The sequence below is a fragment of the Agromyces mediolanus genome, assembly GCF_023715325.1.
Classification (GTDB): domain Bacteria; phylum Actinomycetota; class Actinomycetes; order Actinomycetales; family Microbacteriaceae; genus Agromyces; species Agromyces mediolanus_A.
The window spans coordinates 1-115,343 of the sequence record NZ_JAMBNX010000004.1 but is presented as its reverse complement, the minus strand read 5'-3'; the positions used below and the strand labels follow the sequence as shown (position 1 = coordinate 115,343).

The window sequence follows — 115,343 nt, the reverse complement described above, 5'->3', positions numbered from 1 at the left end:
GACGATGACGGCGTGGGGCATCGTCGACACGCTCGGCGCGCTCGTGCTCGTCTACACGGCCATGCAGCTGCCGCTCGCGATCGCGCTCATGACGACGTACTTCCGTGCGGTGCCCGCCGAGCTGAAGGAGGCCGCGCGCATCGACGGGGCCGGCGAGTGGCGCACGCTCTGGATCACCCTGCCGATCGTGCGGGTCGGCATCGCGGCGGTCGCGTCGATCACGATGCTGCCCGTGTGGAACGACCTCTGGTTCCCGCTCATCCTCGCGCCCGGCAAGGGGAACCAGACCGTCACCCTCGGGGTGCAGCAGTTCGTGGGGCAGTTCCAGAGCGACTACCCGGCGCTGCTCGCGGCGCTGACGCTCGGCGCGGTGCCGCTCGTGGTGCTCTTCGCGGTGTTCTCGAAGCAGTACATCGCGGGGCTCAGCAAGGGCTACGGGAAGTGAGCTCGGGCGCGCCCGGGGTCACCGGGGGTGCAGGCGCCCCAGGGGCCCCCGCTGCCGCCGACGCCGTGCGCGCGGCGTCCGGAGCGTCCGGAGCGTCCGGTGCGGCGCCGTGGTTCGCCTTCGGGGCCTGGCAGCTCGCGATGCTCGCGGCGATGGTCGTCGCGATGACGACCGGCCCGCAGCCGCTCGCCCAGTTCGGCGCGGCGCTGCTGCTCGTCGGGCTCGCCGGGGTCGACGCGGTCCGCGCGAGGCGCGGACGGCACGACCCCATGATGGTGCTCGACGGCCTCGCGATGGCCGGGCTCGTGGCGGTGCCCTTCCTGCTGCCGGCGGGAGGGCACCACCCGAGCGGGGCAGCGGCCACCGGGCCGCTGCCCGGCGTCCTCGCGGCGGCGATCGCGATCGGCTGGTGGCTGGGCCGCGCAGCGCCGATGATCCGCGCCGGCCGCGGAGGGTGCCGGCCGGATCCGATCGCCGTCGCCGGAGTCGTGGTCTCCGGGGCGATGGTGCTCGTGATGGCGGCGATGCACCTCGTCGGCGCGCATCCCTGAGCTGGTCGCTGTGCGAGGATGACTGGCGGACGGCCGCACGGCGACCGACCGCCACCGGAGGGGGAGCGATGGACCGCGAGCCGAACGCCCGCACCGCGACCCTGCACGACGTCGCCCGGGAGGCCGGCGTCTCGCTCGCGACCGCCTCCCGCGTGCTGAACGGCAGCACCCGCAAGGTGAACGAGGAGTACCGCCAGCGGGTCGTCGACGCCGCCGCCCGTCTCGACTACACGACCAACCTCTCCGCCCAGGCGATCGTGCGCGGATCGACGACGACGGTCGCCCTGCTCGTCGCCGACATCGCCGACCCCTACTTCGCCCAGATCGCCGCCGGCGTCGTGCGCGAGGCCGACGAGGACGGCCTGATCGTCACGATGGCGGCCACCGAGCGCGACCCCGAGCGCGAGCTCGCCCTCGTGCGCACCCTCCGCGGCCAGCGACCGCGGGCGATGCTGCTCGCAGCCTCCCGGCGGAGCGACGAGCCCGAGACCGCGGCGCTCGTCGCCGAGCTCGCCTCGTACGAGCGGGCCGGCGGCCGGGTCGCCTACCTCGGCTCGGGCGAACTCGACTTCCGCGCCGTCCGCATCGGCAACGTGGCGGGCGCCGAGGCGCTCGCCCGCGCGCTCGCCGGGCTCGGGTACCGGCGCTTCGCAGTGCTCGCCGGGCCCGAGGGCCTGCACACGGGCGACGACCGGCTGCGCGGCTTCGCGGCGGGGGTCGAGGCGAGCGGCGGGTCGATCGCACGCGTCGAGCGCACCGGCTTCGCCCGCGACGACGGTCGCGAGGGGATGCAGCGGCTGCTCGAGCGGGGCCTTGACGGCATCGAGCTCGTCTTCGCCGTGAACGACGTGATGGCCATGGGCGCGATGACCGCGTTGCGCGAGGCGGGGCTCGAGCCGGGGCGGGACGTCGCGGTCGCGGGCTTCGACGACGTCCCCACGGTGCAGGACGTGTCGCCGCCGCTCACGAGCGTGCGGATCCCGCTGCAGGAGACGGGGCGGCGTCTGCTGCGGGTCGCCCTCGGCGAGGAGGATGCGGCCGACCCGGACTCCGCCGCGGACGGCGGCACGGCCGCCGAGGAGGCCTCCGCCGAGGTCGTCCTCCGCGCGAGCACCCCCGCCCGCTGACCCCCCTTCCGACTTGCCCGACTTTCATGAAAGTCGGGCAAGTCCCTGTCAGGTCGGAGGGGAGGGGGCGTCAGCCGGTGACGTGCACGGGCGGCTCGGTCGCGCCGGGGATGTACGCGGCGACGTGCGCGTTGACGATCGCCACGGACCGTTCGACGTCTCCGGAGGCGAGCGCCTCGACGATGCCGCGGTGCCCCTCGGCGGCGACGTCGAGCGGCTCCTCGTTCGTCAGCATGGTCATGATGGTCATGATCTCGATGCCGAGCGCGTTCCAGGCGCGGAGCAGGGAGTCGTTCTGCGCCGAGCGCACGACCTCGCGGTGGAACTGGGTGCAGGCGTTCGCGTAGGCGAGGCGGTCGTCGAGCGTGGCGACGCGGATGAGTTCGTCGAGCGCGGCCTCGAGCCGTGACGGGTCCTCGGCCACGTGCGGGGCGGCGAGCCGGGCCGCGACGGCCTCGAGCGCGGCACGCACCGGCACCGCCTCGGCGAGCTCGCGCTCGCCCACCTCGCGCACCCGGGTGCCGACGTGGCTGCGCGCCTCGAGCAGCCCGAAGGCGGCGAGCTCGCGGAACGCCTCGCGCACCGGGGTCTGACTCGTGCCGAGCCGCTTGGCGATGTCGAGTTCGCGCACGGGGGAGCCCGGTGCGAGCCGCCCGTTCGCGATCTCGACGAGCAGGTAGTCGCGCACCCGGCTGCCGAGGGTCGCCCGGTCGAGGAGGCTGGAGTCGGCCCCGCCCTCGGCTGCACTCATGCCGCACCCCTTCGCTGGCCGCCGGGCACCCCAGTTCGGGGCCTCGGTCTCGCTCGATCATACGCGGCCGGGGTCGCGTACGGCAGGATTATCGATAATCCTTGACGCAGTATCGATCGGCAGGTACTGTCGCTGAACAGGCGTTGGAAAACGTTTCCCCAACACGATGGAGTGGAGTGCGCATGAGCCATGCGTTGGAGGTGCGAGGCCTCGCGAAGTCCTTCTTCGGCTACCCGGCCCTCGCCGGCGTCGACCTGCGGGTGGAGGCGGGCGAGGTGCACGCCCTGGTCGGCGAGAACGGCGCCGGCAAGTCGACGCTCATGAAGATCCTCGCCGGCGTGCAGCAGGCCGACGCGGGCACGGTGCTGATCGACGGCGAGGCGCGCACGTTCTCCCATCCGCAGGCCGCCTACGCCGCGGGCGTGTCGACGGTCTACCAGGAGTTCAACCTCCTGCCCGACCGCACGGTCGCCGAGAACATCCTGCTCGGCCGCGAGCCACGCCGCCTCGGCCTCGTCGACCGCCGGGCGATGCGTCGCCGCGCCGCCGAGCTCCTCGCCGAGATCGGCGTCGACGGCATCTCCCCGAACGCCCTCGTGCGCTCGCTCTCCGTCGCCGAGCAGCAGATCGTCGAGATCGCGAAGGCGCTGAGCTACGAGCCGCGCATCATCTCGATGGACGAGCCCACCGCCGCCCTCGCCGAGCACGAGGTGGAACTGCTCTACGCGATCGTCCGCCGGCTCTCCGCCCGCGGCGTCGCCGTGCTCTACGTCTCGCACCGCATGCGCGAGATCTTCGAGCTCTGCACGAAGATCACCGTGCTGAAGGACGGCGCGCTCGTCGCGACGCTCGACACCGCCGAGACCGACGAGTCCGAGGTCGTGCGCCTCATGGTCGGTCGAGCGCTCTCCGCCTTCTTCCCGGATCCGGCGCCCGGTGACGACCGGAGCGAACTGCTCTCGATCGACGGCGGCGGCAACGCCCAGCTCGACGGCATCGCGCTCGAGGTCCGCCGGGGCGAGATCCTCGGCATCGCCGGACTGCAGGGCTCGGGGCGCACCGAGCTGCTCGAGGCCATCGCCGGCGTCGCCCCGTTCACCCGCGGCTCGATGCGGCTCGATGGCCGCAGCTACCGGCCGCGGCGCCCGGTGCACGGCATCGACGCCGGCATCGCCTATCTCACGGAGGACCGCAAGGGCTCCGGTCTCGCCCTCGAACAGTCGATCGAGGACAACGCGCTCGCCGTCGTGCGCTCCAGCGCCCCGCGCCGGGCCCGGGCGGCCGCACGGGGACTCACCCCGCTGCTCTCCGAGCTCGACGTCTCGGCCCGCGGGCCCGAGCAGATCGTGCGCTACCTCTCGGGCGGCAATCAGCAGAAGGTCGTGCTCGCGAAGTGGCTGCTGCTCGACCCGGGACTGATTCTGCTCGACGAGCCGACCCGCGGCATCGACGTGGGGGCGAAGCGCGCGGTCTACGAGGTGATGCGCCGGCTCACCGCGGCCGGGCACGCGATCGTCATGGTCTCCTCCGAGCTGCCCGAGGTGATCGGCATGAGCGACCGCGTCGTCGTCATGCGGGACGGCCGCATCGCCGGCGCCCTCGATCGCGGGCCGAGCGAGGAGCAGGTGGCCGCGCTGGCCGCCGGAACGGCGGTCGCGGCATGAGCGGCACGGCATCCGAGACCGGCGGCCGCGGCACCCGGTCCGCGGCGATCGCCCGGCTGCGCGGCGGCCTCGGCTCGACCGCCGGTGTCTACCTCGTGCTCCTCGGCGTCATCGCCGTCGCCGCGGTCGTCGTCGCCGCGGCCGGACGCAACCTCTTCACGCCCGGCAACCTCACCGTGCTCATGACGAGCATCGCGGTGCTCGGCTTCGTCGCGATCGGCCAGACGCTCGTCATCCTGGTCGGCAGCCTCGACCTCTCCGTCGCCTACCTCGTGAGCCTGTCGAGCGTCCTCGCCGCCGGAACGATGGCCGGCGCCTCGGGCGGCACCGTCCCCGGCATCGTCACGGCGCTCGTCGCGACCGTCGTGATCGGCGCGCTGACCGGATGCCTCGTCGCCTACCTGCGGCTCAGCGGCTTCATCGCCTCGCTCGGCGTCGGACTGCTCGTGGCCGGCTACCTCGCGAGCTACTACCGCGGCACCACGGGCAAAGCGAGCCCCGAACTCGCCGCCTTCGGCTCCGCGAGCGTCGGTCCGCTGCCCGTGCCGACTCTGCTGATGCTCGTCTGCCTCGTGCTCGCGGTCATCCTGGTCGGGCGGACCCGGATGGGGATGCACCTGCTCGCCGTCGGCGGCGACGCGCACGTCGCCCGCATGTCCGGCGTCCGCGCCGGGACGCCGGTGGTCGTCGCGCACGCCCTCTCCGGCCTCTGCGCCGGCATCGCGGGCGTCGTGATCGTCGCCCGGCTCGGCGTCGGCAGCCCGACCGTCGGGGAGCAGGGCGGGTACGACCTGCTCTCGATCGCGGCCGTCGTGCTCGGCGGCGCCTCGCTCGCGGGCGGCCGCGGCTCGCTCTGGGGCACCCTCGGCGGCATCCTCATCTTCGCCGTCGTCGACAGTGCGATGGGGATCCTGCAGGTGAACCCGTTCCTCAAAGAGGTCGTGCGCGGCGTCGTCATCATCGCCGCGGTCGCGCTCTACGCCCGCCGCGCCGCCCCGCTCGTGCGGCGCCGGTTCACGGATGCCGCCGGGCCCGCCCCGGCCGAGGCATCCGCGGCCGCCGCCGCCCGTCCGACCGCCTCCGTCACGGAAGGAGCCGAGCGATGACCGGCACCGTCGCCGAACCCGCCGTCACCAGGTACGACCCGAGCCGGCCGCCGCTCGCGAGGCGCCTCGCGGCGGGGCTCGCCACCCCCGGCGGCATCGTCTGGGTGCTGCTCGTGGCTCTGCTCGTCGCGGTCGTCGCCTACAACCCGCAGCTCGCCGCCCCCGATCAGTTCCTCCGGCTCATCGCCAGAATGGCCCCGGTCGCGATCGTCGCCGTCGGCCAGTACTTCGTGCTCGTCTCCGGCGAGTTCGACCTGTCGATGGGCGCCGTGATCGGCGTGCAGGTGGTGCTCGCCGGCACGCTCATCGGCGACGACCCGTCGCGCATCCTGCCGGTGGTCCTGCTCATGGTCGCGGTCGCGGTCGTCGTCGGCCTCGTGAACGGCCTCGTCACCACCCTGCTCAGGGTGCCCGGGTTCATCACCACGCTCGGCACGATGCTCATCCTCTCCGGGCTCACCTTCTACGCGACCGGCGGCTCCGCAGGACAGAACCCGGCGGAGGAGTTCCGCGTGCTCGGCCGCAGCGGGCTCCAGCTGCCGATCATCGGCTACCTGCCCTGGGCCGTCGTCGTGCTCGTCGTCGTGGTCGTCATCGCCTCCTGGCTCGTGCGCCGGCCCTTCGGTCGGCTCCTCCTCCTCTCGGGCGACAACCCGCGGGTCGCCCACCTCGCCGGATCGTCCGTGTGGTGGCTGCAGACGCGCGCCTACCTGCTCTCCGCGCTCGCCGCGACGGTCGCCGCCATCCTGCTCGTCGGCTACGCGGGCGTGCACCCCTCCGTCGGCTCCGGCTACGAGTTCACGGCGATCACCGCGTGCGTCATCGGCGGGGTCGTGCTCGGCGGCGGTCGCGGCTGGCTGCTCTCCGCCGTCGCCGGGGCTCTCGTGCTCGAGAGCCTGTTCACGCTGCTGAACTTCGTCGGCGTGGCCGCCACCTGGCGACCCACCGTGCAGGGGGCGATCATCCTCGTCGCGATGGCCGTCACCGTGCTCACCACCTTCCGGCGGCGTCGTCCGCCGGTCCGAGAGGTCCCGCCGCGCTCCGAGCCCGGCGCGGGCGAGGGGGCCCCCGCCCCCGCATCACAGCAACCGAGAGGAACATGATGCAACGACGCACCTCCCGCCTCGCCCTCGTCGGCGCCGGCGTCTTCGCGCTCGCGCTCACGGCGTGCGCGCCCGGCGCGAACGCCGGCGGCGGATCCGAGAGCGAGCCGAGCGCCGAAGCCAACCCCTGGTTCGACCAGGCCCAGTTCGACCTCGAGAACGAGCGCCGCGGCGCGCAGTTCGAGGGCGACCCGGCGAAGCCCTACCTGCAGTATCTGGCGGGCGACATGGTCGCTGCGGCCGACTACGCGCTCGACCGGCCCGGCAAGGTGTGCTTCGCCAACGCCTCGCTCTCGAACACCTGGCGGCAGACGGGCTGGATCACGATGAACCAGCAGCTCCAGGTGCTGCAGGAGCAGGGCGTCGTGCAGCAGATGGAGACGCGCGACGCGCAGGACTCCGACGACACCCAGGTCGCCGATATCGACTACTTCGTCAATGAGGGCGACTGCGACGGCTTCATCATCTCGCCGTACTCGCCCGACGCGACGACCGCGGCCGTCGAGCGCGCCTGCGAGACCGGTAAGCCGGTCATCGTCTTCGACCGCGCCGTGAGCACCGACTGCGTCACCTCGTTCGTGCACTCGATCGGCGGCATGGCCTGGGGCATCGACGTCGGCGAGTTCATCGCCGACCAGCTCGAGCCGGGCGACAAGGTCGTCGCGCTCCGCACCGCCGCGGGCGTCGACGTCTTCGAGTCCCGCTGGGCGGCCTCGCAGAAGATCTTCGACGACGCCGGCATCGAGTACGTCGACTACCTCACGGGCGCCGACCCGGCCGAGATCAAGAAGGCCGTCACCGACGAGATCGCGAAGGGCGAGATCGACGCCGTCTGGGTCGACCTCGGCGACCAGTCCGTCCCCGCGATCGAGGCGTTCGAGGACGCCGGCGTCGACGTGCCGATCGTGAACGGCGAGGACAACATGGCGTACCTGCGGGCGTGGAAGGAGCGGGACCTCAACGGCTTCGGCGGCGTCTACTCGAACTTCCAGTGGCGCACCGCGCTGCTCGCGCTGACGCAGCTCTGGCAGGGCCAGGACATCCCGAAGGACTGGGTGGTGCCGCAGACGCCGATCACGAGCGCCGAGCTCGACGCCGTGCTGCGCGTGAACGACGAGATGCCCGACGTGCACTCGACCTCGTTCGGCGGCGAGGACCTGCCCGGGTTCCCCGATGCCTGGCGCGACCGCATCATCCCCTGACCGGACGGCGGGGCGCCCCGAGGCATCCGGGCGCCCCGCCCATCCGCTCCCTCCGCACCATCGAGAAGGCACCATGACCGAAGACCAGCCGGCGTCCCCCGCTCCGGGCGCCACCGCCAGCACGCTGCTCGCGCTCGCGCGGGCGCTCTACCCGCATGACCGGCTCCCCGACGGGCCGTACGAGCGCGCGGTCGCGCTCCTCGCCGCCGACGCTGCGGCTTCCGCCGAGCTCTCCGCGCTCGTCGCCGCGGGCGCGGCCGAGGCCGGGGCCGCACTCGGCGACCCCGCCGCCGCGACGGCCGAGGCGCGCACCGCCTGGCTCGAGTCGCACCAGGGCGAGCCGTTCTTCGCCTTCGTGCGGGAACGCATCTGCTTCCACCTCTACGACGACCGGGAGGTGTGGCAGCTGCTCGGGTACCCGGGGCCGTCGTACGCGCTCGGCGGGTACCTGCACCGCGGCTTCGACGAGTTGCCCTGGTTGCCGGACCCGCGGGTCGTCGAGTCGGACGAGCCGCTCGTCGAGCTCGGCCCGCTCGACCCATCCGTCGCATCGGCCGCGTCGGCCGCGTCGGCCGCATCGGCCGCGGCCGCATCGACCGGCGCGGAGGCGACCGCATGAGGCACTACGAACTGGATGACGCGGACGTCGCCGTCATCGTCGGCTCCGGCCCGGGCGGGGCGAGCCTGGCACTGCGGCTCGCCCGCGCCGGGCTCGACGTCGTCATGCTCGAGTCCGGGCGCTGGATCGACCCCGAGGACTTCGTCGACGACGAACGGATCGCCTTCGCGCAGCTGTCCTGGCTCGAGGCGCGGCAGGCGACGGGGGGATGGACGCTCGCGCGCGACTTCCCCGCCCTCCCCGCCTGGAACGGCCACGCCGTCGGCGGCACCGCGCTGCTCTGGACCGGCCTCACGCCGCGCTTCAAGGATCACGAGTTCCGCACCCGCTCGAGCTACGGGGAGATCGCGGGCGCCTCGCTCGCGGACTGGCCCATCGACCCGGCCGAGCTCGCCCCCTACTACGCGGAGTCGGAGCGGGCGATGGGCGTCTCGCACCGCGAGGGGCGCCCGCCCATGCCGGCGAACACCTCCTACCGGGTCTTCGCGAACGGTGCGGAACGGGTCGGCTACCGCCACTACGCGACCGGGCCGTACGCGACGAACGTCGAACCCTACGACGGTCGCCCCGGCACCATCCAGGACGGTTTCAATTCGCAGGGCGACCGTCGCCGCTCGAAATGGACCCCGCTCGTCAGCGAGATCCCGAAGGCGATCGCGACCGAGCGCTTCGAGCTGCGCCCCGAGTCGCACGCCGTGCGGATCACCCTCGACGCGGCTGGTCGGGCCGACGGGGTCGAGTACCTCGACCGCGACGGCGTCCTCCGACGGCAGCGCGCGGCGCTCGTCGCCGTCGCCGGCAACGCCATCGAGACTCCGCGGCTGCTGCTGCTCTCGGCGACCACCGGGCACGAGCGCGGCCTCGGCAACGCCTCCGACCACCTCGGCCGGCACTACATGCGGCACACGACCGGCGTCGTCTACGGGCAGTTCCCCGACGAGGTGCACATGTACCGCGGCGAGAACATGGCGGGCATCGTCGCCGACGAGTCCCGGCACGACCCCGAGCGCGGCTTCGCGGGCGGCTACTACCTGGAGACGATCTCGCAGGGGCTGCCCTCGTTCACCACCTTCATGGAGCCCGGTGGCTGGGGCGCCGACTTCACCGCCCGCGTCGAGGGCTACACCCGGACGGCCGCGAGCTGGATCTGCGGCGAGGACCTGCCGCAGCCCGGCAACCGGGTGACGCTGTCGAGCACGCTAGTCGACCGCTGGGGGCTGCCCGCCCCCGAGGTGCACTACGACGACCATCCGAACGACGTCGCGATGCGCGAGCACGCCTACGGCCGCGTCGAGGCGATGTTCCGCGCGGTCGGCGCCGAGCGCGTCTGGCGCGCCCCCGCGATGCCGTCCGGGCACAACCTCGGCACCGCGCGCATGAGCGCGGACCCCGCCGACGGGGTCGTCGACCCCGAGGGGCGCGTGCACGGCGTGCCCAACCTCTTCGTCTCGGACGGCTCGGTGTTCACCACCGGCGCCGCGGCGAACCCGACCCTGACGATCATGGCGCTCTCCCTCCGGCAGGGCGACCGGATCGTCGACGCGCGACGCCGCGGCGAACGCTGATCGCGGCGCGGAGAACACGGAAGGACAACGAAATGGTGATCGCGACGATCAACCCGACGACGGGAGCGGTGGAGCGCGAGTTCGCGCCGCACACGCCCGAGCAGGTGGAGCAGATCCTGGCCCGCGCGGAGGCGGCGAACGCGGTGCTGCGCCGCACGACGTTCGCCGAGCGCGCGGCGTGGATGCGCCGGGCCGCCGACCTCCTCGACGCCGACCTCGAGCAGGCGGCCGCGCTCGCCTCGACCGAGATGGGCAAGACGCTCGGCACGGCGAAATACGAGGTGACGAAGTCGGCGAACGGCATGCGCTGGTACGCCGACCACGCCGAGGAGTACCTTGCTGCGGAGGAGCCGGTGCCGGCCGCCACCGTCGGGGCGAGCGCGGCGCGCGTCGTCTACCAGCCGATCGGCACGGTGCTCGCCGTGATGCCGTGGAACTACCCCTACTGGCAGGTGATCCGCTTCGCGGCGCCCGCGCTCATGGCGGGCAACACCGGGCTCCTGAAGCACGCCTCGAGCGTGCCGCAGACGGCGCTGTACCTCGGCGAGCTGTTCGAGCGGGCCGGGTTCCCGGCGGGCGCGTTCCAGACGCTGCTCATCGAGGGGGCCGCGGCATCCGCCCTGATCCAGGACCGCCGCATCCGCGCCGTGACCCTGACCGGCTCCGTCGGCGCCGGGGCCGCGGTCGCCGAGGCCGCCGGGCGCAACATCAAGAAGAGCGTGCTGGAGCTCGGCGGCACCGACGCGTTCGTGGTGCTGCCGAGCGCCGACGTCGCGAAGTCCGCCGAGGCGGGCGCGGCCTCGCGCACGCAGAACAGCGGGCAGAGCTGCATCTGCGCGAAGCGCTTCTACGTGCACGACGACGTCTACGACGAGTGGTTCGCGCTGTTCCTCGAGCGGATGCGCGCGACGACCGCGGGCGACCCCTTCGACCCGGCGACGGGCTTCGGGCCGATGGCGACCGAGCAGGTGCGGGCCGACGCCCACGAGCTCGTCGCCGACGCGATCGCGAAGGGCGCGACGGTGCACACGGGCGGCGAGCTGCCCGGCGGCCCCGGCTGGTTCTACCCGGCGACGGTGCTCACCGACGTCACTCCCGAGATGCGGATCTTCCGCGAGGAGTGCTTCGGCCCGGTCGCGTGCGTGTACCGGGTCGGCTCGCTCGAGGAGGCGGTGGAGCTGGCGAACGACTCCGAGTTCGGCCTCGCCGCGAGCGTCTGGACGACGGACGCCGAGGAGATCGCCCGGCTGCAGGACGAGCTCGAGTTCGGCGCGGTGTTCGCGAACGGCAACTCGGCCTCGTTCTTCGGGCTGCCCTTCGGCGGCGTGAAGGACTCCGGCTACGGCCGCGAGCTCGGCGCCTTCGGCATCCGCGAGTTCGTGAACATCAAGACCGCCTGGACGGCCTGACCCGCCGGCCCCACCTCACACCGGAGTTGCCCGACTTTCATGAAAGTCGGGCAACTCTGGTTTTGGGGTGGGCAACTCTGGGTTTGGGGTGGGCAACTCTGGGTTTGAGGTGGGTCAGCCGCGCAGGCGGGTGAGCAGCTCGCCGTAGCGGGCGGCGGTGCGCTCGACGACGTCCTGCGGCAGGACCGGCGGCTCGCCGCCGCTCGCGCGGTCCCAGTTCGCGCTCAGCCAGTCGCGCACGATCTGCTTGTCGAAACTCGCGAGCCGCTCGCCGAGCGGGGCGTCGCTGCGGGCGTAGGCCTCGGCATCCCAGTAGCGGCTCGAGTCGCTCGTGAGCACCTCGTCGCCGAGCGTGACGATGCCCGTCTCCCGGTCGGCGCCGAACTCGAACTTCGTGTCGGCGAGGATGACGCCGTGCGCCTCGGCGATCGCGGAGGCCTTCGCGAACACCTCGAGCGAGATCGTGCGCAGCTGCTCGGCGACGACCTCGCCGACGAGCTCGACCGTGCGCTCGTACGACACGTTCACGTCGTGCTCGCCGACGGGCGCCTTCCACGCCGGCGTGTACACCGGCTCGGGCAGCTGGTCGCCGTCGGAGAGTCCCGCGGGCAGCGGCATCCCGCCGATCGCGCCCGTCTGCAGGTACTCCTGGTAGCCGCCGCCGGTGAGGTAGCCGCGCACGACGCACTCCACCGGGAACATGTCGAGCGTGCGGCACACCGTCGCCCGTGCGGCGACCTCGGCCGGCACCTCGGGCACCTCGAAGCGGTCGTCGAGGGGCTGCACGAGATGGTTCGGCACCTCGGGCAGCTGCTCGAACCACCAGTGCGTGAGCTCCGTGAGCAGCGCGCCCTTGCCCGGGATCGCCGGGTCGAGCACCCGGTCGAAGGCGCTCACCCGGTCGCTCGCGACGACGAGCACGATCGGGGAACGGCGCAGCGGATCGCCCGTCCACGAGTCGTCGTCGTCGGGCGTCGTCGCGGGCACGTAGAGGTCGCGCACCTTGCCCGAATAGACGTGCTGCCAGCCGGGCAGCTCGGGGGCGTTCGTCATCCGTTGCTTCCTTCAGTCGGCGACGCGAGCCGCGATGTCGGTGCGGTACTGGCCGCCGTCCAAGCGGATGCGGCCGATCGCGTCGTAGGCGCGGCGCCGGGCCTCGGCGAAGTCCTCGCCGACGGCGACGACATTCAGCACCCGGCCGCCGGTCGCGACGAGCCCGGGCGCCTCGTCGCTCGCCGCCACGGCGGTCGCGGCGTGGGCGAGGTGCACGCCGGGCACCTCGGCGGCCTGGTCGATGCCCTCGATCGCGCGACCCGTTTCGGGCCGCTCGGGGTAGCCCTCGCTCGCGAGCACGACCGTGACGGCGGCCTCGGGCCGGAACTCGGGCTTCGGCAGCCCGCCGAGCCCGCCGGTGGCGGCGGCGAGCAGCAGCCCGGACAGCGGGGTCGCGAGGCGCGGCAGCACGACCTGGGTCTCGGGGTCGCCGAAGCGGGCGTTGAACTCGATGACGCGGATGCCCCGGCTGGTGAGGATGAGCCCGGCGTACAGCAGCCCGGCGAAGGGGGTGCCCTCAGCGGCGAGCTGGCGCACGGTCGGCAGAGCGATCGACTCGATCACCTCGTCGACGAAGGCCTCCTCGCTGCCGAACACGTCGCCGCGGCCGTTCGTGGCGCCGGCGAGCCAGGGCAGCGGCGAGTACGCGCCCATCCCGCCCGTGTTCGGGCCCTGGTCGCCGTCGAGCAGGCGCTTGTAGTCCTGCGCAGGCGAGAGCGGCAGCACGTGCTCGCCGTCGGAGAGGAGGAACAGCGACACCTCGGGGCCGTCGAGGAACTCCTCGACGAGCACCGGGCCCTGCTGCAGGTAGTGCGCGGCGTGCGCGAGGGCGGCGTCCCGGTCGTCCGTCACGAGCACACCCTTGCCGGCGGCGAGCCCGTCGGCCTTCACCACGTGGGGCGCGCCGAACTCGTCGAGCGTGCGGGCGACCTCGTCGAGGTCACCGGCCCGGACGGCCCGGCCGGTCGGCACGTTCGCGGCGTCCATGATGCGCTTCGCGAAGGTCTTCGAGCCCTCGAGGGCGGCGGCCTCGCGGTTCGGGCCGAACACCGGGATGCCGGCGGCGCGGAGCGCGTCGGCGACACCCGCGACGAGGGGCGCCTCGGGCCCGACGACGACGAGCTCGGTGCCGTTGTCGCGCGCGTAGTCCGTCACGACGGCGGGGTCGGTCGGATCGAGCGCGATCGTCGTGACGCTGCCCCGGGCGGAGTCGGTCGGAGAGCCCGCGATGCCCGCGTTGCCGGGGGCCGCGACGATCTCGTGACCGGCCTCCTCGTCGAGCAGGGCGAGGATGATGGCGTGCTCGCGCGCGCCCGAGCCGAGGACGAGGATCTTCACCCCCACAGGCTACCGCGAGGGAGAATGGCGGGATGGCACGGGCGAGGATCGATGACATCGCAGGACGCGACGCGGTCGCGGAGTGGGCGCGCGAGGGCGACGGCATCGCCCGCCCGCAGCTTGCGCTCGCCGTGCGGTACACCCTGCAGCTGCTCGCCGAACTCTCGCCCGGCGGCACGGTCGAGGTGCGGGTGCCCCCGTTCGGCGCGGTGCAGTGCATCGAGGGGCCGCGGCACACGCGCGGCACTCCGCCGAACGTCGTCGAAACGGATGCCTCGACCTGGCTCGGCCTCGCGACCGGCCGCGCCACGTGGGAGACGGCGCGGACGAGCGGGCGGGTGCACGCCTCCGGTCAGCGTGCCGACCTCGAGGGGCACGTGCCGGTCATCGGCGGCCTCGCGCGCTGACCCGTGGTTCGCTGAGCTCGTCGAAGCGGGGCGCCCCTGGTTCGCTGAGCTTGTCGAAGCGGGCGTGCCCCTCGACAAGCTCGGGGAACCAGTCGGGCTCGGGGAACCAGGCGGGCTCGGGGAACCAGTTTGGTTCGCTGAGCTTGTCGAAGCGAGCGGCCTCCCCTCGACAAGCTCGGGGAACCAGGCGGGCTCGGGGAACCAGTCGGCCCCTCGACAAGCTCGGGGAGCCAGGCGGGCTCGGGGAACCGGGCGTCAGCGGACCGGCAGCACCAGCGGCACGCCCGTGCGCGGGTGCGGCAGCACCTCGACGGCCTGCCCGTAGACGGCCTCGATCCGCTCGGCCGTCAGCACCTCGGCCGGGGCCCCGGTGGCGACGACCCGGCCGCCGCGCAGCAGCGTGATGTCGTCGGCATAGGCCGCGGCGAGGTTCAGGTCGTGCAGCACGACGAGCACGGTGTCGCCCCGCCGTGCGTGCGTCCGGGCGAGGCGCAGCACGTCCTCCTGATGTTTGAGGTCGAGCGCGGCGGTCGGCTCGTCGAGCATCAGCACGGGGGTGCGTTGCGCGAGCACCCGGGCGAGCGCCACGCGGGCCCGCTCGCCGCCGGAGAGCGAGGGCACCGTGCGATGGGCGAGGTGCGAGACATCCGTCACCGCGAGCGAGTCGTCGACGATCGCGTCGTCCTGCTCGGCTTCCGGGCTCCTGGCCCAGGGATGCCGGCCCATCGCGACGACCTCGCGCACCGGGAACGGGAAGGAGACGCGGTGGTCCTGCGTGAGCACCGCGCGCTCGCGGGCGAGCGCCTTCGGGCTGCGGCCGGCGAGCGGGGCGTCGCCGAGCCGCACCTCTCCGGCGGCCGCGGGCAGATCGCCGGACAGGGCGGCGAGCAGGGTCGACTTGCCGGCGCCGTTCGGGCCGATGAGCGCGTGCACCCGGCCCGAGTGCGCGGCGAAGTCGACCTCGTGCAGCAGCCGGATGCCGTCGATCTCGACGGAGAGGCCGCGCGCTTCGAGTATGGGCGGCCGGGTCATCCCCACCCTCCCGAGCGTCGGCGGGTGCGCAGCAGCAACCAGAAGAAGAAGGGACCGCCGATGAGCGAGGTGAGCATGCCGATCGGCAGCTCCGCCATCGGCACCAGCGTGCGCGCCGCGAGGTCGGCGAGGAGCAGCAGCAGCGCGCCGCCGAGCGCGCTCGCGATGAGCAGTGGGCGGTGCGCGGGCCCGATCGCCATGCGCATGAGGTGCGGCACGATGAGGCCGACGAAGCCGATGATGCCGGCGAAGGCGACGGCCGAGCAGACCAGGATGGCGACGAGCGCGATCGAGGTGATCCGCACGGCCTCGACCCGCACGCCGAGGTGGCGTGCCCCGCGCTCGCCGAGCGAGAACAGGTCGAGGGTGCGGCCGAGCAGCAGCGCTCCCGTGATCGCGACCGCGATGAGCGGCAGCATCACGGCGACCTCCTGCCAGCGGGCGCCGTTCAGCGAGCCGAGCTGCCAGAACACGATCTCCTCGCGCGAGCCGGAGTCGCCGAGGAAGGTCAGGAACGCGAGCGCCCCGCCCGCGAAGGCGTTGATCGCGATGCCGGTGAGCAGCAGGGTCACGACCTCCGTGCGGCCGCCCGCGCGACTCGTGAAGTAGACGAGCAGGGTCGTGAGCAGCCCCGCGACGAAGGCGGCGCCCGCGGTGACGAGGTCGCCTGCGGCGGTCCAGCCGAAGACGATCGCGCTCGCCGCGCCGAGCGCGGCGCCCGAGGAGACGCCGACGACGCCGGGTTCGGCGAGCGGGTTCGCGAAGATCGCCTGCATGACGGTGCCCGCGACGGCGAGCGCGGCGCCGATGAGCACGGCCATGGCGACGCGCGGGAAGCGGATGTTCCAGAGCGCCGAGTCCGCGTTCGGCACGGTCTCGGGCGCGTTCGAGAGGCCGAGGCCGCGCAGGATCGAGGCCCACACCTCACCGGGCGGGATGGCGAGCTGCCCGGTGCCCGCGGCGACGACCGCGGCGACGACGAGACCGAGGGCGAGGCCGGTGAACAGCAGCGTGCGCCGGGCGCGCAGCGTGACCCGGCCGCTCGGCGGGGCGGTGACGGGGTCGAGCGGTTCCTGGGTCGTGCCCGCGCCCCTCGTGCCCGCCTCGGCCGTGCCGGTGCCGGTGCCGGTGGCCGTGCCGGTGCCCGTGCCGGTCACGGCAGCGGGCCGGACTGCGTCGGCGCCCACACCGCGCGGGCGAGGGCCTCGACGATGTGCGGGGCGCGCGGCCCGAAGCTCAGGATCTCGGTGTCGGCCATGTCGACGAATCGGCGGTGCTCGCCGGCGGGCGTCGAAGCGAGCGCGGGCACTCGCTCGAGCAGCCCGTCGACGCCGCCGACCGACTCGAGCCCGTCGGTCATGAGCAGGACGACGTCGGGCTGGGCGGCGACGAGCGCTTCGGCGGTGACCGGGCGCATGCCCTTCCAGCCGATCTCGCCCGCGATGTCGACGCCGCCGATCGCCTCGATGAGGGCGTCGGCGCCGGACTCCTCGCCGAAGAGGTAGTAGACGTTCGCGGAGCCGCGCACGTAGAGGAACAGCACGCGCGGGCGCACGTCGGGATCGGCCGGCACGGCTGCGGCGATCTGGGCGGTGGTGCTCGCGAGCTCGTCGTCGACCTGGGCGGCGAGCAGTTCGCCGCGCTCGGGCACGCCGAGGGCGGTCGCGACCTGCTCGATGAGCACGTCGATGGTGTCGAGGCTGCGCTCGGAGGTGGTGAGCACGACGGGGATGCCGGCGTCGCGCAACTGGTCGAGCACGTCGAGGGGGCCGAGCGTCGTGTCGGTGATGACGACGCTCGGGTCGAGCGCGAGGATCGCCTCGGCGGTGATGTTGTGGCCGCCGTGCGTGACGACGGGCAGTTCCGCCGCCTCGGCGAAGCCGGTGGAGCCGTCGCGGCCGACGACGCGGTCGCCGAGGCCGAGGCCGAAGACGGTCGCGGCGAGCGAGCCGGAGATGTCGAGGGGGAGGATGCGCGAGGCATCCTCGACCGTGACCTCGTTGCCCTTCGCGTCGGTGACCGTGACCGGGAGCGTCGGCTGCTCGTCGCTCTCGACGACCGGGAGCGCGGCGTTCGCGAGGCACGCGGTCGATTCGCCGACGGTCTCGCGCGGCGCCTGCTCGATGGCGAGTTCGGCGAAGGGCACTTCGGCGTCGACGCAGTTCGGGGCGACGGCCGCGGGGCCGGCCGCTGCGCCGGTGGCGCAGCCGCTGAGCAGCACGACCGCGAGGGTCGCGAGGGCGGCGAGGCGCGTGCGCGCCGAGCGGGGGCGGGTGCGTGAGGTCATCGGAGTGAGGTTAGCCTAACCTCAATGTTGACAGGGCGTCAGCGGGAGGCATAGGTTCGTCTTAGCCAAGCCTAACCTCAATTGATTTCCCCCGATCACCACCACTGAAAGCCGCGCTCGCCGACGTGCGCCGCGCGGCTTCGTCATGCCTGGAGGACCGCGTCGTGAAGACACCGTCACCGACCACCGCTCGATCGGCGACCCGCGCCGGAACAGTGACCCGCTGGCTCGCAAGCGGGCTCGCCGCCCTGCTCGTCGCGGGCGGCTCGCTCATGTCGGCGGGCCCCGCGCTCGCCGAGGAGTCGACGCCGAGCGCCGCACCGCTCGTCGCGGAGGCGCCGCTCGCGCCGGAGGACTCGAGCAGCGAGGCGGACGTCCCGGGAACGGAGTCGGCTTCGCCCGAGGCATCCGCTGCGCCGGAGACCCCGGAGACCCCGGAGGCCCCGGAGGCCTCGGCGGCCGAGACCGCGCCGGCCGCCGAGCCCACAGCTCCGGCCGAGCCGGCGCCGGCGCCGGCGGCTCCCTCGACCGAGCCCGTCGACGCGCCCGCACCGCTCGCGGCCCCGGCGCCGCAGCTCACGATCTCCCCGGCGACGAACATCGACCCGGCAGTGCAGAACGTGTTCACGGTGACCGGCACCGGCTTCGTCGGTCAGGGTGCGAAGAACGGCGCCTACCTGCTGATCGGCGAGACCGGCATCTGGGCCGGCGAGGGCCCGCTCGTCTCCGACGGTTGGCTCGCGCAGAGCTGGGTGATGCCGCGCGAGATCGTCGATGGCGCGTTCACCAAGTCGATCACGATCCCCGCGGGCAAGTTCGACCCGGCCAAGACGTACACGGTCGCCTCCTCGGCGGCCCACGAGCTCTCCGTCAGCGACCGCTCGCTCGACGCTTTCGCGCCGATCACCGTGAAGCAGCCGGTGGTGCCGGCGGTGTCGGTGTCGAAGACGAGCGGGCTGGATGCGGCTGGGGAGGTCGTGACGGTGTCGGGGACCGGGTTCTCGCCGGTGTCGCCGTCGACGGATGGCGCGCGTCCGCCGCTGGCTGGCAAGTTCGGTGGCGCGTACGTGGTGTTCGGCTCGTTCCAGGATGCCTGGAAGCCGAGCGCCGGGGCGCCCGCGTCGTCGCGGGTGGTGGACTCGCAGAAGTGGGTCGTGAACCCGGAGGACGTCGCGACGATCGGCGGGGCGGCGCGTGGCGCGGTCGCGATCGAGGCGGATGGCTCGTTCCGGGTCGAGCTGACGGTGCGTGAGTTCGAGAAGGCCCTCGCCGACGGGAACTACGGCATCGCCACGTACTCGGGCGGTGGGGCGAAGCACGCCGGGTTCGAGACGTTCACCCCGATCGAGTTCGCCGCGGCACCGGTCGTGCCGAAGCTCACCATCTCCCCGTCGAACGACGTCGACTCGACGGTCGAGCAGACCTTCACGGTGCAGGGCAGCGGCTACCTCGGCGCCGGGGCCGCGATGGGTGCCTACGTGCTCATCGGCGACGCGACGATCTGGACCGGTGACGGCCCGCTCGTCGCCGACGGCTGGCTCGCGCAGGCGTGGGTGAAGCCGAACCAGATCGTCGACGGGTCGTTCAGCGTCGAGGTGAAGGTGCCGGCCACCTCGTTCGACCCGGCCAAGGCGTACACGGTGGCCTCTTCGGCGGCGCACGCCCTTTCCGGGAGCGACCGCTCGCTCGACGCCTTCGCGCCGATCACCATCGCTCCGGTGAAACCGAAGCCGACGCTCACGGTCACCCCGGCGACCGAGGTCGACCCGAACGCGGCGCAGACCTTCACGATCACGGGCGAGAACTACCTCGGCGGCGGGGCCGCGCAGGGCGTGTACGTGCTGCTCGGCGACGCGACCACCTGGACCGGCGACGGCGCCCTCGTCGCCGACGGCTGGCTGGCGCAGGCATGGGTCGTGCCGAACCAGATCGTCGACGGCCGGTTCACCGTCGAACTGAAGGTGCCGGCTAAGTCGTTCGACCCGGCCAAGCGCTACACGGTGGCCACCTCGGCCGCGCACAGCCTCTCGGTCTTCAACCGCACGATGGATGCCTTCGCGCCCATCACGCTGAAGGCCGACGCGCCGAACCCGAAGCTCACGGTCACCCCGTCGAAGGACGTGGATGCCTCGAAGGCGCAGACCTTCACGGTCAGCGGCACGGGCTACACCGGTGCCGGCGCCGCGAACGGCGCGTATGTGCTGCTCGGCGACGCGACGATCTGGGCTGGTCAGGGCCCGCTCGTCGCCGAGGGCTGGCTCGCGATGGGCTGGGTGATGCCCAGCCAGATCGTGGACGGCGCCTTCTCGATCGAACTGAAGGTGCCCGCGGGGGCGTTCGACGCGAAGAAGCGGTACACGGTCGCCTCCTCGGCCGCGCACGGCCTCTCGGGGACCGACCGCTCGCTGGACGCCTTCGCGCCGATCACGGTGAAGGGCGGCACGGTCGTCCCGCCGGAGCCGAAGCCGCCGGTGACGCCGACGAACCCGGGCACCACGAACCCGGTCTCGAGCGGTTCGCTCAGCTGGGGGATCGCGGGGGCGTTCCGCTCCTACGTCGTCGGGCCGATCGCCCGCGGCTCGATCACGGTCGGCTCCGGCGCGACCCAGGCGGGCGGGGCGTTCCAGTTCGGCCAGTCGGGCGGCAGCTTCACCGCTGCGAGCGGCACGGGCACGGCGGACTACTCCGGCTCGGTGCGGTTCACGGGGCACGGCGGCATCCTCGACGTCACCTTCTCGAACCCGACGCTCCGCGTGACGAGCGCGACGAGCGGGGTGCTCGAGCTGACCGCGAACGGCTCGCGGATCGACTTCGCGACCGTCGACCTCGGCGCGGCCGCCAAGTCCACCGTGGGCGGCGCGACGCGCTTCGCCGGCGCCCCCGCCACGCTGACGGCGGCCGGGGCCGACGCCTTCCAGGGCTACTACGGCAGCGGCAAGGCGCTCGACCCGGTCACGGTCGTGATCGGCAGCCCCGGCGCGGCGCCGGCCGGCAACACCGGCACCACAGCCTCGGCCTCGCCCGCGTCGGCCGCGAAGCCGGTGCCGCTCACGCCGCCGGCGACCACCGGCATCCAGCTCGCCCCGGCCGTGCTCGCCGACCTCGTCGCGGGCAAGCCGGTGACGATCTCGGTCGACGGCTTCGAGCCGAGCGAGACCGGCATCATGGTGGTCGTCTACTCGACCCCGACCGTGCTGGCCGAGAACCTCACGGCCGACGCGAACGGCGTCGTCACGTGGACCGGGGCGCTGCCCGCCGGTCTCGAGGCGGGCGAGCACACGCTCACCTTCCAGGGCTCGATCTCGAAGGGCGTCGTGTTCACCCTCGCCGCCGTCGCGAACCAGTGCCTCGCGACCGAGGGCACCCTCGACTGGGGTTTCAAGGCGAGCTTCCTGCAGTACCTCGAGAGCGGCATCGCGAACGGCAGCTGGACCGTGACGGGCGCGGCCGAGCAGGGCGGGCGCTTCGCCTTCACCGGCGGCACCGGTTCGCTCGACGCGAAGACGCTGCGCGGCGTCGTGGCGTTCCCCGGCTCGGTCGAGTTCACCGGTCACGACGGGGCGCTCGACACGACGATCGCGAACCCGAAGCTCGAGTTCGTGAGCGCCGAGGAGGCGTACCTGCTGCTCGACGTGACCGGCACCACGCAGGACGGCGCACCCGTCGAGGCGAAGGGTGTACGCTTCGCCGAGCTCGAACTGTCGGGCCTCGCGGCGGACGGCGCGACCCTCGCCGCGCGCGACGTGCCGGCCGTGCTCACCGAGCAGGGCGCCACCGCCTTCGGCACCTACGCCGCGGGCGAGGAGCTCGATCCGGTGACGTTCAGCCTCACGCTGCCCGCCGACTGCGGTGTGGTGGCTCCGGCCGTCGCCACCGACGACGGGACGGTGCAGCGCACGGATGCCGAGCGCACCGAGGTCGTCGAGACCGCCGGCGTCAGCCCGTGGCTGATCTGGGGCGGCGTCGCACTACTGCTGCTCGTCGTGGCCGTCGTGCTGGTCGTGCTGCTCCGCCGCCGGGCGGTGGGACGCACCGAGGCGTAGGCTGCGGCATCCGCGAAGTCTGGCGCCGGCCGGGAGTCATCGGGACTCCTGGTCGGCGCCGTTTCCGCGCCGGTCTCCGGTTCCGGGTCGATGCGGGACAATGGAGGGGTGAGCACCGACGACCAGCCCGATCCCGCCGCCGACCGGGGCGCGCAGCCGCACGCCGCCGACGAGGCATCCGCGCCGGTCCAGCCCGAGGCATCCGCGCCCGTCGAGCCCGTCGTCGAGATCGAGACGAGCCGCGACGAGGTCGCCGTGCGCCGGGCGCCGCGCTTCGGCGCGTTCCTGCTCGTGGGCGGGGTCGTGGGTGCGCTCGTCGCGCTCGTGCTCTCGCTCGCCTTCACGCCCGACCCCGACCGGGTCGCGCAGGACTTCACGTACAACTCGGGCCAGGTGTTCGGCTTTCTGCTGCTCGGCGGGGTCGCGTTCGGAGCCGCGCTCGGCGCGCTCACCGCGCTCATCGTCGACCGCACGCTCGCGCGGCGCACCACGCGCGTCGTCGTCGAGCGCGACGAGACCCACCGCGTCGACGACTGACCCGCGCTCTCCCCCCGGACTTGCCCGACTTTCATGAAAGTCGGGCAACTGGGGTGCTGGGGTGCTGGGGTGCTGGGGTGCTGGGGTGCTGGGGTGCTGATTCCGACTTGCCCGACTTTCATGAAAGTCGGGCAAGTCCGGGGGTGAACGTGCTCAGCTGAGCTGCGTGCGCTCGACCCAGTCGAGGTACTCGGGGGTGACCGTGCCCGTGACGTACTCGCCCGTGAAGCAGGAGAGGTCGAGCTCCGTGATCGAGGTGCCCTCGGTGATCGCGGCCTGCAGGTCGGCGACCTCCTGGAAGATCATGTGGTCGGCGCCGAGCTCGGCGGCGATCTCGGGGATCTTGCGGCCGTGCGCGATGAGCTCCTGACGGCTCGGCATGTTGATGCCGTAGACGTGCGGGTACCGCACGGGCGGGGCCGCCGAGGTGAACGTCACCTTGTTGGCGCCGGCGTCGCGGGCCATCTGCACGATCTGCTGCGAGGTGGTGCCGCGCACGATCGAGTCATCGACGATGAGGATGTTCTTGCCCTTGAACTCCGTGCCCATCGCGTTCAGCTTCTGCCGCACGGAGCGCTTGCGCTCGGCCTGCCCGGGCATGATGAAGGTGCGGCCGACGTAGCGGTTCTTGTAGAAGCCCTCGCGGTACTCGATGCCGAGCTTCTGCGCGACCTGCATCGCCGCGGGGCGGGACGAGTCGGGAATCGGCATGACGACGTCGATGTCGCCGAGCGGCATGTGCGTCGCGATGGTGTCGGCGAGCCGGTTGCCCATGCGCAGCCGCGCCTCGTACACGGAGATGCCGTTCATCACCGAGTCGGGGCGGGCGAGGTAGACGTACTCGAACGAGCAGGGCACGAGGCGCGGGTTCGTCGCGCACTGCCGCGAGACCATGGTGCCGTCGAGGGCGATGAAGATCGCCTCGCCGGGCTCGACGTCGCGCACGATCTCGTAGTCGCCGTTCTCGAGCACGAGGGACTCGCTCGCGACGATCCACTCCTCCTTGCCGGCGTCGGTGAGGCGGCGGCCGAGGATCAGGGGGCGGATGCCGAAGGGGTCGCGGAACGCGAGCAGGCCGTAGCCGGCGATCATCGAGATGACCGCGTAAGAGCCCTCTACACGCTGGTGCACGGCCTCGACCGCGGCGAAGACCTGGTCGGGGTCGAGCTCGAGTCCGGTGATCTGGCTCTGCAGCTCGGTCGCGAGCACGTTCAGCAGCATCTCAGTGTCGCTCGTCGAGTTGACGTGCCGGCGATCGATCGAGAACAGCTCGCCGGAGAGTTCGCGCGTGTTCGTGAGGTTGCCGTTGTGCACGAGGACGATGCCGTACGGCGCGTTCACGTAGAACGGCTGCGCCTCCTCTTCGCGCTCGGCGGCGCCCTTCGTCGTGTACCGCACGTGCCCGAGGCCCATGTTGCCGATGAGCGAGCGCATGTCACGGGTGCGGAAGCCCTCCCGCACCTGCCCGCGCGAGCGGATCATGTGGAACACGGGGCCGTCGGCGGTCGCGATGCCCGTCGAGTCCTGGCCGCGGTGCTGCAGGAGCAGCAGGCTGTCGTAGATCTGCTGGTTGACCGGCTCGGTGGAGACGATGCCGACGATGCCGCACATGCGAGCGATGGCTCCTTGGGGGTGAAGGGGCGTCCGAGGTGGACCCGTCGATTCTCCCACACGCACGGGTGAGCACGACCCGCGCTGCGGGGTGCTCGGATGCGCGGAACGAGGGACTTGCTATTCGGCTTTATTTAGTTCTAAATTAACAGCACTGCCCGCCACACAGCAGAGAGGCTCAGATGGCGCACCGCACCAGCCCCCGCACCGACGTCACGCGCTCGGCGATCCTCGCCCAGCTCGGCGCCAACGGCCCGGCGTCCCGCGCCGACCTCGCCCGCGCGCTCTCGGTCTCGCCCGCGCTCGTCACCCAGCTCACGAAGGACCTGCTCGCCGACGGCCTCATCGCCGAGCTCGAGCAGGCACCCTCGAGCGGCGGCCGCCCCGCGCGCATGCTGGGACTGGTGGCGTCCGCCGGACGGGCGATCGGCGTGAAGGTCGTCGCCGATCACGTCGCCTTCGTCGAGGTCGGCATCGACGGACGCGTGCTGCGCTCGGCGAGTGAGCCCTTCGATGCCATGGCGAGCACCTACCTCACCGAACTCGTCGACCGAATCCGCCACTTCCTCGACGGCGGCGGGGGCGCGCCGCTCCTCGGGATCGGCGTCGGGGTGCCGGGCAGCGTCGACCAGCCCGGCAGCGGGGTCGTCGACGCACCCGCCCTCGATTGGAGCAAGGTCGAACTCGGCGACGCCCTCCGACGCGCCCTCGGCCTGCCCGTCATCGTCGAGAACAACGTGAACGCGCTCGCCGTCGCCGAGCGGCTCTTCGGGCTCGGCCGAAGCCACGACCACTTCCTCGTCGTCACCATCGGCACGGGCATCGGTGCCGGCATCGTCGTCGACGGCACCGTGCTCCGCGCCGCGAACGGCGGCGCGGGCGAGATCGGGCACATCCCGGTCGCCGATGGCCCCCGCTGCCACTGCGGCAACGACGGATGTCTCGAAGCGCTCACCGGCGAGGCGGCACTCGTCGCCCGGGCCCGCGCCGAGGGTGTCATCTCCGCCACCGCGGGCATCGACGCTCTGCGGGCCGCCGCCGACGCGGGAGACGAAGCGGCGAGCCGCGTCTTCGGTGACGCCGGCGCGGTGCTCGGCCGCACGCTCGCGGGCGTCGTGCACACCATCGCCCCGGCGTTCATCGTGGTGCTCGGCGAGGGCACGGATGCCTGGCGCCACTGGTCGTACGGCTTCGAGCCGGCGTTCCGATCCCACCTCATGCGCCACTTCCGCGGCATCCCGGTGGAGGTCGAGACCTGGCAGGACGAGAGCTGGGCGCAGGGTGCCGCCGCCCTCGTGCTCGCCACCCCCTTCGACGCCGACTCGGCAGGCGACCAGGCCCGGCTGATCCGCGCCCGGCTCGTCGAGCAGGCCGGCCGGCCATGACCGCGACCCTCGCCCGACCCGGGCGGACAGCGCCCGCGGCGACCGGGCGCGCCCCATCGACCCGTCGGGGCCGCACCCCGGCCGCCCGCCGCCGCTACGCGCTCACCGTGCTCGCGTTCCTGCTGCCGAGCGCCCTGCCGCTCGCGATGTTCGTCCTCGGCCCGATGATCGCCGCGGCCTGGATCAGCCTCACCGACTGGAACCTGCTCGCGCCGGCCGGCTGGGTCGGCCTCGACAACTACGCGAAGCTCCTCGCCGACCCGAAGACGGGCGAGGTGTTCCTGCACACCCTGGCCTACATCGCCGGGTATCTGCCGCTCGTCTACCTCGGCGGGCTCGCCATCGCGCTGGGGCTCAACACCGCGCTGCGCGGTCGCACGCTGCTCCGCGGCGTCTACTTCCTCCCCGTCGTCACGAGCTGGATCGTCGTCGCCCTCGTCTGGCGCTGGCTGCTGAACCCGGCGAACGGCGTCGTCAACACCGTGCTCGCGTGGTTCGGCGTCGACGGGCCGGGCTGGTGGACCGATCCGGCCTGGGCGATGCCCTCGATCATCCTCGCCTCGGCTTGGAAGGACCTCGGCTTCGTCATGGTGATCCTGCTCGCCGGGCTGCAGGCCATCGATCCGGCCCTGCTCGAGGCGGCCCGCGTCGACGGCGCCGGCTGGTGGCGTCGGCTCGTGTCGATCACCATGCCCCTGCTCTCGCCCGCGACCTTCTTCGTGGTCGTGATCTCCCTCATCAACGGCTTCCAGGTGTTCGACCAGGTGTACGCGATGACGGGTGGCGGGCCCGGCGGCGCGACGCAGGTCGTCGTGCAGCAGATCTACGACCTCACCTTCCGCTACGGGCGAGCGGGCGAGGCATCCGCCCTGTCCTGGATGCTCTTCGTCGTCATCCTCGCCGTGACCGTCGTACAGATCCGCGGCCAGCGCAAGTGGGTGAACTATGGCTGAGGCCCTCACGATCCGCGCTCCCCGGACCCGCAGGGTGCCCTGGCGGAGCATCCTGCTCCACCTCGTCATCGCGCTCGGCGCCGTGGCGATGTTCTTCCCCTTCTACTGGACGCTCGTCACCTCGCTGAACGCCGACAGCCGGCTCGACTCCGCCCCGACCATGTGGCCGGCCGACCCGAGCCTCGAGGCGTACGCGACCCTGTTCACCCGGCTGCCGTTCGCCCGGGTCATCGGCAACAGCCTGCTGCTCGCGGTCGTCACCACGCTCGTGCAGCTCTTCACGAGCGCCACGGCCGCGTACGCGTTCAGCCGGCTGCCGTTCCGCGGGCGTACGGTCGTGTTCGGCATCTACCTCGCGACGATGATGGTGCCGCTGCAGGTGCTCGTCGTGCCGCTCTTCGCCGAACTCAAAGCGTTCGGCCTCGTCGACACCTATCTCGGCGCGCTGCTGCCGACCTTCGCGAGCGCCTTCGGCATCTTCCTGCTCCGCCAGGCCATGAACCAGGTGCCGACCGAGCTCGACGAGGCGGCCGCCCTCGACGGCGCCGGGCACTTCTGGATCTTCTGGACCGTGATGCTGCCGAACATCCGCCCCGCGCTCGCGACCCTCGCGGTGTTCGCCTTCATGGGCAGCTGGAACAGCTTCCTCTGGCCCCTCGTCGTGCTGCGTTCGCCGGAGGTGCAGACCCTGCCCGTCGCGCTGGCCGGGCTCCAGGGGCAGTTCACCACCCAGTGGGACGTCGTCATGGCCGGTTCCATCGTCAGCATCCTGCCCATGCTCGCCATCTACCTGTTCGCCCAGAAGTACGTCATCCAGGGCGTCGCCAACACCGGACTGAAGTAGCCCGACCGCGGCGCGCCTGCACCACCCCAGCGATTCCCCCGCACCACCCGTTGCACCATCCCTCACACGATCGAAGGAGATTCCCGAATGAGGACCACCGCACTCGCCGCCGCCGGCATCGCCGCCGCGGCCGCCCTCGTGATGACCGGTTGCGCCGCCGACGGCGGCGCAACCGAGGGCCCCGTCACGATCACCTACACGAACTTCATCTCGAACGACGGCAACGAGGAGAACCTGCAGAAGATCGTCGCCGCCTTCGAGGAGGAGCACCCCGACATCACGGTCGAGGTGACCACCCTGCCGTACGCCGACTACGGCACCGCCCTGCAGACCGACCTCGCCGCGGGCACCGTCTCCGACGTGTTCGACCTCGAGTACGCGAACTACGCGCAGTACCAGGCGAACGGCGTGCTCGCCGAGATCCCGGTCGAGGAGCCGAGCGTTTACCGCGAGAGTGTGCTCGAGGCGTACGCGACGGACGGCAAGCAGTACGCCCTGCCGAGCTCGTTCTCGACGGTCGTGCTGTTCTACAACTCCGATCTCTTCGACGCCGCCGGTGTCGAGTACCCGACGAGCGACTGGACCTGGGCCGACGAGCAGGCCGCGGCCGAGCAGCTCACCGATCAGGCCGCCGGCGTCTGGGGGGACCACCAGCCGGTCAGCTTCTACGAGTTCTACAAGGTGCTCGCACAGAACGGCGGCGAGTTCCTCGACGAGTCGGGCACGAAGACCGCGTTCAACAGCCCCGAAGGGGTCGAGGCGGCCGAGTGGCTCGTCGGCAAGAGCGGCACGGTCATGCCGACCGTCGAGCAGGGGCAGGGAACGCCCGACTTCGATACGAACCTCTTCACGGACGGCAAGCTCGCGATGCTGCACACCGGTATCTGGATGTTCGGTGCCTTCGCCGACGTGCCGTTCGGCTGGGACATCGCAGTCGAGCCGGGCAATGCTCAGCAGACCAGCGCGCTCTTCTCGAACGCGGTCGGCGTCTCCTCTGGATCGAAGTACCAGGACGCCGCGGCCGAGTTCGCCCGATTCCTCACCTCGAGCGACGTGATGGTCGAGACCCGCCTCGACGCGGGCTGGGAGCTCCCGGTCATCTCCGACGAGTCCGCGCTCGAGAGCTACCTCACGCTCGGCGATCCGGCCAACCGGCAGGCAGTCTTCGACTCGCTCGACCAGGTCGCGCTGCCGCCCGTCGTCGCGAAGGGCCAGCAGGAGATGCAGGACATCATGACCGAGGAACTCGTCGAGGCGCAGGCCGGTCGCAAGACCGTCGAGGAGGCGCTGGCCTCCGCAAGCGAGCGCATCGACGCCGCCATCGGCTGACGCTCCACCCACCCCGAACACGAAAGCAGCACGACGCATGACCCTTCCCGTGACCGACCGCCGGCCGTCGATCCCCGAACTCGCCGGGCGCAGCGCCGAGCTCATCGCCGCCTTGCAGCACCCCGGCGGCGCCTACCCCGCGAGTCCGACCTTCTCCGCCTACGCGGGGTACAGCTGGTTCCGAGACGGCGCGTTCATCGCCGACGGGATGTCGGCGGCCGGTCACGCGGAGTCGGCCGAGCGCTTCTTCGACTGGTGCGCCGGTGTGCTGGAGGCTCGGGCGGACCGGATCGCCGAGATCGTCGCCGCCGCCGAGGCGGGGACGCCGGTGCCCGACGCCGGGATGCTCGCCACCCGCTTCACCTTCGAGGGCCGCGAGGGGGACGACGAGTGGTGGGATTTCCAGCTCGACGGCTACGGCACCTGGCTCTGGGCGCTGGGCGAGCACGTGCGCCGGCACGGCGTGGATGCCTCGCGCTGGCGTCGCGCCGTCGAGCTCTCGGTCGACTACCTTGTTGCATCGTGGGACCGGCCGTGCTTCGACTGGTGGGAGGAGCACGCGCAGCACGTGCACGTCTCGACCCTCGGCTGCATCGCCGCCGGACTGCGCGAAGCGGTCGCGCTGGGCGCGCTCGACGCCGTGCGTACCGAGGCCGCGGGGGCGGCGGAGCGCGCCGCGCTCGCCCGGCTCATCGCGGAGGGCGAGGGGGCCGTGGGCGGCCACCTCGCGAAGTGGCTCGGTTCCGACGCGGTCGATGCGAGCCTCGGCGCTGTCGTCGGACTGCTCGGCGTGGTGCCGGCCGCCTCGCCGCTCGGTCGGGCCACGATCGAGCGGCTCGAGAGTGAGCTCACGGTCGGCGAGGGGGTGCACCGCTACCTCGACGACACCTTCTACGGCGGCGGGCAGTGGCCGTTGCTGTCCTGCTTCCTCGGCATTGCGCACGCTCGCGCCGGCGATCTCGGGCGGGCGCGCGAGCTGCTTGGCTGGGCCGCTTCGACGGCGGACGCCGACGGCGCGATGCCGGAGCAGGTGGGGCGGCACCTGCTCGCCCCCGACCGGGTGGCCGAGTGGGTCGAGCGCTGGGGGCCGGTGGCGCAGCCCCTGCTGTGGAGCCATGCGATGCTCCTGCGGCTCGCGGTCGAGCTCGGCGACGACGAGGGGGTGCACGCGTGATCCGGCACCGCCCGCTCGGCTCGGGGCATCCCTACTCCGAGGACACTGAGCAGCGCCGTCCGGTGCTGCCGCTCGCGGGCGAGCCGCTCGCCTTGGGCGTGCGCGCGAGCGCCGAGGTCGAGTCGGTCGAGCTCGAGCTCGTCGTGATCGATGCCGACGGCCGCGAGTCCGCCGAGTCGATCGCCCTCGGCCGGGTGCCGCGCAGTTCGCGTGGCCAGCTCGTCGACGGCGGGCACCTCGCCTCGGCGCAGGCCAGGCTGGCCCGCGCATCCGGCGGCTGGGCGACGACCATCGCGGCGCCCGCGATCGGTTCCCGCCTGCGTTACCGCTTCACCGGGCGCGATGCGGTCGGGCGCACGCAGCGCACCCGCTGGTTCGAGGTCGCGTCGGCGGCCTGGCGGTCCGCCCCCGATGACGCGGTGAGCGTGCTCGGCCGTGACCGGCTCGTCCCCGGCAGCGTGCAGCTCCTCGGCGACGGCGAGCGAGCGCAGCGGGTGCGCTTCGAGCTGCCGCTCGAGCCCGGCGAGCATGTCACCGGCTTCGGCGAACGCTTCGACGCCCTCGACCACCGCGGCCGGAGCCTCGACGCGGTGGTCTTCGAGCAGTACAAGAGCCAGGGCGCCGAGCGGAAGACCTACCTGCCGATGCCGTTCGCGCACGTCGTGGGCGGCGAGGGCTGGGGCTTCTACGTGCGCACCTCGCGCCGCAGCTGGTACGAGGTGGGTGAGTCCAGGGCGGACCGACTCGTCGTCGAGGTCGAGGTGGATGCGGCGGATGTCTCGGCCGACCCTGCCGCGGTCGCGGCGGAGCCGGTCGTCGAGCTCGCGGTCTACGACGGCGCGCCCGCCGAGGTGCTGGGCGCCTTCCTCGACGAGGTCGGCCGCCCGGAGGAGCTGCCCGACTGGGTGTTCCGGCTCTGGGCGAGCGGCAACGAGTGGAACACGCAGGACGAGGTGATGCGCCAGCTCGATCTGCACCGCGAGCACGACGTCCCGGTCGGTTCCGTCGTCATCGAGGCGTGGAGCGACGAGCGCACCTTCACCGCGTTCCGCGACGCGCGCTACGAGGTGCACGCCGACGGCTCGCCGCACCGGCTGGCCGACTTCGAGTTCCCCGCCGCGGGCGCCTGGCCCGACCCGAAGGGCATGGTCGACGAGCTGCACGCGCGAGGAATCCGTGTGCACCTCTGGCAGATCCCGCTGATGAAGCTGCGGCCGCATCCCGAGGGGCAGGCGAAGGCCGACGCCGAGGCGGCGATCCGCGAGGGCGTGCTGCTGCGCGAGCCCGACGGCCGGGGCGGCCTCCGGCCGTACCGCAACCGTGGCTGGTGGTTCCCGCTCTCGCTCATGCCCGACCTCGCCGACCCGCGCGCCGCGCGCTGGTGGACCGAGAAGCGCCGCTATCTCGTCGAGGAGCTCGGCATCGATGGCTTCAAGACCGATGGTGGCGAGCACGCCTGGGGCCGCGAGCTCGTCTCGCTCGACGGCAGCCGAGGCGACGAGGCGAACAACCGCTTCCCCGTCGCCTATGCGGCGGCATACGGGGAGCTGCTGCGCTCGGCGGGAAAGGCGCCGGTGACCTTCAGCCGGGCCGGCTTCACGGGCTCGCAGGCGCACGGCGCGTTCTGGGCGGGGGATGAGAACTCGACGTGGGAGGCGTTCCGCTGGTCGATGTTCGCGGGTCTCTCCTCCGCGGCGAGCGGCATCCTCTATTGGGGCTGGGACCTCGCGGGCTTCTCCGGGCCCGTGCCGGCCGCCGAACTGTACCTGCGGGCGACGGCTGCGTCGGTGTTCGTGCCGATCATGCAGTACCACTCGGAGTTCAACCACCACCGGGCACCGTCGCGCGACCGCACGCCGTGGAACATCGCCGAGCAGACGGGCGATGAACGGGTGCTGCCGGTGTTCCGCGAGCTCGCACAGCTGCGCGAGCGGCTGGTGCCCTATCTCGCGGCCGAGGCGCGTGAGTCGATCCGCAGCTCGGTACCGCTGATGCGGCCGGTGTACTTCGACCACCCCGGGTTGGAGACGGCGTGGACGCATCCGCTCCAGTGGTTCCTCGGCCGGGAGCTGTTCGTCTCGCCCGTGGTGTCCGAGGGCGAGACGCACCACGAGGTGGCGCTGCCACCCGGGGACTGGGTGGACGCCTGGAGCGGCGACGCCGTCGAAGGCGACCGGGTGTTCGAGGTCGAGGTGCCGATCGAGCGAGTGCCGGTGTACGTGCGTGCCGCCGCGTGGCCGGAACTCCGGGAGGTCTTCGCCGGCTGACGCCGCCGCCCGGATCAGTACTTCGACGGCACCGGCAGCACGGCCATGGTGCAGCGTGAGATGCACACCGGCCGGCCCTGCTCGTCGGTGATGCGGATGTCCCAGACCTGGGTGGTGCGCCCGCGGGTGAGCGGCCGCGCCTCGCCGTACACCCAGCCCTCGGCGACGGGGCGCACGTGGTTCGCGTTGATCTCCATGCCGACGCAGTAGTACTGCTCGGGGTCGACGGTCATGCTCGCGCCCCAGCTCGCGAGCGTCTCGGCGAGGGCGACGGATGCCCCGCCGTGCAGCACACCGCCGGGCTGGCGGGTGCGGCCGTCGACCGGCATCCGCCCCTTCAGCGAGTCCTCGGTGAGCTCGGTCATCTCGATGCCGAGGCTCGTGATCGCGGTGCCGTCGCTGCGGGAGTTGGCCCTCTCGAGGGAGGGTTCGCCGAACCAGATGCTCATGCGTTCGAGTCTCGCACGGGGTGCGGTGGGTGTGGTCGCGCCGACATCGCGGCCGGGGCTCGTCCGATTCGATCGGAGAAACGGAGGTCTGGCCCCATTTCGGGGGTCTTGTTCGCGTACCGGGCGTTCTGGTTCGGTAGCGACTACCTGCTCAGCATCGGGGGACCTACCGGGTGGATGTGAAGGTGTGGGGCTGCGGAGCACCGCGGACCGGATCATGTCGACTCGGAGGAACACCGCATTGCGTGTTGGGGGGCGCCGTCGTGCACGGCGAATGAAGTGGTGGGTCGCGGGCGCGACCGCCTTCGCGGTCGTCGTGTCCGGGACGGTCGTCGTCTCGCTGGGCCTGCAGCGCGGGGCAGACGAATCGGATGCCGTCGACTGCTCGGTCGCGGCGGCCGCGACGCCGGAGGCCGCGGCCGCGCTCGCCGCCGACTGCGACGTCGACGTCGAGATCACCGACGCGCGGACGCCGTGGGCCAGCACCTGGGCCACCGCGGGGGGCTCCGAACGTCTGGAGCTCTCGGCCATGCCGAGTCGAGTGGAGCGGGATGGCGAGTGGGTCGACCTCGACCGGACGCTCGTCGTGGCCGACGGCGGCGCGACGATCGAGGCGGCCGCGTCCGTGTACGAGCTCGAGCTCAGCGGGGGTGACGTGCCAGCCCGCGAGCCGCGCCCGCTCGGGGTCATCGAGATCGAGGGCGAGCGGCTCGAAGTGTGGTTCCCGCTCCCGCTGCCGGCGCCCGAGCTCGAGGGGCCGACCGCGACGTACCGCCTCGACGACGGCGTGCGGTTGGAGGTCACGGTGAACCCCGACGCCACGGGGTTCACCCCGATCGTGGTGCTCGACTCGCCGGCCGCCGCCGCCCGCTTCGAGTCAGCCCTCGTCGCGGCACGCGCGGCCGCCGCCGGTGCGGGCACGGGGACGGATGTCGCGTTCCGGACGATCGTCTCGGAGGGCCTCACACTCGTCGGCTCGGACGACGGCTCGGTGCAGGTCGTCGACGGTGAGGGCACCGTGGTGTTCGAGGCACCGCCGTCGCTGATGTGGGATGCCGCGGGCGAGCCCGAGGGAACGGCTGAGCCCACGGCGGCGGAGGGCGACCCCGCCCTCGCGACCGTGGAACGGGGCACCCACCCGCTCGTCGGCGACCGCGTCGCACAGATGCCGGTGGGAATCGTCGGCGACGAGCTCGTGGTGTCGCCCGACCGGGCGATGCTGACCGACCCGGCGACGGTGTGGCCGGTGCGCATCGACCCGAGCTTCAGCGGCAAGGGCGCGGTGCGCTGGACCCTCGTGCGGACCGGCGGGTTCTCGAGTTCGATCTACAAGTGGACGGATCCGATCGACGGGGGCAATGGGCGATGTGACGACTCCTCGTGCAACGCGGTGTTCACGGCTCGACTCGCCTGGGAGTACGACGGGCTCGACACGATCCGGAACATGAGCGGCGCCGACATCGTCAGCGCGCAGTTCACGGTGTACGGCGTGCACTCCTATTCGTGCACCCCGTCGACGAGCGAGCTGTACCTCGCGAACCCGCTGACGGCGGGCACCAACTGGGGCAATCTCGGGCAGGGCACGATCATCGCCTCGATGACGAACTCGCAGCGACCGAGCTGCGGCACCGATGGATGGCGCGAGTACGACGCGACGACCGCGGCCAGAATGCTCGCCGACTACGAGTGGCCCACCCTGTCGATGGGCTTGAAGTCGAGGGACGAGTCGAGCATGGCCAGCTGGAAGCGGTTCGGTCATGACGCGAAGCTCGCCATCACGTACAACCGCCCCCCGAACAAGGCGACGAACGTCAAACTCGCCGCGCCGGTCAACGCCTGCGTCGCCGGAGCGGGACGGCCAATCATCGCGACGACGACGCCGACCATCTCGGCCGTCGCGACCGACCCGGACGGCGGCAACGTGCAGGCCGAGTTCTCGGTGGTCGACCAGGGGACGACGAACGAGGTGTGGAACAGCCGCCCGATCGCGGCGAAGGCTTCGGGGTCGACGTTCACGATGGCCGTCCCGACCGGAAAGCTCGTGAGCGGGAAGGCCTACCAGTACCGAGTCACCGTCACCGACGGCTCCAAGTGGTCGGGCTGGTCGATCGCGGTGTGCGAATTCGCGGTCGATACGAGCAAACCGGCGGCGCCGAAGGTGACCCCGGTCGCGACGGGGCATCCCGCCGTGTACGCGAGCGGGGTCGAGCGCGGTGGCGTCGGACTCCGTGGCGCGTTCACCTTCACCTCGACGGCGACCGACGTGGCCTCGTACAAGTACGGCTTCGGCACCAACCCGCCGACGACGGCCGTGACCGGAGCGACCGCGACCGTGACGTATACGCCGACGGCGACCGGTCCGCTCTCGCTCTACGTCGTCGCGATCGACCGGGCGGGCAACGTCTCGGCGACGACGACGTACACCTTCGACGTCGCCTTCCCGGAGGAGGACGGCGCCTGGACCTTCGACGACGCCACGCAGGACGGCACGGCCGCCGACACCTCCTCGGTGCAGACGAAGAACCCGCTGCTGATCGACGAGGCGCTGTGGTCGACCGGCCCGCGCGAGTTGTTCGGCTCCCGCGACGGCGACGGCGCGCTCTCCTTCGACGGGGTGAACGACTTCGCCCAGACGGCCGGGCCCGTCATGGATACGCGCAAGTCGTTCACCGTCTCGGCGTTCGTGCGAATCGATGCGGCGGCGCTCGCCAAGGGGAAGGCCTACAACGTGCTCGGGCAGGACGGCCAGAAGCACTCGGGCTTCCACTTGCAGTACCACCCGACCGCCTGCGTGCCTGCGAACGGTGCAAACGGCAATGGATGCTGGCGATTCACGATGATGAACGACGACAGCGGCACGGCAACGGTCTCGGCTCGTTCCTCCGAGCCGGTGCGGGGCGACGAGTGGGTGCTGCTCGTTGGTGAGCACAACGCGGCCACCAAGAAGGTGACCCTCTGGACGTGTTCGGTGGGAACACCCGAGAACCCGGCACCCGCAATCCCGACGAAGTCGGAAGCAGGGCGCGCGGCAGTGCCGTGGCAGGCCTCAGGGCCGTTCACGGTCGGTCGATCGCTCTACAACGGCGCGCAGCGGGACTTCTGGCCCGGCGACATCGACGACGTGCGTGTCTTCTCGGGGCAGGTCCTCGACGAGTCGAAGATCCGCCGCATCTGCCAGGGGGCCGAGGCGAGCGACTTCGGCGGCGACAAGAACGCGGTCGACCCGACGGTGGCCGAGTGATGCGCGGGGGGACGGGCATGGGCGCCCGACAGGAGCGGAGTCTGCGGATGCGGAAGACGGGGATCATGAGCCGGCGCGATGGCGCGTCGAGGTCGCGGCGGGCGGTGCTGACCGTGGCGGCGGCGCTCGCGCTCGTCGTCGGGTTCGACCCGTCGCTGGTGATGCCGCTCGCACCGTGGCTCGCGGCGGGCGCCGAGCCCTCCGCGGTGGGCGAGACGCGCGAGGAGAACCTGCAGTCCGCGTTCGAGCGGCTGCAGCAGACGGCACCGGTCGACGGTGCCGAGCTCGGCGGCGCCTGGGGCGACCTGGAGGAACCGGCGTTCGCGGCCGGCCCGACGAAGCTGCCGGATGCCGACGAGGAGACGGTGCAGCTCGCCGGCGGCAGCGCGTTCACGTCGGCCGGCGCCGGCGTGGAGATCGACCTCGGCGGCATGGCGGCGGTCGTCGCGCCGGCCGGGGACGGCAGCTCACCCGATTCGGTCACGGTGCGCGTGGCGGATGCCGCGGGCGCGGCGGCGGCGGGGGTGGACGGGCTGCTCGTCGAGGTCGAGGATGCCGCGGGCGGAGCCGCTCCGGCGGCGGATGCCTCGGTGTCGCTGCAGCTCTCCTACGCGGCGTTCGGCGGGGCCAGCGGTGGCGACTGGGCCTCGCGGCTGCAGTTCCTGCAACTGCCGGACTGCCCGCCCGAGGCGGCGGATGCGCCCGAGTGCGCGCCGATCCCGCTGAAGACGGTGAACGATCCCGTGACTCAGACGATCACGGCCGAGGTGCCGGTCACAGGCCCCGCGATCGTCGCCCCGCCGAGCGGTGAGCCCGTGCCCGAGGTGCCGGCGCCCGAGAACTCCGAGGGAGAAGCGCCCTCGACCGAGGCGCCGGCCACCGAGGCGCCGGCAACGGAGGCCCCCTCCACCGAGGCACCCGCCACGGAATCTCCGGCCACCGAACCTCCGGCGACGGAGACGCCCACCACCGAGACCCCCGCGAGCGACGCCCCGGCGAGCCACGCCCCCGACGGCGGCGGCGAGCTCGCCGCCCGCGCGCCGGATCGCGGTGAGGCATCCACCGCCCGTTCCGCGACGCTCTCCGCGACCGGCGGTGCTGCGCGGCTCGCCGTCGTCGCGGGAGTCGCCGGGCCCGGCGGCGACTGGTCGGCGACGAGCCTGTCGCCGACGTCGACCTGGAGCGCCTCCGGATCGACCGGCGGCTTCGCCTGGTCGTACCCGATGCGGGTGCCCGCGGTGCCGGCCGGCCCGAGCCCGCAGCTCGCGATCGGGTACTCCTCGGCGACCTCCGACGGGCGCGTGCCGTCGGCCAACAATCAGTCCGGCTGGGTCGGCGAGGGCTTCGACGTTCCCGGCGGCTTCGTCGAGCGCAGCTACCGCGCCTGCACGAAAGACGACGGCGGCACGGCGAGCAACGCGGGTCGCGCGGGCGGCGATCTCTGCTGGGGGCCCGAGAACGCGACGCTCGTGTTCAAGGGCGCCGCGGTCGAGCTGATCAAGGGCGACGGCGGCCGTTGGTTCCCGAAACAGGACGACGGCACCCGCGTCGAGCAGCTGACCGGGGCCTGGAACGGCGGCGAGGCGAAGGAGTACTGGAAGGTCACCACGGTCGACGGCACGCAGTACTTCTTCGGCCGGGGCAAACGCTCCGCCGACGACGTCGAGCTGAACTCCGCATGGACGGTGCCGGTCTACGGCAACCATCCTGCCGACCGCTGCTATCAGGCCGCCTTCGCCGACTCGCGCTGCGACCAGGTTTGGCGCTGGAACCTCGATTACGTCGTCGACGCCTCCGGCAACTCGATGACGTACTTCTACTCCACCGAGACGAACCGCTACGTGTACGACTACACGGCGAACCCGACGGCGCAGACCGTCGCGTACACCTCGGGCGGCAATCTGTCGCGCATCGAGTACGGCACCCGTGCCGGCGAGGAGCGCACGACCCCGGCGCCAGCGAAGGTCGAGTTCACGACCGCGCCGCGCTGCGTGCTCGACGTGTCGAACCCGGCCGGCCTGTGCGCTCCGGGGCAGGCGGCGCCGGACTCGAAGACGTGGCCCGACACACCGACCGACCTCGAGTGCGAGGTCGGCGAGGACTGCCGCACCCCCTCCCCGGTGTTCTTCGACCGGCACCGGCTCGCGAAGATCGCGACGTTCACGCACGACGGCTCGGGCTACCGCCCGGTGGACTCGTGGACCCTCGGGCAGCGTTTCGTCGCGCAAGGCGACGGCATCGGCATCGACTACGCGACGGGCGTCATGCTCCGGCTCGAGTCCATTCAGCACATCGGGCACGGTGGCACCGAGAGCACGGCCGACGACGTGCAGCTGCCGCCGAACCGTTTCGCGTACACGGCGCTGAAGAACCGGGTGGATGCCACCGACGACGGCTACCCGGCGATGGAACGCCACCGCATGACGAACGTGCGCACGGAGTCGGGCGCGTCGATCAGCGTCGACTACCGCACGAGTTGCGCGCCGGGCGACGTGCCCGGCACCGGTGAGACGGCGCAGCGCACGAACGACCGGCTGTGCTTCCCGGTGCGCTGGCACCCCGACGGCGAAGCGAACCCGCGCATCGACTACTTCCACAAGTACGTGGTGAAGACGATCGTGGAGGACGGCGTGCCGCCGACCGGCGGCTCGCCGGGCGAGCTCATCACGGGCTCGCTCTCGGTCACGACCGCGTACGCCTACTCGGGTGGGGCGGGCTGGGCGAAGCCGAGCGGCGCGACCCTGATCGCGGAGGACCTGACGTACTCGGAGTTCCGCGGCTTCCCGACGGTGACGACGATGGTCGGCACCGGCGACGAGGCATCCGTCTCCGAGGCGAGCTACTACCGGGGTCTCGGCGGCACTCTCAGCGCGGGCCCGAGCGGCGCGCGGGTGACGACGAACGACTACGAGCGCTACCGCGGCGAGGTGTTCGCCTCGGTGTCGAAGGACGGCGACCGGCTCGTTTCGGAGCAGGTGACGACGCACGGCGCGCCGGTCGTCGTCGCGACCGGCTCGGGCGGCCGTGAGGCGACCCGGGTGCCCTCGACGACGGTGGACGGTTTCGTCTACGACGCCGCCGGGACGCTCGAGCGGCACACGCGGGTCGCGTCGACCTTCGACGCGAACTCGCAGCTGCGCACGGTCGACGACCGCGGCGATGTGGCGCTCACCACCGACGACGTGTGCACTACGACGGAGTACGCGCACGACACGACGCCGGCGTTCGTGGCGGCGCACCGGGTGGCGCTGCCCGCCAAGAGCGAGCGCGTCTCGGTCGCGTGCGGCCAGGCGGTGTCGCGGCCGGCCGACCTCGTCGGCAGTGAGCGCTTCGAGTACGACGGCGCGGGGCGCCTGCTGCGCGCGTTCGCGCTCGACCCGGATGACGCGCAGGGCGCGACGTTCGAGCTGAAGAGTGAGGTGCGCTCCTACGACGAGCGCGGTCGCGCCCTCGTCGTCGCGGATGCCGCGGGGCAGCTCACGACGACGGCGTACCAGCACTCGCCCGGCGGGCTGCTCGCCCGCACCTCGGTGACGACGCCCGATGTCGACGGCCCCGGCCCGCTCGCCGGGGCGACGACCGCGACAGCGCTGAACCCGCTGACGGGCACCGTCACCTCCTCGACCGACGCGAACGGGCGAGTCACGAGCGCCAGCTACGACGCCCTCGGTCGCCGTACGTCGGTGCGGTACCCGCAGCATCCCGCTCCTGGCCCGGCGTCGGTCGTGTATGAGTACACGGTCGCGACGAACGGCCTGAACGCGGTGCTCACCCGCACGCTCGGCGCCGACGGCACGGCCCGGCACGCCGCGGTCGTGCTTTACGACGGGCTGCTGCGCCCGTTCCAGACGCAGGCCGAGGGCACGGATGCCGGAGCGAACGACCGCGTCGATGCCGCCGCCCGCGGCCGCATGGTGACGCACACGTACTACGACTCGGCGGGCCGGGTGGACTCGTCGACCGGCCAGTGGCTCGCCACGGGCGTGCCCGCGGCGAAGGCGCTCGTGCCCGTCGCGGTGCCGCCGTCGAGCACGACGTTCGAGTACGACGGTGCGGGGCGCACCACCGACGAGATCTTCTGGGTCGGCACGTCTTCGAACCCGGACTACGAGAAGTGGCGCACCAGCACGGTGTACGACGGTTCGCGCACCCTCGTCATCCCGCCGCTGGGTGCGGTGCCCACCGAGTCGCGGGTCGACGCCCGCGGTAAGACGGTGAGCCTCACCCAGTACGAGCGCGACCCCGAGACGAGCACCGCGACGACCGCGGCGCAGATCCGGGCGCTCACGCAGCAGACGACGAGGTACGAGTACGACCCCGCCGGGCAGCTCGTGAAGATGACCGACGCCGAGGACAACGTCTGGACGTACGCCTACGACTGGGCCGGTCAGCGCACGGCGGCGACGGACCCCGACAGCGGCACCACGTCGAGCACGTACGACGAGCTCGGCCGGGTCGTGACGACGACGAACGGCGCCGGCGAGACGCTCGCGTACACCTACGACCCGCTCGGGCGGCGCACGAGCATGCGCGACGGCTCGGTCACGGGTGCGGTGCGGGCCGAGTGGCAGTACGACCAGGCCGTCGACGAGTCGGGCCGCGCCCTCATCGGGCCGGTTTCGTCGGCGACCCGGGTCACGCCCGCGGGGCTGCGGTTCACGAACGAGACCCGCGTGTACGACGCGGCGTACCGTCCGCTCGAGGTCGCGACGGTGCTGCCCGAGGTGGCGCCGTACACGAGCCTGTCGACGACGAGGTTCACGACGAGCTACGCGTACACCGCCGACGGGCAGCCCGCACAGACGCGGCTGCCGAGCGTGAGCAAGCAGGGCGTCGCGAAGCCCGTGCTCGGTCCCGAGATCGTCACGACCAACTTCGACGCCGCGTCGCGACCGTCGTGGATGGGCGGCGGCTTCGGCTGGGGCGTGTACGTCGCGGATTCCCGCTACGGTTCGGACGGCCGGCTGCTGGCGACCGATCTGGGCAACACCTTCGGCACGGCGGTGACGTACGACTACGAGGACGGCACGAACCGGCTCGTGGGGGTCGCGCTCGACCGTGAGCGGGTGAATGGCACGGAGCTCGACCTGGAGTACCGGTACGACCCGGCGGGCAATGTCACGGCGATCCTGGATCGGCCGACGAACACCGCCCTGTCGGGCGCTGCGAAGCAGGACAACCAGTGCTTCGGCTACGACGGACTGCGCCGTCTGGATCTGGCGTGGACCGTGGCGGATGCGAATTGCGACCGTCGGGCGGAGCAGGTGGCCCCGAACCTCGTGGGTGGGGCTGCGCCGTATTGGGTGGAGTACGAGTTCGATCCGGTGGGCAACCGCACGGGCAAGTCGGTGCATGCCACGGATGGCTCGTCGGGGGTGACGACGACGTCGTACACGCACGGTGGCGGTGGTGCCGGGGTGCATGCAGTGACGGGTGCGTCGGTGTCGGTGAATGGTGGTGCCGGGGTGTCGTCGTCGTACGGGTACGACGGGGCGGGCCGGATGGTGTCGCGCACTGAGGCTGGCGTGTCGTCGCAGTTGGGCTGGGATGCGGAGTCCGAGCTGGTGGGGTTGCAGTCGGGCGGGTCTGGTGCGTCTGGCGGGTCTGGGTCGTCGTTCGTGTATTCGGCGGATGGTGACCGGGTGGTGCGTTCGGATGCGTCTGGGGTGACGGTGTACCTGCCCGGTGGGCAGGAGGTGTCGATCAGCACGTCGGGTGTGGTGTCGGCGGCCCGGTATTACGGGTTCGGCGGGTCGACGGTCGCGGTGCGCGTGGGTGGTGGCCTGGCCGGGGTGTCGTCGTTGGTGTCGGATGCGCATGGCACGCCGGTCGCGTCGGTGCCGAACACGAAACGCCCGGATACGACGAAGGTCGATCGGATGTATACGGATCCGTTCGGTGCGGCCCGTGGCGGGTCGGGGGCTGCGACGGTTCCGGGCGATCGGCAGTTCCTGGGGTTGACGCGTGATGGGTCGGGGTTGACGTTGCTCGGCGCCCGCTATTACGACGAGACGCTGGGCCGGTTCTTGAGCGTGGACCCGTTGCTGGATCTCGCGGATCCGCAGCAGTGGAACGGGTACGCGTACGCGAACAACAACCCGACGAGCATGAGCGACCCGAGCGGGCTCCGTCCGATCGGGAGTACGGACTATGAGAACGACGCTGGCGGGCGGATGGGGTCGGGGTACACCGCCGACGAGATTGTTCTCGCGAGCATGAACAAGCTCGCGGAGCAGCTGCCGGTGAATCCCGGCTACGCAGAGTGGGCGTCCCAGTTCAACGGCGAGACCGGGGAATGGGATTGCGGACCGGGCGAGCCCATGCGGTGCGGTGCAGGCGGCACGTACACGTCAGACGGGTCAGAACTTCACCTGCTTCTTACAGTCCTTGGGTTTGTCCCGGGTTTTGGCATTCCCTTTGACCTGCTCGACGCCGGACTTTGTGCAGCTGAAGCAGACTGGGTCTGCGTAGGCCTCAGCCTTGCTGGCACCATTCCAGTCGTCGGAGACGCGCTCGGCGGCGGTGGAAAGCTGATCAAGCAAGGCATCGACGCGAGCGCGTCGGTTGCCAAGGGCTCGGACACAGCGGCTGCTGTGAAATCAGCAGACGGCCTATTGCCAGGCCTGCCAGCCTCCGCGCCGGTACCACTCGGTCTTGGTTCGACCGGCAGAACAGTGCCGCAGAACTTGACAGAGCAGTTGGCGATGACCGAGGTCCGTTCGTTTCCTCAAGGCACTCAGCTCACGCGAGTGACCATGAGCGATCCGCGCTGGCCGGCGTCGGATGGGTGGGTCAAGATGCAGCAAATAGTGAATGGTGTGAACGTCCACTATGTTCGCAATACCCAGAACCGGGCAGTCGACGACTTCAAATTCGTGGGGTAGCGATGAGGGTGACTTGTATCGAGAACGTTCCGGTGGTGCTCGCGGATCACCAACGCGGGCGTGCGGCCGAGCTTGAAAGCGCCTACTCGCTCACAGTGGGTCGATCGTATGCAGTCGTCGGTATGGCGATTGTCGAGCGATCATTCTACTTCCTCGTACGGGATGACGATGGTGGGCCCTGCTTTGCGTATGCCGGCTTTTTCGAACTCTTCACTGCGCCACTGCCGGCCGGGTGGCGCTTTGCGCTCGAAACGGGGATTCGCGCGTCGGGCCGCGATCTTTGGTCAGCTCCGAATGTGGCCATCTGGGGATACCCAGAGCTGGTTGAGGATCCGTCGCACGTTGATGCGTTCTATGCGCGTGATCCGGCGGCGCTGGAGATCTTCAACTCGTACGTAGCTCAAGCGAACCGAGGAGACCACGATCAATCCGCCCGCAATCCTAGCGGCAGTGGAGGCGTGGGAGTTCCGGACGAGGCTCGGGTGGCGACGGAGGGACCTACTGGCCTTGTGCCGCCAGGTTGATCGTCTTCTGCTGGCGGAGCGACATGCACGGTCGACAGGTTGTGGAGGCGGCATATCGACTCAGCGACGACATGGCGGATAGCGTTCCGGAGTTCCGCGTGCTGCGAGCCACCTGGACTGAGGCTTGCGAGCGTTCGGTGCTTGCAGTGCGTGCCGCGCTGTCGGCCAGCGGCTGGCGGTCTGGTACTAGATCGCTGTGGCGATGGTGGCCCGTAGCAGCGAAGTCGTCGGCCCGCCCCACATGTGACGCGGGTACCCGAAACGTCTGTCCACCGGAGTGAAGGCTTTGCGGGACCCCAGAGGGGAGGTCGGAAGCTGGACCAGGCGAGATCCTGGTGCGTCGCGGTGCCGACGGTCGTGTCACCAACTACCAGGTGTACGGAGCAGATGGCCTGCCCATCAAACGGGTCGACGTGACGGGAAGATCACATGGGGCGTAGATACCCCTCATGTGGTGGAGTTCGAGCGGAACATCAATCCACATACTGGCGGATTACATATTAAGCCGGGTCCGGGCGTTCGACCCGCTACACCGGAGGAGCTGTTGGGGCTATGACTGAACCTGATGAGCTCGCAGACCTGCCCGAATTCGCTGCCTGGCGTTCGCAGTACGTGCCGCCTCTCGACGAGGTCTCGTACTTGGCCACGCACCTTGAGGTGACTTCCGCGGCGTTGTTCGCCAAAGTTGATGACGCCGGAGTTCGTGGCGGTTCGCGGCTGCGTGTTGGTGAAGGACCGCTTCTCACCAGAGCGGTTCGAGGAGTGGATGACCACGGCCCATGGATCGACGGTGGTCGTAGAGCGGGCGTTGAATCGCCTGCACCTGTGGGAGGTGTTCGAGGCGGACTCCGAGGCCGAGGAGCGGGCGCTGGTGAGTCTTGCGGAGCGGATGGCGGTGAGTTGGAAGTTGCATGCCAGGAATCAGTTCCCAGACCGGGAGTTCGAAGCCGAGGTCACCGATGACTACGGTGCGACGGTGGCGCTGTGGAGCACGAGCAGGCGGCGGCACACTGCGCCGGACCGTGCGAGCGGGGAGGTGGCATGAAGGGCTACATTGCAGAGTATCCGGACGCGGCGAGCCCGCGCGGGCTTTCACGGGCCGAGGCGCGTCGTGCGTACAACGCGTTCCTTGAGTCTCGTGCTGCGCGGGTGCAGATGTTGGGTGAGTTGGTCGGTCGGGATGGGGTCACGCTCGGTGGAAGCGATGCTGAGGTTCAGGCGCTGAACGATTGGTTCCTGTCGAATCTGGAGCCTGACCTTGAGTGGCCGGGTGAGCCGATGGTGGTTTGGTACTCGATCGCGCATGACATCGGCATCCACCTGGGTGAGGTGATGATCGCGAGGCATCCGAACTTGCGGTGGGAGTTCTTCACCTGGGGCAAGAAGAGCCGCCACTTTCAGCGCCCGGTGATCATGGGGTTCCGCACGGAGGACCCGAAGTTCCATACGAGCTTTGACCCGCCAGCGGCAGCGCAGCTCTACATGCGAAACGCACTCGCGGAGCGCGGTCACACCGTCCCGCAAGGCACGGTTGAAGTGCGGGGCGTTGTCATCGACCTCGATGCAGTGCGGCGCCGGCATCCCCCGCATGCTGACCCCACTGAGCTCGTACAGTGGTTGACCATCGCTGCACGCAGAAACGGCGGCGATGCGTAGTCGTAGAGGCTCATGATTCGGCTCGCTGAAGTGAGGTAGACGGTGAAGGATGTTCTCGCGACTCTCGCCTTACTGCGCTTCGAGTTGTTGACGTCCAAGCAGATAGTCGACGCTGCAGCCATCGCTTTGACGGGGGGCGGTTCGGCGCTGGACGTGGCGCTGGCTTCGCTCTATCCGGATGACTACGAGAGCGTGGATTCGTTGTTGGTCGAGGCATTGGATGCGTCCGGTGAGGCTCACTCTGATGATGACGTGTGGTGGGCGTTCATCGGGGAAGTCGCCCGTAAGGTCGACCGTGGTGAGATGAATGTCGAGTGCGGTGGACGGGCGATCTTGCGTCACACGATGCTGACCGGTAACTCTGAGCAGTACATCCTCGATCTGTCCGGAGTTCTTTCGGAGCTGGACGACGACGGCAGCAATCCAGAAGCTCTCGAAGCGCTCGGCGCCCTACTTGGCGAGCTACGAGCAAGAGCTGCGCAGCAGCGAGTTGGCGCGGGAGGGCGAGTGAGTAATGGATTGCGCACCGCCGAATCGACCCAATGACTGAGAATTCGCCGGAGCACCTGCGGCGAGCCGCGGAGAACTCGTTGGCGGCGTTGCGGGAGTATCGTGCCGCGGCGCCTGGGCTCTTCGTCGAACTCGCTGCGGCGGGGCATCCGGTCGAGACGGTCAATGAGTTGTGGGATTCCGGGACGCCGGAGGTGTTGGATATCTTGCTGGAGTGGTTGCCGAAGGTGACCAATCCTGCGTTGAAGATGGATATTCTCGCGATGCTCGCGGCGAAGTGGGCGCGCCCGCGTGGGCCGCGAGCCGCGGCTGCAGAGTTGGATCGGCTCACGCCGGAGGACTCGCCAGAGCTGGTCGAGGTGGTTCAGGCGACTGTCGGCTCGGTGATGTCGAGTGTCACAGACAAGTCGCTCTACCCGCGCATCCTCGAGGTCGCTGGGGATCCAAGCTGGGCCAACGATAGAGGCATGTACGTGCTTGCCCTGGGTCGCTATCCCGCCATGCGGGAGGAGTCAGCCCCAGTACTGTTCGAAGCTTTGGCGGAGGATGAAGACTATCTTGCGTCTCAGGCGGCAAGGGCGCTCATCAAGCTGGGGTACGGCGAGCAGGTGCTGCGAGATGCAGGCGGACGGGTATCTCACCAAGGGTGAGGCGAACACGCTGCTCCGAAAGGTGAGCGCCCAGAAGGAACGCGGCCGCTGAGGTCGGCCAGAGCGCCGATGGCTTTGCGGTAGGGCTTGAGCTGATGCACTAGATACGGCGGAATGAGCTCGCTTTGCTGCGCGTGGCTTGCGGGCCAAGGCATCCATCCGTCTTCTCATCGGGGTCGCCCTCGACCGTGAGCGGGTGAACGGCACGGAGCTCGACCTGGAGTACCGGTACGACCCGGCGGGCAACGTCACGGCGATCCTGGATCGGCCGACGAACACCGCCCTGTCGGGGGCTGCGAAACAGGACAACCAGTGCTTCGGCTACGACGGGCTGCGCCGCCTGGATCTGGCGTGGACGGCGAAGGACGCGAACTGTGACCGGTCGGCGGATCAGGTGGCCCCGGGGTTGGTGGGTGGGGCTGCGCCGTATTGGGTGGAGTACGAGTTCGATCCGGTGGGCAACCGGACGGGCAAGTCGGTGCATGCCACGGATGGCTCGTCGGGGGTGACGACGACGTCGTACACGCACGGTGCCGGTGGTGCCGGGGTGCATGCGGTGACGGGTGCGTCGGTGTCGGTGAATGGTGGTGCCGGGGTGTCGTCGTCGTACGGGTACGACGATGCCGGCCGGATGGTGTCGCGCACTGAGGCTGGCGTGTCGTCGCAGCTCGGCTGGGATGCGGAGTCCGAGCTGGTGTCGTTGCAGTCGGGCGGGTCTGGTGCGTCTGGCGGGTCTGGGTCGTCGTTCGTGTATTCGGCGGATGGTGACCGGGTGGTGCGTTCGGATGCGTCTGGGGTGACGGTGTACCTGCCCGGTGGGCAGGAGGTGTCGATCAGCACGTCGGGTGTGGTGTCGGCGGCCCGGTATTACGGGTTCGGCGGGTCGACGGTCGCGGTGCGCGTGGGTGGTGGCCTGGCCGGGGTGTCGTCGTTGGTGTCGGATGCGCATGGCACGCCGGTCGCGTCGGTGCCGAACACGAAACGCCCGGATACGACGAAGGTCGATCGGATGTATACGGATCCGTTCGGTGCGGCCCGTGGCGGGTCGGGGGCTGCGACGGTGCCGGGCGATCGGCAGTTCCTGGGGTTGACGCGTGATGGGTCGGGGTTGACGTTGCTCGGCGCCCGCTATTACGACGAGACGTTGGGTCGGTTCTTGAGCGTGGACCCGTTGCTGGATCTCGCGGATCCGCAGCAGTGGAACGGGTACGCGTACGCGAACAACAACCCGACGAGCATGAGCGACCCCAGTGGTTTGCGGGTATCTGAACCCAGCGCGGATGCGGACTTCCACTCGCCCGGATACCGAGCCAAGCAAGATCGGCAGAAGCAAGCGAAGGCCGCCGACCAAGCCGCGGTCACCGATGCGTATGTCGCGGCGCGAGGAAACCCACCCACCGTTGACCCCCCTGTTGACGAGAACATCTCCGCCCCCTCCCTCTTGACCAAGCGATACGCGAATCGTCTCAGGATGCGATCGAGGTTGGTGTACTGAGCCTTCTGGTAGGCCTGGGCATGCGCGCGTTCGCCGCGAATCGGGGGGCTACCGGAGGCGAGGCGACTGCTCAATCGATCCGCGCTGATCTCTACTCGTTGTCTCCTGGTAAGACGACTGGGTACGTGGTGAACTCGGAGAAGGAACTCAAGGCGCTGTTCTTGCGCTGGACGCAAGGCGCGAGAAAGGAGGGCGTCGTCGAAGGCCCCAAGTACAAGATCGAGCAGTACCGTTTGCCGGACGGGACTCGTCTGCAATGGCGGCATGGTTCGAAGTCAGGCGGAGGGACGATCGAGTTCACGCTCCCCGGAACAAAGATTCAGGAGAAGGTTCACGTCGAGTGAGAGACGGAAGGTGATCGGATGGGTGAAGCGGAGCTTCGGCTCCCGCTCGTTGAGCAGGCGCTGCTCGAAGCGAGCGAGAGCTATGTCAGCATGGCTGGGCTCACGAGAATTGCGATGTTGCGCACGGGGAGCGACGAGGACGAGCTGATGCGCATGATCGCGTTGGGGATCGCGTCCGAACTCGTCTACTCGGGCTGGGTGGACGTCATTGACTACGTTCAGAACCGGGAGATCGACGGGACCGACCCCGCTGCGATGCACGCGATTTGGTCGGCGACCCGTGGAGCTTCGTTCGAACAGCTTCAATCTGACCCATATCTCGAGTTCCCGCTGACCGTGAGCGGGTGGCAGCGGGCGATTGAGATCGGAGAGCGAGACGGACAGTGGAGGTACGTCTGGCGCGGGGAGCCGTACGTGGGTCCTGGCGGATGGCGACGCAGGTCGATCTGAGGCCCTACCGCGGGCGCGGGATTCCGCGCTGGCCTCAGGACCATGCCGCAGTCGACCCGTATCGGCATCCTGGCTACTGAGGGGATTCAATGGTTGAGCTTGCTGAGCTGTTTGCGGAGCGTCGTTCCACGACGATTCAGTACGACGGTGAACTGGTTCATGGCGTCTACGAGTTCGAACGGGTTCCGCGTTCGCTGGCAGTCACGTTCGTGCGCGCCACGCAGGCACCCGTGCAGGGCCTTCGGTTGAAGATCCGTGGTGGCGTCTTCGATGTACCTGAGGAGCGAGGCATCCACGACCTGGTGTTGTGGACCGATACCGCGCCGGGCAACGTGGTTGTCTCCCTCCGGAATGTCAGGCCGGACGCGTTGCTCAAAGTGTGGAACGTGTGGCGGCGTCAGGTTGGCGGCCATGCAGTCACGCAGGCATGGCTCGGCAACGCTGGGATGCGAGTGAGTGGTGCTGAGAATCGGCTACTGCTGCGCTGCAGCGATGGTGAAGGGCCGGTGGCGTTCGACGATCTCGAAGCGGTGGTCGAATCCGAGTAAGGGCAATCTCCTCATCGTTCGTTGAGATGCTCCGTGCGGCCCTTGAACGCTCTCTCGAGTCGAGCCAGGGGTCGCCGCTCGTCACGTGCAGCTTGCGCCTGGGCGTATGGGAGAACCTCGCCCACGTGCGAGGTGGTGCTATCGCAGCTCAGGTGGATTGGGGTCGTGTGCTCGGCAGTGTCGGGGCCGCGCTTGCCGCGGCACTTCAGGCGATCTCGTGGGCCGCGGTCGCGGGCCTTGGAAGCGGCATCACGATCCTCTCGATGAGCGGCGACTCGTCCGACTCACGCGCCAACGCGGAAGCCGCGAAGGATGCCGCCGCAGCTGACATCAGCACACCAGCCACCCCGCCGGACGATGACGACCCGTGCAATCTCTTCGAGTCGCTCGACTGCATCGGCGATGGAACCAGTGAAGTGGGGTTCCCTCGTAACAGTGTCGATGACATCCTTGCTTCGGGGTTGAGCCCGCGAAAGGGTAATCTCACGAATGCTGGGCGAGAGTATCAGAAGCACATGGGTCGGGGGGGGGGGGGGGAACTCCCCCATGTGCAAGGAAAGGACATGAATACGGCAGGGCAAGAGCTCCTCGAGAATATTCTGACGTCGCCGACAACACGCACACAGGTCATCACAACTGGACGCGCACGTGGCGGAACGGTCTACATCCGAGGCGATGGCATCGGTGCCGCAGTTGATAAGCACAATGTTCTCCAATACTTCGGAGTCTTCAAGTGATCGTTGAACCGGCCGGGGTGCATAGCCCGGATGATGCGCCGCTGCCCGAGCTCGCACGATTCCTCCGGGGGCGGGTTGTAGTGGCTGCCAGCGTGACGATTCCATATGGGACTGCGTACTCCGCCGCATGTGGTGAGCGGGCGGTATCTGAAGTGGAACTGGGTGTTGTGCTGGGCCTCAGCGGCGGACGGGCTCTCGAAATACAATGGGCTACCCCCGGCCTCGCGGAGGGTATGCGAATCGTTCTCCACGACCAGGGGGCCCTCAAATCCACGAACCTTCTCGACTATGTTGATGTGAGCGACGAGTCATGCTGGGCGCGCGTTGTCGGTCAGTCGATTGGAACCGTTGGCGTCGGATTTCGATTGATTGACGATATGCAGGGCTCAATCGTTCCCAGACCGTGGTCGCTACGAATCGAAACCGGCGGCCGTCGATCGCATACGGTCGTTTTTGCGCTCGGCGAGTTGAGCGATGGCGTCCCCGAATACTCACCGGACAACCTGGTGGTGTTCTTTGACGAGACTGAGGCCCGGCGGATGATCGATGATGAGTGTCTCACCTCGGCATGGGGGGTCACGCTGGCGTAGCCGGCGCGGACTGTGACAGACATCGAGCGGTCGCTTTCGCGCCATTCGCTCTTCGCGCAACGAGATTGGGACAGCGCTATCTTGATGACCACAGCGGATCGCGGTGACTGGAGCGCGTCGGGCCCCACGCGGTTTGCTCCAGATATCGAGTTGGATGAGATTCGACCACCAGCGGGATGGGGGATGCCCTTGAGCGACCTTGACAAGGCGGCGTTCGCGAACGCGATCGAGGACCACACACGCTGATGGTGAGACGCAAGCTCTCGATCGAGAACGGGTAGGGAGTTCCAAAATGATGCACGAGCAGCTTGCGCGTTGGTTCGATGAGGCTGTCGAGAGGATGCGCATCACCGGGAGCTTCTTCGAGACCGACCATGTAACTGCGATCGACGGCATCCCAGACTCCCCCGATATCAAGACCTTGGGCAGCAGTTCTGACGCAGCTGGGGTCGCTGGCTCGCGGCCATGGTGAGGGAATCGTCCCGGTCTTGGTCGTGCCACTCGGTGTCTCCGAGGTGCTCGATCCCCACCCGCCCGAGCTGACGGGGATTGCATTCGGAAGTACACCGCCATCGTTCTATCTGATGGAGCCGCGGCAGTTCTCGCGGTGGTCCGATCGCGAGGAGTACCGGTCCCCATACCTCGCGCATCCCGGGGGGGCTCTTGATCGAGTACGTCTGCGGAAGATCAATCCAAATGCGGGAGGAAGGATGGGAGTACAGCCGCGCGTTGTTCATGAGGACGACTTCCGACGGAGTTTCGCGCTTTGCCTATCTCGCAGACAGCCCTCCGACGGCTGATGAACGGGCCACCGACATGGAGCAGGACACGCCAAGCAGCTGACTGACGTTTCTTCATCGAGGGGATGCGAGCGCCGAGCGTTCTCCCCCCTAATCCGAATTGGAAGCCATGAAGTACCCCACGCCCGAGGATCCCGCCCGAGCACCTGTCTGGGAGAACTACGCCGTAGCCCAGGCGGTGGAAGCATCGCGAGGACACATCCCGGAGCACACGCTCGCCTATGGGGTCGAAGTGGATGGGACGAGACTGCGATTGAGGTTTCAGCTCTCCGAAGTCACTGAACCGGACTACGAAGACATCGACGACATAGTGGGTGACTTCGAAGGCTTGGTTGGCCCGGACCTCGAGGTGGAGTTTCTGCTCGAAGTCCTCGAATGGCGTCGGCTGTCGCCACACGAGCGTGTGCGTTGGGTCTACCTTTCGCGAGTTGACTGAGGCCGTGCTCATCTGCGGGCTAAGGTCCATCCCATGACGGGACGGAACGAAAGGCCTGGGATCAGTGCCACGGATCTCATGGCTGAACTTCGGAACGACCCGGAGTATCAACGCAAGGTTCAGGCGGCTGAGGCAGAGCGGCAGGCGCGGGCACGGCTCCTCCGTGAGGCGGAGCACCCGATCGTTGCAGACGTGCGCGGAGCAGGTGTCCAAGTCGACTCTGTCTGGGATCTGGTGAACACCTCGGAGCCCTATCTGGCCGCGCTGCCGGTGCTGATGGAGCATCTGGAGCGCGGTGGCTATCCCGCACGCGTGATGGAGAGCTTGGGCCGAGCGTTGGCGGTGAAGCCCTCGGTGGCTTTCTGGACGCGGCTCAAGGAGCGCTGGCTGAATGCCAGGGATGCGGGCGAGGAAGAAGGCACGGCGGTCGCGCTGGCTGCCTGTGCGACGAAGGAGCAACTCGACGACCTGATCGAGTTTTTGTCCGTTGAGGAACGCGGTCAGTCCCGGATCTACTTCATCCGCCCGATCCTCAACGTCGGCGAAGACCGCGGACGCGAAGTCGTTGACTCCCTCCGGAGCGACCCCGTTTTCGGCAAGGAAGCGACCGTTTTACTGAAGCGTCGAAAGTAGTTCGGCTGGCGTGGTGGCTGGCATGGATGACGAACGGCACCGGCGAGACGTCGCCTACACCTAGTCGATTCGGTAGTGCCTCATTGGCAGGCCGGGTGGAGGACGCGCGCAGCGATGGGCGCAGATCCCGAAGGAGCTATCACCCAATCTCAGGGATCAATGTTGTCCATGTTCCGGCAAGGTAGAGACGTGTCAGTGCAGAGTTCATTCCTGGGTGCCTATTGGGGTGGGCGGGTGGAGTCGTCGGCGGAGATTGCCGAGCGTCTCGCTTCGTGCTTGGCCGCGATGGCGGGCCTACATCCTGCCCTGAGAACCTGGTTCCAGCGTGGGGGGAGTAGGAAGTCGGCGAAGACGCCGATTGACGTGAGTGAAGCGTCCTTGACTGCGCTCCTTGAGCGCGGGCGGAACCGGGATGACGACGGTGCGATCATCGAGGATCTCGGGTTCTCACTTGGGGCGTGGAACGGCACCCGCCCAGCGATTGGACTCAGCCTCACTGCTGGTGCTGATCCGAGTACGCCGTCGGTCTTGAACAGCTTCGTGCTGAATCTTCCTGAGCTGGATGCGAGCTCAGCGGGGTTGTACTCGCTGGATGTGGGGCAAGCGCTGATGAAGGCGGTCGTGGAGGCGTGGGCTCCGGACTGGGCCACCTGGGTGACGCACGACCTGCACGTCGCGCAATCGCCGGCTCCACGGGAACCGGCCATCGGATGGTTGACGTACCTGCAGCACGCGTCGGATGCGCCCGCACTTGGCTTTGGTGAGCGCGTAGGTGAAGGCGTGCTCTTTGCGAGCGCGAATTCGATTGCAGACGTTGACGCTGAGAACGTTGTCGAGCTTCGTGCGAGGTTGCGGGCGCTTGGCATGTTGGCCCCGATCCCGTTCGTTCGCTAGGCCGCAATACGGTGCATGAAGGCCGAGTATGCTCCAGACATCCCGGCTCCTGCGGGGCGCCTGCGGTTGGGATAGGACTTGTTGGCGGCCACCAGGGGGCCACAGCCCTTGGGCGGGTGAATCGACGAAGTGGGGACGTGGCAGGGATGATCCCGTGACAACGCGAGCGTTCGTATCCGCGTTCCGGGACGCCCTGACCCGGCTCGCGTCTCCTCCCGCTGATCAGATGAGGTACCTGACAGCACTCGGCACAGCGGACCTGCTCGATGAGCTTGCTCTCGAGTTCGATGGCTACTTCGTTCCCCTGGCTGGCGAACTGCGCCGGAGGGCTCCGCGCTGCGAGTCTCTGTGCCGGCGTCTTGACGGCATGCTGGACTCTGACACGCTCGGGTGGCGGTTCGATGATCTCGGCAGCGATGAGTGGAGTGAGATCCGGTCCGTCGCGGTGGAGGCGGTCGTGGCCTTTGACGAGGCATACGGCGGAGCTCGCATGGACCGCTTCGATGACGCGGTGTCATGGGGGTCGGCGACGCGGACGCTGAGCCTGTTCACGTTCTGGCCCCGGAGCGCCGGCGGAGCTGTGCCCGCCATCCGGTTCGCTCCGGAGCCCGATAGTGTGCGGACGTACGAGCTGGAGGACCTGGAGTCTTTCTCCCCAGAGTTCCTGTGCTTTGAGTACGACCTGAGGTTCAGCGGGCTCCCTGACGAGGTGGAGGACGCCGTAGGCGCGTATCTCGCGCAGGCCCTCGGCGCTGGCGCCGTGATCGCGTGGTTCGGCTACGAGGACACCGTCCACTTTGCCAACATCCTGACCCGCAGTGGCGCGCGCGACATCTACGGCGTTGCCGACGCCAGCGGGGCGGAGCTGCGGGTGGATGAGACGAGGCGCAGTCCCGCCGAGTGGGCCGACGTCATCGAGTCGTTCGCGTTCCGGGCGTTCGGGGCGCGACCAGGCGGCGGGCGGTACTTGAAGTGGGGCGGATGAGCGCGGGCGAGACGGTCGACTACTCGGGCATCCCTGGCCTGGAGGATCTCTCCTTCGAAGACAGCTGGGTGCTGGAGATCGTTCGGCACGCCGACCGGATCGTGTTCCGCGTCGATGCGGTGCTGACGGAGTCGCATCCCGAGTTTGCGCCGCCCCCGCCGGGTGAGCAGTACTGCTACCGGCGCGGCGCGCTCGTGTTCGACTCGATCCGAACGCTGCTCTGGTCGGCTGATGGCCTGGTACGTGCGGGCATCGACCCGTCCGGCGAAACGGACCTCGGCTCCATCGACTCCTTCTCGAAGGTGGGCGAGGCGTACGTCGTCGTCGGCGACTTCGGCACGCTCACGATCGAGTCGGAGGCGCCCGTCTTCTTGATCGACCCGACCGAGGGAGAGCGCTGAGCGATGAGTGGTTCGAGGAACACGAAGATCCCACTCGGGCCGCTCTCTCCTCCGCCGTCGGCATACACGGAGGAGGCCGTGTTGGTCGATCATGGCGGCGAGGTGGAGCTCCGCTACGCCTACGAGCGCGATGGTGGCCGCGTAGTCCGAGTGGAAGCGCAATGATCGTCAGGTCGTTGCGCTGGTCGCCGTTCCTCGCGTACACGTACTTGGGCGGCGTGATCGCCGGTACGAGCGTGCTCGCCGTGATCATCGTGGAGGCGGTCCGGAACCCGGTCATGCTCTTCTGGGCGATCTTCGTCGGCGCCGCGTACTTCTGCGTCCTCCTGTCGGTGCTGATGCTCGTCGGGTCGATCATGATCGCCTGCAGACGGCTCGCTTCGATCGATCGGATGTCGTCGCTCTGGCTCGCCGTCGTCGGCGGCCTCCTCGGAGGACCGGTCGTGGCGTTGGCTATCTGGTGGCCGATCACCTTCCAGTTCCCGCCGATCTGGTTCTTGTCGCTCATCACGCTGATCGTCGGGATCGCGTACTGGCGGTACGTGGCCGTCTACGAACGAGCGCAGCAGTCGCACTCAGAGACGGGGTCGTAGGGGATGGCGATTGGGAGCATTGACCGGATGCCGGTGGCCCGGATCGGCAGACCGTGGTGGAAGCGGACGTGGGTGTGGGCCACTGCGCTCGTGGTCGCCTGCCTGATGGGGTACGCGTTCGTGTTCGCTCAGATCAACGCGACGTCCATGGGAGGGCAGCCGTTGAGCGACCGAGAGGTCGTGGGTACCTGGGTGGGCAAGACCACCGGCGGAACGATCGAGATCAGCGCTGACGGCACTGCGGAGGTCCACGACGTCGAGTTGCGGGATTGGTCGGGCTTTCGCCCCGATGTGACTCAACTGGTCTCCGGGAGCGGATCCTGGCGCACTGGTTCGCGGCCGAGAACGAGCTGTGGGTCGAAGTCTCCGACACGGACGAGGCAACGCTCCAGCTGTTCTCCGCTCGTGACATCTGGGGTCAGCTCACCCTTGTGCTGGTGGCGGACATTGATTCTGCTCGCGGCGAGGACCGATTCGTCAGGCGGACGGAGTGATCCCGTGGCGACGTCGCGTAGGAGCGGAAGAAGTGACCTGACCGGGCCGGCCGTGCCGTTCCACGTTGTGTTGGCGGGAAGCGCCGAGCAAGTGTCGAGTGCCGTGCGATCGTGGGAACTCGCGTGAACCGGCGTGAGACTGAGCGGCAGCTCAAGCAACTCAGAACGCTGTGTGCGACGGAGTTGTTCGGGTGAGCGGCCCGATCGAGGCGGCTTTGCGTGCGCCGGCGCGGATGCGACTCAAGCGGGTCATCCTGTGGTCTTCCGTGTGGTTCGTAGCGGTCGCAGCTTTCGGGTTCGTCTATGTGATGCCCCCGATCGTGTCAGGTTTGCCGCTCAGCACGGATGACGTGGTCGGTGTGTGGGGCACCGGGAGCGGTGGGACGCTCACCTTCGAGCGAGACGGATCCGTTCGTTCGGAGAACCTCGTACTCTCGACGAGTCCGTCCGAGGGGCGCGTGCCGAAGCCGCATCCGATCGAGGACTTCCATGGAGAGTGGTCGATCGATTCCGTGCAGCCGATGTCGGTCGTCGTCACCTCGACGGATCCGTTGGCGGTGATCCAGCCCGGCGGGGGACGCAGCCTTCGTCTCTGGCGAGGCGTCCTCGGGTTCCAGGGGACGCTCGACATCATTCCCGATCTCGACAGCTCCAAGGGCTGGACGCGGTTGGTGAGGCAGTGACCGTCGTGTCGTCCGCGGAGATGATCGCGCAGAGGAGCCGCTCATGCTTGAATCAACCGTACGAGGAACGGAGAGAGCTCTTCGCTTGATCCGGTGATCCGGTGATCCGGTGATCCGGCGATCCCAAAGGAGGGTTCATGAGCGGTCGCCGCGCGCTGTCGCCGGTGATGCGAATCACGTTGCTCTTCGCCATCCCCGCCGTGCCAGTGGCGCTGGTTCAGGGGATGAAGGTCACCGACGCGTTCGCCACCTCGCCTGAGCGTGGATGGGAAGCGCTGAGCTGGATCTTTGCAGCGCTCGGGGTCGTCGTCGGGATCCTTGCGGCTATCGTTCTCGTCCCCGGGCTGCTGATGGAACGGCGTTGCCGACAGCTGCGAGCCCGGAGCCTGGGCGATGTGTTTGTCGCTCGGAAGAGTCTGCAGCTCTCCGGCGCGCTCAGCACGGTCATGAGGCGGCCCGTGGTGCGCTCCCCGTGGACCGAACACGTGATCGTCGCGGTTGAAGCCGAGGGGCTGACGTTCTTTCGGCTGCTGGGCCCCGACGTGCCGATCGCACTGATTCCATGTGCCGAGGTGATCGACGTGACGGTGGCGGAGGCCCAGTTCTCGATCGGTCGGGCGCCTGCGCTCACCGCGTTGACGGCAGAGCAGGTCGCCGGGGTGGAGTTCCTTCCTCAGCGACCCCGCTCGTTGTGGATGTGCAAGATGAGGCCAGCAGAACTGGCGACCGCGGCTGAGTCCCTGCGCTCGCAGCTCGGGCGGCAAACGCGTGCGCTCAGTCGGGACGGGCGAGACACCGATGTCTGACCGCGCCAAGCGCCGCCGGCCGCATTCGCGCGCGCTGCGGCTCGCTGCATGGGCGACCGCGATCCCGTTGGGTCTTGTGGTGGTCGTGAAGGTGATGGGCGGGTTCGCCGAATCGGAGTCGAGAGGGTGGGAACTGGTCGGCGTCGTAGGCATCGGCCTGCTCGCGATCCTGGCGGTCTGGATGCTCATGGCATTGACATTCGGAGTGCCGAAGGTGCTCGCGTATGAGCGGATGCGGCGACGGACCACCTACCCCGTGTACCTCGCCCGTCGACCGGTCGACCTCCCCGATCGGCTCACCGCGCTCCTTCACAGGCCGGTGCTGACCTCTGGGTGGGACGAGTTCTTCGTCGTGGTGCTGTCCGATCTGCGGCTGGAGATCCACCGAGTGTGGGGGAGCTCAGAACTGCTGGCATCAGTTGACTGGGCGGAGTTCGATGGGGTCAGCATCCGGCCAGAGGAGTTTCATGTTGGACGGGTTGATGCGATCGCCTGCACGAGTCGTGAGACTGGCGAGGTCATCGCCTTTCTGCCGCATCGGCCGTACCCGCTCGGAACCTCGCCGATGCGCGGCCCCCAGCTCATCGAGGTGCTCGGTCAGATCGAGCAGCGGGTCGCGGCATCCGAGCGACACGCGAGTGCGCCGTGAGCGGATGGTGAGGCAACCGTGAGGGCGAGCGTGCGAGCGTTCATGAGCTCCGATGTGGACATTGCGACGTACGTGTCCCCGGACCGACGAAATGATGCCGTCTGGCTCCGCATGCTCGTGGGGCCGGCAGGCGAATCGGGCGAGGAGTCCTTCGACGTGCTCGTTTGCACCCCGCTCTGGCTGGCCGACGATGCGGTCGCTCGTGATCGTCCGCGCATCGGTCGCCACCTGCTCATCGTCGAAGAACTCGACCTTCGCGTGGCGTGCGACTTCCTCTGCGCTTCGGTGGAGTCGGTCGTGGGCGACGATTGGAACGCGATCGGCGAGCGGATCGCCAGGATCGGGTACTGGGAGTTCGAGGACTACCATCCGTCGCGTCATCGCCCAGGCAGTTGAGGCGTCGCGTGGACACCTTCCCGAGCACACCCTCGCCTACGGCGTCGAGGTCGATGGGACCGATCTACTTCTCGAGGGCCTCGTGAACGACGCAGCGCCCCGAACCGGCCGAGCGGTCCTCCTTGACTTCCTCGCGAGCGACGCGACGCCGCACGTTCGCACGCTCTTGCTGAGCGAGACCGCGTGCCTGACGTCGGGGATCCGCGAATGCACCTTCAACGTCTTCAACGTGACCGTGGACGTTGGCAGCGCACTCGTCACGATCGACGACGACCTGGATACGGAGCGAACGTTCACCCTGCCGCTGGCGGAGTTCCTGCGCGCGCTCGCCGAGGATTCAGGGGAGGATGCATGACCCCGGAACGGTGGAACGCGCCGGAGGGTTTCCCGGCCGATTACGTCGTCACCGACGTGGATCTCCCTCGTCCGGCGTGGACCGCGAGTTCGCCGCGCCAGGCGCCGACGGGCGGCGCCGAGTCATCCGATTCGAACCGAACGAAGCGGACAGCTGGATCGCGTCGTTCGCCGCTCCGCGGCCGGGCGTGCGGAGCCTCAGCGCCCTGCTCGCCACCCCGGACCCCGGCACGGCGTGCATCGTCGAACGAGGCAGCGCGTTCTATGGCGATGCGCGCACCGGCGACGGGTTCGAGACGGTGGTGGATGCCGAGCCGATCGTGCAGGCGACCGCGCTGGCGTCGGTGGGACTGCTGTTGCTGCACACGTCGTGGACGCTCGTGGCGTTCGACCATGCGGGACTTCGTTGGGAGAGCGACCGGCTCGCGATCGACGGATTCCAGCTCACCGGCCTCGAGCAGGGTCGGGTGATCGGGCTGGATCCCGACGACGGCGGGCACCCGTTCTCCGCGCATCTGGAAACCGGCGAGACCGATGCGGGTGGGCAGGGTGCTTCGGTAGTCATTGGTCCTGAAGAGAGGTGCCCAGAATGACGCTCAGAGTCTCGGTGCTGCTGTCGATGCGGCGGGCGCTCCGGGGGCTGGTGACGCCGGGGCTCCGCGCAGTGGCGGTTCGCTGGGATGGCGGAGTGATCGCAGCGCGGTTCCTCTTCGATCACGATCCGGGGAAGGAGGACCGGGCGGATGTCTCCCTCGCGGAGCGCCGCGTCGTCGCCGACTTCACGTCGGAGTACGCGGTGCAGATCGCCGCGATCTGGATTCCACGCCCGATGGCCCTCATCTTGAACGAGGGGGAGGAATGGGTGTACCTCCGCAAGGAGTGGAGCTTCGACGAACTCATCGTCGAGGAGATCGTCTCGGACTTCCGCGAGGAGCTCAAGGACGACTACGTCGAGCTCTGGGCGTTGCCGTGGAGGATCCGGCGAGCGTTTCCGGGCGTCTCCGACGAGCGGGTGCGCGAGCTGGGTGCCGTCATCCTGAAGGCGCTGTTGACGGATGCCGTGATGGGCAACCTCGACGGCAACACCGGTCGGTTTCATCCGTGGTCTGTCGACGGCTTCGAGGTCGCCATGTCCGCGTGGCGGGCGCTCGACCGCGACCCGAACATGGGAGACATCGGCTGGATCGCCGCCCTTCCGTTGGACGACTGAAGCAACGCGCCGGCGAGCGGCGCGCTCCGCGCCTGACCGCGCTACGCCAGCTCGGCGATGATCGGGTGGATGGCGTCGTCGAAGGCGGCGGCGTCGCTGCGCAGCGAGTCGGTGACGGCGACGGTCTTGCGGCCGATCCACCAGACGCCGACCTCGGCGAGCGGCAGCACCTCGACGTTCAGCTCGAAGGAGTGCGCGCGGCGGCCCACCTCGCGCTCGTGCTCGGCGATGGTGCCGGCGTACGCCCGGTACGAGTCGCCGCGGCGCGACTTCGAGGCGGTGCGGTAGCTCTCCTCGGCCCACTCCACCCACGCGAGCGCCGCGCCCGCGTGCGGCACGACGGCACGCGCCAATTCCTCGGCGCCGCTGCGCGGCAGGGCGATGGCCGTGCCGTACGCCTCGACGAGTTCGAGCGGCACGGGGGAGGGATGCTCCTCCGGCTCGACGGTCATCTCCCACCACGAGCGCCATTGGCGTTCGAGCCGCCCGTCGTCGGGGGCGCGGCTGCCGACCGCGCCGACATCGCGCAGCCGGGGCAGCTCGGCGGGCGCCCCGACCGCGAGCACCTCGCGGAGATAGAGCGCGAGCAGGATTCCGCGACCCGCATTCTCACGGATCACCCACGACGGCGTCGCCCCCGCATGCATGACTGAATTCTAGTCGCCCAACCGCCGCTACCCTTGGAGGGTGAGCGCCAACTCGTCCTACGCCGCGGCTGGAGTCGACACCGCCGCCGGCGACCTCGCCGTCGAACTGATGAAGGCGCAGGTCGCCGCCACCCACGGGCCGCAGGTGCTCGGCGGGGTGGGCGGCTTCGCCGGCCTCTTCGACCTGTCCTTCGCGAAGGACTACGCCCGCCCGCTGCTGGCGACCTCGACCGACGGCGTCGGCACGAAGATCGCCATCGCCCAGGCGCTCGACAAGCACGACACCATCGGGCAAGATCTCGTCGGCATGGTCGTCGACGACATCGTCGTGGTCGGCGCGAAGCCGCTGTTCATGACCGACTACATCGCCTGCGGCAAGGTGGTGCCCGAGCGCATCGCCACCATCGTCACCGGCATCGCCCGCGCCTGCGCCGACACCGGCACCGCCCTCGTCGGCGGCGAGACGGCCGAGCACCCGGGCCTCATGGGCGCCGACGACTACGACGTCGCGGGTGCCGCGGTCGGCATCGTCGAGGCCGACCGCGCCCTCGGCGCCGAGAAGGTGCGCGACGGCGACGCCGTCATCGCGATCTCCTCGAGCGGCCTGCACTCCAACGGCTTCTCGCTCGTGCGGGCCATCCTGCGCGACGCCGGCATCGGCTACGGCGACCACGCCGCCGAGCTCGGCACGAGCTGGGGCGAGGCCCTGCTCGAACCCACCCGCCTCTACTCGGGCCAGCTCGTCGAGCTGCTCGAGGGCGAGCACGGCGCCGCGGTGCACGCCCTCTCGCACGTCACCGGCGGCGGCCTCGCCGCGAACCTCGCCCGGGTGCTGCCGAAGGGCTCCTACGCCGAGCTCGACCGCACCACCTGGTCGCCGGCCCCCGTCTTCCGGGTGCTGAACGAACTCGCCGGCACCACCCTCGAATCGACCGAGGGCACCTGGAACCTCGGCGTCGGCTTCTTCGCCGTCGTCGCCGACTCGGCCGCCGACGCGGTCGTCGCCGAGCTCGACCGGCTCGGCCTGCCGTCCTGGCGGCTCGGCACCGTCGCCCTCGGCACGCCCCCGGGCGACGGCTGGGAGCAGGGTGCCAAGGGCGTCGACGGCGGCGCGGTTCGCCTCGTGGGCGGCTACGCGAGCTGAGACCGACATGGCCACCGCGTACTCGATCGGACTCATCGGCACCACGCCGGCCGAGCACGTGCGGGCCCTCGCGCCCCGCATCGAACAGCTCGGCTTCCACGCCCTCTGGCTGAACGACGTGCCCGGCGGCGACTCGCTCGCCGGCCTCCGCGAAGCGGCCGCGGTCACGAGCGGGCTCGGCCTCGCGACGGGCGTCATCCCGCTCGACCGCCGGCCCGCCGCCTCCCTCGACCTCGACGGCCTGCCCGCCGCGCGCACCCTCATCGGCATCGGCTCGGGGCGTGCGGACAAGCCGCTCGGGCTCGTGCGCGACGGCCTCACCGAGCTCCGCGCCCGCACCTCGGCCGCGCTCGCCGTCGGTGCGCTCGGCCCCAAGATGCGCGAGCTCGCCGCGCACGAGGCCGACGCCGTGCTGCTGAACTGGCTCACCCCCGACGCGGGCGCCGCCGCCCGCTCGGAGCTGCACCGGCAGGCCGCCGGCCGCGAGGTGCGCGCCGTGCTCTACGCCCGCACCATCGTCGAGCAAGCGGCCCGCCCGCCGCTCGAAGAGGAGTCCGCGCGCTACCAGTCGTTCCCCGCGTACGCGGCGAACTTCGCCCGGCTCGGCTTCGACGCCATCGACACGACCATCGCGGATGCCGAACGGCTCGCCGCCTACGACGGCCACGTCGACGAGCTCGTGCTGCGCGCGATCACCCCGAGCGGCTCCCTCGACGAGCTCGAACGCTTCGTCGAGCGCACCGCGGAGTGGCTGCCGACGCCATGAAGGTGCTCGTGACCGGCGCGACCGGCTACCTCGGGGGACGGCTCGTTCCGAGGCTGCTCGCGGCCGGCCACGAGGTGCGGCTCATCGCGAGGCATCCCTCCCGGCTCGCCGAGGCCCCCTGGGCCGGCGACGTCGAGATCGTCGAGGGCGACCTCACCGATCGCCGGGCGGTCGACGAGGCGATGACCGGCGTCGACGCCGCGTACTGGCTCGTGCACTCCATGGGCGCGCCCGGCGACTTCGAGGCGAGCGAGCGCGCCATGACCGAGCAGTTCGCCGCCTCCGCGCGCGAGCACGGCGTGCGCCGCATCGTCTACCTCGGCGGCCTGCACCCGCCGGGCGTGCCGCTGTCGCGCCACCTGCGCTCGCGGGCCGAGGTCGGCGAGATCCTGCTGCGCTCGGGCGTGCCGACGATCGTGCTGCAGGCGGGCGTCGTGATCGGCTCCGGCTCGACCTCCTTCGAGATGATCCGCCACCTCACCGAGGTGCTGCCGTACATGCCCGCGCCGCGCTGGGTGCGCTCCTTCATCCAGCCGATCGCGGTGCGCGACGTGCTGCACTACCTGATCGGGGCGCTCGACGCGCCGCCCGAGGTGAACCGCGCCTTCGACATCGGCGGGCCCGACGTGCTGCGCTACGGGCAGCTCATGAACGGCTACGCGGTCGAGGCGGGCCTGCCGCAGCGGCCCATCGCCGCACTGCCCGTGCTGACCCCGTGGCTCGCGGGGCAGTGGGTGAACCTCGTCACCCCCATCCCGCGCCGGCTCGCCGTGCCCATCATCGAGTCGCTGCAGTACGACTGCGTCATGCACGACCACGACATCGACGAGGTCATCCCGCCGCCCGCCGAGGGCCTGCTGCCCTACCGCACCGCCGTGCGCCTCGCCCTCGAACGCGAGCGCGCAGGCGAGGTCGAGACGAGCTGGCGCAACGCCGCCGCCCCCGGCGCGCCGAGCGACCCGCTGCCGAGCGACCCGGACTGGGCGGGCCACACCGTCTACACCGACGAGCGCACCCGCGCCTGCGCGGCCCCCGCCGCCGAGCTGTGGCGCGTCATCGAGGGCGTCGGCGGCGAGAACGGCTGGTACTCGTTCCCGCTCGCGTGGGCGGTGCGCGGTTGGATCGACAAGCTCGTCGGCGGCGTCGGTCTCGTGCGCGGCCGCCGCGACCCGCACGAGCTGCACGAGGGCGAGGTCGTCGACTTCTGGCGGGTCGAGTCGCTGGAGCGCGGGCGCTCGCTGCGGCTGCGCGCCGAGATGCGGGTGCCGGGCCGGGCCTGGCTCGAGCTCTCGGCGGAGGAGGCGCCCGGCGGCGGCTCCCGCTACCACCAGCGCGCCGTGTACTTCCCGAAGGGGCTCGCCGGCCGGTTGTACTGGTGGGCCATCCTGCCCTTCCACGGCATCATCTTCGCCGGCATGGCGAACCGCATCACCGCCGAGGCCGAGGCCGGCGCGCGCGAGCACGCGGGAGCGAGCTCGTGACCACCGTCGTCTGGTTCCGCGACGACCTGCGGATCGCCGACCACCCCGCGCTCGCGGCCGCCGCCGACGACCCGGGCGGCGTCGTCTGCGTCTACGTGCTCGACGAGGCATCCGCCGGCATCCGCCCGCTCGGCGGCGCCGCCCGCTGGTGGCTGCACCACTCGCTCACCGCGCTCACCGTCTCCCTCGCCGAGCTCGGCGCGACGCTCGTGCTGCGCCGCGGCCCGGCCGGCGAGGAGGTGCCGCGCGTCGCCGCCGAGGCGGGCGCCGACCGTGTGCTCTGGAACCGCCGCTACGGCGGCGCGGAACGCGAGGTGGATGCCGTGCTGAAACGCGGGCTGCGCGACGCGGGCCTGGCCGCCGACTCCTTCCCGGGCGGCCTGCTGCACGAGCCGTGGACGATCACCACGAAGGAGGGCGGCCCCTACCGCGTCTACTCGCCGTTCTGGCGGGCGTGCCTCGCCGCACCGCCGCCCGCGCGGCCGCTCGACGCGCCCGACTCGCTCCGCGACGCGGCCGGCACGGTGCACTCCGACCGGCTCGACGACTGGGCGCTGCTGCCCACCCGCCCAGACTGGGCGGGCGGCCTCGCCGAGACCTGGCAGCCGGGGGAGGCCGCCGCCCTCGAACGGCTCGAGACCTTCCTCGACGAACGCGTCGACGACTACGCCGACGACCGCGACGTGCCCGCCATCGACGCGACCTCGAACCTCTCGCCGCACCTGCGCTGGGGCGAGCTCAGCCCGCGCACGGTGTGGCACCGCGCCACCGAACCGGGCCCGGCGTCCGCCGCGTTCCTCGGCGAGCTCGGCTGGCGCGAGTTCGCCTGGCACACCCTCTTCCACGCCCCGGACCTCGCCGAGCGCAATCTCGACCGCCGCTTCGACGCCTTCGAGTGGGCCGAGCCCGACGAGGAGCTCGTCGGCGCCTGGCAGCGCGGCGAGACGGGGTTCCCCCTCGTCGACGCCGGCATGCGCGAGCTCTGGCGCACCGGGGCCATGCACAACCGAGTCCGCATGGTGACCGCCTCATTCCTCACCAAGAACCTGCTCACCGACTGGCGCGTCGGCGAGCGCTGGTTCTGGGACACCCTCGTCGACGCCGACCAGGCGAGCAACCCGTTCAACTGGCAGTGGGTGGCGGGCTGCGGGGCCGACGCCGCGCCCTACTTCCGCATCTTCAACCCCTTGCTGCAGGAGAAGAAGTTCGACCCCGAGGGCCGCTACGTCGGCCGCTGGGCGCCCGACAGCGCCGGGCGGATGCCGATCGTCGAGCTGCCCTTCACCCGGGAGCGCGCGCTCGCCGCGTACGCCCGCATCCGCGGGAGCTGAGCGCGCGGGGCCGAGGGAGCTGAGCGAGCCGAGCGAGCGCTCGGCGCGGGGCCGCAGATGCACCCGAGCTGGGGGTGCGCGCGAGGAGTTTTCTCCCTGTGGCCCATGCGGGGCCCGTTTCTAGGCTGATCGCGTCCTGCCACCTGTGCGCGTCCGCGCACCAGACGCTCCGGCCCGATCGGAGCGCCGCCGAGGCAGGGTGCCAGACCCGAAGGCGTCCCTACATGACTTCGCAGGCTTCTGCCGTCGCACCCTCCGCGCGCCCGTCGCGCTCCCGCCACCTGCTCCGATTCGCCGCCTGCGGCGTCGCCGCCTCGCTCGCGCTCGCCGCGCAGCCGACGGCCGCGTTCGCTGCGCCGCCGAGCGTTACGGGACCCAGCGAACCCGTCGCCTACGTCGAGCAGGCCCCGCCCGTCTCGGTCGGCGAGCAGGTCAGTTTCGCCGGCGGCTCGGCCTACGGCGGCGGCTACCTCGACTTCGCCGTCGACGGCGGCACCGCCGACGAGACCCTTTCGCTGCTCACCGCGGAGGCGGCCGACACGACCGCCGGGGTCGTCAGCATCGTCGGCACGAGCGTGTATTTCGGCAACGGCACCGCCGCGGACCTGATCGGCGCCGTGGCATCCGACCGCGCCGGCGCGAACGGCGCGCTGCGCATCGTGTTCGCGAGCCCCTTCGACAACCCGAGCTTCGAGGACGACGACAGCATCGGCGGCTGGACCGTCATCGAGGACCGCGTGGACCTCGGCGTCACCACCATCGCCGGCGTCCGCAGCATCGACCAGAGCACGTACGCGGGCCTCTCGGGCGGGCCCAGCGCTCCGCTCGACGACGACGCGGCACCCGTCACGGCGAGCTACACCGTGCGACTCAGCACCGTCGACGCGAGCCACGGCGCCACGAGCCTCGAGCTCACGAGCGACATGCAGACGGCCGAGGGCTGCGACGTCGTGCACGGCCCGGCCGTCTACAGCAACCCCTTCGAGGCCGCCGCGAACGACAAGATCTCCTTCGACTGGCGCGCGTTCCAGGGCTCGGACGACTTCCACGTCTACGGCTACATCCTGAACACCGCGACCGGCGCGCAGACCCCGGTGCTCGACGCCACCGGCGGCAACGAGGTGAACGCCTTCGTCACGAAGGAGACGGTGATCCCCGCCTCGGGCGAGTACCGCTTCGTCTTCGTCGGCGGCACCCAGGACAAGACCTGCGGCCGGGCCGCGGGCGCGACCCTGCTCATCGACAACGTGCGCGTCTTCGGCACGAAGGTCACCGACGCGGTCGCCGCGTCGATCAGCGACAAGCTGCAGTACCACAACGCCTCCGACGACCCGGCGGCCACCCGCACGATCTCGATCACCGCGGCCGACGCCGACGGCCAGGTCTCCGCGGCCGGCAGCGTCGCGATCGCGATCACCGCGGTCGACGACGCGCCGGCCTTCGGACCGGTCGCCCCGATCACCCTCGTCAACCAGGACGGCGTGCAGAGCTACCCGACGACCGCCGGCACGCTCGACGCGACCGACCCCGACAGCCCGATCACGAGCGCCATCGTCGGCGGCGAGCAGGTCACCACGACGATCGACGGGGTCGCCTACACGCAGCGGAAGGCCGGCACCTACGGCACCCTCTACCTCGACGGCGTGACCGGGGCGTACGCCTTCGTGCCGGATGCCGCGGCCGCCGACGCCCGCCAGCGCGACGACAGCGAGTCGTTCGAGTTCGAGATCTCGGCCGAGGACCGCTCGCCGGGTGGCCCGCACCCGGCCAAGACCGCCCGCCAGTCGCTCACCGTCTCGTTGCAGGTCGCGGCGAGCGGACCCGGCGCGGGCACCGCGACGAGCGCCGTCGCCGGGTTCGAGCGCGCCGTCGTCAGCTGGACCGCCCCGGCCTGGGAGGGCGGTGCCGCGATCACCGGCTACGTCGTCGAGTGGTCGGTCGACGGCGGCGAGTCGTGGACGACCGCGACCGAGGACACCGGATCGGCCGCCACGAGCGCCACCGTGCTCGGCCTCACCGCCGGCACGCCGCACGTGTTCCGCGTCGCCGGCCTGAACGCCAACGGGCAGGGCCCGTGGGCGACGATCAGCAACGAGGCCGTGCCCTACACGAAGCCGGCGGCACCCGCGCCCGTCACCGCGACGCCCGGCGACACGACGGTCGAGCTCGGCTGGACCGCGCCCGTCGCCGACGGCTGGTCGCCGGTCACCGGCTATCGCATCGAGCAGTCCATCGACGGCGGCCGCACCTGGGCCACCCTCGTCGCCGACACCGGCACCCCGCTGCCGATCCTGCTGCGCGGCCAGGCCCTGCGCCCGACCGCCCTGCTCGCGCCGACCCCGGCGACGAACTACACCGTCACGGGCCTCCGCAACGGCGAGCCGGTCGCGTTCCGGGTCTCGGCGATCAACGCCGCCGGCACCGGCGTGCACGCCGAGACGGCGCTGACCACGCCGCGCACCACGCCGGGCGCCCCCGCGCCGCTTGTCGCGACCCCCGACGACGCCCGCGTCGCGCTCAGCTGGACGACGCCGGCCGACACGGGCGGCGCGCCCGTCACCGGCTACCGCGTCGAGCAGTCCACCGACGGCGGCAAGACCTGGACCACGCTCATCGCCGACACCGGCAGCACCGCGACGAGCACCACCGTGACGGGACTCGCGAACGGCACCCCGGTGGCGTTCCGGGTCTCGGCCCTGAACGAGGCCGGCAGCGGACCGGCGGCGGATGCCTCGGCCACGCCCCGCCGCCCCGCCGACGCCGTGACGGTCGACTCGATCACCCCGGGCAACCGCACGCTCACCGTGGCGTTCACGCCGCCCGCGGACGACGGCGGCTCGCCGATCAGCGGCTACGAGTACTCGATCGACGGCGGCAAGACCTGGATCCCCGCCAAGGGCACGACGAGCCCGATCGTGATCGAGGGGCTCGGCAACGGCGTGCCCCAGTCGGTGTCGGTCCGCGCAGTGACCGACGCCGGTCCCGGCGAGGCATCCCCGGTCCAGACCGCCACCCCGGTGCGGCAGCCCATCCGCAGCTCGTCCGGTGCGCTGCCGAAGCTCGCCGCGGGCGCGGCGGCCTCGACCCTGAGCGGCGTCGACGAGCCCGTCTCGACGAGCACCGACGGCGACGAATTCGTCATCTCGGGCGACGGCTTCGAGGTGCGCGTGCAGGCGGTCGGCCCCGACGGTAAGCCCGTGGCCCTCGTGAACGGCGCTCTCGCGGTGCCCGCGGGCGGTTCGCTGCGGATCAGCGGCTCCGGCTTCCAGGGCGGCAGCGTGCTCGACTTCTGGCTGCTGGGCGCCGAGCTCGGGCTCGGCGAGACGACGGCGAAGGCCGACGGATCGTTCACCGCGACGCTGACCCTGCCGAAGGGGCTGCGAATCGGGGCCGAGACCCTGCAGATCAACGGGCTCGCGCCGGACGGCGGCGTGCGCAGCGTCGTGACCGGGATCACCGTCGTGGCCGCGAACGATCTCGCCACCACGGGCCGGGACGTCTCCATGGAGTCCGTCGCGCTCACCGGCGGCGGCGCCCTCCTCCTCCTCCTCGCCGGCATCTGGATCAGCGTCATCACCCGAAGGCGCCGAGGCGAGGGTCGCGCACAGCTCTGAGCCGACCACCCGTCTTGGCGATCGGGGCGGAGGTGCATCCTCCGCCCCGATCGCCATGCCCGGCCCCGGTAGACTCGCGACGAGTCATGAGCGCCGAACCAGCCATCCGAGTCATCCTCGTCGAGGATCAGGCGCTGTTCCGTTCCCTGCTGAGCGATCTCGTGCGCGCGGAGCCCGGCTTCGAGCTCGTCGCCGCCGCCGGTGGCATCGCGGAGGCGCGGGCGCTCGCGGCGAACGCCGAGGCCGACGTGATGCTGCTCGACATCGAGCTGCCCGACGGCAACGGCTTCGAGCTCGGTCGCGAGCTGCGGCGCGCCCGCCCCGGGCTCGGCGTCGTGCTGCTCTCCAGCCATGACGTGATGGAGCTGCTGCTCGCCCTGCCCGACGGCGAGCGCGCCGGGTGGAGCTATCTCTCCAAGGTCTCGTCCACCTCCCGGGAGACCCTGCTGCGCGCCCTTCGAGTGAGCGCCAGGGGCGCGAGCATGCTCGACCCCGAACTGCTCGGGCGACTCCGGCCGCGACGCGGCAGCGCGCTCGCCGGGCTCACCCCGCGTCAGCTGCACGCGCTGCGGCTGCTCGCCGAAGGGCTGTCGAACGCGGCCATCGCCCGCGACATGGGCATCTCGAGCCACTCCGTCGACAACCTGCTGAACGCCGTCTACTCGACGCTCGGCGTGCGCGACGACGGCGATCTCAACAGCCGAGTCGCCGCCGCCCTGCACCTCGTGCGCGACGGCGCCCCGGGCGGGGCCGGGGCATGAGCCCGCGCGCCCGCAGCGCCCCGCCGACGGCCTCGACGCCGACGGCCTCGACCAGCGCGCTGGCGGTGCGCGACCGGGCCGACGACCGGCGGGTGCTGCTGTTCACCGCGGGCGTGCTGCTCACGGCGTTCGCGATCGGCTCGACGCTGCAGACCATCTTCATCTACCGCCCGGAGCGGATCGCCACCTCGGAGCTCATCGCCGAGGCCCCGCAGCTGCCCGACCGGCTGATGACGAACCTCGTGACCGTCGCGATCGCGCTGCTGCTCGCCGCGTTCGTGCGGCTCGAGGAGCGGCGGCCGGTCGCCGCGGCCGGCGCAGTGCTCGCGATCGCCCTCCCGGTCGCCCTGGCCCGGCACGGGCTGCAGCTGCTGCTCGGCATTTACGTCGCCCCCGAGCTCGACGTCAGCCTCGTCGAGGTCTTCTCGGTCGCCGCGGTCATCGTGGTCGCCCTCGGGCTGGCGCTCGCGCAGGTGCGTACGCGCGTCCGGCTGCGCGAGCACGAGCGCGCCGAGGCCGAGCACCGGCTGCGGGCCTCGACGGCGCTCGCCGAGCTCGCCGCGGAGGAGATCCGGGTGCGCCGCGAGGTCGCCGACGGCCTGCACGGCACCCTGCAGGGACGCCTGGTGCTGAGTCAGGCGGCGATCGACGCGATCCAGCGCCGGGGGGTCGAGGAGGGCTGGAGCGAGGCCGCGCTCGAGCAGCTCGCCGGGGTGCGCCGCGACCTCGAGCGGATGCGGGAGCACGACGTGCGCGAGCTCAGCAACCTGCTCTACCCCGTCGGGGTCGACGTCAGCCTCGACCACGCCATCCGGGCGCTCGTGCGCCGCGTGCCCGCGGAGATCGACATCACCGCCGAGGTCGCCCCGGAGGCGGATCTCGCCCTCGACCGCGGTGACGACGCCGTGGCCCAGCGCATCGCCGTCGTGCGCGGCGTCGAGGAGGGCATCACGAACGCGCTCCGCCACGGCGCCGCGACGACGATCCGGGTGGCGGTCGGCGTCAGCGGGGGAGACGTCGGCGGTGCCGGCGGCGGCGAGACGCGAGTGCGCGCGACGGTCGAGGACGACGGCATCGGCCTGCCCGACTCGCCGCGCTGGAACGGGCTCGCCCGCACCTCCGAGCGACTCGGCCTGCGCGGCGGACGCGTGGAGCTCGCCCCCTCCGTCCTCGGCGGCGCCCGCCTCGAGGTCGAGGTCGGCGCGGCCCCCTCGCGCTGACCGCGGGCGAGCCGGATGGGTCGGCGCGGCGCCCGCGTCAACGACGGGAGCGCAGCATCTGTTCGCCGGCGTCGACGTAGGCGGTGAAGAGCCCGGTGACCGCGCGCAGGCGTTCGGCCGCGTGCGCGTCGTCGGTGAGCGGCTCCGCCGCCTCGAGGGAACGGATGAACGCCCGGGACCGCTCCTGGCTCGCCGCGAGGAGCTGCTCGAATCCCCCGGCGGCCTCGATGAGGAGCCGGCGGCTGCCCGGCTGCGGGATCGTGCGGGCGAGTCCCCAGGCCGCGAGCTCACGAGTGGCCTGGCTGACCGCGCCGGCGCTGAGCCCGAGCGCGTCGCGCAGCTGCTCCGACGACGATGGTTCGGCGCGCAGCAGCAGGTAGCCGTAGACCCGCCCGGTCGCTCGGGCGAGCTGCCATGAGGCGAGCGTTTCGCCCATCACGTCGATGAAACGCTGCTCCTCGGCGTCGGTCATGCGGCGGTCCCTTCCTCGCTCGGCGGCCGGCCGTGCCATCCTCGCAGCAGCTCGAGCAGGAGCTCGCTCACCGCGTCGGGCGCGTCGAGCGTGACGATGTGCCCGGCGCCGGGCACGACGTGCTCGGCGACGCCCTCGGCCGCGGCCCAGCGGGGCATCGCCGTGGCGATGTTGCCCGTGCGGTCCTCGGCGCCGCGCACGAGCGCGAGCGGCACCGGGCTGCGGAAGCCGGGCTCGGGGGAGACGAGCGAGACGGTCGCGCGCCAGACGTCGAGGAACACGGCCTTCGGCATCCGCGCGAACATCGCCTCGGTGCGGGCGATCGCCTCCGGCGTGACCGCCGACGCCCGCGCCATCAGGCCGGGCAGCCGCCCGGCGGGGACGAGCGCGAGCATCGGCGCCGCGAGCCGCAGTGCGAAGCGCTCGCCGGTGGAGAGCGGCCCCGCGTTCCAGGTGGAGTCGAGCACGACGAGCCCACCGGCGCGCTCGGGGTGCGCGCGCACGAACGCCTGGGAGAGGTTGCCGCCGAGCGAGTGCCCGACGAGCGCGGGGCGGTCGAGCCCGAGCGCGTCGATGAGCGCGGCGAGGTCGGCGAGGGCGTCGGCGGCGGTGAAGCGTGTGCCGGCGTCGAGCCGGGACGCGCCGTGTCCGCGGAGGTCCCAGCGCACGGTGCGGTGCCCGGCCGCCGTGAGCGCGGCGAACTGGGCGTCGTACATGCCGCGGTCCATGCCGGCGCCGTGGGTGAGTACGACGGGGGTGCGGCCCGAGCGGTCTCCCTCGGCGAGTTCGTAGCCGAGCTCGGCGCCGGGGCGGGCGAGCGATCCCGTTATATTCACCATTCTCTGAATATAACCCACCATCCCGACTTGCCCGACTTTCATGAAAGTCGGGCAAGTCGGGGTTAGGGGCGGGTGACCGCCACCCGCTCGGCGAGAGCGCTCGCCGCGGCGAGATCCGGTTGGGCGCCGACGCCGCCCGCGCCGCGCGTCGAGGCGGTGCCGCAGGCCACTGCGAGCGCGAGGGCGCGTTCCGGCGGGAGGCTGCCGAGCCGGGCGGCGAGGAACCCGGCGGCGAGGGTGTCGCCTGCGCCGACGGTGTCGACGAGCGGTCCGTCGATGCTGGGGGTCGAGGCGACGATCCGCTCGGTGGCGCCGTCACGGCGGCGGGCGGCGACCGCGCCCTCGGCGCCGAGCTTGCCGACGACGACCCCGCCCACGGGCATGACGTCGAGCACGGCTTCGACGGCGTCGTCGAAGCCGTTTAGGCCGGTGATGCCGCAGAGTTCCTCGGCGTTGCCGAAGTACACGTCGCAGTGGGCGAGAAGGGCGAGGATGCCGGAGTCCCACTCCTCGGCGGGGTCGAAATTGCCGTCCACCGACGTCGAGAGGCCGAGCTCGCGGGTGCGGGCGAACAGCTCGGCCGCGCCCGGGTGCAGGGCGTGCTGCAGGAAGTAGCTGCCGACGTGCAGGTGCCCGACGCCCGCGAGCAGCTCGTCGGTCACCTCCTCGGCGGCGACCGTGCCGATCGAGCCCATCGAGGTGAGGATCGCCCGGTCGCCGTCGGGCCGGGTGAGGTGCGTCGAGGCGCCGGTCGGCAGGCTCGCGTCCACCCGGACGTGCTCGGTCGCCACGCCGCGCCGGCCGAGCTCCTCGTCGAGGAAGCGGCCGAAGGCGTCGTCGCCGCGCACGCTCAGCAGGGCGGTGGGGATGCCGAGTGCGGCCGCGCCGCACGCGGTGATCGCCGAGGAGCTGCCCATGGTGAGCGTCGTCGCGCGCACGAGCTGTTCGTGCTGGCCGAAGCGCAGTTCGCCGTCGACGTCGATGATGAGGTCGACGCACAGCTCGCCCACGACGAGCAGTCGCCCTTCGGTCACCTCGGCCGTTGCCACTCGCACCACACTCCTTCGAACTCGATGCCCGTGTTCCGGCTCCAGTCTGCGGCAGCCCGGACGGCCGCGTCGCAGGCGCGCGTCGTCGCCGCCTCGCCGCGGTCGGAACCGTGCACCGTGACGACGGCCCAGCCTGCGGTCGGGCCGCCCGCTCCGGTGGCCGGCGCGGTCGGGCCGTCGCCGCTCGCGACGGTGACCGGCGCCGGGATCGCGAGCGCGATCACCTGGCCGGCGCCGAGCTCGAGCGCCCCGGCCACCGCGTCGGCGATGGCGAGGAGCAGCTCGCGCGACCGCGGGTGCTCGCGGCTCGCGACGGTGACGACGGGCATCAGTCGGTGACCAGGACCGAACGGTTGAGGAACGGCGGCGTGTCGGGGTTGCGGCCCCGCAGCGTGGCGAGCTCGACCGCCAGGCGGTGCACGAGCGGCAGGTTCGCCTGCGGGTCGAGCCCGTTCACGTAGCTCGTGGCGCCGGTCGAGCGCACATCGTCGACGATGACCTCCGGGGCCTCGCCGAGGAACCAGACGAGGGTGTTGGGTCCGGCGCACGAGATCGGGCCGTGCTGGTACTCCCACATCGAGTACGCCTCGGTCCAGAATCCGGCGGATTCACGGATCTTGAGCGCGGCCTCCTGCGCGATGCCGACGCTCCAGCGGTGGCCGAGGAAGACGATGTGCTCGATCTCGGCCGGCGCCATGGGCAGCTCGGCGGCGAGTGCGGTGCGGCCGTCGGCGACGAGCTGCTCGCCGGCGAGGCCGATCGAGGCGCGCAGCGCGGTGAGTCCGGTGGTCGCGAAGCGGGTCTGCACGATCGACTGCTCGTCGGCGAAGCCGAGGTGCACGGTGCGGTCGGCGCAGAGGCGGCCGAGCGGCGTGTCGGTGTCGCCGATGATCGCGGTGATCGTGTGGGTGTCGCGGTAGCGCTCGACGAACTCGACGACGTCGGCCGTGGTGCCGGAGCGGGAGATCACGACGAGGTGCTCGTCGTCCTCGATCCAGGGCAGTTCGCTGGGGATCGCGGCCCGGGTGCGCGGCAGGCCCGCGTCGTTGCGCAGATACGCGTAGGCGTCGCCGATGTAGTACGAGGTGCCGCAGCCGACGATGAGGACCTTCTCGTCGGGTCCGGGCAGGAGAGCCCGGTGCTGCGGGTCGAGTTCGATGGCTCGGGCCCACATCTCGGGCTGGCTCGTGAGCTCCGCCCGGGTGATCGCGGCCGGCTCGGCGATGGGTTCGTTCATCTCGCGTGCTTCCTGACTTGTCGCCGCCGATTGCGGCAATTCGAGCAAAGTCAATCAGAAATGAGCAAAGAATGAAAGCTATTGACGAATTCAGACTATTGTTGAATACTGCCAGGACCGAGAGACGCAGCGCAGCATCGAGGCCGCGTCCGATCACAGATGGCCCAGCATGGAAGCTGTGCCGGGATGCCGCATCGACGAGGCATCCGATCACAACGAAGGAGATCGAAGCGTGAAACAGAGCTCTGGGCGCCTCTTCGGCGCAGTCGGCCTCGTGGCCGCGAGCACCCTGGTGCTGTCGGGGTGCGCGGGCTTCGGCGGAGGCGGCTCAGGTGACGGCGGCGATCAGACGCTGACGTTCACGACCTGGGGCAGCGAGTCCGAGGAGACCACGTTCAAGGACCTCATCGCCCAGTTCGAGGCCGAGCACGAGGGCACCGACGTGAAGCTGAACGTCGTCCCCTACGACCAGATGTTCTCGAACATCGACGCACAGCTCGCCTCGGGCGACGCGCCCGACATCTTCCGGGTCGACTACGGCAACCTCGGCGTCTACTCCAGCCAGGACCAGCTCCTCGACCTCAGCGACTCGTTCAGCGACGACGAGGTCGCCGAGTTCACCCCGGCGATGTGGGAGGCCGTCTCCTACGAGGGCGTGCCCTACGGCGTGCCGCACCAGACCGACGTCTCGGCCCTCCTCATCAACACTCAGATGCTGACGGATGCCGGCATCGACCCGGCCTCGCTGCCGACGACGCAGGACGACGCCTGGACCTGGGACGAGTTCGCCGCGGTCGCCGGAGAGCTCCGCTCGGCGCTGCCCGCCGACAAGTACCCCTTCGTCTACAACTGGCAGCTCGGCGGCGCGCCCCGCTGGCTGAGCTGGCTCTTCCAGGCCGACGGCACCTTCCTCGACGGCGACACCGCGACGATCGACTCGCCGGAAGGGGCGAAGGCGCTCGACTTCACGAAGAGCTTCTTCGACCAGCAGTGGGTGCCGCCGACGAGCTCCACCAAGGGCACCGTCTACGCCGACTCGCTCTTCACCGAGGGCACCGCGGCGATGGCCTTCGTCGGCTCCTTCCTCGTGCCCGACATCGACAGCCTCGCGAAGTTCGACTGGACGGCCATCCCGATGCCCCGCGACGAGCGCGGCGCGACCGACCTCGGCGGCAACGCCCTCGTCGCGACGAAGGGCACGAAGAACCCCGAGCTCGCCGCCGAGTTCCTGAAGTTCATGGTCTCGGCCGACGCCATGTCGGAGTTCTGCGCGAACACCAACGAGCTGCCGACCCGCCTCGACCTCGAGGGCGACGCCGTGCAGTTCAAGATCCGCCCCGACGTGATGCCCGTCTTCGTCGACCAGGCCGCGACGATCGAGCCGAGCGACGTGAAGCAGCTCACCTCCCCGGCGATGGCGGCCATCAACACCGCCCTGCAGGACCAGCTCGAGGCGGCCTTCATCGGCGGCCAGTCGACGGCGGACACGCTCGCGAACCTCTCGGCCGCGATCGAGGAGGCGGCGAAGTAATGACCGCTCTGACCGCCCGCGGCCGGGAGCGCGCGAGCGCGTCGCCCCGGCCGCGGGCGGCGCGTCGCGCCGCCCGGTTCAAGGAGTCGCTCGTCGGCTGGGGGTTCGTCGCGCCGAACCTCGTGCTGATGTCGCTCTTCCTCTTCATCCCGATCGTCTGGGCGCTCATCCTCTCCTTCCAGGAGACGAAGGGCTTCGGCGACCCCGAGTGGGTCGGCGCCGCCAACTACGCGAAGCTCCTCGCCGACCCCGTGTTCTGGCAGAGCCTCGCGAACACCGTCGTCTTCACGGTCGCGACCGTACCCATCGAGCTCGCCGGCGGCCTCGGCCTCGCCGTGCTGCTGAACTCGGTCATCCCCGCTCGCGGACTCTTCCGCACCCTGATCGTGCTGCCCATGGTGATCTCGGGCGTCGCATCGGGCATGATCGCGGTCATCCTCTTCTACGAGTCCAACGGCCTCGTGAACAAGGTGCTGCAGACGCTCGGACTCGACGCCATCGGCTGGCAGTCGCAGGGCACCCCGGCGATGATCTCCGTCGTCATCGCGGCGATCTGGCTGCGGCTCGGATTCAACATGATCATCTACCTGGCCGGGCTCCAGTCGATCTCGCCGGAGCTCTACGAGGCCGCGCGCATCGACGGCGCGAGCAAGTGGCAGCAGTTCCGCTCGGTGACGGTGCCGCTCGTCGGCCCCTCCACCTTCTTCCTGCTGATCATGAACGTCATCGCCTCCTTCCAGGTCTTCGACCTCATCTTCGTGATGACCGGAGGCGGCCCGGGCAACTCGACCTCGGTGCTCGTCACCTACGCGTATCGGAACGGCTTCCAGATCCGCGAGCAGGGCTACGGCGCCGCGATCGGCATCGTCATCCTGCTCATCACCCTCGTCTTCACCTACATCCAGTGGAAGACGAACCGCACCCGAGACCTCGTGGAATAGGAGCGCATCGTGGCACAGACCACCTCGGTGCTCGAGATCGCCGACGCCGAACTGCTCGGCCCGCGCGGCGCCGCCCGCGTGCAGCGCCGCCGCCGGTACTCGAGCGAGCGCAAGGGCATCGTCTGGCGAACGATCCTCGTCGCCCTCGTCGCGCTCATCGTCATCTTCCCCCTGTACTGGATGCTCGTCGTGGCCTTCTCGCCGCGCGGCGAGGTCTTCGAGCCGGGGCTCCGGCTCTGGCCGAGCACGCTGACGCTCGAGAACTTCGCGAAGGTGTTCGACCGGGTGCCGGTGCTCGACTGGTTCGGCAACTCGGTCGTGATCGGCGGCTTCGTCACCGCGCTCACGGTCATCGTGAACCTGCTCGCCGGCTACGCGTTCGCCAGGCTCCGCTTCCGCGGCCGCAACGGCGTCTTCCTGCTCGGGCTCGCGACGATGATGATCCCCGTGCAGGCGATCATGGTCGCGCAGTTCAAGCTCGTCTCCGGCCTCGGCATCTACGGCACGTACTGGGGCGTCATCCTGCCCGGCGCGGCCGCCGCGTTCGGCATCTTCCTCGCCAGGCAGTTCTTCCTCTCCATCCCCGACGAGGTGATCGAGGCGGCCCGCATCGACGGCGCCGGCCAGCTGCGCATCTTCGTGCAGGTGGTGCTGCCGCTCTGCAAGCCGCTCATCGCGGTGCTGACGCTGCTCACCCTGCTCGGCAGCTGGAACGACTTCGCCTGGCCGCTCATCGCGCTGAAGGACAACGAGCTGTTCACCCTGCCGATCGGTCTGCTGTACCTGAAGAACCAGACCTCGCCGGACTACAACGCGATCATGGCGCTCTCGCTCATCGCGGTGCTGCCGATGGTGCTGCTGTTCGTGTTCTTCCAGCGATACTTCGTCCAGGGCTTCGCGAGGAGTGGAATCAAGTGACCATCAGCTATCTCTGCACGCTGCCGCTGCCCGACGCCTGGTTCGACGAGCTCGCTCGCCGTGTGCCCGGGATCGAGATCGTGCGGGCGGAGTCCGGCGCCGAGGTGCCGGCCGAGACGCTCGGCCGCATCGAGCTGCTGCACACGGGCGACTGGTTCCCGGATGCCGCCGCGGTGCCGGCGCTCCGCGGCGTGCAGCTCGACACCTCGGGGGTCGACCACGTGCGCGGCACCTCGCTCTGGGCGAGCGGCATACCGATCGCGACGCTCGGGGGCATCGCCCCGGTGCCGATGGCCGAGTACGCGATGATGGCGATCCTCGAGCTCGCGCACCGGATGCCTCGCATCGAACGGCATCGCGCCGAGCGCAGCTGGCCGTCGAACGCGGAGCGCCTCGCGACGCTGACCCCGCGGCAGCTCGCCGGCGCGACGGTCGGCATCGTCGGCTACGGCCGGATCGGTCGCGAGATCTCCCGGCTCGCGGAGGTGCTCGGCCTGCGGGTGCTCGGCGTCAGCCGCTCGGGGACCCGCCAGCAGGGCGGCGAGAAGTTCGACACCGGTCGCCGTGCCGCCGCCGACGACCCGGCCGAGCTGTTCCCGATCGACCGGCTCGACGAGGTGCTCGCGCAGAGCGACTTCCTCGTCGTCGTGGTGCCGCTCACCGAGGAGACCCGCGGGCTGATCGGTGAGCGCGAACTGGGTCTGCTGCCCGAGGGGGCGTACGTCGTCAACATCGCGCGCGGCGGCATCGTCGACGAGGCCGCGCTGCTCGCGGGGCTGCGCTCCGGTCGCATCGCGGGGGTGGCGCTCGACGTCTTCGACGAGGAGCCGCTCGGCGCCGACTCGCTCTGGTGGTCGGAACCCGGCGCGCTGATCACGCCGCACGTCGCGGGACTCGCGCCGCTGTACCATGCACAAACGCTCGATCTCGTGGTCGAGAACGTGACTCGACTGGCCGAGCGTCGGCCGCTGGTGAATGAGGTGGATCGTGCAGCCGGGTACTGAGCCCTTGATCGGGCCGAAGCGACAGCGCGAGCTGCTCAACTACATCCGCACCTACGGCGCGGGCTCCGTCAACGAGATGGCGAAGCTGCTCGGCGTCAGCACCTCGACCGTGCGGCGCGATCTGAACGAGCTGCAGGATCGCGGGCTCATCGAGCGCGTGCACGGCGGCGCCGCGCAGGTCGAGGACGACGTCGAGCCGCTCCGGCCGCTCCGTGAGACCGCCTATGCCGAGGAGAAGAAGCGCATCGGCCGCGCCGCCGCCGCGCACGTGCAGCCGAACTCGACGGTGCTCATCACCGGCGGCACCACGACCGAGGCCATGCTGCCCTTCCTCGGCTCGGTGCCGGGGCTCACGGTGCTCACGAACAGCCTGACCGTGGTCAGCCGCCTCGCCCAGTTCCCCGACACCGACATCATCGTGCTCGGCGGGCTCCTGCGGCGGCAGGAGATGAGCCTGCTCGGGCACCTCACGATCTCGGGGCTCGACGAGTTCGGCATCGATCAGGCGTTCACCGGCGCGTTCGGCGTCGACCCGGAGATGGGCGTGACGGGCACGAACCTCTCGGAGACCCAGACCGACCGCTCGCTCGCCTCCTCCGCCGTGCGGCTCACGGTGCTCGCCGACCACTCGAAGCTCGCGAAGCGGGGGCCGGCGAAGCTCGTCCCGACGAGCGGGATCTCGCGCCTCATCGTCGACGACGGCGCGGATGCCGGGGTGCTGGAGCGTCTGCGCGAAGCCGGGGTGACCGTCGAGACATGCTGACCCCGACCTCCCGCCTGGTCGCGGGGCTGGGCGCGAGCCTGCCCTCGATCGCGGCCTTCAACGTCATCACCCTCGAGTACGCCGAGGGCATCGTCGCCGGCGCCGAGCGTGCCGGGCTGCCCGTGCTGCTCTCGGTGAGCCACAACGCCGTGCGCTTCCATGGCGGCCTCGCACCCATCGCGGCGGCCTGCCGCCGGCTCGCCGAGGGCGCCGCGGTACCGGTCGCGCTGCACCTCGACCACTGCGAGTCCGAGGCGCTCGTGCGCGAGTCCGCCGAGCTCGGTTTCGGCTCGGCCATGTTCGACGCCTCCCGGCTGCCGTTCGAGCAGAACGTCGCCGAGACCGCCCGGGTGGCCGCGTTCGGTCGCGCCGCCGGGCTGTGGATCGAGGCCGAGCTCGGCGAGATCGGCGGCAAGGACGGGGCGCACGCGCCGGGCGTCCGCACCGATCCCGCCGAGGCCGCCGCCTTCGTCGCCGCGACCGGCGTCGACGGCCTCGCGGTCGCGGTCGGCACCTCGCACGCGATGACCGACCGCACGGCTCGCCCCGACGACGCGCTCATCGCCCGGCTCGCGGCGGCGGTGCCCGTGCCGCTCGTGCTGCACGGATCCTCCGGCGTCGCCGATGCGGGCATCCGCTCGGCGGTGGCGGCCGGCATCCGCAAGGTCAACGTCGGCACGCAGCTGTCGGCCGCCTACTCCGACGCACTGCGTGCGACGCTCGGCGCGAGCACCGACCCGCGGGCGGCGCTCGCCGCGGCCCGCGAGGCGATCGCCGAGCGCGTCGCGCACCTCCTCGCCGTCATCTCCTCCCCGATCGATCCCCAGAGTTAGGACCACCCATGTCAGCAACCGTGTCCGGGCCGAGCGCCCACGAGGGCGAGCCGAGCGCGGCCGAGCTCCTCGCGGCCGGCGACATCCTCGGCCTCATGCGCGCCTGCCACGACCGCCGGCTCGAGCGCGAGGGCATCCCGATGGTGCTCGGCCTCGCCGACGAGCGCGGCGCCATTCCGGAGGCCGCGACCGCGGCTCAGCTCGCCGAGGGCCGCGCCTTCGCCGAGGTCTTCGAGCGCTACTCGGCCGAGCTCGTGCCGTGGGCGCGCAACGACGACGAGGGCGCCGTCATCACCGCGATGCAGGTGCTCGCGTACACCCATTTCGCGCCCGGTGCGGCGCCCATCTCGGACCCCGCGTCCGGCACGGAAGGATCCCACGCATGACCCGGCCCTCGTTCGACGCGCAGCGCGAGCAACTGCAGCGCGGTCACTTCATCCGCGTCGTGAACTATCACTCCACGCCGCGCGGGGCCCGGGACGAGCTGGCGAAGGAGCTCGCCGGCTTCGCCCGCGACTACGCGCCGGTGACCCTCGACGACCTCGACCGGCTCTTCGAGACCGGCACCTGGCACAAGGACAAGCCGGGCGTCATCCCCGTGTTCTACGAGGGGTACCGGAACTCGGTGACGGTCGCCGCCCCGCTCTGCGACGAGCTCGGCCTCACCGGCTGGTTCCCGATCGCCACGTCCTTCGTGGATTGCGAGCCCGAGCACCAGGAGGCGTTCGCCCGGGCGCACTGGATCTCGCTCGTCGAGGAGGACACGAAGGGCGGCCGCATCGCGATGAACTGGGACGAGGTGGCCGAGATCTCGAAGCGGCACGTCGTGTTCCCGCACACGGCGCACCACGAGGGCTTCGACGGGGTCTTCTCCGACGCCGACCTCGAGCGCGAGGTGGTCGAGTCGAAGCGCCAGCTCGAGGCGGTCACCGGCCAGGAGGCACCGGCGTTCGTCTGGCTGCACGGCTCGTCGTACGGGCAGAGCCCGCGTCACGATCAGGCGGTGCGGGATGCCGGCTACCGCTACCAGTTCGCCAACACGATGATCCACCGCATCAACTAGCGTGCGAGGGGCCGGGCGGGCGCCCGGCCCCTCGTCGGCGCCCGCCGCTTGCGAGGCACTCGTGCACCGCTCACGCGGATTCCGCCCGCTCAGGCCGGCACGCCGCGGTGGCGCAGGAGGCCGTCGTGTTCGCGCCAGACGAGCTCGACCGTGCCGCCGTGCCGGGTCGACGCCGCCGAGCGGGCGGTGCCCGGCAGCGCCCGCTGCAGGGCGCCGAGCTCGCCGAGTAGGCGCCCGGCGCGCTCGTCGTGGAGCGGCGGGCCCTCGCTCGCGGGGTGCCAACTGCGCTCGGGGTAGGGGAGCGGGGCGGACTCGAACGCCGGAGCCCGGCCGTCGCGACCGAGCGTCGCCACGCGGAGCGTCCCGTCGTGGGCGGGATCGTCGAGGCGGAAGCGGGCGACGTCGCTCGCGGCATCCGCCTCGCGCCGGACGAAGGCCGCCTCTGGCGACCAGTACCAGCTCTGCAGCGCGCCCTCGGCGTCGAGGGCGAGCACCTCCAGGTGGTTCGGGCCGATCGGTGACTGCACGATCTGCGCGTCGAGATAGCGCGTGCCCGCAGCGAACCGCAGCCCGGCGCTCCAGCGGCCCGGCGGCACCTCGGGGGTCTGCAGCGGGTCCTCGTCGTGGTCGGCATTGAACCAGAACACCCAGAGGCCGTCGTCGGCGTCGCAGGCGAGGAGCTCGAGGTTTCCGCGGGCGCCGTACACGCCCTGGGCGATGGAGGCCGGCCCGGCGGTGGCGTGATCGGCCCCGACGATCTCGGTCATTTCTGAATGCATCTGCTTATTCTTGCTCATATGTGCCTATTTGTGACACGATGGGCCCATCGTCTTCCCGAAGGAGAGAAATGAGAATCGCCCGCGTCCTCGTCGACGGACAGCCCCGCCTCGTCGTCCGCGACGAGCACTCGACGCGCGTCGCCCCGGTCGGGCGCGACGACGACGCCCTCCAGGTCATCGCCGCCGCGCGAGCCGGCGAGACGGCGGGCTGGGCCGAGCTCGACGTGGAGGGGCTCGAGTTCCTCGCCCCGGTCGCCGGCGCCGGCAAGCTCATCGCCGTCGGGCTGAACTACGTCGACCACACGGCCGAGACCGGGCTGGCCCAGCCCGAGCGACCGCTCACCTTCGCGAAGTACGCGACCTCGCTCACCGGACCGGCGAGCGACGTGATCGTGCCCGACCACCTGACCCAGGGCGTCGACTTCGAGGCCGAGCTCACCCTCCTCATCGGCCGCCGCTGCGGCGGCGAGACGCCCGCCACGCTCGCCGACGTGGCCGCCTACACCGTCGCGAACGACGTCTCGGCGCGCGACGTGCAGTTCGGCGACGTGCAGTGGACCCGCGGCAAGTCCTTCGACACCTTCACGCCGCTCGGGCCCTGGCTCGTCACGCCCGACGAGTTCGGCGAGCCCGGCGGCCACCGCATCTACGCCGAGGTCGACGGCGAGTTGCTGCAGGAGGACGACACCGCCGAGATGATCTTCGACGTGCCGACCATCCTCGCCTTCGTCAGCGACGGCGTGACCCTCGAGCCCGGCGACCTCATCCTCACCGGCACCCCCGCGGGCGCGGGCGGCTTCCGCACCCCGCCGCGCTACCTGCAGCACGGGCAGGTCGTCACCGCGGGTGTGGAGGGCATCGGCGAACTGCGCAACCGCTTCGTCTACCGTTCGCGGCTCGCCGCGTAGCACGCTGGAAGGACTGCGAAGGAGCACCATGAGCATCGACCGTCGAGTACTCGTCCTGATCGGCGCAGGATCCGCCGTGTTCACCCGCGGCCTGCTGGCCGACCTCATCGGCGCCGAGGACCTCGGGGCGTGGGAGATCCGCCTCGTCGACGTCGACCCCGTCGCCCTCGACGTCGCCGCCGACCTCGCCGAGGCGATGGTCGCCGCCCGCGGGGTCGGGGAGACGATCCGCGTGGTCCGGTCCACCGAACGGCGCCAGGTGCTGCCCGGCGCCGACTTCATCGTCACCTGCGTCGGCGTCGGCGGTCGCCCCGCCTGGCAGCTCGACCACGAGATCGTGCAGAAGCACGGCATCTTCCAGCCGGTCGGCGACTCGATCATGCCCGGCGGCATCTCACGCCTCCTCCGCACCACCCCGGTGCTCGTGGAGATCGCGCGCGACATCGCCGAGCTCGCGCCCGAGGCGTTCTTCTTCAACTACTCGAACCCGATGACGGCGAACGTGCAGGCCATCCACCAGCAGACCGGCCTCGACGTCGTCGGACTCTGCCACGGCATGCACCACATCCAGCGCGAGCTCGCCCAGCTCATCGACGCCCCATTCGAGGAGACGTCGACGCTCTACGCCGGCATCAACCACCTCACCTTCATCTACGACTTCCGCTGGAACGGTCGCGACGCCTGGCCGCTGATCCGCGAGCGGGTGCGCCGCGAGCTCGCCGAGGCCCCCGACCCGGCCGACGTCGGCAACATCTTCTACGAGACGCCGACGGCCTGGCACAACCCGTTCGCCTGGGAGCTGTTCGAGCGCTACGGGGCCTTCGCCGCGGCCGGAGACCGGCACGTCGTCGAGTTCTTCCCCGAGCGGTTCGCCTCGGGCGACTACTACGGCAAGCAGCTCGGCATCGACGCGTTCAGCCTGCCGGAGATCCTGGAATGGGGCGAGAACCGCTACCAGGGCATGAAGCGCCAGGCGCTCGGCGAGGAGCCGCTCGACCAGTCCATCTTCGAGCGCTCGGGCGGCGAGCAGGAACAGCTCATCGCCATCATCCGCTCGATCACCTTCGACCGCCGCGAGATGTTCAGCTGCAACGTCGTGAACCGCGGCCTGGTGCCCGGTCTGCCCGAGTGGTCGGCCGTCGAGATCCCCGGGGTCGCCACCGCGCGAGGCATCCGCCCCGTCTCGGTGCCCGACCTCGGCAAGCCGCTCACCGCGATCCTCGCCCGCCGGCTGAGCTCCGTCGACCTCGCGGTCGAGGCGGCGCTCACGGGCGACCGCGGTCTCGTCGTCGAGGCGATGATCGCCGACGGCGCCGTCTCCGACGCCGACCGTGCGGCAGCGCTCGCCGACGAGCTCATCGAGGCCCAGGCCGCGCACCTGCCGAGGTTCGCGTGACCGCCCGCAATCTCGGCAAGGAGGAGCGCGAGGCGGCCGAGCGCGTCGCCGCCGAGGCTGCCGGCACCGCCGCCGAGACCGCCTTCGCCGCTCGCGGCGGCGTGCCCGCGCACGAGTGGGGCGAGGGGTTGCGCAGCCAGCAGTGGTTCGGCGCCGAGGGCAAGACCGGCTTCATGCACCGCTCGTGGCTGCGCAGCGAGGGGCTGCCCGACGACAGCTTCCGCGGCCGGCCGATCATCGGCATCGCGAACTCCTGGAGCGAGCTCACGAGCTGCAACCTGCACCTGCGGGGCCTCGCCGAATACGTGAAACGCGGCATCTGGCAAGCCGGCGGTGTGCCGTTCGAGTTCCCCACCACCTCCGCGGGCGAGCCGATCGTGCGCCCGACGGCGATGCTGCTGCGCAACCTCATGGCTATGGACCTCGAGGAGACCCTGCGCTCGAACCCGCTCGACGGCGTCGTGCTGCTCGCCGGCTGCGACAAGACGACCCCGGCGTACCTGATGGGCGCGGCCTCCGTCGACCTGCCGGCACTGCTCATCACCGGCGGCGCCATGCTGAACGGCAAGCACCGCGGCACCGACATCGGCTCCGGCACCTCGGTGTGGAAGTTCACCGAGGCGCACCGGGCCGGGCTCATCGACGACACCGCGATCACCGAGGCCGAGGGCTGCATGGCCCGCAGCCAGGGGCACTGCCAGACGATGGGCACGGCCTCGACGATGGCGTGCGTCTCCGAGCTCATGGGCATGCAGCTGCCGGGCACCGCGTCGCTTCCCGCGAACGACTCCCGCCGCCAGGCGGCCGCCCACCTGGCCGGCCGGCGCATCGTCGAGATGGTCGCCGAGGACCTGCGGCCCTCGAAGATCCTCACCCGGCAGGCCTTCGAGAACGGCGTGCGGGCGAACGCCGCGCTCGGCGGCTCGACGAACGCCGTCATCCACTTGCTCGCGCTCGCCCGCCGGGTCGGGGTCGAGCTCACCCTCGACGACTTCGACACCCTCGTGCGCGACGTGCCCGTGCTCGCCGACCTCATGCCGAGCGGGCGATTCCTCATGGAGGACTTCGAGTACGCCGGCGGCACGGCGGGCTTCGCCGAGACGCTCGGCGGGCTGCTGCACCGCGACACGCTCACGGTGACCGGCGCGACGCTCGGCGAGAACTACCTCGGCGCCGAGGTCTACAACCGCGAGGTGATCCGCCCGCTCGACCATCCGGTGAAGCCCGTCGGCTCCGGCATCGCCGTGCTGCGGGGCAACCTCGCCCCGCGCGGCGCGGTCATCAAGCAGTCGGCGGCCGACCCGCGGCTCATGCAGCACACCGGCCGCGCGCTCGTCTGGGACTCCCTGCAGGACTACCTCGTGGATGCCGAGGACCCCGAGCTCGACGTCACGCCCGACGACATCCTCGTCGTGCGCAACGTCGGGCCGAAGGGGTACCCGGGCATGCCGGAGGTCGGCAACCTCGCCCTGCCGCGGAAAATCCTCGAGGCGGGCATCACCGACATGGTGCGCATCTCCGACGCCCGCATGAGCGGCACCTCGTACGGCACCGTCGTGCTGCACGTCGTGCCCGAGGCCGCCGCGGGCGGCCCGCTCGCCTTCGTGCGCACGGGCGACACGATCACCCTCGACGTCGCCGGGCGTTCGCTCCACGTGCACGTCCCCGACGAGGAGCTCGAGGCGCGCCGGGTCGGCTGGCAGGCCCCGGTCGTGCCGGGCAGCGAGCGCGGCTGGACGCGACTGTACATCGAGCACGTCACCCAGGCCGACGAGGGGCTCGACCTCGACTTCCTGCAGGGGCGCTCCGGCGCCGCGGTCGGCCCGCAGGCGTTCTGATGGCCGGCGCGGGCGTGCTCGTCGTCGGAGCTTCCGGCATCCTCGCCCCGGCCGCTACGCAGCTCGCGTCGGCCGAGGGCTCCCATGGAGCCGTGACCGGCATCGGCCGGGTGCGGCCGATGCCGGCCTGCGTCGAGGCGATCACGGTGGACGCACAGGATGCCGGCGCGCTCACCCGTGCCCTCGGGGAGCGCCGCTGGGCGCGCGCCATCGTGTACGCCCCGGCGGTGACGGATGCGTCGCTGCCGGTGCTGCGCGCCGCGGTCGACGGGCCCGTGGTGCTGGTGCTCACGAGCGCCGCGGTCGCGCCGCTTCCCGACGCGCCCGAGGCGCCCGCGCCGGCGCCGGCCCCGTGGACGCTGCAGCTCGGCTGGGCGTCCGGTGCCTCCGGTGCGCGCTGGCACACCCCCGAGGAGATCTCCGCGGCTGCGCTGCTGGTGCTCCGCGACGGCCAGGGCCGCACGCTCGGCTCGGTGCGCCCCTGGGCGGAGCGTCCGTGATCCTGTTCCCGGCCCTGTCGCCGAGCCTCGACCTCACCTACGAGGTCGACCGCCTCGAACGCGGTGGCATCACGCGCCCACGCCGGGTCACCGCGGTGCCGGGCGGCAAGGGGCTGAACGCCGCCCGCGTCGCGAGCGCCCTCGGCGGTGCAGTCCGGCTCGTCGTGCCGCTCGGCGGTGCGACCGGGACTCGGGTGGCCGACCTGCTGGCCGCCGAGGGCGTCGAGGCCCGGCTCGTCGAGGTCGCCGGCGAGACCCGCAGCTGCCTCGCGATCGTCGAGGACGGCGACCAACCGACGAGCACGGACCTGTACGAGGCATCCGCCCCGCTCGCCGGGAGGGAGTGGGACGCGCTCGCCGCGGCGATCCGCGCCGAGGCGGCCGAGGCCGCGCCCCGATGGCTCGCGGTGTCCGGCTCCGTTCCGGCCGGGGTGCCGCTCGACGCGCTGGGGGAGCTGCTGCGCGAGCTCCGCGCCGAGACGGGCGCGCACCTTGCTGTCGACACCTCGGGCGCCCCGCTCGCGGCGCTCACCGGGCTCGCGGACCTCGTCAAGGTGAACCTCGGCGAGGCCGCCGAGCTGCTCGGTGCCGTTCCGGCTGATGCGGCCGCCGCCTGCGCGGCGCTCGCCGCGCGCTTCGGAATGGATTCGGTCGTCACCGACGGCGTGCGCGGCGCGGCGGCGCTCCTCGGCGGGGTCGCGTTCACCGTTCCCGCGCCGCGGGCTACCGGCCGATTCCCGGCCGGCAGCGGCGACGCCTTCTTCGGGGCGCTGCTCGGCGCGCTCGACGCCGGCCGCGCGCCCGAGGGCGCGCTCGACGCGGCGCGCGCCGCGGCGGAGCGGAACGCCGCCGTCCCGGGGCAGGGTCGGCTCGCCTGACGCTTCCCGACTTGCCCAACTTTCATGAAAGTCGGGCAACTCGCGCCACTTTCTCCGACTTGCCCAACTTTCATGAAAGTCGGGCAACTCGCGCCACTTTCTCCGACTTGCCCAACTTTCATGAAAGTTGGGCAAGTCAGGAGGGTGGACGTCGCTCCGGCGGTCGGGCAGCGGCGGCGCACGCAGAAGACCCCGGCGGTGCCGGGGTGTCAGCCGAACGTGGGAACGTCAGCCGCGCGTCGCGAGGGAGCCGGCCTCAGGCCCGCTGGGAGCCGTCGCCGGGGACGTAGTGGTCACTGCCGTCGTCGGCATACTCCGACCACTTCGACAGATCTTCTTCGTACTTGTCATCGTCCGAGCCCGCGAGCTCGCGCTCAAGCGCGTTGTAGTCGGTGTCGGGGCTGAAGTACTTCAGCTCCCGTGCGACCTTGGTGTGCTTGGCTTTCTGACGGCCGCGCCCCATGCGTGACCCCCTTACGGCTTCTGGCCGGGCGGAATGTGCTTCGCCCGGCTCGTTCTTGGCGGAAATAGTTCGTGCCGTAAGTTTAGCACCGACGAACGCTCGCCTTCTCGGCTGCGAACCCCCTGATGCTGCTGCACGGAGCGCTCGATCCATGCTGAGATGGAGGGGTGATGTCTTCCCTGCCCGCCCGCGTGAAAGTCGCGGTCGTCGGCGCGGGGCAGGCGGGGCTCTCGGTGGCGTACTACCTACGCCGATTCGAACTCGTCGCCGACGAGGACTTCGTCATGCTCGACCGTGCCCCGGGGCCCGGTGGAGCCTGGCAGCACCGCTGGTCGTCGCTGAAGCTCGGCACCGCGCACAAGGTCAACGACCTGCCCGGCATGGCCGACATAGGGCTCAGCTTCGAGACCGCCGACCGCACTCAGCCGGCCCGCGAGATCGTCGCCGACTACTACCGCCGCTTCGAGGAGCACTACGAGCTGCGCGTGCACCGCCCGATCGAGGTCCGCCGCGTCTCGAACGAGGGCGCCGACCTGCGCATCGACTACCGCGACCTCCGCACGCCCGACGAGCCGGTCCCCGCGCCCGAGGAGCAGCAGGTGCGCGGCTTCTTCGGCCGCCGCCGCAAGACCTTCGCCGTCCCGGTCGCGCCGGCACAGCCCGGCGGCACCCTCGACACGCAGATCCTCGTCAACGCGACCGGAACGTGGGGCTCGCCGTTCGTGCCCTACTACCCGGGAATGACCGAGTTCCGCGGCCGGCACCTGCACACCTCCGACTTCACCGACGCCGAGTCGCTCCGCGGCCAGCACGTCGTGGTCGTCGGTGGCGGCACCTCGGCGATCGGCTTCATGCTCGAGCTCGAAGAGGTCGCGGCATCCCTCACCTGGGTCTCGCGGCGACCGATCGACTGGCTCGACCGGCAGGAGCTCGACCTCGAGGGCGCCTCGGCCGCGGTGGCCGCACAAGACGAGGCGGCGCGCTCCGGGCGGGCGCTGCCCTCCATCGTCAGCGGCACGGGGGTGCCGAAGAACCGCCGCATCGCCGCGGGCATCGAGCGCGGCCTGCTCGTCGCGAAGCCGATGTTCGACCGCATCGAAGAAGACCGGGTGGTCTGGGACGACGGCACCGAGGCGCGCGCCGACGTCATCATCTGGGCGACGGGATTCCGGCCCGAGCTGCGCCACCTCGCCCCGCTGAAGCTGCGCGAGAAGACGGGCGGCGTCACCGTCGGCCAGGGCGCCTCGTGGGGCGACCCGCGGGTGTTCCTCGCCGGCTACGGCCCGCAGGCCTCCACGATCGGGGCGAACCGCGCCGGGCGCATGATCGCCCGGCAGATCATGGCGATGCTGTAACGGGTCAGCCAGCCAGCCAGCCAGCCAGCTACGCAGCCGGCGCGCCCGGCCCCTGCGCCTGGCGCACCGCGCCGACCGAGGCCGCGATCACGAGCGCGACGGCGAGCCCGCCGACCCAGGTGAAGTGCTGGCCGAGCAGCACCAACCCGGTGAGCGTGGCGATCGCCGGAGCGAGGCTCATCAGCACCGCGAAGGCGCCGGCACGGAGCCGGCGCAGGGCGACGAGCTCCAGGGCGTACGGGATCGTCGAGGACAGCACCGCGACCGCGGCGCCGAGGCCCAGCACCTCCGGCCGCAGCAGCACCGCGCCCGAGCTCGCGATGCCGAACGGCAGCACCGCGATCGCCCCGACGGCCATCGCCAGGGCGAGCCCCTCGAAGCGCGGGAACCGCCGCCCGGTGCGCGCCGACAACAGGATGTAGCCCGCCCACGTCGCCCCGGCGCCCGCCGCGAACCCGACGCCGAGCGGGTCGAGGTGGCCGAAGCTGCCCTGACCGAGCAGCACGACGCCGACCGCGGCGAGCCCGGCCCACAGCCACGAGGAGGCGCGCCGGCCCGTGATCACCGAGAGCGCGAGCGGCCCGAGCACCTCGATCGTCACGGCCGCGCCCAGCGGGATGCGTTCGAGCGAGAGGTAGAACAGCGCGTTCATGAGGGCGAGCACGAGCCCGAAGCCGGCGACCGTCAGCCAGTCGGCGCCACTGCGGCCACGCAACCGTGGCCGGGCGATCGCGAGCAGGATGACGGCCGAGAACACCAGGCGGAGGCTCACCATGCCGAGCGGGCCGACCGTGGGGAACAGGATCACGGCGATCGCTGCGCCGACCTCCTGACAGGCGAGGCCGAGCACGACGAGCGAGGTCGCCGCGACGGCACCGCCGCGCGCCGCCGAGGGTGGTGTCACGCGCCGTCGCGGGCGGGGCCGCCGAAGACGCCCGCGGTGACGGTGGCGTAGGAGGCGGCGACGACGCGTTCGAGCACCGCCAGGTCGAGCTGCTCCAGGTCTTTCAGGTAGAGGCATCCGACGCCCGTGGTGTGCGGGCCGAGCGCCGCGAGCTCCGCCTCATAGCCGCCGACGCCGTCGGCGAGGTAGATCGTGGTCGCGGGCTTCCGGGGCGAGAACGCGGCGGCCGGGGCGTCGCCCTCCCGGCCGCTGGGATAGCGGTAGTGGTACTCGCCGAAGGCGACGATCGACGGGCCCCACATCTTGGCCGGCTCGCCCGTCACGCGCGACATCAGCGAGAGCAGCGTCTCGGCGTCGCGGCGCCGCACCGGGTGCGTCACGCCGTCGAGGAAGGCGCGCACCGAGGCATCCAGGGTCATGCTCGCGAGCCTACCGCCGGCGGTTCGCGCCCGAGCCCTGGACCGGACGCCTGGGCACCGGGCGCACCGGCTCGCCACGGCGGTCCTGACCGGGCAGCGGCCTGGAGCGGCGGCCGTAGATCATGTCGCTCGAGTCGAGCAGCCACGGCACGAGCGCGACGGTGACGCCGTGCACGAGCATGAGCTTCTGCCGGATGCGCCGCGCCTTGTGGTTGTGCAGGATGTTCTCCCACCAGTGGCCCACGATGTACTGCGGCATGTACACGGTCACGACCTCGGAGCCGTGCTCCTCGCGATGCTGCTTGATGTACGTGATCAGGGGGTAGCTGAGGTCGCGGTACGGCGAGGCGAGGATGCGCAGCTTCACGTGGATGTTCTGCTTCACCCAGTCCCGCTTCAACTGCTTCGTCTGCTCCTCGTCGATCGACACGTGCACCGCCTCGATGCTGTCGTGTTTCGCCGCGATGGCGTAGTCGAGCGCCTTCAGCGTCGGCTTCTGCATCCGCCCGACGAGCACGATCGCGTGATCGCCCGCCGCCCCGAACCTCGTCGTCGCGTCGACCTCGATCTCGCGTTCGACGTCGCGGTAGTAGCGGTGCACGCCGAGCATCAGGAGGAACAGGATCGGCATCATCAGGAAGACCATCCACGCGCCGTGGGTGAACTTCGTGATCGTCACGACGATGAGCACCACCGCGGTGAGGCTCGCGCCGAAGGCGTTGATGCAGAGCGAGCGGATCATCGCCCCGCGCGTCATCGGCCGCTCGTCGTCGGCGGTGGGCCCCGGCCGACCGCGCTTGCGGTGAGCGGTGCGGGGCTGGCGGAGGAGCCGGATCCAGTGGCGCACCATGCCGGACTGACCGAGCGTGAACGACACGAACACCCCGATGATGTACAGCTGGATCAGGAGCGTGAGGTTCGCCTGGAAGATCACCAGGATGATCGCCGCCGCCGTCGCGAGGATGATGACGCCGTTCGAGTAGATCAGCCGGTCGCCGCGCGTCGACAGCGACTTCGGCGCGTAGCCGTCGCGGGCGAGCACCGAGCCGAGCAGCGGGAAGCCGTTGAACGCGGTGTTCGCCGCGAGGAGCAGCACGAGCGCGGCGGCCGCCTGGATGACGAAGAACAGGATCGAGCCGTTCCCGAACACCGCGGACGCGATCTGCGCGATGAGGCTCGGCTGCGGCGCGGTCGCGCACTCCTCCCAGCCGATCAGGCTGCACGGGTCCTCGGCGTAGTGCACGCCGGAGACGAGCGCGAGCGTGGTGAGCCCGATGAAGAGCACGATCGCGAGACCGGCCATCATCATCAGCGTCTTCTGGGCGTTCCGCACCTTCGGGCGACGGAAGGCGGGCACGCCGTTCGCGACGGCCTCGACGCCGGTCAGGGCGGAGCATCCGCTCGCGAACGAACGCAGCAGGAGCAGCACGAACGCCGCCTGCGCGAGCTGCTCGCCCTCGACCTGGTACGCCGCGGACTCGGCCACCGGCGGGTTGCCCATCAGGATCTGCACGAGCCCCGTGCCGATGAGCAGCAGCACGCTCCCCGCGAAGAGGTAGGTCGGCACGGCGAAGGCCTTGCCGGACTCGCTCACGCCGCGGAGGTTCACTGCGGCGAGCAGCACGACGAAGAGCACGGCGAGCTCCACCCGCCACGGGTTCAGCTCGGGGAACGCGGAGATGATGTTGTCGACGCCCGAGGCGACCGAGACGACGACCGTCATCACGTAGTCGACGAGCAGGGCGGATGCCACGAGCACCCCGGCCTTCTCGCCGAGGTTCTTGTGCGCCACCTCGTAGTCGCCGCCGCCCGAGGGGTACGCGCGGATCAGCTGCCGGTAGCTGAGCGCCACCGTCGCGAGGAGCAGCACCACGACCGCCGCCACCCAGGGGGCGAACGCGAGGAACGCGAGTCCGCCCGCCGTGAGCACCATGAGGAGCTCCTGCGGGGCGTAGGCCACCGAGGAGAGGGCGTCGCTCGCGAACACGGGCAACGCCACGCGCTTCGGAAGGAGCTGCCCCTCGAGTCGCTCGGTGGGCAGCGGGTCGCCGATGATCCAGTGCTTCGGCGACTTCAGTTCTGCGGGCGGTTCCCCCGCCTCATTCGTCACGGCGGATGACACTACACCCGCTGCGGCCGCTGTCAAGTCGGCTTGCTACCCTTGACCGCGATCCCGCCCATCGGCGGGGGCTCCCGCCGGATCCTCGGCGGGTCGAGACGCCCAGAACGGACCGAGACGTGACCCGTGCGACGCAGCTCGCGCGCGGTGCCGCCGCCGCAGCGGTGGCCCTGTTCCTCGCGGCGTTCTCGCACGGCGTCGCCGCGGGGGAGGCGCCCGGCTGGCCCGGGTTCGCGCTCGCCGTGTTCGTCGCGCTCGTCGTGTCGGTCGCGCTCGTCGGCCGGCGCAGCTCGCCGGTGCGGGTCGTGCTCGCCACCGCGGCGAGCCAGCTCGTCTTCCACCTGCTCTTCTCGGTCGGCGCAGGCGGCGGTGGCGGCGCACTGCTCCGGGTCTCCGGGGATGCGCACCACCCGACCGTCACGGTGCTGCCGGATGCCTCGGGGGTCGCTCCCGCACCCGGCGGTGCCGTCGCCGGCACTGCCGCTGCCGCTGCCGGGCACGGGCACACGGACGCCGCGATGCTCGCCGGCCACCTTCTCGCCTGGCTCGTCACCGTCGCCTACCTGCTCGCCGTCGAGGCCGCCGCCTGGCGCGCCCTCCGCCGGGCCGCCCGGGCCGTGCTGGCCAGGGTCGTGGGGGAGGCATCCGCTCTCGCCGCCGTTCCGGCTCCCGCCGGCCCGCTCGTGCAGCCTCGCGCTCGCGACCGCGCGCGCCTGCGCGGCCGCCAGCTGATCGCCCAACTCCGGCACCGCGGCCCGCCGCCCGTCCCCGCCTTCGCTTGAACCTGCCGCATCGCGGCCACCACTCGCGTCCGCGCCGCCGCGCGCGCCGGACGCATTGAAGACGGGATATTCCATGCACCGCACTGCCACCACCACGGCCCCGGCCATCTCGCCCCGCCGGCTGCTCGCCCTCGGCGTGATCGCGCTCGCCGCGGGCGCCTGGCTCGGCCTCGCGAACGCCCAATCGGCCTCGGCGCACGACGAGCTCATCGCATCGAGCCCGGAGCCCGGCCAGGTGCTCGACGCCTCGCCCGCCGAGGTGAAGCTCACCTTCTCGGACGACATCATCCCCGTGGGCACCGCGATCGAGGTCGTCGACCACCACGGCGAGGTCATCGACTCGGGTGAGGCCGTCGTCGCCGGCCCCGACGTGACCGCGACGCTGCCCGCCGACCTCTCCGGCGACTACCAGGTCCGCTGGCGCGCGGTCTCGAGCGACGGGCACGTCATCGACGGCACGATCGACTTCGGCGTCGGACCGGACGCGACCGGCGCCTGGACCGAGGAGGCGCCGCACGACACGGCGGCGAGCGACGGGCTCGACGACACGGCCGCCGAGGGGCAGGACGAGGCATCCGCCGGCCCCGACGGCTGGGCCGTCGCCGGCATCGCGGGCGGCCTCGTCGGCGTCGCGGCACTCGTCGCCGCGCTCGTCGTCTTCGCCCGGGCCCGCCGCCGCGACCCGAACGCCTAGCCAAGCTGCCTGCCCCTCCCCCTCGAGTTGCCCGACTTTCATGAAAGTCGGGCAACTCGAGGGGTGGGGCGAGCGGGTGGTGAGCGAGTTGCACGACGGATGCGCCGGCGCGCCGCAGCAGGGGGCGCCTCGGCCGGATCGTCGTGCGACTCGCGCGGGCGGGGCGCCGTGCCGGATGTCGGGCGGGCGGTCAGCGGGCCAGGAGGTAGCCGGCGCCGGCCGCGGCGAAGCCGAGCACGAGGGTCACGAAGACGTTCAGGAGCGCCGCGCGCCAGCGACCGCCGTCGATGAGCTCGATCGTCTCGACGCTCCACGTGCTGAAGGTCGTGAGGCCGCCGCAGAACCCGGTCAGGATGATGAGGCGCCAGTCGGCCGAGAGCGCGGCGCGTTCGGCGAGGCCGAGGGCGATGCCCGCGACCGCGGAGCCGACGACGTTCACGATCAGGATGCCGCCGGGGAGGTGGCCCGGTCGCACCGGATACCGTCGCGACAGCAGATACCGGATGACGGCGCCGAGGCTGCCCGCGACGAGCACGGTCGCGATGACGAGTGGGCTGAGCGCGGTCACAGCGTCTCCCCCGAATCGGTGATCGTGTCGGGCATGCGGCGGCGGGCGATCCGCGATCCGAGCCAGAGGCCCGCGGCAGCGGCCGCGAGCCCCGCGATCACCGAGATCACCAGGTAGAGCGCCGCGGTGAGGTGCGCGCCCTCGCGCTCGAGCACGACGAGGGAGGCCATCACCGCCGAGAGGGTCGTGAACGAGCCGAGCACGCCCGAGCCGACACCGGCCTTCAGCCACGCGGGGGTCGCGGGGCGGCGCCAGAGGCCGCCGGCGAGCCAGCCGAGCGCGAACGCCCCGACGAGGTTCACGATCAGCGTCTCGAGTGGGAACTCGTGGTCGGCGTGCGGGAAGGCGAGGTCGAAGACGAGGCGCAGTCCGGTGCCGAGGAGCCCGCCGACGGCGACCGCGAGGATGTTGCGCACGTGTCGAGGGTAGCGCTCGGGTTGCGTTCGGCGCGTTCCCTTCGACCCTTCGACGAGCTCAGGGCAGGCGGGTTCCCTTCGACGGGCTCAGGGAGCCAGGAACGGGCTCAGGGGACCAGGAACGGGCCAGGGGGCCGTCAGCGTTCGGCGAAGGTTCCGAGCACCTCGGCGCGCACCTCGGCGAGCCGGGCCCGCAGCAGGTCGACGGTGGCGGGGGCGACCCGGCCGCGGCTCGCCTGCCGGCGCAGTTCGGTGCGCAGCTGCTGACGGAACTCGTTCAGCACCACGTCGGCCTCGTGCACGGCGCGGTTCGAGTCGGCGTGCAGGTTCACGGTCTCGCCGCGCACGCTCGTCGCGGAGCGCTTCGCCTCGCGGGCGGCGCTCGCGAGCTCGGCGCGGAGGGAGCGCATCGCGTCGTCGACGTTCTGCCTCACGTCTTGCGCGAGCCGGCGCACCGAGTCGGTGACGTCGTTCTCGATGTCGTCGAGCTCGTGCCGCCTGGCGTCGAGCTCGGCCCGGCCGGCGTCGGTGATCTCGTAGATCGACTTGCGGCCGTCGCTCGTCTTCGTGACGAGCCCCTCCTCCTCGAGCTTCGCGAGGCGCGGGTAGATGGTGCCGGCGCTCGGGGAGTAGGTGCCGCCGAAGCGCTCCGACAGCGCCTGGATGAGTTCGTAGCCGTGCCGCGGCCGCTCCTCGAGGAGGGCGAGCAGGTAGAGGCGCAGGCTGCCGTGCGCGAAGACCGGCGGGGTCATCGGGATGCCTCGTCGCTCGAGGATGCCGCGGCCGAGGCATCCGTCGTCTCCGCGACCGTGCGCCGCAGCACCGAGATGTTGCCCGAGACGCTGTTGGCGCCGAGGTCGAGCCAGGTGCCGGCGAGCTCGCCGACGACGCGCTCGAAGCCCTTGCCGCGCATGCCCTTCACGGTGATGTCGTCGAGCACGAGCGTGCCGGCGACGGTGTTGATGCGGTAGCGGGCGCCGGCGCCGCCGGCGAAGCGCACGGTGAGATCGCCCGAGACGGTGTTCGTGTCGATGCGGTCGGGGGTGCCGTGCGCGTCGACGATCATGTTGCCCGACACGGAGTCGGCGTTGAAGCTCGTGATCTCGCCGGTGGCGATGATGTCTCCCGACACGGTGTGGGCGGTGATGCGGCCGACGTGGTTGCCGACCGAGATCTCGCCGGAGACGCCGGACAGCTCGAGGTCGCCGTCGTGGTTGTCGATGACGAGCTCGCCGGAGACGGTGCTGAGCTTGGCGTCGCCGTCGAAGCCGGATACGAGGGCGTCGCCGGAGACGACACCGAGCTGCAGCACGACGTGGCGCGGGGCGAGGATCGAGACCTCGGCCTTGGCGTTGCCCGCCCAGCCCTTGAAGGCCTCGATGAAGTTGTCCCAGCGCAGCTGGGGGTGGTCGATCTCGAGCACGTCGCCGTCGATGGAGACGGCGAGTTCCTTGCCCGTGACGGTCGAGACCTCGACGCGGGCGCCGGGCTCGTCGTGCGCGATGACGTCGACCTTGCCGCCGATGAGGCTGACCTTGAGCTTGCGGACGAGCTCGAGGTCGATGATCCGGGACTCGCCGGGGGCGATCACCCACTTCTCGATGGACATTGCGGCTCCTTGCTGGACGATGACGCGATATATCGCGTTTACGTAGGACACGATATATCGCGTCTTGCCCGTGTGCAAGCGGTGTGGGCGAACACTCAGGCGGTCCCGCTTGACCTTGACGTAACGTCAAGTTCTACGGTGAATCCGGAGGTTGAGACGTGGACTGGTCGATTCAAGAGATCGCGAAGCTCGCCGGGACGACGAGCCGCACACTGCGGCACTACGACGACATCGGCCTGCTCGCGCCCACGAGGGTCGCCGGGAACGGCTACCGCCACTACGACGAGCGCGCGCTCGTGCGGCTGCAACGGATCCTGCTGCTGCGCGAGCTCGGGCTCGGCCTGCCCGCCATCGCCGAGGTGCTCGAGGGTGACGCCGACGAGGCGCGCGCCCTCGGGGCGCATCTCGGCTGGCTGCGGCAGGAGCAGGGCCGGCTGGCGCGGCAGATCGCGTCGGTCGAGAAGACGATCACCGCATTGGAAGGAGGTGAACGACTGATGGCAGACGAGATGTTCGACGGCTTCGACCACACCGTGCATCAGGCAGAGGTCGAACAGCGATGGGGCGCCGAGGCGTACGCCGCCGGCGACCGCTGGTGGCGCGGACTCGGCGAGGCCGGTCAGCGCGAGTGGAAGGCCCGCACGGCCGAGCTCTCCCGCGACTGGATCGCAGCGGCCGGATCGGGCCTCGCGCCCGACGGCGCCGAGGCGCAGGCGCTCGCGAAGCGCCACGTCGAGTGGCTGACGGGTGTGCCGGGCACGCCCGCTGCGGTCCCCGGCGGAGACGTCGCGGGCTACGTGCTCGGCCTCGGCGAGATGTACGTCGCAGACCCGCGCTTCGGCGCGAACTACGGCGGCCAGGCCGGCGCGGAGTTCGTCCGCGACGCGCTGCGCAGCTACGCCGAGCGCGAGCTCTGACCCGCGCCGCTTCCTACTCCGAGTTGCCCGACTTTCATGAAAGTCGGGCAACTCGACGTTTGGGTGCGGGTGCGCTGCGGCCCCCGAGGTGTCCCGGCCTGGGGGCCGCAGCGGTCGATGGGGCGCCGTTCAGTGCGGCGCGGCGGCGGGCGGATGCGTCGGCGCGACCGGTTCGGGCGAGGCATCCGTCGGTCCCGTAGCGGCGAGCGCACCGCCGGCGGAGCCCACCGGGCGGCGCTCGCGCACGGCGAGGAGCGGCAGGGTGACGCCGCAGAGCGGCCCGATGAGGATCGCGAACGCGACGGTGCCGAAGCCGACGTCGCCGCCGAGCAGCCAGCCGATCGCGAGCACGGTCACCTCGACGATGGTGCGGCCGACCCAGATCGGCCAGCCGGTGCGGGCGTGGATGCCGGTCATCAGCCCGTCGCGCGGGCCGGGCCCGAAGCGGCTGCCGATGTAGAGGCCGCTCGCCACGGCGAGGAGCAGCAGGCCGCCCGTGAAGAGCAGGATGCGCTGCCAGAGTTCCGGCGGCGTCTGGATGAGCCAGAGCCCGAGCTCGATGCTCGGTCCGATCAGCAGGATGTTCAGTACGGTGCCGAGGCCCGGGCGCTGCCGCAGCGGGATCCACAGCAGCAGCACGAGCAGGCCGACGATGTTCGTGAGCCAGCCGATGCCGAGGCCGGTGAGGTGGGAGAGGCCCTGGGCGAAGACCGTCCACGGGTCGACGCCGAGGGCCGCGCGGATCATCATGGCGTCGGCGATGCCGTAGAGGACGAGGCCGATGAGCAGCTGAGGGATCCGGCGGAGCATGACAGCCATCCAATTCCAGGATTGGACTGTTGACAAGATGCCAATTCTCCTAAAGTGGATCGCATGGCGGATGCCTCGATCAGCGCACGCGCGCTCGTGACCCTCCTCGGCGACTGGCGCGACGGCGGCACCGGGCCGAGCGGTCCGGCCTATGCCGCCCTCGCCGACCGCGTGCGCCTGCTCGTGCTCGACGGCCGGGTGAGCGTCGGCACCCGGCTGCCCGCCGAGCGGGAGCTCGCCGAACGGCTCGGCGCGAGCCGCACCACGGTCGCCGCGGCGTACCGGCGCCTGCGCGAGCAGGACCTGTTGCGGAGCGTCCGCGGCTCGGGCAGCGTCACCCGGCTTCCCGGCGCGCCCGCGGTGCTGCCCGCGCCGCCCGCGGCCGAGCATCTCGACCTGTCGAAGGCCGCGCCGCCTGCGCTGCCCTGGCTCGCCGACGTGGCCCGCGACGCCGTCGAGGAGCTGCCCGCCCAGCTCGGCGGCTCCGGCTTCGATCCGGTCGGACTGCCCGAGCTGCGCCTCGCGATCGCCGATCGGTACACCGCGCGCGGCCTGCCCACCGCGCCCGAGCAGGTCATGGTGACGATCGGCGCGCAGCACGCGATCGGGCTGCTCTCGAAGGTGCTCGTCGGCCGGGGCGACCGCGCCGTCATCGAGGCTCCCACCTACCCGCATGCGTACGAGGCGCTGCGCGCGGCGGGCGCCCGGCTCGTGCCCGTGCCGGTCGCCCCGCACGACGCGGGCGGCCTCGACGTCGACGACGAGGTGGGCGCGCTCGTCCGTGCCTTCGGCCACGCCAACCCCTCGACGGCGTACCTGATGCCCGACTTCCAGAACCCGACCGGCCGTTCGCTCGACGAGCACGGCCGTGAGCGGGTGCTCGACGCGGCGGCCCGCCAGGGCGCCGTGATCATCGCCGACGAGACGACCGCCGAGCTCGACCTCGACCGCGAGGCGGCGCTCCGCCCGTTCGCCGCGTACGGACCCGCCGGGTCCGCCGTGCTCGTCGGCTCGCTCGGCAAGACGGCGTGGGGCGGCATCCGCGTCGGCTGGATCCGCGCCGAGCCCGCGCTCATCCGCCGGCTCGTCGCGATCCGCGCGCCGGGCGACCTCGGCACGCCCATCCTCGAGCAGCTCATCGCGACCCGGCTGGTGCGCGGCATGGACGAGATCCTCACGTTCCGCCGCGCCGAGCTCCGCCACGGCCGCGACCTCCTCGAAGCGCGGCTGGCCGAGGCGTTCCCGAGCTGGCACGTGCCGCACGTCGACGGCGGCATCGCCACCTGGATCGGCCTCGGAGCGCCGGTCAGCTCGCAGCTCGCGCTCGCCGCCCGCGCGCAGGGCCTGCTCATCGCCGCCGGACCGCGCTTCGGTATCGACGGCGCGTTCGAGCGCTACCTGCGGCTGCCCATCTGCCTGCCGCCCGAGACGATCGACGAGGCGGTGCAGGCGCTGTCCCGGGCCTGGCTCGCCCTGCCCGGCACGGCCGGGCCCGAGGCGGGTCTGCTCGCCGAGGTCGTCTAGCCGCAGCGCAGCTCAGCGCAGCGCGGGCGCGGCGCCCGCCGGCACGCAGCGCCGACCCGGCGCGATTCACCGAGCGGACACCGCCCGGACGCCCGCGCGACACCCGACGGGCACTCCCGGGCCATCGGGCGCCAGCACGCTGGCGCCGAACCCCCGCCCGTCGCGACCCACCGGAGTGCCCGCATGCCCGCTCGCCGTCCCCTGTCCGCCGCCGCGCTCGCCGTGGCCTGCCTGGCCGCCGCCGGGCTCGTGTCGAGCGGCGCGATCGCCGCCGCCGCGGCCCCCGCGCCCAGCGCGTTCGTCCGCACCGCGACGTACCCCGTCTTCCAGAACGTGCCCGCCGGCGTCGACCCGGCCGCCGCCACCGTCGCCGAGATCTCGACGATCACCGACGACGGCACGGTCGTCTACACCGATGCGCTCGGCAAGCGCATCGGCTTCCTCGACGTGAGCGACCCGGTCAACCCCGTCGGCACGGGCACCGTCGAGCTCGCCGAGCTCGGCCACGCCGACGACCAGCCGACCTCGGTCGCCGCCTACGGCGACTTCGTGCTCGTCGTCGTCGACGAGACCGGCGGCGACTTCGTGAACCCGAAGGGCCGCGTCGACGTGCTCCGCGCGAGCGACCGCAGCGTGGTGCGCTCGATCGACCTCGGCGGCCAGCCCGACTCGATCGCGATCTCGAAGGACGGCGCGTACGCCGCCATCGCGATGGAGAACCAGCGCGACGAGGACTTCACGCCCGCCGGTGGCAAGACGGGCGATCTCCCGCAGCTGCCCGCCGGCTTCGTGCAGGTGCTCGGCCTCGTCGACCCGGCCGACCCCGCCGCGTGGACGGTCGACGCCGTGCCGTTCGTCGACGAGACCGGCGCGCCGATCCCGGTGATGGCCGCCGCCGGCCTCGACACCCCGCAGGACCCGGAGCCCGAGTACGTCACGATCAACTCGCGCAACGAGCTCGCCGTGACCCTGCAGGAGAACAACGGCATCGCGATCATCGACCTGCCGACGCTCGAGGTCACCCGCGCCTTCTCCGCGGGATCGGTCGCGGTCGGCGGCATCGACGTGACGAAGGATGGGCGGATCGACCTCTCGGGCTCGATCCCGGCGACCCCGCGCGAGCCCGACGCCATCGCCTGGATCGGCGACGACCGCCTCGCGACCGCGAACGAGGGCGACTGGAAGGGCGGCACCCGCGGTTGGACCGTCTTCGACGCCGCCGACGGCGCCGTGGTCTGGGACGCGGGCAACACCTTCGCGAACCTCGCCGTCCAGCACGGTCTGCACAACGAGGACCGTGCGGCGAAGAAGGGCGCGGAGCCCGAGGGGATCTCGGTCGCGGAGTTCGACGGCGTGCCCTACGCCTTCGTCGCGAGCGAGCGCTCCAACTTCGTCGCCGTGTACGACGTCAGCGACCCGGCATCCCCGGCCTTCCGTCAGCTGCTGTTCTCGACGAACGGTCCGGAGGGCATCCTGCCCGTGCCGGAGCGCGACCTCCTCGTCGTCTCGAGCGAGACCGACGACGCCGCGGCCGGCGTGCGCGCCTCGGTGAACGTGTACGCCTTCGGCGACGCGGCCGCCCAGGCGCCAGCCGGCGCCGCGGCGCAGCCGAGCCTCGTCTCGGAGGTCGTCGGCGGCGCCCCGATCGGCTGGTCGGCGCTCGGCGCCCTGGCCGGCGACCCGACGGATGCCTCGCGCGTGTACGCCGCGAGCGACGCCGTGCTCTCGCCCGCGACGGTGTACACGGTGGACGTGTCGCAGACCCCGGCCCGCATCACGGGCTCGCTCGCGATCAGCGAGGGCGGCGCGCCCGCCGCGCTCGACGTCGAAGGGCTCGCGGTCGCCGAGGGCGGCGGCTTCTGGCTCGCGGTCGAGGGCGCGAACGGCGCAGGGAACATGCTGAAGCGCACGGATGCCACGGGCGCCGTCGTCGACCGCTTCCCGCTGCCCGCCGAGATCGCGGCGCACGTCGGCAAGTGGGGCTTCGAGGGCGTGACGACGACCGGCACCGGCGCGGACCTCCGGGTCTGGGCGGTGCTGCAGCGGCCGCTGTGGACCGACCCGGCGAACCCCGCAGCGGGCGCGGTCGAGGGCGACGACGTGGCCCGCATCGGCCGGCTCGACCCGGCGACGGGAGCGTGGAGCTGGTTCGGCTACCGCCTCGAGCACACCGCGGTCGCGGGCGACTGGCTCGGCCTCTCCGAGATCACCGCGATCGACGACGACACCTTCGCGATCATCGAGCGCGACAAGCTGAACGGCCCGGCCGCGCAGGTGAAGCGGGTCACCCGGGTCGACATCCCGGCGGATGCCGCTGGGCTCGCCGGCCTCGCCGGCGCACTCCCGATGCTCGAGAAGTCGACCGCCGTCGACGTGCTGCCGGCGCTCCGCGCGACGGGCGGCTGGACGCAGGAGAAGCTCGAGGGCTTCGCCAAGGCGGCCGACGGGGCGCTCTACGCGGTGACCGACAACGACGGCCTGAAGGATGCCACGGGCGAGACGGTGTTCCTGCGCCTCGGGCAGGCCGACGAGGTCTTCCCGGGCGACGAGGAGCCGCAGCCCGGCGAGGCGAGCCTCGCGCTCGGCGTCTCGACGGTGGCGGCGGGTGGCACGGTCAGCGTGACCGGCGCCGGCTTCGTGCCCGGCGACACGGTGCGCTTCGAGCTGCGCAGCACGCCGCTCGCCCTCGGCTCGGCCGAGGCCGACGGGGCAGGGGCGCTGAGCTTCTCGGCGAAGATCCCCGCGACGACGGCGCCCGGTGCGCACCACCTCGTGGCGATCGCAAGCGACGGCAGTGAGGTCGAGGCCGAGCTCACCGTGACGGCAGCGCCCGGCGGATCCGGCGGCGGCACGGGCGGTGGCACCGGCGGTACCGGCGCCGGCGCTGGCGCCGACGGTTCGCTCGCGGACACGGGCTTCGACGGCGGCTGGCTCGCCGGCGCCGCGCTGCTCGTGCTCCTCGGCGGCGGAGCCGCCCTCCTCGTCGCGCGTCGCCGCCGCGAGGTCTGAGCCGCAGCCTCTCGAGTTGCCCGACATTCATGAAAGTCGGGCAAGTCGGTGGGGTGCTGCGGGCAGGGGAGTGCGGGGCGGCGACGGGGGGATGTCACCGCCCCGACTCCGGCCGGACGGATCCGGCCACCCGGTCGACCGTGCTGGCGACCGGGAGTCTGGGGTTTCGGGGCCCGGGCGGGAGCCCGGGCCCCGGGTATTCAGTTGCGGGCGAAGCGGCGCCGTGCGACGAGCACCAGCCCGAGTGCGAGCAGCGCGAGCGCGGCCCACAGGATCGACCCGTCGACCCCGGTGCTGGCGAGCCCCGTCGTGCCCTCGGCGGCGACCATCGTCGCGCCTCCGCCGTCACCGCCGTTCCCGGCCGGCGTCGACGGCGTGGTCGGCGTGGTCGGGGTCGTGGGTGTGGTGGGCGTGGTGGGGGTCGTCGGCGTGGTGGGCGTCGTCGGGGTCGTCGGCGGACCGACGACCGTCGTCGGCCCGTCCGTCTCGCTGTCCCCGATCACGGAGATGGCGTTGCCGCCCACCGTGATGGGCAACGAGAGGCCGGGCACGAGCTGCGTGCCGCCGAGCAGTCCGCCGAGGCCGCTGGTCTCGGCGGGCGTGCCGCCCGTACCGGTGCCGCCGGTCACCTCGGTCGAGGCGTCCGTCGAGGTGCTGTCGCCGACCCCGGAGATGGCGTTGCCGCCGACCGTCACCGGCACGCCGATCGAGGGCAGCAGTTGCGTGCCGCCCAGGATGCTGTCGCTGCCGCTGGTCTCGGCCGGTGCGCTGCCCGCGCCGGTGCCGCCGGTCACCTCGGTCGAGGCATCCGTCGACTCGCTGTCGCCGATCACGCTGATCGCGTTGCCGCCGACCGTCACCGGCACGCCCACTCCGCCGAGCAGCTGGGTGCCGCCGAGGATGGAGTCGTCGCCGGAGGTCGAGCCGCCCTCGCCCGCGGCCGGCGCGCTGCCCGCGCCCCCCGCGACCGTCGTGCCGGCGCCGTCGGACGAGCTGTCGCCGATCACCGAGATGGCGTTGCCGCCGACCGTCACCGGGACGGCGACGTCGATGAGGCCCTGGGTGCCGCCCAGGAGGCTGTCGCTGCCGCTGGTCTCGGCCGGTGCGCTGCCCGCGCCGGTCGAGGTCCCCGTCGGAGCGACCTCGGTCGAGGCATCCGTCGACTCGCTGTCGCCGATCACGCTGATCGCGTTCCCGCCGAGCGTGATCGGGATGTTCACGTCGATGAGTGCCTGGGTGCCCGAACCGACCCCGTCGTCCCCGGAGGTGGTGGCCTCCGCGGCGGGTGCCGCATCGGCCGGGGCCGCTTCTGCGGGAGCCGGCGCGGGCGCGGACTCCGTGCTCGCGTCGCTGGAGCTCGAGTCGCCGAGCACGCTGATGGCGTTGCCGCCGAGCGTGATCGGGAGATCGACCGAGATGCCGGCCTGGGAGCCGGACAGGATGCCGTCGTCGCCGCTGGTGTCCGCAGCGTGCGCGACGCCGGCGCCGAGGAGCGTGAGCCCCCCGGTGACGAGGGTCGCATAGAGCGCCCTCACGGCGAGTCGCTTGAGATTCATGATCAGTTCTCCTGACTGTGTGGGAATCGACGCCCCGGCGCGCGCCGGAGCGGAGTGACCGTGTGCCCGCCGGCGCGCAGCAGCGCGGCCGAACGGACGGCGGTTCCCGTCAGTCAGGGGTGGTGTCGGTCTCGAACACCGGCGACGAGGGCAGCTCGTCGTTCACGGCGTCGAGGGCGCGCGAGGCGCTCGCCTCGTGCTCGACGGCGGCGTACGCCCCGTCGGAGGTCGCGGATGCCCCGGCCGAACCGGAGCCGGCCGCTCCGCCACCCGCACCGCCGCCGACGGCGGGGGCGAACGGGACGCCGGAACCCGGCGCGCTCGGCGGGGAGGAGTCGTTCGGTGTGCGCAACTGGGCGCTCGCGGCGTCGCCGAGCCAGGAGGGCGGAGCATGGCCGGCCTGAGCCGACGGGCCGGCGGCCGAGCCGACGAGGGCCGGCGGGGCGGGCGGCGGATGACCGCCCGGTGGCGGCGGGCTCGTGATCGCGCCCGGCGCAGGCTCGCCCGGACCTCCGGGGATGCCTGGTCCGCCCGGGACGGTGGGCGTCCCCGGCAGCAGCGGAACGTTCGGCAGCTGCGGGAGCACGCCGCCCTCGGGCAGCGTGCCGATCGAGCCGACGACCGCGCCGAGCGTGCCGTCGACTGCCCCGGCGACGGGGTTCAGGAGGCCTCCGACGGGCGCCGGGCCGAGCAGGCCGCCGACGACGGGGAGCTTGCCGACCAGGTCGTCGACGGCCCCGGCGACGGGCGAGACCACGCCGCCGACCGTGCCGCCGCCGGCGATCCCGCTGGCGGCCCCGCCCACGGCCCCGACGGTCGCTGCGACGGTCTCGTCGACGGTGTCGACGACCGTGTTCGCGGTGTCCGTGGCCGTGTCGACGACTGCAGAAACCTGCTCGACGACCTCCGCGACCGGCGCCGGAGCGACCTCGACCACGGGCTCGAGCACCTGGTTCACGGGAGCCGTGACGGTGCCGACGACCTGGTCGAGCGTGTCGCCGACCGCGCCGGTGACGCCGCCGACGGTGCCGAGCACCGAGCCGACCGCACCGAGCAGGCCGGAGCCGCTCGAGCTCGACGTGCCGCTGCTCGGGGACGGCGCCGCCTCTTCGGCGGACGCGCCCGAGGCGCCGGTGAAGAGCGAGATCGCGAGCCATGCGGCGGAGACGGCCGCGCCGGCGAGGGCGATTCGGAGCGCAGGGCGCTGCAGCGGCGTCCGCCGTGCAACGATCAGATCGGCCATTCCGATCACCCCCCGGTGCAGCCGAACATACGCCCTGAGGATGCCTCGAGCAACCCCCGAACGGGGGACAGCGTGTCCCACGAGGCATCCGGAACCACCCCCGAACGCGCGCCGCCGGCGGGTCGCACGGGGTGACGCGGCGCCGATTCAGCGAACCGTGACCTTTCCGATCGAGTCTGACTGCGAGAATCGTGCGCATGCACCTGCTCGCGAAGCTCAGCATGCGCAACCGTGCGCTCATCGCCCTCGTCACGATCGTGGTGGCGATCTTCGGCGCCCTCTCGCTCACGAGCCTCAAGCAGGAGCTCGCCCCGTCGATCGCCTTCCCGCAGCTCTCGATCGTGACGAGCTACCCGGGCGCCTCGCCCGACGTGGTCGACGCCGATGTCTCGACGCCGATCGAGACCGCGATCCAGGGCATCACCGGCCTCGAATCGACCTCGACGACGAGCTCGACCGGCCTCTCGCGGGTCACCGCGAGCTTCACCTACGGCACCGACCTCGCCTTCGCCGAGCAGAAGCTGCTCTCCGCGGTGAACCGCATCCAGCAATCGCTGCCGGACGACGTCGACCCGCAGGTCGTCGCGCTCTCCCTCGACGACTTCCCCGTCGTGCAGCTCGCCGTCACCGGTGCCGACGACACCGCCGCGCTCTCCGACGAGATCAGCCGCACCACGCTCGGCGAGATCACCGACGTCGACGGCGTGCGCGACGCGACCCTCGTCGGCGACGTCGGGCAGCGCGTGAACATCACGCCGGATCCTTCGGCCCTCGCCGCCCGCGGCCTCAGCGTGCAGGCGATCCGAGACGCCCTCTCGCAGAACGGCGTGCTCGTGCCCGCTGGCACGATCACCGAGGGCGACCGCACGTTCGCGGTGCAGTCGGGCACGCGGCTCGGCAGCGTCGACGACATCGCCGCGCTGCCGCTCATCGGGCAGCCCGGCGCGATGCCGCCGACCATCGGCGACGTCGCCACGGTGGCCCTCGCCGAGAACCCCGTGTCGAGCATCTCCCGCGTGAACGGCGAGCCCGCGCTCACGATCTCCGTGACCAAGCTGCCCGCCGCGAACACCGTCGAGGTGTCGAACGCCGTCAAGGCGCTGCTGCCCGACCTCGAGTCCTCGCTCGACACGACGAACCCCGGCGCGACGTTCACCGTCGTCTTCGACCAGGCGCCGTACATCGAGCAGTCGATCGAGTCGCTCGCGACCGAGGGCCTGCTCGGCCTCGTGTTCGCCGTGATCGTGATCCTCGTGTTCCTGCTCTCCGTGCGCGCGACGCTCGTCACCGCGATCTCGATCCCGACCTCGGTGCTGATCACCTTCATCGGGCTGCAGGCGGCCGACTACACGCTCAACATCCTCACGCTCGGCGCCCTGACGATCGCGATCGGCCGCGTCGTGGACGACTCGATCGTCGTCATCGAGAACATCAAGCGGCACCTCGTCGCCGGAGTGGACAAGGCGGAGACGATCGTGCGCGCCGTGCGCGAGGTCGCCGGGGCGATCACCGCATCGACGATCACGACCGTCGCGGTGTTCCTGCCGATGGCGCTCGTGGAAGGAGTGACGGGCGAGCTGTTCCGGCCGTTCTCGCTGACCGTCACGATCGCGCTCCTCGCCTCGCTGCTCGTGGCGCTCACGATCGTGCCGGTGCTCGCGTACTGGTTCCTGAAGCCCGCGAAGGTGCACAAGCACGACGGCTCGGATGCCTCGGCCGCCGCGTTCATCGACGAGGCATCCGCCGCCGGGTCGTCGGCCGGACCCGACGAGCTGGAGCATCCCTCGCGACTCCAGCGCGGCTACCTGCCGATCATCCACTGGACCCTGAAGCACGGGGTGACCACCATCCTGCTCGCGGTGCTCGTGCTCGGCGGCACGATCGCCCTCACGCCGCTGATGAAGACCAACTTCCTCGGCTCCTCGGGGCAGAACACCTTCCAGGTCACGCAGGAGCTCCCGGTCGGCACCAGCCTCGACGCGCTCGACGCCGCCTCGGAGCCGGTCGAGCAGGTGCTGCTCGACACGACGGGCGTCGACACCGTGCAGACCTCGATCGGCTCCGGCGGGCGGGGGCTGTCCGCGTTGCTCGGCGGCGGCGCGGCGACCGTCACCTACTCGGTGACGACCGACGAGTCGGCCGACCAGGACGCGTTGCAGGCGACCGTGCGGGGCGAGCTCGACGACCTCCAGGACGTCGGCGAGGTCACCCTCTCCGCCGCGAGCGGGTTCGGCGCCTCGAACGACATCGAGGTCGACATCACCGCCTCGAACGCCGAGGACCTGCGCACCGCGACCGACGCCGTCGTGCAGGAGCTCGGCGACCTCGACTCCCTCGCCCAGGTCACCTCGAACCTCTCGGAGGGGCGGCCGTACATCGCCGTCGAGGTCGACCGCTCGGCGGCCGCGGAAGCCGGGTACTCGGAGGTCGCGCTCGGCGGCTTCGTGTCGGCGGCCATGCAGCCGCAGAGCGCCGGCTCGATCGTCATCGACGAGAAGACCCTCACGATCTACCTCGACTCGGAGGAGCCGCCCACCACGATCGCGGCGCTCCAGCAGTTGGCGGTGCCGACCGCGGCCGGCCCCGTTCGGCTCGACTCGCTCGCGACCGTCGAGCAAGTCGACGGACCTGCGACCGTGACGACCGTGCGCGGTCTCCGCAGCGCGACGGTCTCGGCGACGCCCGGCGGCGACGACCTCGGCACCGCGAGCGCCGCGGTCTCGCAGGCGCTCGCCGACGTGAAGCTGCCCGACGGCACCTCCGCGTCCGTCGGCGGCGTCACGGCCGACCAGACGGAGTCCTTCTCGCAGCTCGGCCTGGCACTGCTCGCGGCGATCCTCATCGTGTACGTGGTGATGGTGGCGACGTTCCGCTCGCTGCTCCAGCCGCTGCTGCTGCTCGTCTCGGTGCCGTTCGCCGCGACGGGAGCGATCGTGCTGCAGATCGTGAGCGGCATCCCGCTCGGCGTCGCCTCGCTCGTCGGCGTGCTGATGCTCGTCGGCATCGTGGTGACGAACGCGATCGTGCTCGTGGACCTGGTGAACCAGTACCGCGACCGAGGCATGACCGTGCGCGAGGCGCTGCTGCACGGCGCCTCGAGGCGACTGCGGCCGATCCTCATGACGGCGCTGGCGACGATCTTCGCGCTGCTGCCGATGGCGCTCGGCATCACCGGGCACTCGGGCTTCATCTCGCAGCCGCTCGCGCTCGTCGTGATCGGAGGCCTGATCTCCTCGACCGCGCTGACCCTCGTCGTCCTGCCGGTGCTCTACGACCTGGTCGAGGGCGGACGCGAGCGGCGGCGGGCCAAGCGGGCCGCGGGCGGCGACGGCGGGGCGGATGCCTCGGCCGGCTCGGGTGCGCCGGGTGGTTCGGGTGCGCCGGGTGCGCCGGCTGGTTCGGGTGCGCCGGGTGGTTCGGGTGCGCCGGGTGGTTCGGGTGCGCCGGCGGCAGCCGGGCCGTAAAGTAGGGGGTATGGGTATTCGGCAGGCGCTCCTCGCGCTCATCGCCGTGCCCGCCATCCTGCTCGGGCTGCTCGCCATGCACGCGCTCGGCGGCTCGAGCGGGCACGACGGCGGGCATGCGATGCCCGTCGCGCACGCCGCGGCCGCCGCGGCATCCGGGCACGCCGCGGCATCCGTGCCGATGGTGCCGGGGCCGGTCGCAGCCGCCGCCGGGGCCGCCGCGGCCACGATCGTGGCAGACCCGGGGGGCGACGGCATGGCCGCCATCATCTGCCTCCTCGCCCTCCTCGCCGTGCTGCTGCTCGGGGCGGCCGCAGCGCCGCTCCGACTCTCCAGTGCCAGGCGACTCGTCGCTCTCACCCGGCGACTCGCGAGCACGGGCCGACGCCCGGTGCCCTCGCTGCTGGAGCTCTCGATCAGCCGGACGTGATCCGCGCCCGCGTCGCCGATGCGCGACGCCCGCGCCATGCGCGCCGCCGACCGGCGGCGCGACGATCACGAATGGAAGAAGATCACCATGAAGATTCAGTTGACCCCCCGCACCGCTGCGCGCCTCGCGACACTCGCTGTGGCATCCGCCGGCCTCCTCGTGCTGAGCGGCTGCGCCGGCACCGGCGGCATGGAGGGCATGGAGGGCATGAACGGCTCCGGCGGCGCGAGTGAGTCGGCGAGCGAGCTCGCCGAGGCGAACGAGGCCGACGTCGCGTTCACCCAGGGCATGATCATGCACCACCAGCAGGCCATCGAGATGTCGGACCTCGTGCTCGCGAAGGACGGCCTCGACCCCGAGGTCGCGGCGCTCGCCGAGCGGATCAAGGCCGCCCAGCAGCCCGAGATCGACCGCATGGAGGGCTGGCTCGAGGACTGGGGCCAGTCCGGCGGCGACATGGCCGGCATGGACCACAGCTCGATGATGTCCGCCGACGACCTCGCCGCTCTTGAAGCGGCGAGCGGAGCGGACGCCGGTCCGCTGTTCCTCGAGCAGATGATCGTGCACCACGAGGGCGCGGTCGCGATGGCCGAAGAGGCGCTCGCCAAGGGCGAGAACGCCGACGTGCTGAAGCTCGCCGAGGCCGTGATCGCGGATCAGACCGCCGAGATCGCGGAGATGAAGGAGATGCTCGCGCCGTAGCAGGTGCGGCCCGGACCCCGGTCGGCCTGCTGGCCGGGGTCCGGTATCGGTGCCGGTGCGCCTGCCTGCCCGGGCCCGGGTGCGCCGCTGGTGTGCTCGGGCCCGGCTGCGGGGCACGATCCCCACTTTCCGGTCACCTCGCTCTGCCCACCCCGGAGCCATTGCGCCACTTCCGCCGCGTTGCGCCAGTACGGGTGGCGCCATCACGTTGAAGTGGCGCGCGTGGTGTTGGTTTTGGCTTCAGCCAGCCGGGCGCCCGCGCGTTTGCGCCACTTCCGCCGCGTTGCGCCATCTGCGGCACGATCCATGGCATCGTCCCGGCACGGCGCCGACCTCGGCGTACCGGTGGCCGATTCCGGGATCAGGCCTCTGCTTCCGTTCCCATCCATCCATCCGTCGTCGGCGGGCGGCGGGCGGCGTGCCGGTGTGCCGGTGCGGTCGGTCAGGGCGACCCACGCCCGGGATCACGCCACTTCCGCCGCGTCGCGCCAGTACGGGTGGCGCAATGATGTTGAAGTGGCGCGCCCGGTGCATGTTCTGGTGCAGCGGTGCTCGGCGCGTTCGCGTGGGCGCCACTTGCGCTGTGATGCGCCAGTACGGATGTCCCGCCAGCGCCAGCGCCAGCGCCGCGCCCGCGCCAGTGCCAGCGCCGCCAGCGCCACCCGCCCCGGCGCGCGTCGGAGTGGCAGCGCCACCCGCCCCGGCGCGCGTCGGAGTGGCAGCGCCATCCGCCCCGGCGCGCGTCGGAGCGCAAGCGCCACCCGCCCCTCGCGTCGGAGCGCCAGCGCCACCCGCCCCGGCGCGCGTCGGAGTGGCAGCGCCTCCCGCCCCGGCGCGCGCACCGCCCGGCCTCGAATCCGAGTTCACGCAGTGTTCACTGCCACGTCGCCGGGTACCCGGTTCGGGGGACACCGCGCTCTCTATCGTCGGAGCATGGTCATCAGCGCACCGTCGGGCCGTCGGTCCCCCGTCTCGCACCGGGTGCGGGCCGAGCTGCGCACGCGCATCGAACGTGGCGTCTGGTCGGCCGGGATGGCGCTGCCGAGCGAAGCGGCGCTCTGCCGGGAGTTCGGCACCTCTCGGGGGCCGGTGCGCCGCGCGCTCGCCGCACTCCGGGCCGAGGGCTTCATCGTCGGCGGCCGCGGCAAGCCGCCCGTCGTCGGCAAGGTCGTGCCCGCGCAGTCGCTCGCGACCTTCCGCTCGTTCACCGACTGGGCCCGAGCGGAGGGGAAGCTGCCGGGCACCCGGACCCTCTCGCTCGAACGTCGGCACGCGGCATCCGCTGTCGCCGGTCTCCTCGAGCTCGACGAGGGCGCCGTCGTCGTCGAGCTCATCCGAGTGCGCCTCCTCGACGAGGTGCCGATCATGATCGAGCGGGCGAGCTTCGTGCCCGACGTCGGGCGTGTGCTCTTCGGGCTCGACCTGGACCATGCCTCAGTGTCCGCCGAACTCGCCCGGCACGGCTTCGGCCTCGTGCAGGCGCGGCACACCATCGACGCCGTCGCGGCGAACCCGCTCGACGGTGAGGCGCTCGGCATCCCGGCCGCTGCGGCCCTGCTGCGTGAACGACGACTCTCCCGCGATGCGCACGGCCGCGCCGTCGAGTACGCCGAGGCGCGATATCGATCGGAGTTCGCGACGTTCCGGATCGACAACGCCGCCGCCGGATTCCACGGCGACGAGGCCGGCACAACCGCCGCGAGCCCGATCGAGGTGCGCTCGCTCGACTGAGCGCGCGCACCTCGATCGGCTCAGCGGCGCTCGAGCACCGCCTTCGCGGACGCCTCCGGGCGCAGATCGAGCCGCCGCAGAAGCTGCGCGTTCAGCGCCACGATCACGGTCGACAGGCTCATCAGGATCGCGCCGATCGACATCGGCAGCACGAAGCCGATGGGGGCGAGCACGCCCGCCGCGAGCGGCACCGAGATGAGGTTGTAGCCGGCCGCCCACCAGAGGTTCTGCGACATCTTGCGGTAGCTCGCCCGCGACAGCTCGATCACGGACAGCACCGAGCGCGGGTCGCTCGAGGCGAGCACCACGCCCGCGGAGGCGATCGCGACATCCGTGCCCGCACCGATCGCGATGCCGACGTCGGCCTGCGCGAGCGCCGGGGCGTCGTTGACGCCGTCGCCGACCATCGCGACGCTGAGCCGCTCGCGCTGGAGCTCCTGCACCTTCGCGGCCTTGTCCTCGGGGCGGACCCCGGCGAACACCCGGTCGATGCCGAGCTCGGCCGCGACTCGACGGGCGACGGGCTCGGCGTCGCCGGTGATCATCACGACCTGGATGTCGAGCGCGTGCAACGCGTCGACCGCCTCCCGGGACTCCGGGCGGATCTCGTCGTCGAGCGCGAGCGCGCCGGCGACCTCGCCGTCGACGAGCACGTGCAGCACGGTCGAACCCCCGTCGGCCCACGGAACGGAGGCCGGCAGCGCCTCGACGCCCTCGCGCTGCAGCAGCCCGGGTCCGCCGACCTGCACGACGCGACCGCCGACGACCGCGCGGACGCCGATCGCGGCCGAGGCCTCGAACTCGCTCGTCTCGCTGCGGCGCAGGCCGCGGCGCTCGGCATCCGCGACGATGGCCTTGGCCAGCGGGTGCTCCGAGTCGGACTCGGCGGATGCCGCGAGCGCGAGCACCTCGTCGAGCTCGTGGCCCGGGGCCGCCGCGGCATCCATCACCGCGGGCTCGCCCTTCGTGAGGGTGCCGGTCTTGTCGAAGAGCACGGCGCCGACGGTGCGCATCGTCTCGAGCGCGAGCCGGTCGGTGATGAGCACGCCGCCCTTCGCCGCGCGCTCGGTCGCGATCTGCACGACGAGCGGGATGGCGAGGCCGAGGGCGTGCGGGCAGGCGATCACGAGCACGGTGATGGTTCGGACGACGGCGTCGTCCGGATCGCCGAGCAGGGTCCAGCCGATGGCGGTGAGCACGGCGGCGCCGAGCGCGAACCAGAACAGCCAGCCGGCGGCGCGGTCGGCGAGGCGCTGGGCGTGCGAACTCGACGCCTGCGCCTGCGCCACGAGGCGCTGGATGCCGGCGAGGGCGGTGTCGTCGCCGACCGCTCCGACGCGCACGCGGATCGCCGTGTCGGTCGCGACCGTACCCGCGACGACGTGGTCGCCGGGGCCCCGGCGCACGGGGCGGGACTCGCCCGTGATCATCGACTCGTCGACGTCGGCCGTGCCGTCGACCACGTCGCCGTCGGCGGGTACGCGCCCGCCCGGACGGACGATGACGACGTCACCGAGGGCGAGCTCGGCGGGCGCGACCGTCTCGACGGTCTGCCCGTCGGGGCCGTCGACGACGCGCTCGGCCTCGTCGGGCAGGAGCGCGGCGAGCGCGTCGAGCGCGCTGGAGGCCTGGGCGATCGACTTCATCTCGATCCAGTGACCGAGCAGCATGATGACGATGAGGAGCGCGAGCTCCCACCAGAAGTCGAGACGGTGGCTGACGAGTCCGAAGCTCGCGGCGAGGCTCGCGAAGTACGCGACCGTGATGGCGAGGCCGATGAGCAGCATCATGCCGGGCTTGCGGGCCTTCAGCTCCGACCAGGCGCCGGTGAGGAAGGGCTTGCCGCCCCAGAAGTACATCACCGTGCCGAGGATCGGCGAGACCCACGGCACGATGCCCGAGTCGGGCAGCTGGTAGCCGATCAGGCTCGCGAACATCGGGCTGAGCGCGACGGTCGGCACCGCGATCACGAGCATGATCCAGAACAGCCGCCGGAACTGGCCGACGTGGTCGCCGTGCCCGCCGTGGCCGCTCATGTCGTGGCCCGCGTGCTGGTCGTGCCCTGCGTGCTGGTCGTGGCCTGCATGGCCGCTCATGTCGTGCCCCGCGTGCTCGGCGGTGGCGGTCTGCTCCGCCGCGGCGCCGTGCATCTCGTGGCCGGCGTGCGCCGGTTCTGCGTCGGGGCCCGCGTGGTCCTGGTGGCCGGTGTGCGGGTCGTGCTGGCTCGCGTTCATCGTGCCCTCCTCGTCCTCTCGCCAGATTAATACCCCTCTGGGGTACTTGCAAGGGGAACCGGGGTGTGCGTGGGCCTATTCCCGCCCTGCGAGTGCTCCGCGCTCCGCGAACACGCTGGCCCCGAGGCATCCGCCCCTGCTGGGATGACGGCATGGAGATCCTCATCCTCGGCGGCACTCAGTGGCTCGGCCGCGAGCTCGCCCGCGAAGCGCTGCAGCGCGGTCACCGCGTCACCTGCCTCGCCCGGGGCGAAGCGGGCGAGGTCGCGTCGGGCGCCCGTCTGGTCGTGGCCGACCGTTCGCTCCCCGACGCCTACGACGGTGTGGCCGACCGGCACTGGGACGCCGTCATCGACGTCACCCGCCATCCCGGCTTCGCCCGGCGGGCCGCGGCGGCGCTCGCGTCGCGCGTCGACCGCGCGGTCGTCATCTCCTCGGGCAACGTGTACGCACGGCACGACGATCCCGGCGCGGACGAATCGGCCGAGCTGCTGCCCCCGCTCGAGGCCGACGAGTCCGATCCGGAGAGCTACGGAGAGGCCAAGTCCGCGATCGAACTCGCCTACCGCGAGACCTTCGGCGACCGGGCGCTGCTCGTGCGGCCGGGGCTCATCGGGGGTCCCGGCGACGCGTCCGGGCGCAGCGGCTACTGGGTCGTCCGGGCGGCGCGCGGCGACGAACCGATGCTCGTGCCGGCCATCCGCGACGCCGCTGCCCAGCTCGTCGACGTACGCGACCTCGTCGGCTGGACGCTCGACGCGATCGAGCGCGGCCTCGGCGGCGCATTCAACGTCGTCGGAGACCGCTCCACCTTCGGCGCGGTGCTCGACACCGCCGCGGCGGTCGGAGGCTTCCGCGGTGACCGGGTCGAGGCGGAACCGAGCTGGCTCGTCGAGCAGGGCGTCGCCCAGTGGTCGGGCGAGGCATCCCTCCCGCTCTGGATCGCCGAGCCGAGCTGGCACGCGTTCCAGGATCGCTCGAACGGGGCCGCGAGACGCGAGGGCTTCGTGCCGCGACCGCTCGAGCAGACCCTCGCCGACGTGCTGGCGTGGGAGCGCGAACAGGGACTCGAGCGTGAGCGGCGGGCCGGCCTCACGGCCGAACGCGAACGGGAGCTCGTGGCGTTGCTGCGCGCGTCGCGCGGGTAGCTCGCTGTCTGCCTGAGACCGACCCCTCACGAGGGGGTCGGATTCCGACATCCGCTTCGTCCGAGGGTGAAGCGGATGTCGGAATTTGACCCCCTCGGTGGGTGGAGCGGTTGGGTGGG

General features: G+C 71.5%; 103 protein-coding genes (1 of these 103 running past the window's edge). 76 read left to right on the top strand and 27 right to left on the bottom strand.

Annotation, left to right across the window (positions count from 1 at the left end):
• The 3 genes from M3147_RS08670 to M3147_RS08660 all read left to right on the top strand — a co-directional run.
• Positions 1–445, top strand: partial view of a carbohydrate ABC transporter permease gene (locus M3147_RS08670; protein WP_251203073.1) — the 3' portion only. The gene continues 422 nt to the left of window position 1, outside the view; only the last 445 of its 867 coding nucleotides appear in the window; its start codon lies beyond the left edge, outside the window; the stop codon is at positions 443–445.
• Positions 442–996 carry a hypothetical protein gene (locus M3147_RS08665; protein WP_251203072.1) on the top strand — a complete coding sequence of 185 codons (555 nt, stop codon included), beginning with the start codon at positions 442–444 and terminating at the stop codon, positions 994–996. Before M3147_RS08670 ends, M3147_RS08665 begins: the two co-directional genes overlap by 4 nt.
• A 68-nt stretch (positions 997–1,064) precedes the next feature.
• On the top strand, positions 1,065–2,123 hold the full coding sequence (locus M3147_RS08660; RefSeq protein WP_251203071.1) for a LacI family DNA-binding transcriptional regulator: 1,059 nt from the start codon (positions 1,065–1,067) through the stop codon (positions 2,121–2,123).
• Between the two features lie 70 nt (positions 2,124–2,193).
• Here the strand turns inward: M3147_RS08660 and M3147_RS08655 are convergent, their stop codons facing one another.
• Positions 2,194–2,874, bottom strand: coding sequence for a GntR family transcriptional regulator (locus M3147_RS08655; RefSeq protein ID WP_251203070.1), 681 nt, complete (start codon positions 2,872–2,874; stop codon positions 2,194–2,196).
• 182 nt (positions 2,875–3,056) lie between these two features.
• Here M3147_RS08655 and M3147_RS08650 point away from each other — a divergent pair, with 182 nt between their 5' ends.
• From M3147_RS08650 to aldh, 7 genes are all read left to right on the top strand, one after another.
• The gene (locus tag M3147_RS08650; protein ID WP_251203069.1) at positions 3,057–4,538 is read left to right on the top strand and encodes a sugar ABC transporter ATP-binding protein; all 1,482 of its coding nucleotides are present in this window, start codon (positions 3,057–3,059) and stop codon (positions 4,536–4,538) included.
• Positions 4,535–5,644, top strand: coding sequence for an ABC transporter permease (locus M3147_RS08645; RefSeq protein WP_251203068.1), 1,110 nt, complete (start codon positions 4,535–4,537; stop codon positions 5,642–5,644). Before M3147_RS08650 ends, M3147_RS08645 begins: the two co-directional genes overlap by 4 nt.
• The gene (locus M3147_RS08640; RefSeq protein WP_251203067.1) at positions 5,641–6,747 is read left to right on the top strand and encodes an ABC transporter permease; all 1,107 of its coding nucleotides are present in this window, start codon (positions 5,641–5,643) and stop codon (positions 6,745–6,747) included. The genes M3147_RS08645 and M3147_RS08640 overlap by 4 nt, the downstream gene beginning before the upstream one ends.
• Entirely contained in the window at positions 6,747–7,949 is a 1,203-nt protein-coding gene (locus tag M3147_RS08635) for a substrate-binding domain-containing protein (RefSeq protein WP_251203066.1), read from the top strand. The genes M3147_RS08640 and M3147_RS08635 overlap by 1 nt, the downstream gene beginning before the upstream one ends.
• A gap of 73 nt (positions 7,950–8,022) precedes the next feature.
• Positions 8,023–8,568, top strand: a complete 546-nt coding sequence (locus M3147_RS08630) for a hypothetical protein (RefSeq protein WP_251203065.1) — start codon at positions 8,023–8,025, stop codon at positions 8,566–8,568.
• Positions 8,565–10,133, top strand: coding sequence for a GMC family oxidoreductase (locus M3147_RS08625; RefSeq protein ID WP_251203064.1), 1,569 nt, complete (start codon positions 8,565–8,567; stop codon positions 10,131–10,133). The genes M3147_RS08630 and M3147_RS08625 overlap by 4 nt, the downstream gene beginning before the upstream one ends.
• A gap of 32 nt (positions 10,134–10,165) precedes the next feature.
• The gene (aldh, locus tag M3147_RS08620; RefSeq protein WP_251203063.1) at positions 10,166–11,542 is read left to right on the top strand and encodes an aldehyde dehydrogenase AldH; all 1,377 of its coding nucleotides are present in this window, start codon (positions 10,166–10,168) and stop codon (positions 11,540–11,542) included.
• A gap of 114 nt (positions 11,543–11,656) precedes the next feature.
• Here aldh and M3147_RS08615 read toward each other — a convergent pair whose 3' ends face one another.
• Both M3147_RS08615 and purD read right to left on the bottom strand, forming a co-directional pair.
• Positions 11,657–12,595 carry a phosphoribosylaminoimidazolesuccinocarboxamide synthase gene (locus M3147_RS08615; protein WP_251203062.1) on the bottom strand — a complete coding sequence of 313 codons (939 nt, stop codon included), beginning with the start codon at positions 12,593–12,595 and terminating at the stop codon, positions 11,657–11,659.
• 12 nt (positions 12,596–12,607) lie between these two features.
• Positions 12,608–13,933: a phosphoribosylamine--glycine ligase gene (purD, locus tag M3147_RS08610; protein WP_251203061.1), complete on the bottom strand. Its 1,326-nt coding sequence runs from the start codon at positions 13,931–13,933 to the stop codon at positions 12,608–12,610.
• Positions 13,934–13,965: 32 nt separating this feature from the next.
• Here purD and M3147_RS08605 point away from each other — a divergent pair, with 32 nt between their 5' ends.
• Positions 13,966–14,340: a sterol carrier family protein gene (locus M3147_RS08605; protein ID WP_251203060.1), complete on the top strand. Its 375-nt coding sequence runs from the start codon at positions 13,966–13,968 to the stop codon at positions 14,338–14,340.
• Between the two features lie 255 nt (positions 14,341–14,595).
• Here M3147_RS08605 and M3147_RS08600 read toward each other — a convergent pair whose 3' ends face one another.
• From M3147_RS08600 to M3147_RS08590, 3 genes are all read right to left on the bottom strand, one after another.
• A complete protein-coding gene (locus M3147_RS08600) occupies positions 14,596–15,372 on the bottom strand; it encodes a heme ABC transporter ATP-binding protein (RefSeq protein WP_251203059.1) in 777 nt (258 codons plus the stop codon).
• The gene (locus tag M3147_RS08595; protein ID WP_251203305.1) at positions 15,369–16,400 is read right to left on the bottom strand and encodes a FecCD family ABC transporter permease; all 1,032 of its coding nucleotides are present in this window, start codon (positions 16,398–16,400) and stop codon (positions 15,369–15,371) included. The genes M3147_RS08600 and M3147_RS08595 overlap by 4 nt, the downstream gene beginning before the upstream one ends.
• Before the next feature lie 125 nt (positions 16,401–16,525).
• On the bottom strand, positions 16,526–17,659 hold the full coding sequence (locus M3147_RS08590) for a heme/hemin ABC transporter substrate-binding protein (RefSeq protein ID WP_251203058.1): 1,134 nt from the start codon (positions 17,657–17,659) through the stop codon (positions 16,526–16,528).
• Positions 17,660–17,823: 164 nt separating this feature from the next.
• On the opposite strand from M3147_RS08590, the gene M3147_RS19515 reads away from it, so the two are divergent.
• Together M3147_RS19515 and M3147_RS08580 are read left to right on the top strand one after the other, a co-directional pair.
• On the top strand, positions 17,824–21,702 hold the full coding sequence (locus M3147_RS19515) for an HtaA domain-containing protein (protein WP_251203057.1): 3,879 nt from the start codon (positions 17,824–17,826) through the stop codon (positions 21,700–21,702).
• Between the two features lie 108 nt (positions 21,703–21,810).
• Positions 21,811–22,239 carry a hypothetical protein gene (locus M3147_RS08580; protein ID WP_251203056.1) on the top strand — a complete coding sequence of 143 codons (429 nt, stop codon included), beginning with the start codon at positions 21,811–21,813 and terminating at the stop codon, positions 22,237–22,239.
• Positions 22,240–22,392: 153 nt separating this feature from the next.
• Here M3147_RS08580 and purF read toward each other — a convergent pair whose 3' ends face one another.
• Positions 22,393–23,850, bottom strand: a complete 1,458-nt coding sequence (gene purF, locus M3147_RS08575; protein ID WP_251203055.1) for an amidophosphoribosyltransferase — start codon at positions 23,848–23,850, stop codon at positions 22,393–22,395.
• A 182-nt stretch (positions 23,851–24,032) separates the two neighbouring features.
• Between purF and M3147_RS08570 the strand changes: the two genes are divergently transcribed.
• From M3147_RS08570 to M3147_RS08545, 6 genes are all read left to right on the top strand, one after another.
• Positions 24,033–25,235, top strand: a complete 1,203-nt coding sequence (locus M3147_RS08570; RefSeq protein WP_251203054.1) for an ROK family transcriptional regulator — start codon at positions 24,033–24,035, stop codon at positions 25,233–25,235.
• On the top strand, positions 25,232–26,188 hold the full coding sequence (locus M3147_RS08565) for a carbohydrate ABC transporter permease (RefSeq protein ID WP_251203053.1): 957 nt from the start codon (positions 25,232–25,234) through the stop codon (positions 26,186–26,188). The genes M3147_RS08570 and M3147_RS08565 overlap by 4 nt, the downstream gene beginning before the upstream one ends.
• On the top strand, positions 26,181–27,032 hold the full coding sequence (locus M3147_RS08560) for a carbohydrate ABC transporter permease (RefSeq protein ID WP_251203052.1): 852 nt from the start codon (positions 26,181–26,183) through the stop codon (positions 27,030–27,032). Before M3147_RS08565 ends, M3147_RS08560 begins: the two co-directional genes overlap by 8 nt.
• Before the next feature lie 87 nt (positions 27,033–27,119).
• On the top strand, positions 27,120–28,361 hold the full coding sequence (locus M3147_RS08555) for an ABC transporter substrate-binding protein (protein WP_251203051.1): 1,242 nt from the start codon (positions 27,120–27,122) through the stop codon (positions 28,359–28,361).
• A 37-nt stretch (positions 28,362–28,398) separates the two neighbouring features.
• On the top strand, positions 28,399–29,535 hold the full coding sequence (locus M3147_RS08550) for a glycoside hydrolase family 15 protein (RefSeq protein WP_251203050.1): 1,137 nt from the start codon (positions 28,399–28,401) through the stop codon (positions 29,533–29,535).
• On the top strand, positions 29,532–31,802 hold the full coding sequence (locus M3147_RS08545; RefSeq protein ID WP_251203049.1) for a glycoside hydrolase family 31 protein: 2,271 nt from the start codon (positions 29,532–29,534) through the stop codon (positions 31,800–31,802). The genes M3147_RS08550 and M3147_RS08545 overlap by 4 nt, the downstream gene beginning before the upstream one ends.
• Before the next feature lie 14 nt (positions 31,803–31,816).
• Here the strand turns inward: M3147_RS08545 and M3147_RS08540 are convergent, their stop codons facing one another.
• Positions 31,817–32,251 carry a hotdog fold thioesterase gene (locus M3147_RS08540; protein ID WP_251203048.1) on the bottom strand — a complete coding sequence of 145 codons (435 nt, stop codon included), beginning with the start codon at positions 32,249–32,251 and terminating at the stop codon, positions 31,817–31,819.
• A gap of 274 nt (positions 32,252–32,525) precedes the next feature.
• On the opposite strand from M3147_RS08540, the gene M3147_RS08535 reads away from it, so the two are divergent.
• From M3147_RS08535 to M3147_RS08410, 26 genes are all read left to right on the top strand, one after another.
• Positions 32,526–35,492, top strand: coding sequence for a LamG-like jellyroll fold domain-containing protein (locus tag M3147_RS08535; RefSeq protein WP_251203047.1), 2,967 nt, complete (start codon positions 32,526–32,528; stop codon positions 35,490–35,492).
• A 65-nt stretch (positions 35,493–35,557) separates the two neighbouring features.
• Complete coding sequence (locus M3147_RS08530) at positions 35,558–42,376, top strand: RHS repeat-associated core domain-containing protein (RefSeq protein ID WP_251203046.1); 6,819 nt, start codon at positions 35,558–35,560, stop codon at positions 42,374–42,376.
• Between the two features lie 1,212 nt (positions 42,377–43,588).
• Positions 43,589–43,945, top strand: a complete 357-nt coding sequence (locus M3147_RS08525; protein WP_251203045.1) for a hypothetical protein — start codon at positions 43,589–43,591, stop codon at positions 43,943–43,945.
• Complete coding sequence (locus tag M3147_RS08520; RefSeq protein WP_251203044.1) at positions 43,942–44,556, top strand: hypothetical protein; 615 nt, start codon at positions 43,942–43,944, stop codon at positions 44,554–44,556. Before M3147_RS08525 ends, M3147_RS08520 begins: the two co-directional genes overlap by 4 nt.
• A 42-nt stretch (positions 44,557–44,598) precedes the next feature.
• Complete coding sequence (locus M3147_RS08515; RefSeq protein ID WP_251203043.1) at positions 44,599–45,102, top strand: hypothetical protein; 504 nt, start codon at positions 44,599–44,601, stop codon at positions 45,100–45,102.
• The gene (locus tag M3147_RS08510; protein ID WP_251203042.1) at positions 45,099–45,716 is read left to right on the top strand and encodes a hypothetical protein; all 618 of its coding nucleotides are present in this window, start codon (positions 45,099–45,101) and stop codon (positions 45,714–45,716) included. Before M3147_RS08515 ends, M3147_RS08510 begins: the two co-directional genes overlap by 4 nt.
• Before the next feature lie 196 nt (positions 45,717–45,912).
• Complete coding sequence (locus M3147_RS19510; RefSeq protein WP_251203041.1) at positions 45,913–47,211, top strand: RHS repeat-associated core domain-containing protein; 1,299 nt, start codon at positions 45,913–45,915, stop codon at positions 47,209–47,211.
• 20 nt (positions 47,212–47,231) lie between these two features.
• On the top strand, positions 47,232–47,555 hold the full coding sequence (locus tag M3147_RS08500; protein WP_251203040.1) for a hypothetical protein: 324 nt from the start codon (positions 47,232–47,234) through the stop codon (positions 47,553–47,555).
• Between the two features lie 18 nt (positions 47,556–47,573).
• Positions 47,574–48,005 carry a hypothetical protein gene (locus tag M3147_RS08495; protein WP_251203039.1) on the top strand — a complete coding sequence of 144 codons (432 nt, stop codon included), beginning with the start codon at positions 47,574–47,576 and terminating at the stop codon, positions 48,003–48,005.
• 89 nt (positions 48,006–48,094) lie between these two features.
• Positions 48,095–48,553: a hypothetical protein gene (locus M3147_RS08490; protein WP_251203038.1), complete on the top strand. Its 459-nt coding sequence runs from the start codon at positions 48,095–48,097 to the stop codon at positions 48,551–48,553.
• A gap of 167 nt (positions 48,554–48,720) precedes the next feature.
• Positions 48,721–49,290, top strand: a complete 570-nt coding sequence (locus M3147_RS08485; protein WP_251203037.1) for a hypothetical protein — start codon at positions 48,721–48,723, stop codon at positions 49,288–49,290.
• Positions 49,287–49,880, top strand: coding sequence for a hypothetical protein (locus M3147_RS08480; RefSeq protein ID WP_251203036.1), 594 nt, complete (start codon positions 49,287–49,289; stop codon positions 49,878–49,880). The genes M3147_RS08485 and M3147_RS08480 overlap by 4 nt, the downstream gene beginning before the upstream one ends.
• 292 nt (positions 49,881–50,172) lie before the next feature.
• Positions 50,173–50,352, top strand: coding sequence for a hypothetical protein (locus tag M3147_RS08475; RefSeq protein WP_251203035.1), 180 nt, complete (start codon positions 50,173–50,175; stop codon positions 50,350–50,352).
• A gap of 437 nt (positions 50,353–50,789) precedes the next feature.
• Positions 50,790–51,116, top strand: coding sequence for a hypothetical protein (locus tag M3147_RS08470; RefSeq protein WP_251203034.1), 327 nt, complete (start codon positions 50,790–50,792; stop codon positions 51,114–51,116).
• 33 nt (positions 51,117–51,149) lie between these two features.
• Positions 51,150–51,749: a hypothetical protein gene (locus M3147_RS08465; protein ID WP_251203033.1), complete on the top strand. Its 600-nt coding sequence runs from the start codon at positions 51,150–51,152 to the stop codon at positions 51,747–51,749.
• Between the two features lie 189 nt (positions 51,750–51,938).
• Complete coding sequence (locus M3147_RS08460; RefSeq protein WP_251203032.1) at positions 51,939–52,643, top strand: Imm52 family immunity protein; 705 nt, start codon at positions 51,939–51,941, stop codon at positions 52,641–52,643.
• 154 nt (positions 52,644–52,797) lie between these two features.
• Positions 52,798–53,628 (top strand): hypothetical protein, encoded by an 831-nt coding sequence (locus tag M3147_RS08455; protein WP_251203031.1) that lies wholly within the window; start codon positions 52,798–52,800, stop codon positions 53,626–53,628.
• Positions 53,625–54,029 carry a hypothetical protein gene (locus tag M3147_RS08450; RefSeq protein ID WP_251203030.1) on the top strand — a complete coding sequence of 135 codons (405 nt, stop codon included), beginning with the start codon at positions 53,625–53,627 and terminating at the stop codon, positions 54,027–54,029. Before M3147_RS08455 ends, M3147_RS08450 begins: the two co-directional genes overlap by 4 nt.
• A 161-nt stretch (positions 54,030–54,190) precedes the next feature.
• Entirely contained in the window at positions 54,191–54,622 is a 432-nt protein-coding gene (locus M3147_RS08445) for a hypothetical protein (RefSeq protein WP_251203029.1), read from the top strand.
• Positions 54,623–55,307: 685 nt separating this feature from the next.
• Positions 55,308–55,799, top strand: coding sequence for a hypothetical protein (locus tag M3147_RS08440; protein WP_251203028.1), 492 nt, complete (start codon positions 55,308–55,310; stop codon positions 55,797–55,799).
• A 137-nt stretch (positions 55,800–55,936) separates the two neighbouring features.
• Positions 55,937–56,605 carry a hypothetical protein gene (locus tag M3147_RS08435; RefSeq protein ID WP_251203027.1) on the top strand — a complete coding sequence of 223 codons (669 nt, stop codon included), beginning with the start codon at positions 55,937–55,939 and terminating at the stop codon, positions 56,603–56,605.
• Positions 56,598–57,254, top strand: coding sequence for a hypothetical protein (locus M3147_RS08430; RefSeq protein ID WP_251203026.1), 657 nt, complete (start codon positions 56,598–56,600; stop codon positions 57,252–57,254). Before M3147_RS08435 ends, M3147_RS08430 begins: the two co-directional genes overlap by 8 nt.
• Before the next feature lie 18 nt (positions 57,255–57,272).
• Entirely contained in the window at positions 57,273–57,650 is a 378-nt protein-coding gene (locus M3147_RS08425; RefSeq protein ID WP_308201052.1) for an Imm8 family immunity protein, read from the top strand.
• A gap of 82 nt (positions 57,651–57,732) precedes the next feature.
• A complete protein-coding gene (locus M3147_RS08420; RefSeq protein ID WP_251203024.1) occupies positions 57,733–58,005 on the top strand; it encodes a hypothetical protein in 273 nt (90 codons plus the stop codon).
• Positions 58,006–58,081: 76 nt separating this feature from the next.
• Complete coding sequence (locus M3147_RS08415) at positions 58,082–58,597, top strand: hypothetical protein (RefSeq protein ID WP_251203023.1); 516 nt, start codon at positions 58,082–58,084, stop codon at positions 58,595–58,597.
• Complete coding sequence (locus M3147_RS08410) at positions 58,594–59,214, top strand: hypothetical protein (protein WP_251203022.1); 621 nt, start codon at positions 58,594–58,596, stop codon at positions 59,212–59,214. The genes M3147_RS08415 and M3147_RS08410 overlap by 4 nt, the downstream gene beginning before the upstream one ends.
• A 41-nt stretch (positions 59,215–59,255) precedes the next feature.
• Here M3147_RS08410 and M3147_RS08405 read toward each other — a convergent pair whose 3' ends face one another.
• Entirely contained in the window at positions 59,256–59,861 is a 606-nt protein-coding gene (locus M3147_RS08405) for a zinc-binding alcohol dehydrogenase (RefSeq protein ID WP_251203021.1), read from the bottom strand.
• A 40-nt stretch (positions 59,862–59,901) separates the two neighbouring features.
• Here M3147_RS08405 and purM point away from each other — a divergent pair, with 40 nt between their 5' ends.
• The 7 genes from purM to M3147_RS08370 all read left to right on the top strand — a co-directional run bounded on the left by purM (position 59,902) and on the right by M3147_RS08370 (position 70,178).
• The gene (gene purM / locus M3147_RS08400) at positions 59,902–61,005 is read left to right on the top strand and encodes a phosphoribosylformylglycinamidine cyclo-ligase (protein WP_251203020.1); all 1,104 of its coding nucleotides are present in this window, start codon (positions 59,902–59,904) and stop codon (positions 61,003–61,005) included.
• Between the two features lie 7 nt (positions 61,006–61,012).
• Positions 61,013–61,771 (top strand): LLM class flavin-dependent oxidoreductase, encoded by a 759-nt coding sequence (locus M3147_RS08395; RefSeq protein ID WP_251203019.1) that lies wholly within the window; start codon positions 61,013–61,015, stop codon positions 61,769–61,771.
• On the top strand, positions 61,768–63,252 hold the full coding sequence (locus M3147_RS08390; RefSeq protein ID WP_251203304.1) for an SDR family oxidoreductase: 1,485 nt from the start codon (positions 61,768–61,770) through the stop codon (positions 63,250–63,252). Before M3147_RS08395 ends, M3147_RS08390 begins: the two co-directional genes overlap by 4 nt.
• Positions 63,249–64,583, top strand: coding sequence for a cryptochrome/photolyase family protein (locus M3147_RS08385; protein ID WP_251203018.1), 1,335 nt, complete (start codon positions 63,249–63,251; stop codon positions 64,581–64,583). The genes M3147_RS08390 and M3147_RS08385 overlap by 4 nt, the downstream gene beginning before the upstream one ends.
• A gap of 224 nt (positions 64,584–64,807) precedes the next feature.
• A complete protein-coding gene (locus M3147_RS08380) occupies positions 64,808–68,197 on the top strand; it encodes a fibronectin type III domain-containing protein (protein WP_251203017.1) in 3,390 nt (1,129 codons plus the stop codon).
• Between the two features lie 86 nt (positions 68,198–68,283).
• A complete protein-coding gene (locus tag M3147_RS08375; protein ID WP_251203016.1) occupies positions 68,284–68,958 on the top strand; it encodes a response regulator in 675 nt (224 codons plus the stop codon).
• On the top strand, positions 68,955–70,178 hold the full coding sequence (locus tag M3147_RS08370; protein WP_251203015.1) for a sensor histidine kinase: 1,224 nt from the start codon (positions 68,955–68,957) through the stop codon (positions 70,176–70,178). Before M3147_RS08375 ends, M3147_RS08370 begins: the two co-directional genes overlap by 4 nt.
• A 37-nt stretch (positions 70,179–70,215) precedes the next feature.
• Here the strand turns inward: M3147_RS08370 and M3147_RS08365 are convergent, their stop codons facing one another.
• The 5 genes from M3147_RS08365 to M3147_RS08345 all read right to left on the bottom strand — a co-directional run bounded on the left by M3147_RS08365 (position 70,216) and on the right by M3147_RS08345 (position 73,775).
• Entirely contained in the window at positions 70,216–70,650 is a 435-nt protein-coding gene (locus M3147_RS08365) for a GbsR/MarR family transcriptional regulator (protein ID WP_251203014.1), read from the bottom strand.
• Positions 70,647–71,489, bottom strand: coding sequence for an alpha/beta fold hydrolase (locus M3147_RS08360; RefSeq protein WP_251203013.1), 843 nt, complete (start codon positions 71,487–71,489; stop codon positions 70,647–70,649). Before M3147_RS08360 ends, M3147_RS08365 begins: the two co-directional genes overlap by 4 nt.
• A gap of 62 nt (positions 71,490–71,551) precedes the next feature.
• Positions 71,552–72,544: a carbohydrate kinase family protein gene (locus M3147_RS08355; protein ID WP_251203012.1), complete on the bottom strand. Its 993-nt coding sequence runs from the start codon at positions 72,542–72,544 to the stop codon at positions 71,552–71,554.
• Entirely contained in the window at positions 72,520–72,867 is a 348-nt protein-coding gene (locus M3147_RS08350) for a hypothetical protein (RefSeq protein ID WP_251203011.1), read from the bottom strand. Before M3147_RS08350 ends, M3147_RS08355 begins: the two co-directional genes overlap by 25 nt.
• Positions 72,867–73,775 (bottom strand): SIS domain-containing protein, encoded by a 909-nt coding sequence (locus M3147_RS08345; protein WP_251203010.1) that lies wholly within the window; start codon positions 73,773–73,775, stop codon positions 72,867–72,869. The genes M3147_RS08350 and M3147_RS08345 overlap by 1 nt, the downstream gene beginning before the upstream one ends.
• 232 nt (positions 73,776–74,007) lie before the next feature.
• On the opposite strand from M3147_RS08345, the gene M3147_RS08340 reads away from it, so the two are divergent.
• Genes M3147_RS08340 through M3147_RS08305 form a run of 8 tightly spaced genes read left to right on the top strand, consistent with a single transcriptional unit; the run spans position 74,008 to position 80,828 of the window.
• Positions 74,008–75,306: an ABC transporter substrate-binding protein gene (locus M3147_RS08340; protein ID WP_251203009.1), complete on the top strand. Its 1,299-nt coding sequence runs from the start codon at positions 74,008–74,010 to the stop codon at positions 75,304–75,306.
• Positions 75,306–76,247, top strand: a complete 942-nt coding sequence (locus tag M3147_RS08335) for a carbohydrate ABC transporter permease (RefSeq protein WP_251203008.1) — start codon at positions 75,306–75,308, stop codon at positions 76,245–76,247. The genes M3147_RS08340 and M3147_RS08335 overlap by 1 nt, the downstream gene beginning before the upstream one ends.
• 9 nt (positions 76,248–76,256) lie before the next feature.
• Positions 76,257–77,165, top strand: a complete 909-nt coding sequence (locus M3147_RS08330) for a carbohydrate ABC transporter permease (RefSeq protein ID WP_251203007.1) — start codon at positions 76,257–76,259, stop codon at positions 77,163–77,165.
• Positions 77,162–78,169 carry a D-2-hydroxyacid dehydrogenase gene (locus M3147_RS08325; RefSeq protein ID WP_251203006.1) on the top strand — a complete coding sequence of 336 codons (1,008 nt, stop codon included), beginning with the start codon at positions 77,162–77,164 and terminating at the stop codon, positions 78,167–78,169. Before M3147_RS08330 ends, M3147_RS08325 begins: the two co-directional genes overlap by 4 nt.
• The gene (locus M3147_RS08320) at positions 78,153–78,932 is read left to right on the top strand and encodes a DeoR/GlpR family DNA-binding transcription regulator (RefSeq protein ID WP_251203005.1); all 780 of its coding nucleotides are present in this window, start codon (positions 78,153–78,155) and stop codon (positions 78,930–78,932) included. Before M3147_RS08325 ends, M3147_RS08320 begins: the two co-directional genes overlap by 17 nt.
• On the top strand, positions 78,926–79,765 hold the full coding sequence (locus tag M3147_RS08315) for a class II fructose-bisphosphate aldolase (protein ID WP_251203004.1): 840 nt from the start codon (positions 78,926–78,928) through the stop codon (positions 79,763–79,765). The genes M3147_RS08320 and M3147_RS08315 overlap by 7 nt, the downstream gene beginning before the upstream one ends.
• A gap of 8 nt (positions 79,766–79,773) precedes the next feature.
• Positions 79,774–80,151: a hypothetical protein gene (locus M3147_RS08310; protein ID WP_251203003.1), complete on the top strand. Its 378-nt coding sequence runs from the start codon at positions 79,774–79,776 to the stop codon at positions 80,149–80,151.
• Positions 80,148–80,828, top strand: a complete 681-nt coding sequence (locus M3147_RS08305) for a polysaccharide deacetylase family protein (RefSeq protein WP_251203002.1) — start codon at positions 80,148–80,150, stop codon at positions 80,826–80,828. Before M3147_RS08310 ends, M3147_RS08305 begins: the two co-directional genes overlap by 4 nt.
• An 89-nt stretch (positions 80,829–80,917) precedes the next feature.
• On the opposite strand, the gene M3147_RS08300 is transcribed toward M3147_RS08305, so the two are convergent.
• Complete coding sequence (locus M3147_RS08300; RefSeq protein WP_251203001.1) at positions 80,918–81,595, bottom strand: hypothetical protein; 678 nt, start codon at positions 81,593–81,595, stop codon at positions 80,918–80,920.
• An 80-nt stretch (positions 81,596–81,675) separates the two neighbouring features.
• Here M3147_RS08300 and M3147_RS08295 point away from each other — a divergent pair, with 80 nt between their 5' ends.
• Genes M3147_RS08295 through M3147_RS08275 form a run of 5 tightly spaced genes read left to right on the top strand, consistent with a single transcriptional unit; the run spans position 81,676 to position 87,127 of the window.
• Positions 81,676–82,515, top strand: coding sequence for a fumarylacetoacetate hydrolase family protein (locus M3147_RS08295; protein ID WP_251203000.1), 840 nt, complete (start codon positions 81,676–81,678; stop codon positions 82,513–82,515).
• Between the two features lie 28 nt (positions 82,516–82,543).
• Complete coding sequence (locus tag M3147_RS08290; RefSeq protein ID WP_251202999.1) at positions 82,544–83,911, top strand: family 4 glycosyl hydrolase; 1,368 nt, start codon at positions 82,544–82,546, stop codon at positions 83,909–83,911.
• Positions 83,908–85,749 (top strand): IlvD/Edd family dehydratase, encoded by a 1,842-nt coding sequence (locus M3147_RS08285; protein WP_251202998.1) that lies wholly within the window; start codon positions 83,908–83,910, stop codon positions 85,747–85,749. The genes M3147_RS08290 and M3147_RS08285 overlap by 4 nt, the downstream gene beginning before the upstream one ends.
• Positions 85,749–86,249, top strand: coding sequence for a hypothetical protein (locus M3147_RS08280; protein ID WP_251202997.1), 501 nt, complete (start codon positions 85,749–85,751; stop codon positions 86,247–86,249). The genes M3147_RS08285 and M3147_RS08280 overlap by 1 nt, the downstream gene beginning before the upstream one ends.
• Positions 86,246–87,127, top strand: a complete 882-nt coding sequence (locus M3147_RS08275) for a 1-phosphofructokinase family hexose kinase (protein ID WP_251202996.1) — start codon at positions 86,246–86,248, stop codon at positions 87,125–87,127. Before M3147_RS08280 ends, M3147_RS08275 begins: the two co-directional genes overlap by 4 nt.
• Before the next feature lie 256 nt (positions 87,128–87,383).
• Here the strand turns inward: M3147_RS08275 and M3147_RS08270 are convergent, their stop codons facing one another.
• Complete coding sequence (locus tag M3147_RS08270; RefSeq protein ID WP_243570394.1) at positions 87,384–87,590, bottom strand: DUF3073 domain-containing protein; 207 nt, start codon at positions 87,588–87,590, stop codon at positions 87,384–87,386.
• A gap of 170 nt (positions 87,591–87,760) precedes the next feature.
• Here M3147_RS08270 and M3147_RS08265 point away from each other — a divergent pair, with 170 nt between their 5' ends.
• A complete protein-coding gene (locus M3147_RS08265; RefSeq protein ID WP_251202995.1) occupies positions 87,761–88,945 on the top strand; it encodes an NAD(P)-binding domain-containing protein in 1,185 nt (394 codons plus the stop codon).
• Between the two features lie 28 nt (positions 88,946–88,973).
• Here M3147_RS08265 and M3147_RS08260 read toward each other — a convergent pair whose 3' ends face one another.
• Genes M3147_RS08260 through M3147_RS08250 form a run of 3 tightly spaced genes read right to left on the bottom strand, consistent with a single transcriptional unit; the run spans position 88,974 to position 92,378 of the window.
• The gene (locus M3147_RS08260) at positions 88,974–89,849 is read right to left on the bottom strand and encodes an EamA family transporter (protein WP_251202994.1); all 876 of its coding nucleotides are present in this window, start codon (positions 89,847–89,849) and stop codon (positions 88,974–88,976) included.
• Positions 89,846–90,268 (bottom strand): DUF1801 domain-containing protein, encoded by a 423-nt coding sequence (locus M3147_RS08255; protein WP_251202993.1) that lies wholly within the window; start codon positions 90,266–90,268, stop codon positions 89,846–89,848. Before M3147_RS08255 ends, M3147_RS08260 begins: the two co-directional genes overlap by 4 nt.
• Positions 90,269–90,278: 10 nt before the next feature.
• Positions 90,279–92,378, bottom strand: a complete 2,100-nt coding sequence (locus M3147_RS08250) for an APC family permease (protein WP_251202992.1) — start codon at positions 92,376–92,378, stop codon at positions 90,279–90,281.
• 128 nt (positions 92,379–92,506) lie between these two features.
• Between M3147_RS08250 and M3147_RS08245 the strand changes: the two genes are divergently transcribed.
• Positions 92,507–93,169, top strand: coding sequence for a hypothetical protein (locus tag M3147_RS08245; protein WP_251202991.1), 663 nt, complete (start codon positions 92,507–92,509; stop codon positions 93,167–93,169).
• Positions 93,170–93,242: 73 nt separating this feature from the next.
• A complete protein-coding gene (locus M3147_RS08240; RefSeq protein ID WP_251202990.1) occupies positions 93,243–93,863 on the top strand; it encodes a copper resistance CopC family protein in 621 nt (206 codons plus the stop codon).
• A gap of 190 nt (positions 93,864–94,053) precedes the next feature.
• Here M3147_RS08240 and crcB read toward each other — a convergent pair whose 3' ends face one another.
• From crcB to M3147_RS08220, 4 genes are all read right to left on the bottom strand, one after another.
• A complete protein-coding gene (gene crcB, locus M3147_RS08235; protein ID WP_251202989.1) occupies positions 94,054–94,431 on the bottom strand; it encodes a fluoride efflux transporter CrcB in 378 nt (125 codons plus the stop codon).
• The gene (locus M3147_RS08230; protein ID WP_251202988.1) at positions 94,428–94,847 is read right to left on the bottom strand and encodes a FluC/FEX family fluoride channel; all 420 of its coding nucleotides are present in this window, start codon (positions 94,845–94,847) and stop codon (positions 94,428–94,430) included. Before M3147_RS08230 ends, crcB begins: the two co-directional genes overlap by 4 nt.
• Before the next feature lie 137 nt (positions 94,848–94,984).
• Positions 94,985–95,599: a PadR family transcriptional regulator gene (locus M3147_RS08225; protein WP_251202987.1), complete on the bottom strand. Its 615-nt coding sequence runs from the start codon at positions 95,597–95,599 to the stop codon at positions 94,985–94,987.
• A complete protein-coding gene (locus M3147_RS08220; protein ID WP_251202986.1) occupies positions 95,596–96,456 on the bottom strand; it encodes a DUF4097 family beta strand repeat-containing protein in 861 nt (286 codons plus the stop codon). The genes M3147_RS08225 and M3147_RS08220 overlap by 4 nt, the downstream gene beginning before the upstream one ends.
• Before the next feature lie 158 nt (positions 96,457–96,614).
• Here M3147_RS08220 and M3147_RS08215 point away from each other — a divergent pair, with 158 nt between their 5' ends.
• Positions 96,615–97,373 (top strand): MerR family transcriptional regulator, encoded by a 759-nt coding sequence (locus M3147_RS08215; protein ID WP_251202985.1) that lies wholly within the window; start codon positions 96,615–96,617, stop codon positions 97,371–97,373.
• 129 nt (positions 97,374–97,502) lie between these two features.
• Here the strand turns inward: M3147_RS08215 and yczE are convergent, their stop codons facing one another.
• Positions 97,503–98,183: a membrane protein YczE gene (yczE, locus tag M3147_RS08210; RefSeq protein ID WP_251202984.1), complete on the bottom strand. Its 681-nt coding sequence runs from the start codon at positions 98,181–98,183 to the stop codon at positions 97,503–97,505.
• Positions 98,184–98,246: 63 nt separating this feature from the next.
• Between yczE and yczR the strand changes: the two genes are divergently transcribed.
• Together yczR and M3147_RS08200 are read left to right on the top strand one after the other, a co-directional pair.
• Positions 98,247–99,707, top strand: coding sequence for a MocR-like transcription factor YczR (yczR, locus tag M3147_RS08205; protein WP_251202983.1), 1,461 nt, complete (start codon positions 98,247–98,249; stop codon positions 99,705–99,707).
• A gap of 183 nt (positions 99,708–99,890) precedes the next feature.
• Complete coding sequence (locus M3147_RS08200) at positions 99,891–102,716, top strand: esterase-like activity of phytase family protein (protein WP_251202982.1); 2,826 nt, start codon at positions 99,891–99,893, stop codon at positions 102,714–102,716.
• 200 nt (positions 102,717–102,916) lie between these two features.
• Here the strand turns inward: M3147_RS08200 and M3147_RS08195 are convergent, their stop codons facing one another.
• Complete coding sequence (locus M3147_RS08195) at positions 102,917–104,272, bottom strand: chaplin family protein (protein WP_251202981.1); 1,356 nt, start codon at positions 104,270–104,272, stop codon at positions 102,917–102,919.
• Positions 104,273–104,381: 109 nt separating this feature from the next.
• Positions 104,382–105,515, bottom strand: coding sequence for a hypothetical protein (locus M3147_RS08190; RefSeq protein WP_251202980.1), 1,134 nt, complete (start codon positions 105,513–105,515; stop codon positions 104,382–104,384).
• Between the two features lie 197 nt (positions 105,516–105,712).
• Between M3147_RS08190 and M3147_RS08185 the strand changes: the two genes are divergently transcribed.
• The 4 genes from M3147_RS08185 to M3147_RS08170 all read left to right on the top strand — a co-directional run bounded on the left by M3147_RS08185 (position 105,713) and on the right by M3147_RS08170 (position 111,842).
• Positions 105,713–108,979 (top strand): efflux RND transporter permease subunit, encoded by a 3,267-nt coding sequence (locus tag M3147_RS08185; RefSeq protein ID WP_251202979.1) that lies wholly within the window; start codon positions 105,713–105,715, stop codon positions 108,977–108,979.
• A 10-nt stretch (positions 108,980–108,989) separates the two neighbouring features.
• Positions 108,990–109,409 carry a DUF6153 family protein gene (locus tag M3147_RS08180; protein ID WP_251202978.1) on the top strand — a complete coding sequence of 140 codons (420 nt, stop codon included), beginning with the start codon at positions 108,990–108,992 and terminating at the stop codon, positions 109,407–109,409.
• 87 nt (positions 109,410–109,496) lie between these two features.
• Positions 109,497–110,111 carry a DUF305 domain-containing protein gene (locus M3147_RS08175; protein ID WP_251202977.1) on the top strand — a complete coding sequence of 205 codons (615 nt, stop codon included), beginning with the start codon at positions 109,497–109,499 and terminating at the stop codon, positions 110,109–110,111.
• 933 nt (positions 110,112–111,044) lie between these two features.
• Positions 111,045–111,842: a GntR family transcriptional regulator gene (locus tag M3147_RS08170; RefSeq protein WP_251202976.1), complete on the top strand. Its 798-nt coding sequence runs from the start codon at positions 111,045–111,047 to the stop codon at positions 111,840–111,842.
• Between the two features lie 20 nt (positions 111,843–111,862).
• Here M3147_RS08170 and M3147_RS08165 read toward each other — a convergent pair whose 3' ends face one another.
• Positions 111,863–114,076, bottom strand: a complete 2,214-nt coding sequence (locus M3147_RS08165) for a copper-translocating P-type ATPase (protein ID WP_439954194.1) — start codon at positions 114,074–114,076, stop codon at positions 111,863–111,865.
• A gap of 152 nt (positions 114,077–114,228) precedes the next feature.
• Here M3147_RS08165 and M3147_RS08160 point away from each other — a divergent pair, with 152 nt between their 5' ends.
• On the top strand, positions 114,229–115,224 hold the full coding sequence (locus M3147_RS08160; RefSeq protein WP_251202975.1) for an NAD-dependent epimerase/dehydratase family protein: 996 nt from the start codon (positions 114,229–114,231) through the stop codon (positions 115,222–115,224).
• Positions 115,225–115,343: the final 119 nt, after the last annotated feature.

Bases quoted from the DNA above. Each gene is read 5' to 3' on its own strand.
- M3147_RS08535 (WP_251203047.1), top strand. From the start codon at position 32,526: ATGAAGTGGTGGGTCGCGGGCGCGACCGCCTTCGCGGTCGTCGTGTCC.
- M3147_RS08590 (WP_251203058.1), bottom strand. From the start codon at position 17,659: ATGACCTCACGCACCCGCCCCCGCTCGGCGCGCACGCGCCTCGCCGCC.
- M3147_RS08450 (WP_251203030.1), top strand. From the start codon at position 53,625: ATGAGCGCGGGCGAGACGGTCGACTACTCGGGCATCCCTGGCCTGGAG.
- M3147_RS08405 (WP_251203021.1), bottom strand. From the start codon at position 59,861: ATGCATGCGGGGGCGACGCCGTCGTGGGTGATCCGTGAGAATGCGGGT.
- M3147_RS08270 (WP_243570394.1), bottom strand. From the start codon at position 87,590: ATGGGGCGCGGCCGTCAGAAAGCCAAGCACACCAAGGTCGCACGGGAG.
- M3147_RS08165 (WP_439954194.1), bottom strand. From the start codon at position 114,076: ATGAACGCGAGCCAGCACGACCCGCACACCGGCCACCAGGACCACGCG.
- M3147_RS08600 (WP_251203059.1), bottom strand. From the start codon at position 15,372: ATGACCCGGCCGCCCATACTCGAAGCGCGCGGCCTCTCCGTCGAGATC.
- M3147_RS08495 (WP_251203039.1), top strand. From the start codon at position 47,574: ATGGGTGAAGCGGAGCTTCGGCTCCCGCTCGTTGAGCAGGCGCTGCTC.
- M3147_RS08410 (WP_251203022.1), top strand. From the start codon at position 58,594: ATGACGCTCAGAGTCTCGGTGCTGCTGTCGATGCGGCGGGCGCTCCGG.
- M3147_RS08605 (WP_251203060.1), top strand. From the start codon at position 13,966: ATGGCACGGGCGAGGATCGATGACATCGCAGGACGCGACGCGGTCGCG.
- M3147_RS08445 (WP_251203029.1), top strand. From the start codon at position 54,191: ATGATCGTCAGGTCGTTGCGCTGGTCGCCGTTCCTCGCGTACACGTAC.
- M3147_RS08525 (WP_251203045.1), top strand. From the start codon at position 43,589: ATGACGCCGGAGTTCGTGGCGGTTCGCGGCTGCGTGTTGGTGAAGGAC.
- M3147_RS08380 (WP_251203017.1), top strand. From the start codon at position 64,808: ATGACTTCGCAGGCTTCTGCCGTCGCACCCTCCGCGCGCCCGTCGCGC.
- M3147_RS08650 (WP_251203069.1), top strand. From the start codon at position 3,057: ATGAGCCATGCGTTGGAGGTGCGAGGCCTCGCGAAGTCCTTCTTCGGC.
- M3147_RS08510 (WP_251203042.1), top strand. From the start codon at position 45,099: ATGACTGAGAATTCGCCGGAGCACCTGCGGCGAGCCGCGGAGAACTCG.
- M3147_RS08360 (WP_251203013.1), bottom strand. From the start codon at position 71,489: ATGGTGAATATAACGGGATCGCTCGCCCGCCCCGGCGCCGAGCTCGGC.
- M3147_RS08395 (WP_251203019.1), top strand. From the start codon at position 61,013: ATGGCCACCGCGTACTCGATCGGACTCATCGGCACCACGCCGGCCGAG.
- M3147_RS08470 (WP_251203034.1), top strand. From the start codon at position 50,790: ATGAAGTACCCCACGCCCGAGGATCCCGCCCGAGCACCTGTCTGGGAG.
- M3147_RS08655 (WP_251203070.1), bottom strand. From the start codon at position 2,874: ATGAGTGCAGCCGAGGGCGGGGCCGACTCCAGCCTCCTCGACCGGGCG.
- M3147_RS08520 (WP_251203044.1), top strand. From the start codon at position 43,942: ATGAAGGGCTACATTGCAGAGTATCCGGACGCGGCGAGCCCGCGCGGG.
- M3147_RS08180 (WP_251202978.1), top strand. From the start codon at position 108,990: ATGGGTATTCGGCAGGCGCTCCTCGCGCTCATCGCCGTGCCCGCCATC.
- M3147_RS08640 (WP_251203067.1), top strand. From the start codon at position 5,641: ATGACCGGCACCGTCGCCGAACCCGCCGTCACCAGGTACGACCCGAGC.
- M3147_RS08560 (WP_251203052.1), top strand. From the start codon at position 26,181: ATGGCTGAGGCCCTCACGATCCGCGCTCCCCGGACCCGCAGGGTGCCC.
- M3147_RS08350 (WP_251203011.1), bottom strand. From the start codon at position 72,867: ATGCCCGTCGTCACCGTCGCGAGCCGCGAGCACCCGCGGTCGCGCGAG.
- M3147_RS08240 (WP_251202990.1), top strand. From the start codon at position 93,243: ATGCACCGCACTGCCACCACCACGGCCCCGGCCATCTCGCCCCGCCGG.
- M3147_RS08175 (WP_251202977.1), top strand. From the start codon at position 109,497: ATGAAGATTCAGTTGACCCCCCGCACCGCTGCGCGCCTCGCGACACTC.
- M3147_RS08500 (WP_251203040.1), top strand. From the start codon at position 47,232: ATGCGCGCGTTCGCCGCGAATCGGGGGGCTACCGGAGGCGAGGCGACT.
- M3147_RS08345 (WP_251203010.1), bottom strand. From the start codon at position 73,775: ATGAACGAACCCATCGCCGAGCCGGCCGCGATCACCCGGGCGGAGCTC.
- M3147_RS08615 (WP_251203062.1), bottom strand. From the start codon at position 12,595: ATGACGAACGCCCCCGAGCTGCCCGGCTGGCAGCACGTCTATTCGGGC.
- M3147_RS08200 (WP_251202982.1), top strand. From the start codon at position 99,891: ATGCCCGCTCGCCGTCCCCTGTCCGCCGCCGCGCTCGCCGTGGCCTGC.
- M3147_RS08550 (WP_251203050.1), top strand. From the start codon at position 28,399: ATGACCCTTCCCGTGACCGACCGCCGGCCGTCGATCCCCGAACTCGCC.
- M3147_RS08565 (WP_251203053.1), top strand. From the start codon at position 25,232: ATGACCGCGACCCTCGCCCGACCCGGGCGGACAGCGCCCGCGGCGACC.
- purF (WP_251203055.1), bottom strand. From the start codon at position 23,850: ATGTGCGGCATCGTCGGCATCGTCTCCACCGAGCCGGTCAACCAGCAG.
- M3147_RS08630 (WP_251203065.1), top strand. From the start codon at position 8,023: ATGACCGAAGACCAGCCGGCGTCCCCCGCTCCGGGCGCCACCGCCAGC.
- M3147_RS08625 (WP_251203064.1), top strand. From the start codon at position 8,565: ATGAGGCACTACGAACTGGATGACGCGGACGTCGCCGTCATCGTCGGC.
- M3147_RS08290 (WP_251202999.1), top strand. From the start codon at position 82,544: ATGAGCATCGACCGTCGAGTACTCGTCCTGATCGGCGCAGGATCCGCC.
- M3147_RS08335 (WP_251203008.1), top strand. From the start codon at position 75,306: ATGACCGCTCTGACCGCCCGCGGCCGGGAGCGCGCGAGCGCGTCGCCC.
- yczE (WP_251202984.1), bottom strand. From the start codon at position 98,183: ATGCTCCGCCGGATCCCTCAGCTGCTCATCGGCCTCGTCCTCTACGGC.
- M3147_RS08530 (WP_251203046.1), top strand. From the start codon at position 35,558: ATGAGCCGGCGCGATGGCGCGTCGAGGTCGCGGCGGGCGGTGCTGACC.
- M3147_RS08390 (WP_251203304.1), top strand. From the start codon at position 61,768: ATGAAGGTGCTCGTGACCGGCGCGACCGGCTACCTCGGGGGACGGCTC.
- M3147_RS08365 (WP_251203014.1), bottom strand. From the start codon at position 70,650: ATGACCGACGCCGAGGAGCAGCGTTTCATCGACGTGATGGGCGAAACG.
- M3147_RS08305 (WP_251203002.1), top strand. From the start codon at position 80,148: ATGACCCGGCCCTCGTTCGACGCGCAGCGCGAGCAACTGCAGCGCGGT.
- M3147_RS08490 (WP_251203038.1), top strand. From the start codon at position 48,095: ATGGTTGAGCTTGCTGAGCTGTTTGCGGAGCGTCGTTCCACGACGATT.
- M3147_RS08185 (WP_251202979.1), top strand. From the start codon at position 105,713: ATGCACCTGCTCGCGAAGCTCAGCATGCGCAACCGTGCGCTCATCGCC.
- M3147_RS08465 (WP_251203033.1), top strand. From the start codon at position 51,150: ATGACGGGACGGAACGAAAGGCCTGGGATCAGTGCCACGGATCTCATG.
- M3147_RS08160 (WP_251202975.1), top strand. From the start codon at position 114,229: ATGGAGATCCTCATCCTCGGCGGCACTCAGTGGCTCGGCCGCGAGCTC.
- M3147_RS08170 (WP_251202976.1), top strand. From the start codon at position 111,045: ATGGTCATCAGCGCACCGTCGGGCCGTCGGTCCCCCGTCTCGCACCGG.
- M3147_RS08435 (WP_251203027.1), top strand. From the start codon at position 55,937: ATGAGCGGTCGCCGCGCGCTGTCGCCGGTGATGCGAATCACGTTGCTC.
- M3147_RS08310 (WP_251203003.1), top strand. From the start codon at position 79,774: ATGTCAGCAACCGTGTCCGGGCCGAGCGCCCACGAGGGCGAGCCGAGC.
- M3147_RS08280 (WP_251202997.1), top strand. From the start codon at position 85,749: ATGGCCGGCGCGGGCGTGCTCGTCGTCGGAGCTTCCGGCATCCTCGCC.
- M3147_RS08660 (WP_251203071.1), top strand. From the start codon at position 1,065: ATGGACCGCGAGCCGAACGCCCGCACCGCGACCCTGCACGACGTCGCC.
- M3147_RS08315 (WP_251203004.1), top strand. From the start codon at position 78,926: ATGCTGACCCCGACCTCCCGCCTGGTCGCGGGGCTGGGCGCGAGCCTG.
- M3147_RS08190 (WP_251202980.1), bottom strand. From the start codon at position 105,515: ATGGCCGATCTGATCGTTGCACGGCGGACGCCGCTGCAGCGCCCTGCG.
- M3147_RS08570 (WP_251203054.1), top strand. From the start codon at position 24,033: ATGGCGCACCGCACCAGCCCCCGCACCGACGTCACGCGCTCGGCGATC.
- M3147_RS08300 (WP_251203001.1), bottom strand. From the start codon at position 81,595: ATGACCGAGATCGTCGGGGCCGATCACGCCACCGCCGGGCCGGCCTCC.
- M3147_RS08645 (WP_251203068.1), top strand. From the start codon at position 4,535: ATGAGCGGCACGGCATCCGAGACCGGCGGCCGCGGCACCCGGTCCGCG.
- M3147_RS08225 (WP_251202987.1), bottom strand. From the start codon at position 95,599: ATGACCCCGCCGGTCTTCGCGCACGGCAGCCTGCGCCTCTACCTGCTC.
- M3147_RS08220 (WP_251202986.1), bottom strand. From the start codon at position 96,456: ATGTCCATCGAGAAGTGGGTGATCGCCCCCGGCGAGTCCCGGATCATC.
- M3147_RS08375 (WP_251203016.1), top strand. From the start codon at position 68,284: ATGAGCGCCGAACCAGCCATCCGAGTCATCCTCGTCGAGGATCAGGCG.
- M3147_RS08195 (WP_251202981.1), bottom strand. From the start codon at position 104,272: ATGAATCTCAAGCGACTCGCCGTGAGGGCGCTCTATGCGACCCTCGTC.
- M3147_RS08555 (WP_251203051.1), top strand. From the start codon at position 27,120: ATGAGGACCACCGCACTCGCCGCCGCCGGCATCGCCGCCGCGGCCGCC.
- M3147_RS08475 (WP_251203035.1), top strand. From the start codon at position 50,173: ATGATGCACGAGCAGCTTGCGCGTTGGTTCGATGAGGCTGTCGAGAGG.
- M3147_RS08370 (WP_251203015.1), top strand. From the start codon at position 68,955: ATGAGCCCGCGCGCCCGCAGCGCCCCGCCGACGGCCTCGACGCCGACG.
- M3147_RS08255 (WP_251202993.1), bottom strand. From the start codon at position 90,268: ATGACCCTGGATGCCTCGGTGCGCGCCTTCCTCGACGGCGTGACGCAC.
- M3147_RS08635 (WP_251203066.1), top strand. From the start codon at position 6,747: ATGCAACGACGCACCTCCCGCCTCGCCCTCGTCGGCGCCGGCGTCTTC.
- yczR (WP_251202983.1), top strand. From the start codon at position 98,247: ATGGCGGATGCCTCGATCAGCGCACGCGCGCTCGTGACCCTCCTCGGC.
- aldh (WP_251203063.1), top strand. From the start codon at position 10,166: ATGGTGATCGCGACGATCAACCCGACGACGGGAGCGGTGGAGCGCGAG.
- M3147_RS08540 (WP_251203048.1), bottom strand. From the start codon at position 32,251: ATGAGCATCTGGTTCGGCGAACCCTCCCTCGAGAGGGCCAACTCCCGC.
- M3147_RS08265 (WP_251202995.1), top strand. From the start codon at position 87,761: ATGTCTTCCCTGCCCGCCCGCGTGAAAGTCGCGGTCGTCGGCGCGGGG.
- M3147_RS08430 (WP_251203026.1), top strand. From the start codon at position 56,598: ATGTCTGACCGCGCCAAGCGCCGCCGGCCGCATTCGCGCGCGCTGCGG.
- M3147_RS08295 (WP_251203000.1), top strand. From the start codon at position 81,676: ATGAGAATCGCCCGCGTCCTCGTCGACGGACAGCCCCGCCTCGTCGTC.